This is a genomic window from Actinoplanes teichomyceticus ATCC 31121, from assembly GCF_003711105.1.
Classification (GTDB): Bacteria; Actinomycetota; Actinomycetes; order Mycobacteriales; family Micromonosporaceae; genus Actinoplanes; species Actinoplanes teichomyceticus.
On sequence record NZ_CP023865.1, the window covers coordinates 2,414,928 to 2,500,000 of the forward strand.

The following is an 85,073-nucleotide window of genomic DNA, read 5'->3' on the forward strand; positions in this document are numbered from 1 at the left end:
CGGAGGCGACCGGCCGCTCGGGCCTCCGCGGCTGGGGCTGGACGGCCGGAAGGCGATCAGGTGGCCGCACCGGGTCATCGTGCCGGGAGCGGGCCGGGTCCGGCGTGGGGAGGGGCGGATCGGTTCGGCGTAGCCGTGCGGCGTGTCGCCGCCGCAGACCCCAGGAGCGACGGCGCTCCTGTGCGCGGCGGAATTCGTCAGCTGCCGCCGAATGTTTACGCGGCCTGGTCCGGTCACGCATGCCGTTCAGTTCGGCTCTGCCGAATAGCGATAGCTGCCGCATGCTTCAATTGTCCCGCCCTTCGGCGTCACCCGGTAAGCATTGGATCATGCCAATCTGGCGCGCTTTTCCGCGTTGCGGGAAATGGTGATTCCCGGCCGCGCGCGACTTGTCTTTCCTGGCCTGAAAGGCAGAGCGGCGACAGTGGCGACCGGTGCTGACCGCGCTGATCGTGGTGGCTCGACCGGATGGGGGATCGGCGGGGGGCCATGCCGGGGCCGTCGTTCCGGCCTGGGCCGACCGCCGCCGGTGACCGCGTGCCCGTGAAGCTTTCCGAGGGTGTGGCGGGACGTCCCCGGCGGACCCGGACCGGGCGCGGGCGAACTGGTGGATCGGGCGCGGGCGGACTGGCGGATCGGGTTCCGGCGAACTGGTGGACCGGGTGCGGGCGAACTGGTGGATCGGATGCGGGCGAACTGGCGGATCGGGTTCCGGCGAACTGGTGGACCGGGCGCGGGCGAACTGGCGGATCGGGTTCCGGCGAACTGGTGGACCGGGCGCGGGCGAACTGGTGGATCGGATGCGGGCGGACTGGTGGATCGGATGCGGGCGGACTGGCGGATCGGGTTCCGGCGAACTGACACGGTCCGCAACGAGCAGCCGCCGGTGGCGAGCCGTCAGGCGGACGGGACCGGTGCCGGGCCCAGAACCGGCATGTCGCCCACCCGCGTGCCGGGTTGCCACGGCCAGCGATGGTGCCGATCAGGCCACACGATCTGCAGCGCCGCCACGGTGGCGCCCGTGGCGGCGTAGAACTGCGCGGCCACCGGCAGATGGCGATCAGGTTCGGTCACCGCGACCAACTGGACCGGGTGACCCTCGACCACGTCGTCGGCGCGCTGCCCGGCGACGTAGGTTCGCCGCCCCGCGATGACGTCATCCGCCACGGCTCGGAGAGTGGGCCGGGAGATGTCCGGCGGTAGCCCGTACAGGATCAGCTCTGGATGATCGTGGTCGGTCAGACCGATCGTGTACCAGCATGTCTCCAGGGCGGTCGGCTGCGGCACGAATTCCAGGTGCACGCCGGAACGCGCGATGGTCTCGCCGATCCGGCGAAGTGCGGTGTCCTCGCGTCCGGCCGTCATCCGGCTCACCTTCCGCCCGTTCCTGTCGATCGCGGTCTCGCCTGCCCGCGTCCGCATACCCGCGAGCCCGCCGGCCACACCCCGATGTTCCGGCGGGGCCGTTGCGCACGGCGGACGCGATGAGCGCCGGTGTTCCCGGGCACCCGGTCCGGCATGGTCACCTTCGACGCCCGTGGCCGTCCGGCCTGGACGGTGGCTTGCGCGCTGGCGTACCGGGGGAGCCTGCGCCTTGGCAACCATCTGCGCGACGAGCGGAGCGATCGTCTCCGGGGACCGGTCCACCGATGAGATGCCGGGTTCGGATGCCATCACCAGGCCTCGCAGACCGCAGTTCTGCGCCTGCATGAGCATGAGTCCGGCGACATCCGCGACGAGGCGCACTGCGGGCGCATCTCGCGGACCGCGCTCGACTCGAGGAACCGGACCAGACCGCGCCAGCCGTCCGGGTCCGCCGCGGCCTTTCGGGCGTTTCTCGGTCGCGCGCCAGGTGATCTGAGCATGTCCGGGCGGCCGGTCCGCTCGCGTTCAGTGCCGCAGCGCGGCCGCGACGGCCTCGTCCACGGTCGGGTGCAGCAGCAGGAGCCGGTCGAGGTTGGTGGCCTGGATGGCCGCGGCGACCAGGTACTGGACGCCGGCCAGGCGCAGTTGTCCGCCCAGCGCGCCGGTCGTCTTGTGCAGCTGGACGAACAGGCTCAGCCCGCCCGAGTCGCAGAACGTCACGTCGGTCAGGTCGATGACGATCCGCCGGCAGCCGCGCCGGATCGCCCGCTCCGCGGCGTCGCTGAGGACCCGGCGGCTGTCGTGATCGATCTCGCCGGCTGCGGCGAGCACCGCGATGTGCTCGTTCGCGGCCGTCGTGGTGACAGTGAGCGGCTCGTCCATGTCAGAGTCCGGGTTTCGCCGGATCGGGGTGCCCGATGTGCGGGACGGTGCTGGACGCCGCCGGCGTGGACCAGTGCACGAGCATCAGGGTGGCGTCGTCCGCGGGGGGTCCGGACTGGTGAGCGACCACGGCGTGCGCCAGGCGGCGCAGGGTCTCCGGGGCCGGCAGTCCGGCGGCCTCGTGCTGCCGGACCAGGTCGACGAGGCGGTCCAGGCCGAACCGGTCACCGTCCGGGGCGCGTGCCTCGGTCACCCCGTCGGTGTAGAACAGCAGCCGGTCGTCCGGTTCCAGCATCTCCTCGGCGACCTGGACGGCCGCGTCGTCGAGGCCCAGCGGCATACGGCGTCCCGCCGACAGCTGCCGGACCAGCCGGCCGTCCCGCAACAGCAACGGCTCGGGATGTCCGGCGTTGATGTACCGCAGCCGCCCGGTGTCCAGGTCGAGCTCGGCGAGCACCGCGGTGGCGAAGCGGCTGTCCGGGAACTGTTCGAGCAGCGCCGCGTCCGCGGCGCGGGCCTGGTCGTACAGCCGTCCCCCGGCGCGGCGGGCGGCCCGGACCGCGGCCAGCGTGACCGATGCGGCCAGCCCGGCGCGCAGTCCGCGGCCCACCGCGTCCAGGATGAGCAGGTTCGCCGTGGTGTCGTCGAGGGCGTAGTCGAAGGCGTCGCCGCCGACCTCGTAGCACGGTTCCAGGACGGCGCTGGTGACCACCCGGTCGCTGCTGGAGGTCAGGGGCGGCAGCAGCCGCCACAGCAACTCCGATGCCGGCGACATCGGGCGCGATCGGCGCGTCACGTCCACCCGGTCGCCGCGCTCGTTGATGGTGGCGATCAGGTGGCCGATCAACCCGGCGACCAGCTCGCAGTGCCGTACGAACGGCCGGTCGTCGCTGTCCACGGCTGCGTGCGTGACGAACTCCACGACGCCGAGGCGGTCGGTGCAGTCCACCATCGGCAGCCACCACCGGTGGTCGGCGCCCTCGCCGCCACCGGGCATCGACACCACCCGGGAGAAGGCGCGCCCGGGCAGCGAGCCGTCGATCGACACCGGCTCGGGGGTGCGCTGGCCGGGCTCGGGCAGCGCGCGTAACGCCACCTGTTCGTAGTCGACCAGCCAGATCCGCACACGGATGCCCAGCGGGGCGATCGCTTCGTTGACCGACGCGGTGATGTCGTCCGGCGTCCACAGGCGCGAACGGTCCAGAACCGTACGCAGCGTCTCGAACCACCGCAGCTGCTCCAGTCCGCCCATATCGGTGAGCCTAGGCACCCTGACCGGCCCGTAACGCGGCGTGACGGAATTACTCCCCCACAAACGCCGCGCGGCCGGCGCCGGAGGTGACGAGCCGACGGGGGCGGCCGACCGGGGACGCCGCGCGGCCGGCGGTGGGCGCTTGGAGCCGGTGGTGGGGCGGTGGGCTGGGGATGCGGCGCGGCCGGCGGGGGCTTGGAGCCGGTGGTGGGGTGGTGGGCTGGGGATGCGGCGCGGCCGGCGGGGGCTTGGAGCCGGTGGTGGGGTGGTGGGCTGGGGATGCGGCGCGGCCGGTGGGCGCTTGGAGCCGGTGGTGGGGTGGTGGGCTGGGGATGCGGCGCGGCCGGCGGAGGGCTTCGAGCCTCTGGTGGTGGGCGGCGCGCTCGGAATGCGGCGCGGCCGCCGTGGAACGTTACGAGCGGACGGTAGGAGCGGCGGCGCCGAGCGCGGCGGACACGTCCCGCGCCGCGGCGATCACCTCGGCCGCCCGCTCCTCCAGGCCGGCCATGTCCATGTCCAGTGCCAGGGTGGAGACGGAGATGCCGCCGAGCACCTGCCCGGTGTGGTCGAAGACGGCGGCGCCCACGCACCGGATTCCCGGCTCGTTCTCCTCGTCGTCGACCGCGTAGCCGAGGGCGCGGACCCGGGCCACGTCGGCCAGCAGGTCCGCCTCGCTGGTCAGCGTGCGCGGCGTGCGCCGGGGCAGCCCGGTGCGCCGGCAGATCCCCCGCACCTCGTCGTCGCCGAGCTCGGCCAGGATCGCCTTGCCGATGGCCGTGGTGTGCAGGGCGATGCTCATGCCGATGCGGGACGGCATCTGGTACGGCCGGCGCCCCTCCTGCTTGTCGACGTAGACCGCCTCGTCCACGCTGCGGATCGCGAAGTGGGTGGTGAAGCCGGTGGCCTCACGCAGGGCGAGCAGCGCGCCGGACGCCTGCCGGGCCGGGTCGAAGCGGTGCATCACCCGGCCCGCCAGGGTGAGGATGCGCGGGCCGGGCTCGTAGCTGCCCAGGCCGTCCGGACGGGCGAAGCCCCACGTGACCAGCGCCTGCAGGATCCGGTGCACGGTCGACTTCGAGACGCCGGTCGCCGCCGCGATGTCGGTGACGCGGTGGTGCTCGGCGAGCGCTTCGAGCACCGCCAGCGTCTTGTCGATGGAACTGCCTTCCCTGGCCACCGATTCAGCCTACTGGGAGCCGGTCGGCGGGCCGGGCTCGGCGGCTACCGGGCGAGCCATCCGCCGTCCACCGCGAGCACGTGGCCGTTGACGTAGTCGGAGGCGGCGGAGGCGAGGAAGACCACCGCGCCGGCCACGTCGTCCGGCCGGCCCCAGCGGCCGGCCGGGATGCGCGACCTGATCTCCGCCTCACGCACCGGGTCGGCACGCAGGGCGGCGGTGTTGCCGGTCGAGATGTAGCCCGGGGCGACCGCGTTGACCTGCACCCCGTCGGCAGCCCACTCGCAGGCCAGGGCCTTGGTCAGCCCGGCGAGGCCGTGCTTGGCGGCGGTGTATCCGGGGACCTGCACGCCGCCCTGGAAGGACAGCATCGAGGCCACCGAGATGATTTTGCCGCGGCGGCGGGCCAGCATGCGTACGCCGATCGCGCGGCTGAGCTGGAACACCGCGTCCAGGTTGACGTCCAGCACCGAGCGCCAGTCGGCGAAGGAGTGCCCGGCGGCGGGCGCGCGGCGGATGATGCCGGCGTTGTTGACCAGGATGTCCACCTCGGGCAGGTCGGCCACCGCGGCCGGGATGCCGGCCGTGTCGGACAGATCGAACCGCCACCGCGAGGCGGTGCCGCCGGCCTTGCGGACCTCCTCCTCGACGTCGTCCAGATCATCGGTACGGCCGTGCAGCACCAGATCGGCGCCGGCCTGCGCCAGGGCCACCGCGATGGCCCGGCCGATCCCGTTGCGCGAGCCGGTGACCAGGGCGGTCCGGCCGTGCAGCGAGAACATCGACGCGGCGGCGCCGGTCACCGCAGGTCGCCGATCGCGACCGGCTCCACGTCGTCGTACGCCTGGTTCTCCCCGCCCATGGCCCAGACGAACGCGTAGCTGCGGGTGCCGAATCCGCAGTGCACCGACCAGTACGGCGAGATCACCGCCTGCTCCGGCGCCACGATCAGGTTGCGGGTGGCGTCCGGCGGGCCCATCAGGTGCACCACCCGGTCGGACTCGGGCAGGTCGAAGTAGAAGTAGACCTCGGTGCGCCGCTCGTGGGTGTGGCACGGCATGGTGTTCCACATGCTGCCCGGTTCCAGCACCGTGACGCCGAGCACCAGCTGGCAGCTCTGGATGCCCTTGAGATGGATGTACTTGTAGATGGTGCGTTCGTTGGAGTTCTCCCGGGAGCCCAGGCGCACCGGCTCGGCGTCGTCAAGGGTCGCCTTGACCGTCGGGTGGCTGGTGTGCGCGGGCGTGGAGACCAGGTAGAACCGGCCGTCGAAACGGACCTGGCGGGCGCCGCGGCCGATGTAGAGCACCTCCCGGGCGGCCAGCTCGTGCCGGACGCCGTCCACGGTCACCGTGCCCGGGCCGCCGATGTTGACCACGCCCAGCTCGCGGCGCTCCAGGAAGTACGCCGAGCGCAGCGCGTCGGGGCAGGGCAGCTCGGCGGCGCCGGACACGCCGCCGACCACGATGCGGTCCTCGTGGGAGTAGGTCAGGCGTACCTCACCGGGACGGAACAGGTCCTCCACCAGGAAACGGGCCCGCAGCCGCGCGGTGTCCATGGTCGCCAGCTGGTCCGGGGCCGTGGGGGGTCGTGAGTCCATCAGCACTCCTCGCATCCCGTTACATGAAACAAACTATCGCTACATGGAACAGCATATCGGCCTCGTCCGGCGGCGCGCGGACCGCCGGGTCAGGCCGTGGTCACCGGCCTCGCCTCGTCCGCCGGGTCACTGTCGAGTGAATCGATGATGGTGTCGCGCTCCATCGTGCGTTCCGGCTTGAGCAGGCCGATCGCTGTGTACAGCACCAGCGAGGTGACCAGCGGGACGCCGACCACCATGGTCTGGCTGGTCTCGTCCAGGATCCACTTGACCACGACCCAGACGCCCAGGCCGGCGGCCCAGGAGGCGATCGCCGCGGTCGGCCCGCAGCGCCGGAACCAGGGCAGCAGCCCGAGCATCAGCGGGATCGAGATCGGCCCCATGGTCGCCGCGACCAGGTCCACCACGATCTTGAGCACCACGCCCTGGCCCTCGGTGCTGATCGCGATGACCATGCTGATCGCCACGAACGCGAACGTGGTGATCCGGGCGAACGTGAGCGCCCCCCGCTCGCTGAGGTGGCGTACCGCGCGCACCAGCACCGGGGCGATGTCGCGGGTGACCACCGACGAGATCACGTTGGCGTCCGACGACACCATCGCCATCGTGTGCGAGAAGAACCCGGCCAGCACCAGCCCGATCACGCCGGGCGGCAGCAGGGACTTCGCCAGCTCGACGTACGCCTGCTCGGGGTTGGTGAGGCCCGGGACGATCAGCGGCGCGGCGAACATCGGCATGAACAGGATCAGCGGCCAGACCAGCCACAGCGCGCTGGACAGCAGCGCCGACCGCTTCGCCGCGGAGCCGGACGGGGCGGCCATGTACCGCTGCGCCAGGTTCCACATGCCGCCGTTGTACTCGAAGGTCTTGATGAACAGCAGCGCCAGGAAGAACGTCAGGGTGTACGGCCCGTGGAACGGGTCGCCGTGCCCGGCGGGCAGGTCGTCCCACATGTTCCACAGCGCGGAGACGCCACCGAGGTGCCCCAGGAAGGCGAGGAACATGGCCACCCCGGCCACGCCCTGGATGACGAACTGACCGAAGTCGGTCAGCACGTCGGCCCAGAGGCCACCGGCGGTGATGTAGACCAGGGTGACGGCGCCGGTGATCACGATGCCCCACAGGATCGGCACGCCGGCGAAGCCGCGCAGCAGCACGGCGATGGCCACCCATTTGGCCGCGATGTCCACGACCTTGAGCAGCGCCCCGCTGTAGGCCAGCACCTGCTGTGTGGGCACGTTGTAGCGGCGAGCCAGGTACTCCAGCGGGGAGGCCACCCCGTGCCTGGAGCGCAGCCGGTTCCACCGGGCGGCGAAGAGGAAGGCGCCGATCCCGACGCCGAGGCCGATGGTCAGGGCCCACCAGACGTACATCGCCAGCCCGTAGGTGTAGGCGACGGCCGCGAACGCGACGAACATGATGGCGCTGTAACCGGACATATGGTGCGAGATCCCGGACAGCCACCAGGGGATCATGCCGCGGGCGGTGAAGTAGTCGGCGACGCTGTGGATCCGGCCCTTGGCCCACAGGCCGATACCGAGCATCACCAGGAAATATCCGCTGAGTACCAGCCAGTCGAGCGTGGTCACGTGCCCTCCTCCGGTGCGTGACACGGGTCACAGGGGACGTTGCGTTTCCTGGATGTTCTGCTACATGGAACACCTTGTCAATACATGGAACAAATCAGATCGGTCTATGGACAGACTCTTGACCTTGTTCCGTGTCGCGGGACAATGTTCCCTTCTATGGGAAACAGGAGGGTCCATGCCCAACATCACCGTTGAACTGCTGTCCGGCCGCACGCTCGACCAGCGGCGCGAGTTCGCCGAGGCGGTGACCGCCGCCGCGGTCGACATCCTCAAGGCCCGGAGGGCTGCGGTGCGCATCCGCTTCGACGAGATCGAGCGCGAGGACGTCGCCAACGGCGGCACCCTGGAGTCCGACCGGACCTGAGCACCGCCGGTGGCGGGGCCTCCGGCGGTGCGGCGGCCGGGTCGACGCCGGGACGACCGAGGTGGTCCGTCCCGGCCGGTCGCTGTCGCAATCCGTCCCGGCCGGTCGCTGTCGCAATCCGTCCCGGCCGGTCGCTGTCGCGGTCCGTCCCGGCCGGTCGCTGTCGCGGTCCGTCCCGGCCGGTCGCTGTCGCGGTCCGTCCCGGCCGGTCGCTGTCGCAATCCGTCCCGGGCGGTCGCTGCCGCGGCCTGTCGCCGGCCGGTCGCTGCCGCGGCCTCTGCCGGCGGTCCGTGCCGCGGTCGCGGCCGGGCCGCTGCCCCCGGCGGGCCCGGAGTGAACAGCTGGAAGCCGTGCCGAGGGCTTGTGTAATGTCCGGATCATGCGATCGACCGGTTCGGGATCGCCGCTCGTGGAGGCGGTCATCTTCGACATGGACGGCACCCTGATCGAGTCCACCGACGTGGTCACCGCCGCCTTCCGTGCGGCCGTGGTGGCCGGTGGCGGCCCGGTCTTCTCGGACGCCGACATCGTCGCCGCGTATCCGCTCGGACCGCCTCGGCGGATCCTGGAGCACCTGCTCGGCCGCCCGGTGACTTCCGGAGAACTCGATCTCTACTACTCGCATCTCGCGTCCGGCCGGGTGCGGACCTACGACGGCGTCGAGCACGTCCTGTCGCTGATCGCGCAGCGGGCCTCCGTGGCGGTCTTCACCGGGGCCAGCCGGAAGGCGGCTCAGATCCTCCTGGGCGGCGCCGGGCTTCTCGGATTCTTCGCGGTCGTGGTCGGCGGAGACGAAGTCGCCCACCCCAAGCCCGAGCCCGACGGCATCCTGCTCGCCTGTGACCGGCTTGGCGTCGAGCCGGGCTCGGTGGCGTACGTCGGGGACTCCCCGCTCGATCTGCGGGCCGCCCGGCGGGCCGGCGCGCTGGCGGTCGCGGCGGCGTGGGGCCATCTCTACGATGCCGGCCAGGCCGCCGACCGCACCGCGCGACAGCCGATCGACCTGTGCGCGCTGGTGTCGCCGCAGGCGAGCCGGGACACCGTTCTTCCGGCGTAGAAGCCGGTCCCGTGGTGATGCTTCGCCCGCCCGGGTCAGGGGATCGCTCCCGCCCGGGCCGCTGTCGTCCGGCGAGGTGAGCCTCGCCGCTTCACGAAGACGGAACGTGGTGCCGCTGGCCGCCGGCCGGATCGCCCGCGGCGGTCGGCCGCCGCGGGCCGGGCCCGAATGTCCCCGGCCGCGGTTCGTGCAGGCCAACCCTTCGTCGGCTGTGAGATGAACCACTTATGGCCCCGACCTGTTAGGTAGGTTAACTGAAGGGGAAAAGCGAACCGGCAGCTGACGCGCCCGGCGGATGGCTGATCGGTCTGTGCAACCGGGCGATCTGCCCGGTTGCACAGGCCGAGACGGAGATCATCCAGAAGGAGTAGAACCAAAGGGGTCCGTGGGACTTAGGCGAATCGCGACGAAGCTCAAGCTTTGCCGCTTTTCGTCCGTTCGGCGGTGGGAGAGGCGTCGTAGCCGGTCTGGCCTGGAGTCGCGCCGGTGGCTACATCATGCATACGTCACGGGGAGCGGTGCATTGGACGACATAACACCGACCTATTTCGCTGAGCTGAACGGCGCGCTGCCGGCGGGGAAAGCCGAGCTCGTGCCGATCGCGTCGTTGTCGTCGGCATGGACGCCTCGACAGACCGCCCTGGACGAGCGGCACGTCCAGCTGTTGGCGCAGTCGGAAGCGCCGTTACCTCCGATCCTGGTGCAACGGTCCACCATGCGGGTCATCGACGGGGTGCACAGGCTGCACGCGGCGCGGCGCAACGGTGCCGAGGAGATCCTCGCCCATCTGCTCGAAGACGACGACCGGGCCGCTTATCTGCGCAGCGTCGCCAGCAACGTGGCGCACGGCCTGCCGTTGACGCTCGCCGAGCGCCGGGCCGCGGCGAAGCGGCTGCTGGAATGGTTCCCGCAATGTTCGGACCGTTCCATCGGTCGGGTCTCCGGGCTCTCCGGCAAGACCGTCGCCGCGCTGCGCAAGCGGTCCGGCACGGGTATGCCTGCCGAACGGATCGGGCGGGACGGGCGGGTGCGGCCGGCCCGGCCGGGAGCCGATCGGCTGCTGGTGGAGGAGCTGATCACCCAGCATCCACATGCCTCGCTACGCGATCTCGCCCGGCGCGCCGGTGTCTCGCCGAACACGGTACGCAATGCCCGGCTGCGCATGATCCATCGAGGGCCCGGTACCGATCGGCCGGCCGGGGCGCCGGGCGCGGAGGGGGCTCCGGCCGGCCAGGACTTCGCTCCCGATGATGTCGTGCTGACCAACCTGAGCCGAGATCCGTCGTTGCGGTACACCGAGACGGGACGGACCCTGCTGCGGCTCCTTCACCAGCATCTCGGGACGTCGCTCGACGGGCAGGTGGTGGAGTCACTTCCGCCGCACTGCCTGCCGCTGGTCTCCAAGGTGGCCCGCAGCGTGGCCATGCAGTGGAAGCAGTTCGCCGAGATCGCCGAGGGGCGGGCGAACGCTTCGGCTCTCTAGCCCGGCGCCGGGTCCGCCGGTCGCACCGCTCGGACCGGTGGGCGCACCGTTCGGGCCGGTGGGCGTGCTCGCGCCGGCGGGTGTGTCCCCTCCGTGAGGCGGCTCCCGTCCGTGGGGGCCGCTGATCACGACGGCGCCGGTCGGGCGGCCGATGCGGGGTGGCGGGTTTCCGCCCCGGCCTTTCTCCGGAATGACCCGGCGGTCCGCAGCGGCGTGCAAGTGCGGAAAATGCGCGGTGCACATCCGTACCGCGATGAAAAGCGTCGCGGGCCGGCACGAGGGTCGGGTCGTCATCCCCGGCATGGCCAGCGGCAATGTCCGCGGTAAAAATTTTGCGCGTGTCCGGCAATTATGTCGATCGGCAAACGTCTTTCTCCGGCGATGACCGCAACGGCGTCGGCGTGCTAGTTTTCCCCGTGGCGGCCGATGGTTAGAGGCGGCCCTCGGCAGTGCCGCTCGATATGACAATGCGAGAGCGGCGAGCTGCCGCCGTCAGCGCGGTATGGCGCTGAGGAGCCATTTCGGCGTCGGTGGAGGCGCAGCCGTGAGCTGCCGCGCCGAAGGCACACGGTCCGCGTCCCCTGAAGGAGGTGCATTGTGCGTCTAGGAATAGCTCGCACGCTCGCCGGCTGCGTCGTCGCGGGAGCCGACGACGGCGCAGAAGATTACTGCCCGCCATATTGGCGGTCGAGCGAGCCGTTGTTTCGCCGAGCCCACGACGTGGTGGCCGCGGTGGCGGCCCGGTATGCCCCGGTGGCCTCGGGGCTGGCCGGCGTCGTGTCCGGGGGCCGGCCGGCGGCCGGCTACCCGCCCCTGGTGGAGGCGCTCGAACGGTACGCACGGGAGCCCGGATGGAGCCGGGAGCACCGGGACCTGGCCGCCTCGATCGAGCGGTCCGTGCGGCTGCTGTATTTCGAGGGTGCTCCGGAACCGGCGGTGCGGCCGGCGCCGGACCGGCTCGCCCCGGCGGGCGCCCTGCCGGCCCTGCACGTCGTCATTCCGTTCCGGGCGCCGCGGGGCAGCCTGCGCGAGCGCAATCTGCGAGCCTGCCTGCGATCGCTGGCGCAACAGGCGTCGGGGTCCTCCGGCTTCTATGTCACCGTGGTCGAGAGCGACGATCGGCCGCGGCATTCCTGGGTCGGATCCTGGGCCGACAATTACGTTTTCGAACCGCAGAGCGGCCCTTTCAACAAGTCATCGTCGGTCAATTTTGGTGCGCGGCGGTCACGTTCTCCGCGGGACGTGATATGCGAGTTGGACGCGGATATGGTCGTCGACCCCTGGTTCATCACCAGGGTGCGTGTGCAGGCCGCGGTATCACCCGCCTTTCTGCCCTATGAAGACGTCCACTGCCTCGATCCGGAAAGCTCGGCGCGGCTGGTCTCGGAACGCACGGCGGGCGCGGGAACAGTGGCCGGTTACCTGTTGCGCCGGCCGCCGGGAGGTTGTGTGGTCGTCACCGCCGAACTGTTCCGCGCGGTGGACGGATTCGACACGTCCTTCACCGGTTGGGGTGGCGAGGACAGAGACTTCGTCGACCGCCTGTCGGCGTTCTCCCCGGTGGCGCGGTCGGCGGCCACGATGATCCATCTCAATCATGAACGACCGTCCATGAACCGGGCGGCCCAGTTCGCTACCGGAGACCGCGAGGCGGTCACCCAGGAGGTGGGCTGACGTGCCCGAGCTGGCGCAGCACCAGGACCTCGTCGTCACACGGGCCGCCGGCTTCGCCGACCTGGCGGAGCAGGTCAGTGCCCGGGTGGTCGAGCACATCGATCGGGTCCTGAGGCAACACGAGTTCTGTACCGTCGCCCTGACCGGTGGCAGCACCCCGGCGGCCACCTACCGCTCGCTGAGCGCTGCCGACCTGCCATGGGACCGGATCCATGTCCTGCAGACCGATGACCACATCGTCGCCGACAGCGAGACGGGGCCGTCCTGGAGCGTGATCGAGCGGGATCTCCTGCACCGGTGCGCGGTGCCGGTCGCCAACCGGCATCCCATGCCGGTCCGGACCGGACCCGGCCTGGCCTCGGCGGTGCGCCGCTACGACATGCAGATCCGCAGTCTGCTCCGCGGACAGAGCCCGGACGTCGTGGTCCTGGGACTGGGCGAGGACGGTCACACGGCATCGATCTTCGACGGGGACCCGAGCGCCCTGACCGCCGACCGGGTGGTGGTGACCACCGCCCCCTATCACGGTGTCACCCGGATGACCCTCACCCTGCCCACCCTGGCGCGGGGCGGCCTGAGAGTGGTCCTGGCCTGCGGAACCGCCAAGGCCGCCGCGGTGGCCGGGCTGCTCGGCGAGGGCGCGCCGAGAACCTCGGCGGTGGCGGGCATCCTGCGCGGTGGCGGAATGCTCTTCGTGGACGACGCCGCGATGTCCGTCGCCGATGCGGCGACCGGCTAGGCGGCGGGCGGCATGGATCCGATCCTCTGCCTGGATCTGGGCGGCACGTGGTTCCGCGCCGGCATCCTCGGCGCCGACGGCCGGCTCCGGCTGGTACGCAAGACGCCGGCTCTGTCGGTCCGCAACCACCGTGAGCCGGTGGCGAAGCTGCAGCAGCGCCTCGTCGACCACATCGTCACGGCCACGCTCGAAGCGGACGCGGCGTGCGGCGTCGCAACGGTCGGCATCTCACTCGGCGCGGCGTTGAACGGCCGCACCGGGGAGGTCTTCGGCAGCGCGCCGCTGTGGGGCCCCGGACGGCACCCGATGCCGTTGACCGACCTGCTGGCCCGGCGGTTGCCGGACGTACGGTTCGGGCTGCTGAACGACGTGACCGCCCTCGCCCACGCCGTCCGGGCGAGATGGGCGGCCACCCGGCCCGGCCGGAGAGCGGCGGCGGTGACGGTCAGCAGCGGTATCGCGTACCGCACCATCGTGCTGGAGTCCGGCCGGATCCCCCTGGAGCCGCGGTACGGCCTGCAGGGCGAGATCGGCCATCTCCCGGTCGACGTCGAGTGGCGCGGCAGCGTCCTGCGCGGCCGCTGTGACTGCGGCGGGGAGAACCACCTCAGCGCGTTCTCCTCGGGCCGCGGACTCGAACGCCTGCTCGCCACGCTGCCCGAGGCGAGGGCGTTCCGTGAGCTGCCCGGCCAGCCGGTGGCGACGTTCTCCCGGCGCGTCGCCGGCGCCGACCCGGCGGCCCTGGAAATCCTCGACCTGTTCACCCGCCCGCTGGCGAAGGTCCTGCTCTACCAGGCGACTCTCGACCCCGAGGTCGGAGCCACCGTCCTGTTCGGTGGCGTCGTCGAAGCGCTCGGCGCCCACTACCTGGAAAGCCTCGTACGAAATCTGGAGGAACTCGGACTGTATGGCATCAGCGATCGTGACCCGCAGTATTTCCGCACCCGGATACACCTTGGCGACGACGACGGCTTGGCCGCCATGCGCGGCGTGGGGTCGTACCTGCGAGACCGCCTCCACCGCAACGACTGAGGAGATGCCATGAACGGCTGGACGGTACGCTGCCGGCAAGACGTCACCTACCGCATCAACGCTGTCGTCGACGTCTTCTCCCCGGCCAACGAGGCGCTCGCCGAAGCCGCCGATGTGGCCGACGGGAAGAGGTACCTCGTCGTGGTCGACCGGACGGTCGACTCCCTCTACGGCGACCGGATCGACCGCTACTTCGGTGCCCGCGGCGCGCGCACCGTCAAATACACCCTCGGCCCGGGGGAGCGGGTCAAGACCGCGGACTCCCTGCTCGACATCGCCCGCACGGCCGACCAGGCCGGGATCAGGCGGCGCTGCGAACCGATCATCGCCGTCGGCGGCGGCGTGGTGACGGATCTCGCCGGCATGGCGGCGAGCCTCTATCGGCGTGGCACGCCGTTCATCCGTGTCCCGACCACGCTGGTCGGCCTGGTGGACGCGGCCATCGGTGCCAAGACGGCGATCAACCACAACGGTCACAAGAACCGGTTGGGAACCTATTTCCCGGCGGCACACACCCTCCTGGACCCGACGTTCCTGCGCACTCTGCCGGCCCGGCACGTCCGGAACGGTATGGCCGAGATCGTGAAGATCGCGGTGATGAAGGACGCCACCCTGTTCGCGCTCCTCGAGGCGGACTCCGCCGACCTGGTGGAATCGCGCATCGCGACGGCCCACGGTACGGAGATCATCGAGCGCAGCGTCACCGCGATGCTCGGTGAGCTGGAGGCGAACCTGTGGGAGCACGAGCTGCGGAGGGTGGCCGACTTCGGCCACACGTTCAGCCCGCAGCTCGAGATGTGTGCCGGTGACCTGCTGCACGGCGAGGCGGTCGCGATCGACATGGCGCTGTGCTGTGCCATCGCGCACCTGCGGGGCCTGCTCAGCGATGACGCGCTGCGCCGGGTCTTCGCCCTGCTGCAGGGCCTGGGGCTGCCCACCGAGCACGAGGCGTGCACCTCACGGATGCTGCTGGGCGCGTTGGCCGACACCGTTCGGCACCGGGACGGCCACCAGCACCTTCCGTTGCCGACCGGGATCGGCAGCGCCGTCTTCGTCGAGGACGTCACGCCGGCGGAGATCGCCGCGGCCCGCGATACGGTGAGACGTCTCCAGCCGATCGCGGCGAACCGGTGACGGGCCGGGACGATCTGCGGGTGCTGCGCGCCGGCATCTGTGGCACCGATCTGCAGATTTTCCGCCGGGTGCGCCCGGACCGCGCCGGCATCCTCGGTCACGAAGGCGTGGCGGAGCGCGCGGCCACCGCGGACGGCCGGCGCCGCTTCGTGGTCTTCAACCCGGTCGATCCGGACGACCAGGACAGCATCCTGGGGCACAGCTATGACGGCATCTTCCGTCGTCACGTCCCGGGCGGCGCGGAACGGATGCCGCGGACGGTGCCGGTCGATCCGCGGTTGCCGGCGGATCTCGCCGCCCTGGTCGAGCCGCTGGGCACGGTGCTCTACGGCTGGGAGCTCGCGTCGTCCGCCGCGCCGTTGCGCAGCGTATCGGTGTGGGGCGGCGGCACCTCGGCGTTGCTGGTCGCCATCGTGGCACAGCTGCACGGCTGCGACGTCGAGCTCGTCCACCGCCGCGGCGAGCGCCTGCGCTTCATCGACGGGCTCGGGGTGCTCGACGGGGCCCGGCTGCGACTGCCCGGCGCGGCCCCGGCCGTGGCCGGCTGTGACGGCGCGTTCCTCTGCCTGCCGCGTGAGGGCGCCGCGGCCGGGCTCACCCAGGCGGTGGACCAGGTGCGCCCGGGTGGGTGCATCGACCTGTTCGGCGGCTTCGGGCCCGGCGACCGGCATCCGGCCACCGGGAGGCTCGACCTCGGCATGGTACGGCGTGCCAACGTGTGCGGCCGTCCGGTGGGATCCGCCACCGCCGAGGTCCGTACCCCGGCCGGCAAGCCGGTGTCGCTCACCGGCCATCGAGGAACGGCGGAGCGGCATCTGACCCGGGCCGCGGAGCTGTTGCGCACGCACGCGAGCCGGTTCGGCGCCCTGATCACGCACGTCGTCCCGCTGGCCGAGGCCGGCAGCTACCTGTCCGCGATGGCGTCCGGATCACGCGCGCCGGCGCCGCCGTACGAATACGTCAAGGTGGTCATCGACATGACGCTGGTATCGGCCGGCACCAGAGGTCCCGACCTGTCGACGCGGCTCGCCGACCTGCCGGTGGAGTGCCCGGTATGAACGGGGTCGCATACCGGCGCATCGGGCACCGCGACGGTGTGGCGTACCTGGAACGCGCGCGCACCGGCCGGTTGACCGACCAGCCGGCGCGGGTGGTGATCGCGCCGCTCGTCGTCGGCGTCTGCCGGTCGGACCTGCGCGAGCTGGACGGGACACGGCATCTGCGCCGCGACTTCGGGCACGAGATCGTCGCCGAGGTGCGGTATTCCACCCTGGCGGACACCCTGCCCGTCGGCCGGCGTGTCGTGCTCGATCCCCATCCGGTGGTGCGGCGGACGTCGGGCTTCGCCGATCTCGTGGAGATCGAGGGTACGGTCGCCGATGTCGCGGCGGCGCTGCGGCCGGTCCCCGCCGACAGCGACCCCCTGGCGGCCCTGTTCACCGAACCGCTCGCCTGCGCGGCACATTGCCTGGCCCGGGTCGATGCGGTCATCGCCGCGACGGCCCATGCCCGGCCGTCCCCGGTCGCCGTCGTCGGAGCGGGCATCGCCGGCACCCTGATGGCCGGGATCCTGCGGTCGCGCGGCACCGAGGTGCACCTGGTCAACCGGGGCGGGCAGCGCCTGCGGTTCCTGGCGGAACGCGACGTCCTCCCCGGCGTCGACCTGCACCCGGCCGACCGGCCGGGCCGTGGCGGGTTCGCGTGCGTGGTGCTGGCCACCGCCGCGGCGACCGGCGCCGCGCTGGAGCTCGCGGCCGGCCTGACCGGGGACGACGGAGTCCTGATGATCTATGCGGGCACGGAGCCGGGCAGCCGGTTCCTGGGGCAGGACATCGACGCGATCCGCCGCGGTGAAGGGCGGGTGACCGTGCACGACGGCCGCAGGAGGATGCACCTGGCCGGGTCGCACGGCGCCACCGCCGCGGACTTCGCCGTCGCCACCCGGCTGCTCCAGGACCGGCGCGAGGGGCCGGCGCTGCGGCGCACGGTCCGCCGCCTGATCGATGTCGAAGCGCCGCTGGACGAGGGCCCGGCGCTGCTGCGGGAGATGGTCAGCCGTCCCTACGTCGGCAAGGCCGTGCTGACGCCCGGGGTTCCCGATCGTGGATGAAGGAGGAACGATGAAGATCGCCAAATACCATTACGCCGCCCAGTTCCGGCACCTGCCGCGGGTCGTCCGGGCCATCGACGACCTGCTGGTGCGCGGCGACTACGTCCTGGGACCGCACGTCGAGCAGTTCGAGCAGGACTTCGCCGACTACATCGGCGTGGAGCACGCGGTCGGGGTCAACTCGGGTACCGACGCGCTGGTGCTGGCGCTGCGCGCGCTGGGTGTCGGACCCGGTGACGAGGTGGTCACGGTCGCCAACACGTTCCACGCGACGGTGCTGGCCATCACCACGGTGGGGGCCCGCCCGGTGCTGGTGGACTGCACGCCGCACGACTACCTGATGGACCTGGAGCAGGTCGAGGCGGCGATCACCGGCCGCACCCGGGCCATCATCGCGGTCCACCTGTTCGGCAAGGCCCTCGACATGGCGGCGGTGACCGCCATCGCCGAGCGGCACGGGCTCGCCGTGGTCGAGGACTGCGCCCAGGCGGTGGGCGCGTCGTGGCAGGGCAGGCGGGTGGGCTCGTGGGGTGACATCGGCTGCTTCAGCTTCCACCCCTCGAAGAACCTGGCCGCGGCCGGCGACGCAGGCGCGGTGACCACCGACCGCGCGGACCTGGCGCGGACCATCCGCACGCTGCGGGGCCTCGGGCAGGCCGCGCAGAACGATCACGTCGCGTTGGGCTGCAACTCGAAGCTGGACGCGATCCAGGCGATCGTGCTCAGTCACAAGCTGCCGGAGCTGGACGGGTGGAACGCCGGTCGCCGAGCGGTGGCGGGCCGGTACAGCCGCGCGCTGGCCGGCATCGCCCGGGTGCCCGAGCCGGCCGGGCGCGAGCATGTCTTCCACCTCTACCAGGTCGGGGTCGAGCAGCGGGACGAGGTTCTCGCCGAGCTGGTCGGCGCGGGGATCGACGCGGTGGTGCGGTACCCCGTACCGATCCACCGGCAGCCGGCTTTCGCGCACCTCGACCTGCCGAGCCGGTTCCCGCACGCCGACTGGCAGGCCGCGCACACGCTGTGCCTGCCGGTGCGGCCGGACCTGACCGGGACCGAGATCGACTACATCGTCGACCAGGTCACGTCCGCCGTGGCGAAGCGGACGGGGGCGTGACCGTGGTCGAGGTTCTTCCGGCGCTGCTCGGCGCCGACCCGCTGGCCCTCGGTGCGGCGACCGACAGCCTCGTCGGCGCTCCGGTGCGATACCTGCACCTCGACGTCATGGACGGCGCATTCGTCCCCGACATCAGCTTCGGCGCCCGTACGGTGACCGCCGTGCGGCGGCGTACCGAGCTGCCGCTGGACGTCCATCTTCAGGTGGCGAACCCGGAGGCGCACCTGGATGCCCTGCTCGCGGCGAAGGTGGATCTGGTCACCGTGCATGTCGAGTCGACCGCCCACGTCGCGCGGCTGCTGCGCCGGCTGCGGCTGGCCGGGGTGGACGCGGCGCTGGCCGTCAACCCCGGCACCCCGCTCGGATCCCTCGCCGAGCTGCTCGGCGAGATCGTCCAGGTGACCGTCATGACCAGCAATCCGGGCACCAGTGACTTCCTGGAGTACACCCTGGACAAGATCCGCCGGCTCAGGGCGCTGCTGGCGGAGAGCCGTCTGGAGCACGTCCACATCGCCGCCGACGGCGGGGTGACCGAGGCCCGGGCCAGGGCGTTGCACGAGGCCGGCGCGGACCGCCTGATCGCCGGTTCGGCGGTCTTCCAGGCGCCCGGTGGCGTCGTCGACGGTGTGGCGCGGCTGCGCGAGGCGGCCCTGTCATGACCGGGGTGCATGCCCGTGGCCTGCTGTTCGACCTGGACGGGGTGCTGGTGGACAGCTCGGCGGCGATCCGCCGGGCATGGTGGGAGTGGGCCGGCGCCAAAGGGCTCGATCCGGCTACCACGTTCGCCGCCGGGCACGGCCGTCAGACGATGGATCACATCCGGGCGGTGGCGCCCCACCTCGCCGTGCCGGCCGAGGAACGGCGCATCGACGAGCTGGAGGCGAGGTACGCCGACGCCGTCGAGCCGCAGCCGGGCGCCGGCCCGCTGGTGGCGAGCCTCGCCGAGGTGCCCTGGGGCGTCGTGACGTCCTGTTCGGCGCAGGCTGCGAGAACCCGGCTGGAGCGGGCCGGTATCGGCGTGCCGCCGGTGCTGGTGCACGCCGGTGATGTCGGACGCGGCAAACCGCACCCCGACGGCTACCTGCGCGGCGCCGAACTGATCGGGGTCGATCCGGCCGAGGTGGTGGTGTTCGAGGACGCGCCCTCCGGTATCGAGGCGGCCGTCGCCGCCGGGATGAGGGTGGCCGGGGTGTGCACCACGCATGATCCGCATCAGCTGGCCGGGGCCGCATGGCTCGTCGAGGACCTCAGCACGGTCCGGGTCACGCGGTCCGTCGACTCCGCCACCCTGCTTGTCCACCTGAGAGAGTGCGATGCTGCGCGTCGGTGAGGTCTCCGCGGACTACGTCCGCTTCACGAGGTCCGCGCTCAAGCTGCACTACGGGATCGACCTGCCGGAGACCGCCGTGGCGGCGAAGGCCGCCCTGGCCCGGCCGGGCGGTTTCCTGACCATCGGCGATCCCGGCGTGATCGGCGCGGCGGCGATCTTCCCGTTCGACATGACCGTCGCTCCCGGTGAGACGCTGCCGGTCAGCGGGATCGGGGATGTCGCCGTGTCGCCCAACCACCGCCGGCGCGGCTGGCTGGCGGCGCTGATGCGCGAGCACCTGCGATCCGCGGCGGAGCACGGCGACGCGCTCACCGTGCTGACGGCGAGCGAGGCGGCCATCTACGGCCGGTTCGGCTATGCGCCGGTGACCGAGGCGGCGAGCTGGTCGCTGCATACCGAGGGGCTGGAGCTACGCAGCCGGCCGGTCACCGGAGCCGTGGAGCTGCTCGACGATCCGAGCGCCGCCACCGCGGTGCCGGAGGCCTTCTCGGCGTACCAGCGTGGGGCGCCGGGAGAGCTGGCTCGCAGCGCCCGGTGGTGGACGACGCGCTGGAACGATCCCGTGGCGGTGGGCGCGCCGGCCGACACGTTCGTCGCCCTGTACCGCGACGGCCAGGGCCGGCCCACCGGATACGCCACCTGGTCGCGCGGCGGGCCGTGGACGCCGTACCACGGGCCCGGGGTCGTCGAGGTCGACGAGTTCGTCGCGGCCGGCCCGGAGGCGGCGTACGCGCTGCTGGCGTTCCTGCGGTCACTGGACCTGTGCCGGGAGATCGTCTTCCGGAAACGCCCGGTGGGCGAGCCGTTGCGCGAGCATCTCGCCGACATCCGGAGACTGCGGATGGCCGAGCGCGTCGACAAGCTGTGGGCCCGGGTGGCCGACGTGCCCCGGGTGGTGCGGGCCTGTACGGCCGGGATCGACCGGGTGGTGACGATCGCCGTGCACGATCCGGGCACGGGTAGCACCGGACGCTACACGCTGACGCCGGACGGCGACCGCGTCGCCTGCCGGCCCGGTGCTCACGCGCCGGACCTGACCCTGAGCTCGGCTGATCTCACCGCCTGCCTGCTGGGCGCGGTGTCCATCGTCGAGCTGGCCCGCCGCGGCCGGATCGACGGCGGGGATCGCGGCGCGCTGCTCGCGGTGGCGCGCGCCCTGGCCGGTCAGACCACGCCGCACTGTTCGACCGGCTTCTGACGCCGGTGATCTTCACGCGGAAGGATGTCCCACGCTTTGATCATCTCTACGAACACCCGGGTGTGCCTGGCCGGGGAGGACCTCGACTGGCTGGGGTACCGATCGGTCTGCGTAGCCGTCGATCTGCCCACCAGGATCGCGATACGTCCGGACTGCGCCGACGAGAGCGGCGGCGTCACCCGTACGGCGAACGCGGTATGGCAGTTCCTGCGGCAGCGTGTCGAGCGCGTGCCGGCCCGCCGGCCCGGCGTCGTGGTCGACGCCGACGCGCCCCTGGCGAGCGGGCTGTCGTCGTCCTCGTCCCTGATCATCGGGCTGTTCCGCGCCTTCGCCGGACACCTCGACCTGCCGCTCGGCGACGAGACGCTGCTGTCCTGGTCCTTCGACTTCGAGTACGCGATCTGCCACGGCGGCGGCATGGACCAGACCGCCATCATCCGGGGTGACACGGTCCTGACCGCCGGGCGGGACGGTACGCCACCACTGCTGCTGGGACACGCCCGGTTCCCGGCCGACTGGCGCCTGATCGTCGTCGACTCCGCCATGCCGAAGTCCACCGTCGGTCACCTCGCCGAGGCCCGCCGCCGGCATGCCGAGGGCGACAGCCGGCTGTCCCGGTACATCGCCCACGCTGATCGAGCCGCCGCCTCCGCCTGGGATGCCGTTCTGGCCGAGGATCTCCCGGCGCTGGTGGCGGCCATGGAGCGCGCGCACCGGGCGATGCGCGAGGTCGGGATGTCCAGCGCGGTGCTGGAGGACCTGCGGGCCATCGCCCGAGCCGAGGCCGGCATCTCCCTGAAGATCACCGGCGCCGGTGGTGGCGGTGCCATGATCGGCGTCTGCCGGGACGTCGACGCGGTGAGCGTCGCAACCCGCCTGCGGGCGGCGGCCGGCGCCAGGTACGCCGGATCCAGCGTGCTGATCGCGCGTGCCGCGGCCGGGCCGGCGGTGCTCTCGGCCGCTTCCGAGTCCACCGTGGCGGGCTGACCGTGCCGACTCCCGATTTCATCCTGGAACTGCGCAAGAGCATAGGTACCGCACCGCTCTGGCTGTCCGGCGTCACCGCGGTGGTGCTGCACGAGGGCCGGATCCTGCTGAACCGCCGCTCCGACAACGGCCGGTGGGCGTTGCTGCACGGGATCCTGGAGCCGGGGGAGCAGCCCGGTGTCGCCGTCGTCCGCGAGGTCTTCGAGGAGACCGGCGTGACGGTATCGGTGGAGCGGCTGTCGAGTGTCTTCTCGCTGCCGCCCGGTGTCTGTGCCAACGGCGACCGGGTGCAGTTCCTGGACCTGACCTTCGTGTGCCGGCTGGTCGGCGGCGAGGCGCGGGTCAACGACGACGAGTCGCTGGCCGTCGCGTGGTTCCACCTCGACACGCTGCCCCCGATGGCCGAGGCCGACCGGTTCCTGCTGGACAAGGCCCTGGCGGCAGAGGCGTCACCGTGGTTCGTGACCGATCCCGGCGACCTACCGTGACCAGCCGCCGCCGAGCCCGCGACGATACGAGAGGTGCCCGCCATGGTCTCCTGGCGACCGGCGGCGGTTCTGCCGGTGATGCCCAGCCGGGGCTTGCGCCGGCTCATGCTGTCGGTTCTGGTGGACACCGCCGGGGCCGGCCTGTTCCTGCCGCTGAGCCTGTTGTTCCTGGTCGAGGTCAGAGCCATCGCGCCGGCCGTCGCGGGGACCGCCGTGACCGCCGGTTCCCTGGTGTCCTTCCTGGTGATTCCGGTCGCGGCCCGCCTGATCCAGCGATACGGCGCACGCCACTGCCTGATGGCCAGCAACGTGCTGACCGCCGGGGGCTACGGCCTCTACTTCGTCGCTGACGGATTCGGCTCGGTGCTGGGCGCGGCGCTGCTGGTGATGAGCGCCGACCGGCTGTACGGGGCGGCCTGGCCGACGGCGTTGGCACGCGTGGCGGACGGCGAGGAGCTGACGCGGTGGTTCTCGTTCGTCAATTTCGTGAAGACCGCGTGTCTGGGAACGGGCGCGGTCGCCGCCACCGGCCTGCTCGCCGTGGCCGGGCGCTCCGGCCTGTCGGTGGCGCTCGCCGTCAACGCGATCAGCTCGGTGGTGGCCGCGGCGGTGCTGGTCGGCGTCGCGCTGCCGGAGCGTGGAGCGGACCCGGCCGGTTCCGGCGGCGGCCGGTCCTCGGTGTGGTCGGCGCTGCGCGATCAGCGCTTCCGCTCCCTGGTGCTCTCCCAGACCCTGCTCTCGTTCGCGTGGCTCATCCCCACCATCGCCTTTCCCGTCTACCTGGTCAGCGTGCTCGGGCTGCCCGCCTACTGGCCGACCCTGGTGGTGACGGCCCGGTACGCCGGCATCGCGGTGCTGCAGATGCCGTTGAGCCGGCTGACCGCGCGATCCACCCGTGCCCGGGTGCTGGCCGGCGCCATCGCACTGGCCGGGTGCGCGGTCGCCGTGACCGCCGCGATCCCGCTCCTGCCCGCCGCGTGCACCGGAGCCGCGGCGGTGCTGGTGGCCGCCCTTCTCGCGGTGGCCGAGCTGACCTCCAAACCGACCGCCGCGGCGGCTGCGGTACGGCTGGCGCCGCCCGGTGACGAGGGACCGTACATGGCGGTCTTCCAGCTCACGTGGACGGTGTCGTACGCGGTCGGGCCCGCGATCATCGGGATCGGCCTGGGCCGCCCGCTGCTGCTCTGGATCGGCATCGGGCTGGCGGTGCTCGGCAGCGGCGTGGCGCACCTGCACGGCCGGGCCCGGGTCCGTACCTGAGCTTCCCCCGCGCCTCGGCGGACCCGGATTGCGCCGGGCCGTCGCACATCGTCGGAGTTTCCTGTCTGGAGAGGAACGCATTTTGCTGTCGCATGACGGATACCTGCATCGTGCCGCCTCGCACCGGCCGTACTTCAGCCGCGACGGTGACACCTACCTGGCCGAGACACCGCTGCGCGACCTCCGCAAGGCGCACCAGCTGAGGGTGCTCTCGGAGGAGGACTTCGCGTTCTGGCAGACCTACGGATACATCGTCGTGCGCGAGGCCGTCCCGTCGGAGCACGCGCGCCGGCTGCTCGCGTTCGCGTTCGCGTTCCAGGGGCTCGACCCGGACCGCCCGCAGACCTGGTACCCGGAGCGGGAGTACGCCTCGGAGCTGGAGCGCGACCTGTACATCTACGGGTTCGTCGAGGCCTACCAGCATCAGCTCATCTGGGACAGCCGGCAGTCGCAGCGGGTCTACGACGCCTTCGTCGACGTGTGGGACGTCCCGGAGTTGTGGGTGACCCTGGACCGGCTGAACATCAATCCTCCGAACGTCGGCAACCGGGACCGGGCACTCATCCCGGCGACCGATCGCGGCTTCGACATCGACCTGCACTGGGACGTCGACACGACCTTGCCGGTCATGCCGCAACGGGTGCAGGGCCTCATCGCCCTCAACGACACCCGGCCGGAGCTGGGCGGCTTCCAGTGCTCGCCGGAGCTGTTCCGGCGCTTCGACCAGTGGCGCGTCCAGCAGCCCGCCGACCGCGATCCGGTGCGCCCGGACGTGGACCGGTCGGAGTTCCCGGTGATCCAGCCCGAGCTCCGGGCCGGTGATCTGCTCATCTGGAACGGCCAGGTCGCGCACGGCGTGCTGCCGAACCGGTCCCGGGACGGCGTGCGCGCGGTCCAGTACCTGTCGATGATGCCGGCGCTGCCGGGACACCGGGAGTTGGTGCGCTCGCGCATCCGTTCCTGGCGGGAGCTGAGCACCCCCGAGTGGAACGCCACGCTGATCGGCGACCCGATCCGGCACGAATCCCAGCGGTACGGTCCGGCGAAGCTCACCGATCTGGGCGAACGGCTGCTGGGCTGCACACCGTGGGACACGGTGGCCGGGTCCGGGCCGCGGGAGCGGTGAGCCGCGACATGCGCCGCATCTGTCTGGCCCTGCCCACGCACCGCTCGTGCGGCCCGGTGATCAGCGCCGTGGCGGCGGAAGCGGCCCACGCCGCCCGGACGTTCGCCGTCGAGGTGACCATGCTCGTCCTCGACTCCGCCGATCCGGTGGCGTACGCCGGGCATGCCGCGGTGATCGCGGCACTGCCGGCGGCGCCCGGCGTCCACGTCGTCCACCTGGACGAGGCGGCGCAGCAGCGCTTCCTGTCCCGTGTGACCGTGGCGGCCGAGGTGACGAAGCCCGATCTGGTCAACGCCCTGATGCTGCCGGACGGGGTGTCGTACGGCGCCTGCACGAACCGGGCCTTCCTGATCGCCGCCGCCCTCGGATGCGAGTCCGTGCACCGGCGTGACTCCGACTTCGCCTACCAGCGACATGCCGGCGCCGAGGTCTTCCCGATCGACCAGGAGCTGCGCTTCCTCGGCCGGCCCGCCGCGCAGGCGGCCACCGGGGTCACCGAGGTCCGGTTGGCGGCGGCGGACCGGGACAAGCCGGTGGTGCTGGTGGGCGGCTCGTTCGTGGGCGACCTGTCAGTCGACATCGACGACGTCCGGCAGCGCGACCCGCAGGCGTACCACGACATCGTCAGCCTCTGGGCGCCCGAGGACGCCTCGGCACGGGTCCGGCGAGACCTGGTCGCGGAGTCCTTCACCGGCGCCGGAACGCGTCCGTTCAGCGGTGACCACACCGTGCTGGATCTGGTGGATCCCATGCGGGTGGACATGTGCAACATCAGCTTCCACCAGGTCCAGGAGCGCGTCCCGCTGCCGCCGATGACCGAGACGATAGGCAGCGACTACTTCCTCATCCACCTGGTACGCAACAGCCGGCTGCCCGGGGTGCTGCACAACCGGCACATCGTCAACTTCCACACCCCGGACCGCCGGGCGTTGCCGGCGTTCCTGGCGTACCAGCTGCGCCTGGCCAAGTTCTTCCTCTCCATGCACTACCTGCACGTGATCTATCGGCGGATGGCGCAGGCCGGGGAGGCGCTGCTCGACGAGCGGCACCGCCCACGCAGCGCGGCGGTCGCCGGCCTGGTCCGCGACGCGGTGCTGCTCGACCGCACCGCCAACGTCCGGCGGTTGCACCAGCTCGACAGCGCCTACCGCAGGCTGGGCGGCCGGTACACGGCCGCGGCCGACCGGCTGGCCGGACGCCGCGACGCGTTGCTGGCGGAGGTCGCCCAGGACTTCGAGGACTTCGCGGTGCTGATCGAGGCGTGGGGTCCGCTGATCCGCGCGAGCCGGTCGATCGGCGCCGGGGAGCTGCGGAGATGACGATGGCCGCATCCCGACTGCTGCGTTCCGCGCTGGCCGCCGCCACGGAGGACCAGCTCGTCATCGATCTGTCCGGGGTCTCGGCGACGTACCGGGCGCTGACCGGCGAGCTGCCCGGCGTCCGGGTACGGTTCGCGGTCAAGGCGTGCCCGGTCGACGAGGTCCTCGCGGCGCTCGCCGCCGACGGGGCGGGTTTCGACGCGGCGAGCCCCAACGAGATCCGCCAGGCGCTGCGCACCGGGGTGCCCGCCGGCCGGATCCACTACGGCAACACCATCAAGTCGGACCGGGACATCGCGGCCGCCCACCGGCTCGGCGTCCGGGACTTCGCGACCGACAGCGAGGCCGATGTCCGGGCGATCGCCCGGCACGCGCCGGGCGCACGCGTGTTCTGCCGGCTCGCCACCAGCGGGGCGGGCGCGTTGTGGGGGCTGAGCGAGAAGTTCGGCTGCACGACCGGTGAGGCCGTGGCGGCGTTGTGCTCGGCGCGGGAGCACGGACTCACGCCGGCGGGCCTCTCACTGCACGTCGGCTCCCAGCAGATGAGCGCACGTGCCTGGGACGACGCCTTCGCGGCCCTGGCCGTCACCGTCCGCGCGCTCGATGCCCGCGGCGTGCGGCTCGACCACGTCAATCTCGGTGGTGGCCTGCCCGCCGCGGGTTACCTGGACCGGCGTGGCCGGGCGCTGACGCCGCGGACCGGCCGGATGCTGGCCACGATCCGCGCCGGGATGCGCCGGCTCCGGGAGATTGCCCCGGCCCCGCTCGCCTTCGTGGTGGAACCGGGCCGATATCTGGTGGCCGAGCACGGCGCCATCCGCGCCCACGTGGTCCGGCTGACCCGCCGGCGGCACCGCGACGGCGGTGACCGGCACTGGCTGTACCTGAGCTGTGGCCGCTTCAACGGCCTGTACGAGACCGATCAGCTGCGGTACCGGCTGGAGTTCCCGGATCACCGGACCGGTCGGCTGGTTGCCGCCGTGGTCGCCGGGCCCACCTGCGACAGCGATGACATCGTCGCCGACCGCGCGTCGGTGCCCCGCGAGCTGCGATCCGGGGACCCGGTCTGGATCTTCGCCACCGGCGCCTACTCGCTCAGCTACGCCACGCGGGGCTTCAACGGCTTCGACCCGCTGCCGTATCGAGCCGTGCGGGACACCCCGGTCCTGGCCGGATGCGCGGGGAGCCGGGCGTCATGACACCGGTCGTACGGCGCCTCACCGCGGCCGACTGGCCCCGCGTCATCGCGCTGGAGAGCGAGGCGTACCGCGGCCGCGGGCTGTCGGAGAGCCCCGCCGCGCTGCGGTCGCGGGCGCGCGTCTCCCCGTCCACCGCGCTGGTCGTCGACATCGGCGGCGAGGTCGCCGGGTACCTGCTCGCGCTGCCCTACCCGCCGTCCGGCTGCCCGGACCTCACCCGCTGTGAGACGGCCGTCCACCGGTCGGCCAACCTGCACCTGCACGACCTGGTCGTCGCCGGGCGTGCGCGCCGCACCGGCCTGGGCGGCCTGCTGCTGGGCCACCTCGTGCGGCAGGCGCGCGATGCCGGCTGCGAGCGGATCTCGCTGGTCTCCGTCGCCGGAAGCAGCCGGTTCTGGGCCGCCCGGGGCTTCGTCGCGCAGCCCGGCGTGCGCGTGCCACCCGGCTACGGCGCCGGAGCGATGTACATGAGCCGACGTCTCGACAAGGAGGGCTGACCCGTCATGCCGTACCTCAGCGATCCGTTCCGCCGGGCACAGGTGGCCACCGGCGCGCTCTTCTGCTTTCTCGGTTTCCAGTACGGCAGCTGGGTGTCCCGGGTGCCCAGCCTGCAGGACCGGCTGGACCTCGACGACCGGGAAGTCGGCCTGCTCCTGCTGGCTCCCGGCGTCGGCGCGGCCGTCTCGTTCGCCGCGGTGGCCTGGCTGATGCGCCGCCTCGGCTCCCGCCGTCTGGCGACCTGCGCGGCCCTGGCGCTGCTCGCCGTGCTGGCGGTGCTGCCCGTCGCGGTGACGTATCCGCTCGCGCTGGTGATCCTTCTCGGCGACGGCGTCGCCGTCGCGTGCCTGAACGTCGCCATGAACGCTCAGGCGGCGGCACTGGAGGCGCGGTACCAGCGGACGACCATGGCGAAACTGCACGCCGTGTTCAGCGCGGGGGTGTTCAGCGCCGCGCTGCTCGCCTCCGCGGCGACGGCGGTGAGCCGGACACTGGCGGTGCATTTCACGCTGGCCGGCCTGATCCTGGTGCTGTTGCTGATCGCCGCCACGACCGGGACGGCGCCGGCCGACCGGCATCCGGCGGCGCCCGCCGCGGGGGAGCGCGGACGCCTTCGCGGATTCGTGCCCTCGCTGACGGCGGTCGTACTCACCCTGGCCATGGTGCTGGCCGAGCTCACCGAGGGGGCGATGAACGACTGGTCGGCGCTCTATCTGCGCGATGTGGCCCACGCGGCCCCGGCGCTGACCCCGCTGGGCATCGCCGTCGTTTCCGCCGTGATGCTGGTGGCCCGGGTGTTCGCCGACGGCTGGCGTAAACGCTGGGGCGACAAGCGGGTCGTCGTGGCCGGCGTCGCGGTGGCCTCGGGTGGGCTCGGCTCGGCGTTGCTGCTCGGGGGCGCGGTGCCGGCCTTCGCCGGGTTCGCGTGTGTCGGTCTGGGCATGGCCGCCGTGACACCGTGCCTCTACGTCGCCGCGGCGCGCCTCGGCCCGCAGACACTCGCGCTGGTCGCCTCGGCGGGCACGGTGGGCCTGCTGGCCGGGCCACCCCTGATCGGGTTCGTCGCGCACGCCGCCGGCCTGGTGTGGGGCATGAGCGTGGTGGTTATCGCGGCCCTCGCGCTCGCCGCCTGCGTCGGACCGGTCCGCTGGCCCGCCGAGGAACGGGCGCCGGCCGGCCCGGGAGCCGGCTCCGCGGATCGCGCGGCCGGTCTCAGCGGCTCCTGACCGGCCCGTACCGGGTCGGCCGTGGCTCCGCGGCCCGGCCCGGCCCGGCCGCGCGATCAGCCGGTGCCGGTGGGGATGGTGATGCAGACGGTGGCGCCGCCGCCCGGGGTGTCGCCGATCTGAAGCCGTCCACCGTGGGTGTGCACCAGGCGGGTGCAGGTGGACAGGCCGATCCCGTGTCCGGGGCTGTGCCCGGGGTTGAGGCGGGTGAACGGTCGGGTCACCTGTTCGCGCTGGTCGGCGGGGATGCCGATGCCGTTGTCGGCGACGCAGACGCGGTACCACGCGGGGTCGGTGGTGGCGGTGACGGTGATCTGGCAGCGCCGCTGCGGATGGCGGTACTTGACCGCGTTGCCGATGAGGTTCTGCAGCAGGATGTGCCATTGGGTGCGGTCGCCGGGCACGGTGGGCAGTTCGCCCACGGTCACCTCGGCGTCCGCCTCCATGATCTGTACGGCCAGGTCGTCGAGGACCTGGCGGGTGATCTCGGCGAGGTCCACGTCGACGGGGTCGCCGGCGTTGGCCGCGGTGGCCTGGGCGAGCACGTCGTCGATGAGCGTGCCCATCCGCAGCGCCGCGGCGGAGACGCGGTCGGTGCACCAGGAGGCGTCGGCGTCGGCGTTCACCGTGGGCATCAGGCGCAGCTCGGCGGTGTAGGCCAGGATGCCGGTCAGCGGGCTGCGCAGGTCGTGCGCGAGCTGGGCGGCGAAGTGTCGCAACGTCTCGTTCGTGCCCTCCAGCGCGGCGCGGGTGCGCTGGTGCTGGCGCAACAGGTCGGCCACCAGGAACCCGTGCCGGCGCAGCTCCAGCACGTCGACGGCCATCCGGGCGAGCCGGTCCAGGGCCGCCCGCTGCTGCTCGCCGAGCACGCGGGGGACTTCGTCGAACACACACAGCGTGCCCAGCACGAACCCGTCCGGGGCGCGCAGCTGGGTGGAGCCGTAGAAGCGGAACCGCTGGAACTGGCCGGTGACGAACGGGTTGGCCACGAATCTCGGGTCGGCGCGGGCGTCCTCGACGTACATCGGCTCCGGGGTGACCATGGCGACCGAGCACATCGAGTCCTCGCGGCGGCACATCGCGGTGTCGATGCCGACGGCGGCGACCTGGTGCTGATGCTCGGCGTCGATGACGAACAGGATCGAGATCGGGACCTGGCACAGCTGCGCGGCCAGCTCCACGACCGCCTGCAGGTCCGGCTCGGGCGGGCCGTCGAACAGGTGATAGCGCGCCAGCGCCGCCGTGGCCTGCGCCCGCTTGTCCGTCGGTGGTATCGGGGTCACCGTGGTCGCCTCTCGCCAGCTCGTGTCTCGCAGCGCCCGCGCACCTCACCGTACGCCCGGCGCGCGGCGCGGTGGCCGGAACCGATCGAGCGCGCCGCACTCTTCAGGAGGTTTCCAGTAAGTTTCCGCATCGATATTGACAACGTTGTCAGGAGCGGGTGACGCTGGCGATCTCTCGTGCCGGCATCCACTGTGCACCCGCGCCCCTTGGAGTACGCATGAAATCGATCGGCGGCTCCCTCGCTGCCTCACCCCTCCGGCGGTGGCTGACCGTCGCCGGCACGTTGCTGCTGCCGCTCGGGGTGCTCGCCGTGCCCGCCACGGCGCACGCCGCGCCCCGGCCCGGCGACTTCCGCTCCTCCGTCGAGTCCGCCGACCCGCAACCCGCGGCCAGCACCGCCGAGGTCGACGCGACAGGCGCGCCGATCCAGGGCAATCTGACCGGATCGATCCGCGCCGGGCTGCCCGGCAGCGTGCGGGATCGGGTCACCGAGGTGACCGCCAGCGCCGAGAACGCGCCGAACGAGACCGCGGTCAAGCTCGCCGACGGCGACACGTCGACCAAGTGGCTGGCGTTCAGCCCGACCGGCTGGGCCGCCTACCGCCTGGCCACCCCGGCAACCGTCGTGAAGTACTCGCTGACCTCGGCGAACGACGCGCCCGGCCGGGACCCCAGGGACTTCGTCCTCCAAGGCTCGGCCGACGGCGCCGGCTGGACCGACCTGGACAGGCGGACCGGGCAGAGCTTCAGCGGGCGGTTCGCCACCAACACCTACACCTTCACCAACACCACGCCGTACGCCTACTACCGGCTCACCATCACCGCGAACTCCGGTGACTCGCTGATCCAGCTCGCCGACTGGGACCTCAGCGACGGCACGGACGTCCGGCCGCCGGCCACCCCGATGGTCAGCGTGGTCGGATCCGGCCCGGTACGCGGCGCCAACATGAAGCCGGGCGCCGGGTTCACCGGGGTGGCGTCGCTGCGGTACGCCGGTGGCGCCCTGGCCGCCGGCCGGTCCTACGCGACGAACCGGCTGTTCGACGTGCACATCCCGGTCGGGCCGAAGACCCGGCTCAGCTACCGGATCTTCCCCGAGCTCACCGGCGAGGACCTGCGCTACCCGGCCACGTACGCGGCGGTCGACCTGCACTTCACCGACGGCAGCTACCTCAGCCGGCGGGCCCCGCTCGACCAGCACGGCTACCCGCTCACCGCGGCCGGCCAGGGCGCGGCGAAGGTGCTGTACGCCGACGAGTGGAACGCGGTGCAGTCCGACATCGGCGCGGTCGCGAACGGCAAGACGATCGACCGGATCCTGCTCGCCTACGACAACCCGGCCGCCACCGCCGCCACCCGCTTCCAGGGCTGGCTCGACGACGTGACGATCACCGGGACCCCGGCGCCGGTCGACGGCTCCACCCCGGGCTACGTCGACACGCGCCGCGGCACGAACGCCTCCGGCGGTTTCTCCCGCGGCAACAACCTGCCGATCACGGCGTTGCCGAACGGGTTCAACTTCCTCACGCCGGTCACCAACGCCACCAGCGACTCGTGGGAGTACGTGTACCAGCGCGGCAACAACGCCGCCAACCTGCCGATGCTGCAGGGGCTGGCGATCTCGCACGAGCCGAGCCCGTGGATGGGCGACCGCAACCAGATGTCGGTCATGCCGGTGCCGGCCGGCGGCAACCTCACCGGCCAGCCGAGCGAGCGGGCGCTGGCCTTCCGCCACGACGACGAGACCGCCCGGCCCGACCTGTACCGGGTCGAGCTGCAGAACGGCCTGATCGCGCGGATGTCGCCGACCGACCACGGCGGCATCCTGGAGTTCACCTTCGCCCCCGGCGCGGCCACCGGCAGCCTGGTCTTCCAGAACGGCACGTTCACCATCGGCACGGACGGCGCCGTCACCGGCTGGGTGGACAATGGCAGCGGCCTGTCCGCCGGCCGCAGCCGGATGTTCTACGCCGGCACGTTCGACCGCGCGCCGACCGGCTCGGCGGCCACCTCCGCCACCTTCGACCTCGCGGCGAGCCCGCGGGTGACGCTGCGGTTCGCGACGTCGTTCCTCTCCCTGGAGCAGGCCCGCCACAACCTCGGCCTGGAGGTCGCCGGCCGTAGCTTCGAGCAGGTCCACGCGGCCGCGACCGCGGCGTGGCAGGACCGCCTGGACCGGATCGAGGTGCGCGGCGCCACCGAGACACAGCTGGTCACCCTGTACTCCAACCTGTACCGGCTCAACCTGTACCCCAACTCGCAGTCGGAGAACACCGGCACCGCCGCGCAGCCACGCTGGCAGTACGCGAGCCCGGTGTCCGCGCCGACCGGCACGTCGACCGCGACCACCACCGGCGCGAAGATCGTCGACGGCCAGATCTACGTCAACAACGGCTTCTGGGACACCTACCGCACCGTGTGGCCGGCGTACTCGCTGCTGTACCCGGACGTCGCCGCCAAGATCGCCGACGGGTTCGTCCAGCACTACCGGGACGGCGGCTGGATCGCCCGCTGGTCGTCGCCCGGTTACGCCGACCTGATGACCGGCACCAGCGCGGACGTCGCGCTCGCCGAGGCGTACCTCAACGGGGTCGACCTGCCCGACCCGCTGGCCGCCTACGACGCGGCGGTCAAGGACGCGACGGTCGCCTCCGGGCGCGCCGCCGTCGGCCGCAAGGGCATCGAGACGTCGCTGTTCCTGGGCTACACGCCGACCTCGACCGGCGAGTCGGTGTCCTGGGCGCTGGAGGGCTTCGTCAACGACTACGGCATCGGCAACATGGCCGCCGCGCTGGCCAGGGACCCGGCCACGCCGAAGGCCCGGCGGGCCCGGCTGGCCGAGGAGTCGCGGTACTTCCTGGAACGCGCCCGTAACTACGTCCACCTGTTCGACGCCCGCAGCGGGTTCTTCCAGGGCCGTGACGCCGCCGGCAACTTCCTCGACGGCGACCCGCTGGACTGGGGCGGCGTCTACACCGAGACCAACGGCTGGAACTTCGCGTTCACCGCGCCGCAGGACGGTCGGGGGCTGGCCAACCTGTACGGCGGCCGCAAGGCGCTGGAGCGCAAGCTCGACGAGTTCTTCGCCACCCCGGAGAAGGCCGACCACCCCGGCGGGTACGGCGGCATCATCCACGAGATGCTGGAGGCGCGGGCGGTCCGGATGGGCCAGCTCGGCATGAGCAACCAGCCGTCCCACCACATCCCCTACATGTACGCCTACACCGGCGCGCCGGCGAAGACGCAGGCCATCGTGCGGGAGATCCTCCAGCGCCTGTACGTGGGCGGCGAGATCGGCCAGGGCTACCTCGGCGACGAGGACAACGGCGAGATGTCGGCGTGGTACGTGCTCAGCTCGCTGGGCCTCTACCCGCTGCAGGTCGGGTCGTCGCAGTGGGTCGTGGGCTCGCCGCAGTTCACCCGGATGACCGTGCGCCGCGCCGGCGGCGACATCGTGGTCACGGCGGACGGCAACAGCACCCGCAACGTCCACGTGCAGAGCGTGAAGGTCAACGGGAAGCCGCAGCGCGGCGTCTCCATCGACTCGTCGGTTCTCGCCCGCGGCGGCACCGTCGAGTTCCGGATGGGCCCGCACCCGTCGTCGTGGGGGACCGGCGCCGACGCCGCGCCGAAGTCGCTGACCAGGGGAGACCAGCCCCCCAAGCCGTTGCAGGACACCACCGGTCCGGGTCTGGGCGCGGCGACCGCCGGCGTCCAGGACGCGGCGAGGCTGTTCGACGACTCGTCGGCCACGCAGATGACGTTCCCCTCCGGCACGCCGCAGGTGGACTGGTCGTACCGGGGCGGCCGGCAGGCGCCGACCTACTACACCCTCACCTCGGGCGCGAAGCCTGGCGATCCGAGCGACTGGAAGCTGCAGGGCTCCCGCGACGGGATCACCTGGACCACGGTGGACTCCCGGCGTGGCGAGACGTTCGCCTGGCGCAACCAGACCCGGCCGTTCCGGATCGACCGGCCCGGGCGCTACACCCGGTTCCGCCTCGCGGTCACCGGCACCACCGGCGCCGAACAGGCCAATCTCGCCGAGATCGAGCTGCTCGCCGGCGGGGACGTGCAGCTCGGGGGTGGCTCCGTCGCGGTGACCGGGGCGAGCGGCGTGGCGGCGCGCTCCGGCGCCGAGGTGTCCGTCCCGCTGGCCACCGTCACCGGCGGCGCCGCCGGCACCTACCGGGCCACCATCGACTGGGGCGACGGCTCGCCGGTCAGCACCGGCGCCACGACCCTGAGCTCGCGGGCGGTGTACCGGGTGAGCGGCTCGCACACGTACGCCCGGCCCGGTCACTACCAGGCCGCCGTCACGGTGACCGACGGGACCGGCCAGGACTCCGCCACGGTCGGCGTGGACGTGGCGTACGTGCCGGAGTCCGGCCTCACCGCCGCGTTCGACACCGTCTGCATCGGCGACGACGGCGTGCTCGGCGCGAACTGCGACGCCAAGTCGTGGGCGTACTCCCGGGCCGCGCTCGCGGCGGCCGGCGTCACCCAGGGGCAGCCGGTGTCCGTGCCCGGGACCGGACTGCGGTTCACGCTGCCGGCGACCCCGGCCGGGCAACCCGACGACGCGACCGGCAACGGCCGGACGATCGAGCTGAACCTGCCGGCCGACGCGCGCACCATCGCGTTCATCGGCGCCGGCACCCAGGGCGACCAGAGCACCACCGGCACGGCGACGTTCAGCGACGGCAGCACCGCGGCCATCGACATCCGGATGAGCGACTGGACCCTGGGCGGCAACCCCACCGGCACGCCGTCGTACGGCAACATCGTCGTGGCCCGGGCCGGGTACCGGCTGCACGGCACCGACCGGGACAGCGCGCAGCCGTTCCTGTTCGCCACCGCCCCGTACCGGATCCCGGAGGGCAAGACCCTGGTCTCGGTGACCCTGCCGAAGCAGACCGGTGACCCCGGCTCGGCCGGCCGCATCCACGTGTTCGCGGTCGCCGACGACGGCACGCCGCGCCCGGAGCTGGCGCTGACCGCGGCGGCCGACCGGACGGCCACCGCGGGGCAGGAGCTGTCCGCCGCGCTGGGTGCGGTGACCGGCGGCGTCCCCGGCGCCACCGGCTACCACGCCCGCGTGCAGTGGGGCGACGGCACGGTCCCGGAGAACGCCACGGTGGACGCCGCCGGCGCGATCGGCGGGAAGCACACGTACGCCCGGCCGGGCACCTACCGGGTGCACGTCACCGCGTGGGACCGGCTGTCCAGCGGCACGGCCACGTTCACCGTGACGGTGGCCGCGGCGGGGACGCGACCGGCCGTCTCGGCGTCGCGGTCCGCCACCGGCGCCGGCGTCGTCCCGGGCGCGACCGTCAGCGTGCCGGGGGCGGCGCGGCCGGCATCACGCTGACGGGCGCCGAGTCGGCGACCCGGGTGGGACTGCCGAGCCCTGGTCACCGGGTGACCGGGGCTCGGCGGACGTACCCGCCGGGGAGCGCGCCGCCACGGCCCGCTCCCCGGCGGCGCCCGGTCAGCCCCGGGGGCGCCGGGACTGCGCGCGCACCACCAGGATCAGCCCGACACTCATCAGCCCGGCCAGCATCGAACCCAGCAGCATGTACCACAGCCCGGCCCGCGCGTCGGCGCCCGGCAGGCCCTTGACGTTCGCCCCGTAGAACGCGGCGATCAGCCCGGGAGCCACGAAGACGGCGGCCAGGATGCCCACGGTGGCCTGGAACACGCCGTCGCGATCCGCCCGCTCCTGGGCCAGCCGGAACTGCTGGCCCGAGGTGGCGTTCGCGATGAGGTCGAACGACTGCCGGACCGCCCGGCGCTGCCCCTGCGACTGCGTCAGGAACCGCTCGCAGCTCTGCCTGACCAGTTCCCGGATGTCGTCGGTCATCCCGGGTTGGATGTCCTTGCGGCGCACCAGGGTGCGGATGGCGTCACGGTTGAGCGTGGCGCCGCGCCCGAGCAGGGCGAGGTGACGCTGCAACCGGTCGAGATCCGGGCCGACGAACAGGCCGCCGTCGCCGGACGCCTGCTCCAGGAAATAGTTCTCCCAGGTCTCCAGTTCCAGATCGACCGAGTCCACCGACCACTCGATGTGTCCCACCACCGCCTCCAGGAAGCGGGTCATCCGGGCGTGGCCGTCGCCGCCGCGCACCCCGTCCGACGCCCTCCGGTCGGGCAGCCCCCACGTGCGGTACGGCGAGCCCTCCCCGCCGGACCGGGCCGTCCAGACGATGACACACCAGCGGGCGGCCCAGACGATCCGGGCGTGCCGGTAGTACGCCACCGGGTCGGCGGTGGCGTCGCCCTGCCGCCAGTTCACCGACGGGACCAGCACGTCGAACCACGACGCGCCCTCGCCGGCCAGGGCCGGCGGCACGGGCGAGATCCACTCGGCGTGCCAGGGCATGGGTCGCCGGGCCAGCTCGTCCGCCAGGGCGGTCAGCTCGTCCACCGCCTCGGCCGGAAGCAGCTGCGCGAGGATCAGCCGCACGGCGCCGGTCGTCTCCGGCCCGGGCTCGCCGATCTCCAGGTCCCATCCGTCGGCGCCGGGGGCGAGCAGGGTGGTCAGGTCGGCCCCGTCGGTGATCCACCCGGACCCCAGCAGCTCGTGCCGGAAGTTGTCGGTCTCGGGGATCGTCCGGTTGCGCCGCGCGATGTCCGCGCGGGCGCCGGTGACCAGGCGCAACTCCTCGTCGCCGCGGGTGACGCGCAGCTCGCAGGTGGCCGGCGGCGTCATGCCGCGCGGACCTGACGCGCGATCTCCGCCTGCCATGCGGGCGTGGTGAAGGTGCTGATCTCCGCGGGCGTGGGCAGCGGTGGCTCCAGATCCCGCAGCGTCCGGGGATCGTCGCCGCGCAGGGTGCGCAGGGCGACCAGCCGGTGGTGGCTCCACCGGCGATAGTCCTCCCGGTTGGCCTCGAACCGGGCGGACCGCACCGTCTGCCCGGCGTGCTGCCGGTAGAGGTAGACCGGGCGTGGCTCGTACCAACCCGGGACGAACGTCGAGACGGCGAAGAGGACATCCTGGTCCTCCATCTCGGTTCCGGCCGGCCACCCGCCGGCCGCGAGGAGCCACGTGCGGTCGTACATCGCCGCGCCGGGGTGGAAGAACAGGTTCTTGTGCAGCCGCCAGACCTCCTCCGGACGGCCGCGCGGCACCGGCCCGGGCGCGTAGGGGCGGCGCGTGAACCTGGCCAGCCGCTTGCCGTCCGGGAAGAGATCGATGCTCTCGCCGAAGGCGTATCCGAGGTCGGGCCGCTCCCGCAACGGCTCGCACAGTCGCGCCAGGGCGTCCGGGAAGTACTCGTCGTCCGCGTCGAGCGGGGCCACCCACCGGCCGGCGGAGCGCAGCAGGGCGCGGTTGCGCGTCGCGCTGATGCCCAGCCGCTCACCGTTGGCGGCCACCCGTACCCGGTGGTCCGTCGCCGCGCCCGGGATCCGCTGCTCGACCGGCTCGTCGGCGGCGCCGTCGATCTGGATCAGCCACTCCCAGTCGACGTCCTGCCGCAGCAACGCGTCGTAGGCCCGGGCCAGCAGGTCGACGTGATGCGGAAGAGCCGGCGTGATGACGCTGATCATCCTTCGATCCTAGTCACGGCGTCGTGCCGGGCGCCGTCCGCAGAGGACGGTCCGAAGGCGACGGTCGGCGCCGGGCCGATCCGCTACCGGGCGGCTGCTGATCTCGGGGAGCCCCGATCCGGCGGGCGGTTCGACCGGTACGCCGGATGCCTCCGAGGCGGCCCGCCGCGTCGCCGCGAGCCGTGGCCGGGCCGGTCGGCGTATCGCCTTCCGTGTCGCCTGTGGCCACGGACAGTCGTCGAGCCGGTACGGACCCGTCCCACCGTAGAAATCGGGGAGCGAACCGCCTACAGTGTGCGGACCGAGCGACCTAGGAGGGTGCCGTGGCCGAGCTGCCACCGGAGCAACGAGATCCGACGGACCCGGCGCGGCCGGTGGCGGGCGCGCACACCGACGCGCCCGCCGCGCCCGCGCCCCCACTGCTGGTGATGCCGCCGACCGACGCGCTCCCGTCGATGGTGTGGCCGGGGCCGGACGGCGCGCCGGCGTGGGCGATCCCGGTCCAGATCCCCTCCGGCACGCGGGGATACGCCCTGTTCGTCCCGATGGTCCCGGTGCAGTCGCCGGCCACCACCGACCCGGCCGGCCCCGGCACGGCCCCAGCCACCGACCGGGTGGCCGACGAGGCCGTGCCGGGAAGCGCGACCGCCGCCCGGATGGCCACCGGGGCGGCGCCGGACAGCGCGGTCGCCGCCCGCCCGACGGTCACAGCCGGTCACCGCGAGCCGTCCGGCGCGACCGCCTCGGAGAAACCCGCCTCGGCGCAGCCCGGCCCGGCGCAGCCCGCCTCGGAGCAGCCCGGCTCGGAGCGGCCCGGCCCGGAGCGGCCCGGCCCGGCGCAGCCTGGCCCGGGGCAGCCGGGCTCGGCGCAGCCCGGCGCAGGTTCGCCCGGTGTGAAGGAGTCCGGCGCGGATCCGGCCGGTCCGGAGGGATCGGGTGCCGGCCCGGCCGGGGGGAGCGGGGCCGGCACGACGGCGACCCGCCGGCCCGCCGCCACTCCCGCGCCCGCCGGGCCGACCCCCGAGTCACCCCGGCCGCGACCCGAACCGGCCCCGGCGTTCCTGACACGGAACGACCCGCGGACCGCCCCGCCACCCCCGCCGTTTCCCCGGGGCCCCTACAAGCCGGAACCGACGGCGTGGCAGCGGTTCCGCGACAAGCACTGGCCGGGCCCGGCCACGACCCGGGGCCGCGCCGTCCCGGCCGGTGTGCTCGCCGGGGCGCTGGGCTTCGCGTTCCTCGTGCCGCTGACCCGCACGGGCATCGGCTGGTTCCTCGGCTGGCTCGTGCTGACGCTGGGTGTCGTGGGCGCGGTCCGGCGATCCGCGGACCTGCCGCGCTCCGAGCGGTGGATCCGCTCCGGCTGGGCGGCCGCGGCGCTCGCCCTGCTGCTCGTCCCGGCCTTCCGCAACGCCTGGTGGCTGGTGACGTTCAGCGTGCTCGGCGCGCTCGGATGCGCGGCGCTGGCCATCGTGGGCGGCCGGCTGGTCCGGTCGATCCTGTTCAGCCTGGTGGCCACCCCGTACGCGGCGCTGCGCGGACTGCCCTGGGTCCGCCGGCACCTGCGGGGCGCCCGTGACCCGGGACTGGTCCGGCGGATCGGCTTCTCGGCCGCGCTCACCGTCGTGGTCCTGCTCGTCTTCGGCGCCCTGCTGTCCTCGGCCGACGTCGCGTTCTCGGCGTTGCTCGACGAGGCGGTGCCCGACCTCGACGGCGGGTCGGTGTTCCGCTGGATCTTCCTGGCCGTGACCGGTGCCCTGATCGCGGTGGCCGGCATCTACACCCTGTCGGCGCCGCCGGCCACGTCCAGCCTGGACACCCCCGGCCGGGGCCGGTTCGGGCTGATCGAATGGGCGCCGGCCGGCTCGGCCCTGGTGCTGCTGTTCGGCGGGTTCGTGGCGGTGCAGTTCACCGTGCTGTTCGGCGGGCGCCGGCACGTGCTGAGAACGTCCGGGCTCAGCTACGCCGAGTACGCCCGCAGCGGCTTCTGGCAGCTGGTCGCCGTCACGCTGCTGTCCCTGGCCGTGGTCGCCGCGCTGGCCCGGTGGGCCCGGCGGGACCAGCCGATCGACCGGGTCCTGCTGCGCGTCCTGCTCGGCCTGCTCTGCGGCCTGAGCGTGGTGATCGTGGCGTCCGCGCTGTCGCGCATGTGGGCGTACCAGAAGGTCTACAGCTTCACCGGGGAGCGGATCTTCGTGATGTCGTCCGAGATGCTCCTCGGCATCGTCTTCGTGCTGGTCGCGGCGGCCGGCGTGCGCTGGAACGGCCGGTGGATCCCGCGCGCCACGGTCGGGCTGGCCGTGCTCATGCTGCTCGGCCTCGCGGTCCTGGACCCGGAGGGCTACGCGGCACGCCGCAACACGGTCCGCTACGAGCAGACCGGCAAGATCGACGCCTGGTACCTGCGGGCGCTCTCGGCCGACGCGACGCCGGCGCTGACCCGCCTGCCCGACCCGGTACGCCGGTGCACGTTGAGCTGGATCGCCGAGGACCTCGCCGAGCCGGACCCCTGGTACGCGTGGAACCTCGGCCGTTCGCGGGCCCGCGAGGCGCTGCGGGACCTGGGCCCGGGCGCGATCGGCGACCACGCCGACTGCCGCGCCGCCGACCAGTTCGACCTGCCCAAGAAGCGCCGCTGAGCGGCTCACCCGGCCCCGCGCCCGGCGCCCGCTCCGGCGGCGCCGGGCGCGCCCCGTCAGCGGCGCGGGATGACCATCGGCCGCCGCGGCCGGACCGTTCTGCCCGTGCGGCGCCGGCGGTGTCCGAGGCACGATCGTGTCCATGTCCACCAGCCTCGAGCCGTTCATGCTCAGCCCGGCACAGATGGCACAGGCCGCCGAGGACGCCGCGTACGTCAAGGCCACCAGCAAGCCACTGAAGTCCTTCCTCCTCGGCCTGACCGCCGGCGGGTACATCGCTCTCGGGTTCGTCTTCTACACCACCAGCCAGGTGGGCGCGGCGAACGTGACCTGGTCGGGTGGGGCGAAGGTGCTCGGCGGCATCGTGTTCGCCACCGGGCTGGTGCTGGTCGTGCTGACCGGCGCGGAGCTGTTCACGTCCTCGACGCTGACGCTCACCGCGCGGGCCAGCGGGCGGATCACCTGGGGCCAGCTGTTCCGCAACTGGGGGGTCGTCTACCTGGCGAACTTCCTGGGCGCGGCGACCATGGTGGCCCTGGTCTACGCCGGTGGCGTCTGGCACAACGCCGACGGCGCCTGGGGCGCGGTGGTGCTCCACAGCTCCCTGACGAAGGTGCAGCACGGTCTGCCCGAGGCGTTCGTCCTCGGCATCCTGTGCAACCTCATGGTGTGCCTGGCGGTCTGGGCGGCGTACTCCGGCCGCACCACCACCGACAAGATCCTGGCCGTCACCATGCCCGTCGCCCTCTTCGTCTCCGCGGGCTTCGAGCACTCGGTCGCCAACATGTTCATGGTGCCCCTGGGCCTGCTGATCAAGGACAACGCCGGCGCCGACTTCTGGACCGGCGCCGGCCTGGTCCCGGCCGACTTCACGGACCTGACCTGGCCGCACTTCCTGCTGCACAACCTGGTGCCGGTCACCCTGGGAAACATCGTCGGCGGCGGCATCATGATCGGCATCTTCTACTGGACGATCTTCCACCGCCGGCGGGTCGAGCCGGCCGAGAGGCCCTGACCGCACGAGCGCGTCACACCGCGCGACAGCGGCCGGGTTGCCTAGGATCAGGCCGGGACAACGTCGGGAGGTCGGGATGCTGGTCGTCCACGTGCACGTTCAGGTCAAACCGCAGGATCTGCCGGCGTTTCTCGCCGAGACCCGGCGCAACGCCGCCGCGTCGCTGCGGGAGCCGGGTGTGCGCCGCTTCGACGTGCTGCAGCGGGAGGACCAGCCGGAGCACGTGGTGCTCAGCGAGGTCTACGCCGACCAGGCCGCGGCGGACGCGCACAAGCAGACCGAGCACTACGCGCGCTGGCGCGACGCGGTGGCGCCGATGATGGCGGCCCCGCGCGCCTCGACGCGGTTCGCCGCCGCCTTCCCGGAGGCGGACGGCTGGTGAGCGGGTTCGATCTCGCCCTGCCCGGCCGGGTGATGTTCGGCCCGGGCCGGGCCGGCGAACTCGCCGGGCTGCTGCCGGCGATGGGGTCCCGGCTGCTGCTGTGCACCGGCCGGGACCCGTCCCGGCACCGTGACCTGCTGGGCGGGCTGGAACCGGTCGCCGTCGTGACCGCCGCCGGCGAGCCCACCGTCGACGACCTGCGCTCGGCGACCGAGCGGGCCCGCGCCGCCGGCGCCGACCTGGTCGTCGCGATCGGCGGGGGCAGCGTCCTGGACCTGGGCAAGGCGGTGGCGGTGCTGCTCGGCAACGGCACGGACCCGCTGGACCATCTGGAGATCGTCGGCCGCGGCGTGCCCGTCGAGCGGCCGGCGGCGCCGTTCGTCGCGGTGCCCACCACCGCGGGCACCGGCGCCGAAGCCACGGCGAACGCGGTGTTCCGGGTACCGGACCGCGGTCTCAAGGTCAGCATCCGCAGCCGGCACATGCTGCCCGCGGTGGCCCTGGTCGACCCGCTGCTCACGCTGACCTGCCCGCCGCCGGTGACCGCCAGCAGCGGGCTGGACGCGCTGACCCAGTGCCTGGAGCCGTACGTCTCGCCGAAGGCGACGCCCGCCACCGACGCCGTCGCGGCCGAGGGTCTGCGCCGCGGCGCCGCGGCGCTGCGACGCGCCTACGAGCACGGCGACGACCACGCCGCCCGCGAGGACATGGCGCTGTGCAGCCTCTTCGGCGGCATCGCGCTGGCCAACGCCAAGCTGGGCGCGGTGCACGGGCTCGCCGGTGTCATCGGCGGGATGGTCGACGCGCCGCACGGCATGGTCTGCGCCGCGCTGCTCGCCCCCGTCGTCGAGGCGAACGTCCAGGCACTTCGCGAGCGCGACCCAGCCTCGCCGGCGCTGGCCCGGTACGCCCACGTGGCCCGGCTGCTGACCGGCAGCCCGGACGCCACCGTCGCCGACGCGGTGGACTGGCTGCGGGGGACCGTCGCCGCGCTGCGGGTCCGGCCGCTGAGCGCGGCGGGGCTGCGGCCGGAGCTCTTCGCCGAGGTCGCCGCCAAGGCCGCCGGGTCCAGCAGCATGCAGGGCAACCCGGTGCCGCTGAGCGAACCGGAGCTGACCGCGGTGCTGCGCGCGGCCCACTGACCCGCCCCGCCGGGCGGCCGGAAGCCCGCCGCCCGCCATCCGGCGCCGCTCAGCGGTAGATGCCGCGGACGAACGCCCGGTCCTGGGCCGACAGCTCGATGTTCTCCGGGAACGTCATCGCGTCCAGCGTCCAGCTGGGCGGGAACGCGTAGAGCATCACCGAGTCCGGATCGAACGCCGTGAACTGGGTCTGCTCCGACCGGTACCGCGCGAACACGTTGTCGGCGACCTCCTGCGGCGTCCAGAAGTTCGGGGGGCCGGCCAGGGCCGCCAGCACGTGCGGCCGGTTCCAGCGGATCCCCGCCGACGGGCTGGAATGCTCGTGGATCAGGCCGATGGCGTGGCCGAACTCGTGCCGGGCGAGCTGGGCGATGCGTGCCGGCGCCGCCCCGGGCGCCTCGCCGAGGCACATGGTGGGCGCACCGGCCGGGAACATCTCGGTCTCCCGGCTCAGCGTGCCCAGCGCCGACCAGTTGCCGGCGCCCGCGAAGGTGACCCGGATGTCCGCCCCACCCGAGGTGACGACGGTGAACGACAGGGCGGTGCCGGCGGTCCAGTCCGCCGCGGCGGCCATCACCCGCTCGCGCAGGTCGCGCGGTCCGTCCAGGAAACGTACCCGCAGGTCGCCGCCCGCGGTCCAGAAGTGGCCGGACAGGCCCGCGGCCTCCTCGGCGTGGCCGGCCCGCCGGTCCAGCCGGTCCTGCAGCGCGACACCCGGGACACGATCGACACAGATGAAGGACACGAAGTCTCCTCTCAGAAATCGGTGAGCAGGTCGAAGTCGAAACGGCGTGCGGTCAGATCGGCGTGGATCGCCTGGACCGGTACGGCGGTGTTGCACGCCGCCGGGCCGGAGTCCGCTGCCCCCGCCCGGTGCACGGCGATCAGCCGGAAGTGGTCCACGTCGTAGCAGGGCGAGCCGGAGGAGCCGGTCATCGTGTTGACCCGGTGGGTCAGCCGGGTGCCGGCCCCGTCGACGCCGAGCACGTCGCCGAACGCCTGCTTGAGCATCACCCCGCGGGGATGCTGCAGGATCACCAGGCGCATACCGCGGCTCGGCCGGGCGATCGCGGCGCCGGACGGGCAGAGCCAGCCGCGGCGCTCACCGGTGGGCAGCTCGTCGTAGCCGGGCACGCCGTCCAGCCGGGCCAGGACGTAGTCCAGCTCCTCCGGCGGGCTCGCGGCGAGCCGCCAGTCCACCGCCAGGCGAAGCGGCGCCCGGCGGGTGAAGCGGGCGTCGCCGTGCTCGTGCAGGTCGAACGTGAACGCCACCCGGGCCGGCGAGCCCGGTTCGTCGAGCACGTCGCGCAGCACGTGGTAGTTGGTCAGCACGATGTGCGGACCGACCAGGAAACCGGTGCCCGCCGACCGCCGCGAGCCCGAGGTCACGTCGATCTGGCACACCTGCGGACAGGCACGTACCAGCCGGGCGGCGAAGGCGAACGGGTCGGACAGCCCGTTCGCCTCGTCGACCATCGACTCCTGGTCGAACCGCGGCATCACCGGGTCCAGGGCCGGCTCCCGGGGGTGGGCGAAACGCACGGCGGTCAGCAGGTCGGTGAGCCAGCCGTACGCCCGTGCCGTCCGGATGACCTCGTCGACGACCCACCGCATGTCGGCCGGCGGCGAGATGTGGAACAGCTCCAGCCTCAGGTCGTCGGCCAGCAGCAGCTCCAGATCCTCGTAGCGGGGGCAGGCGGCGTGGACGGCGCGGACGATCGCCGCCTCGTCGTAGCCGGACCGCTGGACGTCGCGGACCACCGGGCCGGCCGGCCGCTCCCAGGTCAGGTGGACCGGCCCGCGCGGCAGCCGCGTCGTCGGGTCCTGCACGACGCGGCCGTTGAGCCGCACCGGCAGCGCGGCCGGGTCCCCGGTCCGGTAGTACCAGCGGCCCCGCCGGGACACGAAGTGGCCGAGCTCGCCGGCGCCGCAGCGCCGGCGCGTCGGCACGAGCCCGTCCCGCTGCCGGGTCAGGTACCAGACGTCCGCCTCGGCCAGGCGGTGGCTGACGCCGTCGATCCGCAGCAGCAGGTCCGTCATCGCAGGCTCATCCCGGCCAGCAGGCCGATCAGCAGCAGCGCCACCGCGGTCACGGTCAGCACGAGCAGCCGGGCCGGACCGAGCGGCTGCCGGTGGGCCGTGCGCGACAGGCCCCCGTCGCGCATCCAGCCGTCCAGGCCGGGCATCCGGCACTCGTCGTAGAGCGGCGGCTCGCTCCCCAGCACGTCGCCGGGCCGGCCGCCCCGCCAGGCGTCGCCCAGCAGCCGCCAGATCGCGTCCGCCTCGTCGCCGAGGGTCATCCTCCGGGCGGCGCAGAGGAAGGCGGCGGTCTCCCGCCCGACCATCCGGACCAGCTCCGGATCGTGGTCGTCGATGTCCACCACCTCGGCGTCGAACAGGCCGCAGATGATCGCGTGCGCCAGGCGGGCGAAGTCGGTGGCCGCGGTCGGATCGTCCACGTCGCCGACGACGTCGCGGACGTCCTCCGGGGCGGCGTTGCGCGGCAGCACGGGCGCCCAGTGCTCGCCGACCATGGAGTCGCAGTCGACCAGGTGGATCCCGTCGCCGGCCGCGGCCACCAGGACGTTCGGCGCGGCCAGGTCGTTGACCACGACGCCGCGGTCGTGGAACCAGGTGACCGCGGCGATCAGATGGCCGAAGGCGGTCCGTTTCACCCGTTCGTCGCCGGCCAGCATGTCCAGCGAACGGGGCTTGCCGCCGGTGATGAAACCGGTGGGCGCGAGCGGCACGAGCAGCCCGACGAGCCGGCTGCCGTCGTACACCATCGCCTGCGGCCAGGCGGCGATCCCGCGCAGCGCGGCCCGGTCGGCGGCCGGCAGGTTCCGCCCCCAGCGGATCAGCCTGGTCAGCTCCGCCGCCGAGGCGCTGTCCTGGTAGCGCTTGAAGACGACGGCGCGACCGCGGTACTCGACGTGTTCGACGGTGGCCGTGCCGCCGTCGTCGATGGTCAGCGCACGCTCGGCCAGCGGCCGCAACTCGGCCAGCGCGACCGCGATCGGCACCGGCCGCACGTCAGCTCACCCACACCGCGACGACGCCACGGTCGTCCTCGTCGTCGTTCTCCGGATGCGCGACCAGGTGCGCCAGACCCATCGGCGACGTCGTACGGCGTAGCCGCTCGGCCAGCAGCCACGGCGAACGGCCGGCCGTCGAGTCGATCCGGCAGGCGAACCCGTCGGTGGCCAGCAGCAGCATCCCGCCGGGCGGGACCCGCTCGGTACGGCTGCGCGGCCGGCAGAACGTCGGCAGGTCGCGGGTGGCGTTCTCCTCCTCGGCCGGGTCGCGCTCGTGGTGCAGCGCCCGCCACCGGCCGGCGCTGAGCACCCAGGCCTCCGAGTCGCCGACGCCGTGCACGGTCACCCGGGCGCCGTGGGCGTCCGGCACCACCTCGGCGACCACGAGCGTCGTCCCGCCGTCCACCCCCGCCTCCGGGCCGAAGCTGCGGCGCAGCCCGGCGGCGACCGCGCCGAACAACCGGTCGCCGATGTGTGCGAACGGCCGGTCGTCCCCGCGCGTACGGCACAGTTGCAGCGCCGCGGTCACCGCGTGCACGGCGTACGCCCCGGACCTCGGCAGCGAGCCCAGCCCGTCGGCGACCGCGACGAACAGCACGCCCATCGTGTCGTCCCAGGCGGCCCCGGCCGCGTCCTGCCCCTCGTCGCCGGCCTCGACGTGCGTCTCGCCACGCCAGGCCACCCCGCGGACCTGGAGGCTGTGCCGGCCGGGCTCGGGCCGGCACAGCCCGCCGAACACCGAGCCGTACCACCGGCAGTCCACGACGGCCCGTTCCGGCAGCGGCAGCGCGGCGGCCGGGGGCGGCAGCGGTGGCAGGGCCGGCCGGCGGGAGGGCCGTGGCGGCTGTCCGGCGCCGCCGCCGCGGTACTGCTCCCACAGCAGCGGCAGGAACAGCAGCAGCCACAGCATCAGCGCGGCGGCCGCGGCGGTGGGCGCCAGCAGGTCAGCGCCGTCCATCACGACTCGCCCGGCGCATCCCCCGCGGCACTCCCATCACCCGCTCGCCCCGCTGCACGGACCTGGAGATGCTGACGGCCATGCACTGCCGGACGCTGGCCGAGAGCCGGTCCGCCGACGCGTCCGGTTCGGCCAGGAACGCGTTGCGGGCGCCGTGCTCGCGGCCGGTCGCCAGCTCCCACAGGGTGCGCTCGTGGGCCGCCCGGATGCTGACCACGGCGATCCAGGCCTGCATCGGCGCGCCGATCAGGCGTTCCCGCTCGCGTTTCCACGCGGTGTCCGGCTGCTCCCGGCCGCCGGCGTAGGGCGCGCCGTCGGTGATGACGAAGACCAGCGGGCGGCGTACGCGCGCCTCCCGGCCGAGGCGTTCGGCACCGGCCTCGATCACCGCGCGGTCGGCCGGATAGTGGTCGGCCAGATGCGCCAGCGCCCGCGTGTAGTCGGTCCCCCCGCCCCGCCGTGGGCGGCGGATCCGCTGATTGCCCGGCACCAGCGGGGTCATCGGCCGCAGCACCTCGACGCCGTCGCTGAACGCCAGCGCGCTCAGCCACACCCCGGTCTTGACCTTCGGCACCCTGCACAGGTCCTCGACCAGCCGGTCCACCATCGGCAGGAACACGCCCATCGAGCTGCGGCCGTGCCGGTCGGCCCGCCACATCGACGCGGACGAGTCCAGCAGCAGGTACACCGGATGTTTGCCGAGAACGGTCTTGGCCAGGCTCAATGCTCCACCATCCAGTCGGCGTCGTCCGGGCCCGGCGCGGCCGGGACGTCGTGCACGTTGTGCGGGTTGTGCGGGTTGCGCTGGGTGGGCGCGGGCGGGTCGGTCACCGACTCGATGAAGGGCTCGGCTCGCGGCCGGCGCCGGCCCGGCAACGCGAAGGAGACCGTCGGCGCCTCGCGCATCAGCCGGTCGGCCTGCTCGTCGACCTGCTGCCAGATCTCCTCGTTGACCGGTCGCAGCCTCTTCAGGTGCTGCCCCTCCAGCTGCCGGTGCTCCCGCTGGGCCTGCAACTGCAGCCGGAACCGCCACAGCCGGGCGCCGAACCTCTGCCGGTCGCCGCCGGCCCGGTTGCGCTCCAGCGCGCCCGCCTTCTCCTGCTCCAGCCGGTCGGCCATCACCTCGTCGTACGCGGTGAAGCCGGTGAGGAACTTGACCATCACCGGCAGGGCGTCGATCAGGACCAGGAACAGTCGCAGCGCCCACTCACCCGCCAGGGCGTAACCGTTGCGGTCGGTGAGGTGGCTGAGCAGCCGCATCCGGTCGAGCAGGCCGGGTTCGCGCCACCGGTCCCGGGTCTGCGCCATGCGTTGCTCGATGGTCCGCTGCCGGGCCTCGGCGAAGGCCGCGCCGTCGGTGCCGATCCGGCCGGTGATCCCGTCGATCTCGGCCCGCAGGTTGGCCAGCGCCGCCGTGTTCTCCTCGATCCGATGATCGGCGCGGTAGCGGTCGGCCTGCGCCCGTAACCGCCGGCAGCTGGGCCCCACCCCGAACCGGCCGGACAGCCCCTCGCCGGACGTACCGTTGCACTCCCTGCGCGCCAGGCCCTCCAGCTCGGCGTGTGCCCGGGCGTCGGCCTCCACCGTCCGGCCGAGCGCGGTGACCTGCGCCTGCAACTGCGGGATCTGCGCCAGCCGGCCCTCGGCCGCGCTGCCGGCCAGCGAGAGCCGGAAGCCTGCGCAGCGCGGGGCCGCGGCCGGCGAGTTCTTCGCCGCCTCGCTGCCGGGCACCGGGTTGCAGGCCAGCAGGCTGCCCTCCAGGTCCCGCAGTTCGTCGGCGTGCTCGCGCCGCGACTGCTCGGCGATCTCGGAGCGGAAGATGACCAGCACGAGCGGCTCGGCGACCACCACCCCCACCGCGACCGCGAGGATCAGCCGGGGCAGCAGCTTGAGCGCTCTGCGGCCGCGCTCGGAGCTGGCCGCCACCGACATCAGCCAGCGGTCGATGCTGAGCACGAAGATTCCCCAGACCAGTACGAACGGCACCGCCGGCGGCGGGAAGCCGCCCGCCACGAAACCGATCGCGACGCCCATCGACGCCATCGCGATGAGCGCGGTGCCGAGCACCACACCGCCCATCGCCGTGAAGCGGGTCCGCTCGGCCGGCATGGCCGCGAGGATGTCCTCGTTCACCCCGGTCGCCATTCGCAGCAGCCGCCCCACCGGGAGTTCCTCCGGCCCGGCCCGGTGTTGTGCGTTCAAGGCTGACTTCCCCAGGTGTAGTTGTTGTCGCGGTACTCGTCGCCGACGCCGCCGTAGGCCGGGGCGGGCGGGTGGACCCGCAACCCCCCGGACTCGACCGCGAGGGCCCGGACGGCGACGTCGGCCAGGGTGGCGCTGAGCCCCAGCACCGGCACCGGGACGACCTCGCCGTAGGCGAGCAGCATGGCCACCACCCTCTGCTGCAGCTGGTACCAGGCGTACCGGTCGCGCAGTGACATGGAGATGCAGACCATCCGGACCCGCGCGTAGCCGAGCAGGTACTCGGTCAGGGCCGGCCCGATGTCGTGCACGCCGCTGTCCAGCAGGGCGACCGGGTCGGCCACCCGGCAGCGGAACCGGGCCCGGATCTCGATGCCGGTCTGCTGGTCGGCCGACGGCATGACGACGCTGGCCTCGACCAGCCGCTGCTGCGTGGAGACCAGCAGCAGCGCCGTGGCCTCGACGAGCCGCCGGTCGGTCAGCCCGGCCCGCCGCGGGACGGCCTCGTAGGTGTCGTGGAACTGCGCGACGAGCACCGAGCCGACCCCCACCGGGATCTCCTCGGGCTCACGCGCGCGGCGCCGCAGGACGCGCCGTGGCAGCGGTCGCAGCGCCACGGCGGAGATCACCGGATAGCCGACCCGGCCGTCGAGCGGATCCTCGGTCCCGGCCACGGTCCACCCCCCTCGCGCTGATCGTCGGTCGGCGATCGAACTAACTGGCCGTCACGCGAGAGGATTCGGGGTCGTTGTACTTACCCCCGTTGGCCGTCGGCCATCCGGTCGGGGGCCCACCCATGAAGGGTCGAAGCGGTCGTCGGCCGATCGGTCACCGGGCGCGTGCAGACCCTGGACGCCGGCTGGGACATGGCGGCGATCGGCGAGGGTGAGTCGACGCTGCTGAGCCTGGTCGACGCGAAGGGCGACCCGGCGGGTATCACCGGGCTGGCCTACCGCGACGCTGCCGGCGCGGTGACGAGGACCGGGAAGGCGAAGCAGCGGCCGCTCGACGACTTCCCCGGCTTCGCCGTGACGTGGGACCGGTTCAACGCCCTGGAGATCACCCGAGGCTGCGTCTACGCGTGCCCGTAGCAGCTTGAACTACTACATGCACGCCCGGATGTCGCACAACCATTGCTGATCCGCGGGCTGTTGACTGCCGGATGTCAGGGGCGGCGGAGGCGCGTGTCGTCAGCTCTCCCGTGAGACTACGGCTGCGCGTCCTCATACCGCGTCCGGAGGTGGGCGACACCCGGGTCCGCCCCGGCCCCACTCCACGGCTGAAGCGAACCCTAACCGTCTGAGCGGGTCAGACGCCGCCAGATCCAGCTCGCCGGCACACGATGGCCGTACAGGACGTATCGGCTCACCGAGTCGATGGTAACCGTGTCCAGCAGCGCCCGCTGTTCCCACGGCTGCCCGGCGAGCAGGAGCTGGTCGCCGGCCCGCAGCACATAGTCGTCGTCGGGCCCGAGCGTCGCCTGCCCGTCCCGCAGGATCAGCAGCGCGACGATGTCGAGGCGCTGCTCCCGATCGTCGGGGTGGCGCAGGAGACCGCCGAGTGTCGCTCGCCCGTCGCGCAGCCAGCGGCTGAGCGCCGGGGTCTCGCTCGCGTCCAGCGTCGTGCGCCACAGCCCGGGCAGGCGGCGCCCGCAATGCTGCTGCAGGCGCTCGACCATGGTCCGGGCCCATTCGTCGCCGAGGGCCGGCATCTCCCGCAGGAAGCGCCACAGCAGCGGGGTGCTCAGCTGCGCGTAGATCTCGTGCGCGACTACCTCGGCCGGTACCAGCAGGGAGTCGACCTGCATGGCGGCGAACAGCGGCGCCGTCTCCGGCCGGTTCTGCCGGGTCGCGACGAACAGGCCGGGGTTGATGTGGCGGGCGGCGGCGACCAGCGACAGGTTGGTGGTGTCGTTGTCCGTGCCGGCTACGAAGCCGACCGCGTGTGCCAGGTCCGCAGTGGCCATGACGTGCGGCTCGGACCCGTCGCCGACGACGACCCAGGGGTCGGACCCGGCTTCCGCCCGGATGTCGATCGCGGTGACGGTGAGGCCCTCGGCGTGGAGGTCCTCGGCGAGCTCCCGTCCGAACCGGCCGTAGCCGCACAGCACCCAGCGCCCGGCCCGCGGCGGCTGGGCCCGCTCCGGCAGTTCGGCGCCCGGCCCGCTTTCCAGCCACGCCATCAACTGGTACGACGCCGGCGCGCGCAGGGCGAGCCGTAGATGATCCCCGTACCGGTCGAACGGGTTCACCACCGTGGGTGAACCGAACGCGGCCATCCGGTGCTCGACGGCCGGCGACACCGTGCGGGCGATCACCGGCAGCTCCGGGCGCACCAGAGCGGCCGTCATCGTGACCGCCAGGTTCACCTCGTCGTCGTCGGTCAGGGCCAGCACCCCTTCGCAGTACGGGTGGCCGAGCCCGGCGTGCTCCATCGTCTGCGGGTTGCGGGCGTCACCGGCCAACCCCGGCACATCGGAGCGGTAGGCGTCGATATCCAGCGCGTCCACCCGCTCCGCGTCGGTGTCGATCACCACGAGCCGGCGACCGAGCGCGTCGAGCTCGCGGCCCAGCAGCCGGCCGGTCTGCCCGTACCCGGCGATCAGCAGGAACGGCTCGCGAAGCCGGGCGACCGTACGCGTGAAACGCTGCAGCGCGAGCGCCTGCCGGAACGCGCGGTCCTGCAGTAGCGTCAGCAGCGAGCCGATCGCGTAGGCCCATCCGATGACGGTGAGGTAGATGGTCGCCGTCACCCACAGCCGCTGGGCGCCGGTGAACGCGTGCGGGATCTCGCCGTACCCGATGGTCGTGGCCGTGTAGCTCATGAAGTAGAACGCGTCGAAGAAGCCCATCCGTTCCGGCTGCCCGGCGTCGTCCTGACCCGGAATCAGCGTCAGGCCCAGGACGCTGACCGCGAAGATCGTGATGAGGACGATCAGCGGTGCCCGCATCCGGCGCAGGATCAGGAAGACAGTGGGCGGACCCTGCACGGCGACAGCGATCCGCGTCCAGCGGCGGGCCTCGCGGGGGCGCCGCTCGTCGCGGCCGGGCAGCCACCATCGTTTCGATCCGGGCACGGCTGCCGCTCAGCGCCGCTGGAAGGACACGGTCTCGATGACCAGCAGGACGACGGAGACGATGTTGGCCAGCAGGGCGCCGCCGGACAGCGACACCACGGCGGCCATCGACTCGCCGTTCAGGCCGTCCGCCGAGACCTGTGTCGCCCAAGTCCAGGCCAGGGTGGCCGCGATCAACTGCAGGTCGGCCACCAGGCTGGTGGCCAGGTGCACCGCGCCGATCTGCGTGCGGTCGCCGAACTTCAGCACGGTGGCGATCAGGTTCACCACGACGGCGGCGAACAGTTCGTACTCGTTGTGCAGCTTCGGATCGGCCAGGTCACCGATGAAGAAACCGAAGTTCAGCGTCGCCGCGAGCAGCACGAAGAACCCGAAGATCACTTTTTCCAGACTCATCAGCACTCCCCCGGTCGTCAGTGTGCCGCATTACCCCGACGGACACCTGCCAAGCCTTGAGCCGAGCGCCGGTACACCCGTGGCCTGACCGGGCTCCTGTGTCGGGCTCTGCCGCTACCTTCTCGGGTTCGCGTCGACGTGGGACCGGTTCAACGCCCTGGAGGTCACGCGCGGCTGTATCAACGCCTGCGCGTACCAGCCACCACCACACACATGTACCGGAACCTTTGTCAGGTAGCCGGACATGCTGATCGCCCGCCGCGCCGCGAAAAGCAGACACGGCGGACGACCACCGGCGTTCGACGGGCAGATTCCGGCAGCACAACGTCGACGGACGGGATACGGCCTAGACGGCGGGCACAAGGCTCTTCAACATGGCCTTGTAGGCGCTGGGATGAACGATCGGAACGCCGTACTGGCGGGCCTTCTTCGCCTTACCAGACATCGAGTCAGGATCGGCCGCGACCAGCAGGCGCGTCTTCTTCGTGACGTTGTCGCCGGTGTTCAGGCCATGTCTCGCCGCGTCGGCCTCCCAGATCTCTCGTGACGGGTTCATGCTGCCGGTGAAGACGACAGTGTCGCCGGGGTTGAGCCGCCACGATGTACGAGTGGGTCCCGGCGCTTCGCGGGCCACCGTCAACGCGACCTCAACGTCCGCTCCGGTCAGGCCCAACAGACCAGCGACGCTGTCCAAGTCGCGGCGCTCATCGGCGGTGACAATCAGGTCCTCGAACGCGATCGCCGCCAAGCTGGTCAGGTATTGCCGATGCAACAGCTCCACGTCGGCTCGGGCCAAGCCGAGCCGGTCAGCGGTGTCCACCAGCTGGTCCGCCTCGCTCACGGAGATGTGACGATCCAGCAGGGCGTGGTCGAGCAGCTCCAGGTAGGAGTCCGCTCTGGGGTCGCGCAGCCGGGGCAGCCGGTCGACCAGCCGGGTGAGGAAGTGAGGTTCACGGTCCTCCGGCCGGCGGCGTGTCACCGGCGCCACGCCCGTGACGGGCAGATCCGGCCAGGCAACCCGCCGAGCCTCGTGGACGAGCGGCGCCCATGGGGGTGGGCTTGCGGACTCCCGGAGGTAGTGCATGAGCAACTCTGCGGCCGCTCGCGCGTCATGAAGCGCGGAGTGCGCACGGTGGGCCGGCAGCCCAGCGGCTGTGCGGCACGCCTGTAGGCTGCGCGCGGCCGTGGGCAGGAAATGGGCCGCCAACTGCATGGTGCATAGCCCTCGGCCCGCGGCAATCGGCACCTGGTATCCGAGTTTGCCGAATTCCGCTGTCAGAAAACCGGCGTCGAAGTGCAAATTGTGAGCCACGATGGCATGACCGGCGAGGCGTTCGACGATCTGTCCCGCTAATTCAGCGAAGGAAGGTGCGCGGCGTGCCTCGGCCGCAGTGATGCCGTGGATCTCCTGCGGGCCGAGATCTCGATCGGGATTCACCACAGTGCACCACTCGTCGCGGACGTGACCGTACTCGTCGACGCGAACGACGGCGATCTCCACGATCCGGTCGTGCCAGCTGGTCTTGGTGCCGGTGGTCTCCACATCGACGACTGCGTACATGCTCAGCCCTCCGAGCCCGACTCGGCAGCCCGCAGGCGGCCGACCCACCGTGGTGGAAGAATCTGCAATTCGCCCAGCGAACGCAGGTACGGTCGCCGATAGCGGGCTTCCTCGGTCTCCCGCCAGAGATCGATGACCTGACGCAACGTCCCGGCCAGGGTCAGCGCCACGGCCGCAGCGGGGTTGGCCGCGTAGGCGGGACGTCTGGTCAGGACATCGGCCTCGTCGGCCTCGTCGGGCAGTTCTCGTGCCCACTTCAGCGGAGCAAGCTTCGAGGATGTCGAGGCGCTGTACGCGGTGAGCTCCTCCGAGTAATGCACGCGATGCTCACGGATCTCGGCGACCAGGTCCGGAATTGCGAGGCGCCCGGCACGCAGCCGCGCGATCATCTCAGCCGGTAGCAGAGCCTCAATCTCGCCGAGCGCTTCCGTAGCCGCGTCCTCGGTCCAGCCGATCAGGCACCGGCCGCGAACCATGTGCATGATGCGAAGCAGGCGCGCGCTGTCGAGATCAGCCAGCGGCAGGATCCATGCTCCGGTTGCGGCGCCGAGGGCGCTGAGGGTCCAGATCGCCAAGCTTTCCTGGTCGTCCGGCCCGGGCCCAAGAACGAGCACGGCATGCCCGCGTACACCCGGCAAATAATCCAAAACGGTGCTGGACTCGGCGTCCTGGCTTTCCGAAGCAATCATCATTCCACGCCCCGATGTCACGGTGGACGGCCACGTTAACAGCGGGCGGGGCGGCGAAGACTCCGCTGATGGGCAGGAGCTTTCGTATACGACACGCCGAGGTCTGACGGTTGCCGGATCGGCACATTCGGTCTAATGGCTGCGGGCGTCTTCCGCCGGCACTGAAGCTGTAAGGAGCCGATTCGCTTAGATCCATCGTTGAGCGGTGGATCATGCTGTGACCCGGGGGGAGAGGCACCGAAGGTGTTAGGAGATGGTTCGGGTGGCCCGGCCCGGCCAACGATCCGGGTCTCATTGATCATCTCCTGTGACAGCGGTCGTGGTGACCGACGGTTGATCCTCCGTTCGTCGGCACTCTCGGCGTCGTCGGCCACACCGTCGAGCGCGTCCCAGACGATGTCGAGATACCGGCGTCTCGCGGAGAAGCCCGGCCCGTCGCGCCCGGCCGGCTGACGAGCAGCGGACCGGGGGTCATTCCTGCACTACGGTGCGGCCATCGATAGGCGCCTCGACGCGGCCGGTGCACCCACGCAACAACCGCCGAGGGCCCTCAGGACCGCCGGTGGACCGGCAAGTTCCAGCTCGCTCCGCCTACACCTTCTTGGAGAAGCGGATCGAGCTCCAGTTCGACGGCGTGCCATGGGATGAGCCGGCGCCCCGGAGGGCAGATCGTCGATAGTGAACTTGTCCAGAGGCAGTCGACGCTGCGCTGAGAAACCTCCTGCCAAACCTTTGCGCAACCGTTATAGTTCTGCTGGGCAATCGACGCCTATCTATCTTGCCATCTTGGACAGGGGAGACCTTCACATGGTGAAGACCAGTTCCGTGCCCCCGCGAGGGAAGGGGCACGGCAGAGGCTCCAGGAGTCCAGGGCGCGGGCTCTTGGCGTTCGGGCTGGCGTGGGCTGTGGCCGTGGGCTCGCTCGGCGGGTTCGTGCGGCCGACTTCGGCGTCCGCCGACGGCACGCCGGCGTACAAGAACACCTCGCTGCCATTCAGTGTCCGTGCGGCGGACCTGGTCTCGCGTATGACGCTGGAGGAAAAGTACGACCAGCTCATAGCGATGCAGCCGCATGCGACCTGGCGTCCGAAGCCGAAGGCGATCGACCGGCTCGGCGTGAAGTCGTACGGATACTGGGCAGAGGCGAATCACGGGATCTACTTCCCGACCGTCCCCGGTAATGACAACTACACGCAGTATCCGCAGAGCACCTCGATCGCATCGACGTGGGATCCAGCCATCACCCAGAAGATCGCCGGCGGTATCGCCGACGAAGCCCGCGTGACCTACAACACATCCTGCCCGCCGGGCGGGGCCAATCCCGACCCCGTTGGAGGCGCCTGTCACGGCTTGACCTATTGGTCGCCGAACCAGAACCTCAGCCGCGACCCCCGGTGGGGGCGGGCGGACGAGTCCTACACCGAGGATCCCTTCCTGGCAGGACAGGTGGCTGGCGCCTTCGTGACAGGTCTGCAGGGCAACACCTCGTCGCGTCCCGACACGGTTCCCACCGGGGCGCACGACTACGTTCAGGCGGTCGCCACGCCGAAGCACTACTTGGCGAACAACTCCGAGGCGAACCGTGATTTCGGCACGTCGAACTTCACCGAGCGTTCGATGCACGAGTACTTCCTGCCGCCCTTCGGGGCCTCGGCCGGCAAGGCGGGCGCGCGGTCGCTGATGGCCGCCTACAACGCCCTCTCCGTGAAGGAGAACTACACGACGGACTACCCGTCCGCCTCGAGCTACCCGACCCTGTGGAGCCCGCGCGACAATGCCACCCCCGGCGGTACTCCCGGGACGCCGGCCGCCGCGAGCCGATACTCCCTCGAGACCATGCTGCGCCGGTCGTACGGCTTCGACGGTTACGTCGTCTCCGACTGCGATGCGATCACCCGCGTGTACGGAACCGGGACGCAAGGACACTCCTGGCAGCCTGTCCAACTCGGCGGTCAGACGCAGATCAGCAAGACCCTGGGCAACGCCTGGGCGCTCAAGGCCGGCACCGATCTCGACTGCTCGGGCGGTGACTACCCCACGGCGACCGGACTCCCGGCGGCGCAGAGCCAAGGCTTCATCAGCGAGTCCGACCTCGACATCGCGCTCGTCCGCGCCTTCACCGCGCGGTTCCAGCTGGGCGAGTTCGATCCCGTCGGCTCGGTCCCGTGGAACAGTGAGTCCTACTCGCTGTCGGCGGCCGGCGATCCCGATGTCAAGCTGGCTTCGCCGGCGCACCGCGCGGTCGCGCACGAATCTGCCCTCGAGGCGCCGGTGCTGCTGAAGAACGCCGGCGGAACGCTCCCGTTCGCGGGCGCAGCGACCGGCAAGACAGTCGCCCTGGGGCACGTGGACTCGCTCAACGCGTTCCAGTCCGGCTCCTACTCCGGGCCGACGGCGGTCAACACCACCTTCGCCCAGGCGTTGGCCGAGCGGACGGGGTCATCCGCCTCAGCCGTGACCGCGGGCTCCACCACGCCGTTCCTCTCCAGTCATCTGGCGGCGTTCCCCGACGTCCTCAACGCCGACGGCACCGCGATCACCACCTCGGTGTGCGCCAGCAGCCCCTGCGATCCGGTAAAGGACGCGGCGACCGCCGAATACCGGATCTCGCAGGCGGACAACGTCGTGGTGGTGGTCGGTCACCGGAACAACGACGGCGGCGAGGGCACGGACCGCTCCACGGTCGTCATGCCACGCAAGCAGGCCGAGCTGATCCGGGACTCGATCGCCCCGCTCGCCCAGAAGTACGGCAAGAAGATCGTGGTGTGGATCCAGGCCAAAACCATGGTAGACGTCAGCGCGTTCAAGGACCTGCCAAGCGTAGGGGCGATCGTCTGGTCGTCCTTCAACGGCATGTACCAGGGCAAGGCGATGGCCGAGTTGCTGTTCAACGACGCGGTGACGCTCGAGGACGGGCGTGCCGCGGTGGCCAACTTCTCGGGCAAGCTCCCGCTGACCTGGTACTCCGACGTTGATGCACAACTCGGGCCGGCGGCCGACCATGCGATCGAGGACTACCGGATGACCAAGGCGGAAGGCGCCAAGTGCGGCCGGACGTACCTCTACTACCAGGTCGGTCCCGGTTGCGCGGCTCCCCACTATGTGTTCGGTCAAGGTCTGTCGTACTCGCCGTTCGTCTACGGCACCCCGAGACTGTCCTCCCCGAAGATCACTCCCGACGATGCGGTGACGGTCTCGGTGCCCGTGTCGAACCGGGCCGGCAACCGCCCGGGCAGGGCTGTCGTGGAGGTCTACGCGAGAGCTCCGAAGGGGGCCGACGGGAACCGGCGCCCGCTCAAGCAGTTGAAGGGTTTCGTCAAGAGCGGCCTGATCGCCGGGACCTCCCAGCGGGTGAAGGTCACCATTGGCGCCGGTGACCTGTGGTTCTGGGACGACGTGAAGCACAGGAAGGTGTTCCCCACGGGGGAGTGGACCATCCTGGCTGGTCCGAGCTCGGCCGACGCTGATCTGAAGTCGGTGAGCCTGCGGGTGACCGGACACCGCACGGCCGGCGTCGAGGTGGTCTCGGCCCAGCCGGACGCCACCGAGTTGAGCCTGGACACCCCCGACAACCGGATCAACGCCCAACTGTCGGTCACCAAGCACGACATGACGTTCTGGGATCTTTCCGATCGGGCGCTCCAGGTGAAGTACACCTCCTCCAACCCGGCGGTCGCGACGGTCGACGCCAGCGGCTCCGTCAAGCCCGTGACCACGGGCGCCGTCCTGATCACGGCCAAGGCCACCGCCAACCGGGAGAGCAGGTCGACCACTTTCCCGGTCGTGGTGACCTCCGGCGCACCGGACGCCACCGGCTCGGCGTTCCCGAACGCTCACACGTCGCGGGTCGACTTCGGTGATCGGAAAGTGACGCTCGACCAGGCATCCTTGGGGACAAAGCTGTCCGCGAGTGTGGTCCCGGCCAACCCGGCGACGACGTACCGTTACCAGATCGCCCCGATGGACACCAACACCGCCGGAGCGGGCGTCACCTCGGCGGGAGTCCTGACCGCGGCCAGGACCGGGCACGTACGGGTCACCGTCACAGCAATCAGTGCCGGCGTGGAAACGTCGGAGTCGGCCCTGGTCACGATCACACCCAAAAGCCGGTTCGGCGGTGTGGGGCCACCGCCGGACGGCGACGGCTTGCCCCGGGTGCCTCAGTCCCGCTGACGTCTGGATGACGTGACTGGCCGGCTTGGCCTGCGGGTGGCGCCACGGTCGCGTCAGCCGCCGTCCAGGACGCGAGTCGCCGCAAGCGGTGAGTCGACGATGACTCATCCGGGCGCTCCGGGAGGCGTAGGCAGTTCTGCCAGACGCCTCTCCGGCACCGGAGCCGGCATGAAGGTTCATCTATGGAATCAGGGGGCAGCGTCCGGTGGCACGTGGATCAGATGCGGGCGCGGGGGGCTGCGCGACGTCCGGTTCATCACGCCGACCGCGCTGAGCTACGGCACGCAGGCCGAGGAGCCGAACCTCGACGCGGTGGCGGAGCTGCTCGCCAGCTGCCGCGAGGGCATCGGCTCGAACGGCCGGGTCTTCTTCGGCAGCTTCCCCAGCGAGATCCGCCCCGAGCACGTCAGCCGCGAGGCGTTGCGGCTGGTCAAGAAGTACTGCGACAACAACAACATCATCGTGGGCACCCAGTCCGGCTCCGACCGGGTGCTCGACGCGGCCAAGCGTGGTCACGGCGTCGAGGAGGTGAAGCGGGCCGCCCGGCTCGGCATCGAGGAGGGTTTCCGGATCAACGTCGACATGATCTTCGGGATGCCGGGGGAGAGCGAGGACGACGTCGACGACTCGCTGGCGCTGGCTCGGGAGCTGGCCGACCTGGGCGCCCGGATCCACGCGCACACGTTCATGCCGCTGCCCGGCACGCCGTGGCGCGACGCGCCGCCCGGAGACGTCGACCCGGCGACGATCCGTGAGGTGGACCGGTTGTCGCGGCGCGGCGCCCTCTACGGTCACTGGCAGAAACAGCGCGACCACGCCGTCCGGCCGGCCGCGGCCGCGGAGGCGTATCCACGGCCGGGCCGCAGCCGCACCCTGCTGCCCACCGTCGCCGCCTTGACCAGATCGTGCGGTCAGCGCGGCGCGTCCAGGCCGATCGGCAGCCCGGCGTAGTTCTCGGCGAGGCCGGTCGCCCCGGCCCGGCTGGACGTCACCCAGCGCAGCTGGGCCAGCTGCAGCTCGGCGTCGAACTCCTCGCCCGAGGTGTGCAGCATCGTGGTCATCCACCAGGAGAAGTGCGTGCAGCGCCAGACCCGCCGCTGCGCCGTGTCCGAGTACGCCTCGGCCGGCCCGGGATCGCCGTCGCGCAGCCGCGCGATCAGCGCCCGGCTCAGCAGCGCGACATCGGCGATCGCCAGGTTCAGCCCTTTCGCGCCGGTCGGCGGGACGATGTGCGCCGCGTCCCCGGCCAAGAACAGCGACCCGTGCCGCATCGGGGTCCGCACGTGGCTGCGCATCGGCAGCACGCTCCGCTCGGTGATCGGTCCCGGGGTGAGCCGCCAGCCGTCCTGCCCGTGCCCGAGCCGGACGGCGAGCTCGTCCCAGATCCGCTCGTCGGACCAGGTGGCCGGGTCGGTGCCGGTGGGCACCTGCAGGTAGAGCCGGCTGACGGTGGCCGACCGCATCGAGTGCAGGGCGAACCCGTGCGGATGCCAGGCGTAGATCAGCTCGTCGGTGGACGGCGCGACGTCGGCCAGGATGCCCAGCCACGAGTACGGGTACACCCTCTCGTACGTCCGCGCCGCCGGCGCCGCGGCCCGCGACGGCCCGAACGACCCGTCGCAGCCGGCGATCACCTCCGCGTCCAGCCGCCGCGCCGCGCCGTCGCGGTCGGTGAACGTCACGTGCGGGCGGTCCGACGAGACGTCGTGCAGCGCGGTCCCCGACACCTCGTAGTGGATCTCCTGCCCGACCGCCTTCCGGGCCGCGACCAGGTCTTTCTGCACCTCGGTCTGGCCGTAGACCCACACGCTGCGGCCGGTCAGGCCGACGAAGTCGAGATGGTGCCGTTCGTGCGGCCACTGCAGGTAGATGCCGCGGTGCTCGTCGCCCTCGGCCCGTAGCCGGGTGTCCAGCCCGGCCGACCGGAGCACCTCGACGCTGGAGTGTTCCAGGATGCCGGCCCGGATCCGGGCGGCCACGTACTGCTCCGAGCGGGTCTCCAGGACCACGGAGTCGACGCCGCCCTGGGCGAGCAGGTGGGACAGGAGCAGGCCGGCCGGGCCCGCGCCGATGATGGCGACCTGGGTGCGCATGTCCACAACCTCCAGCAGCGGCTACCGCGGGGCAAGGCCTCGTTTCCACTGGGCGGAAGCCAGCGTCCGGCCGATCCCGTGCGCCGCGACCCGCAGCGCGCTCACCATCCGGGGCAGTTGGCGGCGCAGATCCGGTACGACCATCCCGAGCGCCGCCACCACGTCGTCGCCGTTGCGTACCGGCACGGCCACCGAGCACGCGCCCAGGCTCATCTCCTCGCCGGTCGTCGCGTACCCCTCGGCCCGTACCCGGCGCAGCTGCTCCAGCAGCCGCGCCGGCTGCGTGACGGTGTACGCGGTCACCCGGGTCAGCCGGCCCAGTGCCCGGGTGCGCACGTCCTCCGGCGCGTACGCCAGCAGCACCTTCCCGACCCCGGTGGGGTGCAACGGCAGCCGCGACCCGACCTTGCTGATCACCGGCACCGAGTCGTGCCCGGACAGCCGGTCGATGTACAGCACCTCCAGATCGTCACGGACCGCCAGATGCACGGTGGCCAGGGTGGCGGCGTACAGGTCGTGCAGGAACGGGGCGGCCGCGGTGCGCAGCTCGCTCTGCACCGGGGCGAGCAGGCCCAGCTGCCAGATCCGGCGGCCGATCACGTACTCGCCGTTCGGCTCCCGGGCCAGGGCGCCCCACCGCGTAAGCTCGGCGACCAGCCGGTGGGCCGTGGCCAGCGGGGTGCCGGAGCGCCGGGCCAGGTCGCTGAGCCGCAGGCCGCGATGCTCGGCGTCGAACGCCCCGAGCAGGGCCAGCGCACGCGAGGTGACGCTCTTGGCCATCGGAGGGACCCTTCCGCTGAGTGGAAGCCGAGTATCGCCGAGAGGCCGGGCGACCGCCTAGCGTCCGAATCGTGAACCAGTCGTCACAAGCTGACATCGATGGGGAAATCGCCGCGGCGGCGGGGCAGCCGGGCGGCCCGCAGCCGAGGATCGACTATCCGCCGTACCGCAGCAGCGGCCTGCGCCACCCCGAGCAGCCCGCGCACCTGGTCGACCCGGAGTCGGTCGAGCTGTCGGCCCCGTGCTTCGGCCACCGCGACGTCGCGGTCGACGAGGCGGACCTGACCATCCAGCACGCCGGCACCCCGCTCGGCGAGCGGATCGTGGTCACCGGCCGGGTGCTCGACGGCGACGGGCGGCCGGTGGCGAACCAGCTCGTCGAGGTGTGGCAGGCCAACGCCGCCGGCCGCTACCGCCACCAGCGCGATCAGCATCCGGCCCCGCACGACCCGAACTTCACCGGGGCCGGGCGCTGTCTGACCGCCCCGGACGGGACGTACCGGTTCCAGACGATCAAGCCGGGGCCGTACCCGTGGCGCAACCACCTGAACGCCTGGCGGCCCGCGCACATCCACTTCTCGCTCTTCGGCACCGACTTCACCCAGCGCCTGGTCACCCAGATGTACTTTCCCGGCGACCCGCTGCTGCGGTACGACCCGATCCACCAGTCGATCACCGACCCGAAGTCGCGGGAACTGCTGATCGCCCGGTACGACCACGACCTGACCACCCCGGAGTGGAACACCGGATACCGTTGGGACATCGTGCTCACCGGCAGCCACCGCACCCCGCTCGACACCGAGGAAGAGCACGCATGAGCGCCGCGGTTCCCGGCCAGACCGTCGGCCCGTTCTTCCACCTGGGCCTGCAGTACCCGGCGATGAACGAGCTCGTCCCGCCGGCCCACCCGCGCGCGGTGCGGCTGCACGGCCGGGTCACCGACGGCTCCGGCGGCCCGGTGCCGGACGCGGTGATCGAGATCTGGCAGGCCGACGGGCAGGGCCACATCGTGCGGCAGCCCGGCTCGCTGCGCCGCGACGGCTGGACGTTCACCGGCTGGGGGCGCGCCGCCACCGACCCGGACGGCCACTACCAGTTCGCCACGCTGGAGCCGGGTCCCACGCAGCCGGGCAGGCCGGCCTTCTTCGCGGTCACCGTCTTCGCCCGAGGACTGCTCGACCGGCTCTTCACCCGCGCCTACCTGCCGGACGACGCCGACGCGCTGGCCGCCGACCCGCTGCTGTCCGCGCTGGACCCGGCCCGCCGGGCCACCCTGATCACCGAACGGGTCGACCGGGGCCTGGTCTTCGACATCCACCTGCAGGGCGCCGCCGAGACGGTCTTCCTCACGTATCCGCGGCTGCGGGACTCCTGGGCGTGAGCGCGCCGTGAGCGACCTGCTGTGGCCCGGCGACCACCGAGCCGGCGACCTGTTCACCGACGCGGCCGTGGTGGCGGCCATGGTCCGCGTCGAGCACGCCTGGCTGGCCGCGCTGGCCGGCCGGGGCCTGGCCGACATCGCCGTCCCCGGCGACCTGGCCACCCTGGTCACCCCGGAGGACCTGCCCGCCCTGGCGGTCGGCGCGGAATCCGGCGGCAACCCGCTGATCCCGCTGCTGCGATTGCTGCGCGCCCGGCTGCGCGAACGGGACCCGGCCGCCGCCGGCTGGCTGCACAAGGGACTGACCAGCCAGGACGTCATCGACACCGCGATCGTGCTGTGCCTGCGCGACGCGGTGGCGCGCATCCGAGCCGACCTGGGCTCCCAGATCGGCGCGCTCAGCCGGCTCGCCGACGCGCACCGAGAGACCCGGATGGCCGGCCGGACGCTCACCCAGCACGCCATCCCGATCACCTTCGGCCTCAAGGCGGCCGGCTGGCTGACCGGCGTGCTGGACGCCCGGGACCAGCTGGCCACGGCCGCCGGCATGCCCATCCAGATCGGTGGCGCGGCCGGCAGCCTGGCCGCGCCGACCGCCCTCACCGGCGACCCGGCTCGGGCCCGCGAGCTGGTCGACGCCGCGGCGCAGGACCTGGGCCTGCCGGTCCGCGAGCCGTGGCACACCAGCCGCGCCCCGCTGACCCGGGTCGCCGACGCGTTCGTGACCTGCACCGACGCCTGGGGTCGGATCGCCAACGACGTGCTGGTCGGCTCCCGCCCGGAGGTGCACGAGCTGATCGAGGGCGCCGCCGCGGGCCGGGGCGGCTCGTCGGCGATGCCGAACAAGCGGAATCCGGTGCACGCCGTACTGATCAAGCGGGCCGCGCTGGCCGGCCCGCCGCTCGCCGCCCTGCTGCACGCCGGTGCGGCCGCCGCGGTCGACGAACGCCCGGACGGCGGCTGGCACGTCGAGTGGGCCACCCTGCGCACCCTGGCCCGGCGCACCGTGGTGGCCGGCGCGCAGACCGCGGACCTGCTCGCCGGGCTCCGGGTGGACACCGGGAGGATGCTGGCCACGCTGCACCGGGCGCGCCCGGGCATCGACGCCGAGCAGCGGTCGATCACCCCGCAAGCCCCGCCGGAGCAGCCCTACCTCGGCGCGAGCGATGAGATCATCGACGCGGTGCTGACCCGCGCCGCGAAACCGGGGTGACCCGCGTCCCGCCGGGCGCGACCGTCCGTGCCGCGGGAGCGGCCCGCAGCGCGGCGAGCGGCCGGTGCGTACCGTCGGCGGACCCGCATCGCCGGCGCGGCGCTACCACCGCGCCCGCTCGTACCGGAAAGAGCGATGGCCGCGCAGCGGCCGGAAGGACCACCGTGCTGACCGCCACCGTCTTCACCGACGCCCCCGACCGTCCGCTGCTGCTGCTCGGCGCGTCCGTCGGCACCTCCGCCGAGACCCTGTGGGGGCGCTGCGCGGCACGGCTCCACGGCCGCTACCACGTGGTCGGTTTCGACCTGCCCGGGCACGGGCGCAGCGCTGCGGCGCCCGCGCCGTACACCGTCGCCGCCCTGGCCGGGGAGGTCCTGGCGCTGGCCGACCGGCTGCGGCCCGGGGAACGTTTCGGCTACGCCGGTGACTCGATCGGCGGCGCGATCGGCCTGCAGCTGCTGCTCGACGCGCCGGAACGGGTCACCGCCGCGGCCCTGCTCTGCACCGGCGCGAAGATCGGCGAGGCGGGCCTCTGGGCGCAGCGGGCCGCGCTGGTGCGAGCCGAGGGCACCGGGGCGGTGGTGGCCGGTTCCGCGGAGCGCTGGTTCACACCGGAGTTCCGCGACGCCCGGCCCGAGGTGGTCGCGGAGCTGCTCGGCGCGCTGCGCGCGACCGACGACGAGAGCTACGCGCGGGCCTGCGAGGCGCTCGCCGCCTTCGACGTACGCGACCGGCTCCCGGAGATCGCCGCGCCGGTGCTCGCGGTGGCCGGCGCGCAGGACCGGCCCACCCCGCCGGACGGCCTGCGGCTGATCGCGGACACCGTGCTGAACGGCCGGCTCGTCATCCTCGACGACGTCGCGCACCTTGCTCCGGCCGAGTCGCCGGAGGTCGTCGCGTTCCTTCTGGACCAGCATTTCGACGAGTCCCGGGCGGCCGGGACGGCGGTCCGCCGGGAGGTGCTCGGCGCGGCGCACGTGGACCGGGCGACCGCCGGGACCACGCCGTTCACCCGCGACTTCCAGGACCTGATCACCCGGTACGCCTGGGGCGAGATCTGGACCCGCCCCGGCCTGGACCGGCGCAGCCGCTCACTGGTCACGCTGACCGCCCTGGTCGCGCTCGGGCACCACGAGGAGCTCGCCATGCACGTGCGGGCCGCCCGCGCCACCGGGCTGTCGGCCGACGAGATCAAGGAGGTGCTGCTGCAGACCGCGATCTACTGCGGGGTGCCGGCCGCCAACACGGCGTTCCGTGTCGCCCAGCGCGTGCTGGACGACCTGGCCGCGGAGTCCGTCCCGGGCGTCGCCGACATGCCCTGACCGCACGGCGCGCGACGGTTGCCAGCGCGGCGGAGACCATCGGTGGGGATAGTGCCGCGACAGCGTTCGTGCGGCGTGGGCGCCGGACGCGGCGGTCCGGCGACCCGGCGCCGTTGCCGGCGATCAGCCGCAGCGGCGTGCGGGCGACCGGGTTGACCGGCACTACGGGCCGGACGAGCTGATCAGCGCGTGGCGGTGACCGCCCGCGCCCTCAGACCGGCTGCTCGACCGGGTGACGCAGGCCCGGGTGCCCGGCCGGCAGCGTGCGCTGGACGACCCACCAGCTGACCGCGAGGCAGGCGGCGACCAGCGGCCAGCTCAGCGCGATCCGCGCGGCGGCCAGCGCGCCGGCCTGGCCGGCGGCGTAGAGCGGGAGGAAGACCGCCACCCGCAGGACGTACTGCAGGACCCACACCCAGCTGGCCCGCGAGTACGCCCGCAGCAGTTGCGGGTCGCGGCGCCAGCGGGTCCGCTGGCCGAGGACCGCGCCGACCACCAGGCCGAGCAGCGGCCAGCGGATCACGATGCTGATCGCCCAGGCGAGTACGCTGGCGCCGTTGCTGAGCAGCTGGAGCAGGAAGAAGTCCTCCGCCCGGCCGGTGCGCAGCGCGATCAGCGCGGCCACGCACACGCCGAGCAGGCCGAGCAGCACCGCGCGGGGCTTGTCGCCGCGCCGCAGCCGCCAGGCGACCACGCCGAGCGCGCAGAGCACCGCGCCGGCCGCGCCGGCCCAGATGGAGTGCAGGAGCAGCCAGCCGGCCAGGTAGCCGGCCGCCGGCCAGGACGCGTCGACGGCCGCGCGCCGGCCGTTGAGCAATTCCGACAGCGATTCCGGCTGCGCCATCCCCACCCGCCCGTTGAAGAGTTAGGTGAGCCTAACCCGGTACGGGCGGGTGGGGCGTTCCGGCCTGTCGGATTGTGACGGGAAACGGGGTGGGGCGGCCTCGTTCCCCAGGCGGCAGCATGTGGAGTCACGACATGATGGGAACGCTCCCATTACATCGACTGTAGCAAGTGTTACGTATCTCGGCGAGCCGTCAGTCCGGTGAGCCGTGAGTCCGGCGAGCCGTCAGACCGGTGAGCCGTCAGACCGCCGCGCAGGTCACCGACGGGGTGCTGGGCGTGCCGGAGGCGATGAAGCCGAAGCTGGTGGACGCTCCGGCCGACAGCGCCCCGTTGTACGCCGCGTTCGACGCCTCGATCCGGTTGCCGCCGGCCGCCACGGTGGCGCCCCACGACTGCTGGACGGTCTGCCCCGTCCCGTAGGTGAGCGTCACCGCCCAGCCCCGTACCGCCGCGCTGCCCGCGGTGACCGTGACGGTGGCCTGGTAGGCGCCCGACCACTGCGACGACACCGACACCGCCGCGCGGCACGCCCCGGCGGGCGCCGGGGAGGTCGAGGACGGCGGGGTCGACGACGGCGTGGACGTGGGGGAGGAGGTCGGCGGCGTGACGCCGCCGAAGTTCACGTCACTGCAGAAGTAGTACGACTGGTCCAGGTGGCTGGCCTGCCAGATGGTGTACACCATGGCCCGGCCGGAGCGTCCCGGCACGCTCACCGGGATGTCCATCTGCACCCCGTTGCTCAGCTGCCGGGTCCACTGTGCCGCCGGGGTGTTGCCGACCTGGCTGACCAGCTCCAGGTCCGACCACTTCAGCGGCTGCGTGACCGGGTTGTAGGACGGCCTGGTCACGTACACCCGGATGTAGTCGGCGCCGTGCCGGGCGCCGTCGAACAGCTGCAGCGTGAACGAGTTCGCGATGGTGGTGGACTTCCAGTCGCCGACCGTGTCCATCGCGGCGTACCGGCCGTTCTGGGTCTTGCCGGCGCTGCACAGCTGCCCGTCCGGGATGGCGGCCTGATGGTTGCCGGCGACCCCCTCACGGAACAGGCCGTTCCAGTTCCACATCGCCTGCGGGTCGGCCTGCCAGGCCTGGTGGCACAGGGGATCCTGGGTCGCCATCTCCGGCGCCTGGAACCTGTCGCCCCAGCGCTCGAAGCAACCGTAGTTGCGCGAGCCCGGGCTCAGCACGTTGCCGTGCGCCGAGGCGGGGGAGCTCGGCGCGACGAGGACGGCGAGGGCGGCGGCCAGGGCGGCCGCCAGGGCACAGATCAGAAACCTTCGGCGTACGGGGTTGGGCATGCGAAGTCAGCACTCCTCCAGCTCGACGGCCGCGCGCGTGGCGACGGCCGGGTTCGGGGACGGCGGAAGCTGCCCGGGCTTCCGTGGGCCGCGTGACTCCAACGGCGGTGCTGTGGCGCCCAGCCTGCCGCGATGATCGAGCAAAGTCAATGCGTACGGTCGCCGAAAATCGGATGCCCGGGCAGCCCCGAGTTCCTAGGTTGTGGGGATGTCCGCCGAAGCCGCCCGCGCCGCCGAGCTCCTCACCCAGCTGTCCAACCCCGCCCGCCTGCGTGCTTTCGCCGAGCTGGTCCGCCGGGGCAAGCAGGGTTCGACCATCGCCGAGATGGCGTTCCACCTCGACGTCGCCAAGCCGGAGGCGGGCGACGCGTGCGGCCGCCTCGCCGCGCTCGGCCTGGCCACCGGCACCGGTGACGGGGTCTTCCGGGCGAAGCCCGAAGCGCTGCGCGAGGCCGCCCAGGCCCTCGTCGCCACCCAGCCGATCACCCCGCTGCTCGGCGAGTACCCGCAGTTGAGAAGCTTCTTCGCGCACGGCCGCCTGACCGGTCTGCCGCCCACGCTCAGCGAGCGTCACCAGCAGCTCGCCGAGCTGCTCGCCCGCTTCCTGGCGGTCGAGGGGGTGCTCACCGAGGACGAGGTCAACCAGCGCATCGCGGTGCTGACCGACGACGTGGCCGCGGTCCGCCGGATGCTGGTCGACACCGGCTGGCTGGAACGCGACCGGGCCGGCACGTCGTACGGCGCCGGCCGCATCTTCGCGGCCTGACCACTCGCGAGCCGGGTGCTGGTCCACCGGACCGGGCCGGCTCTGACAGGATCTCCGCATGACCGTCTCACCCGACCCGTCCGGAATCACCCGGATGCTCGCCGACGTCACCGCCGCGCTGGGCTCGCTCCAGGCCCCGGCCGCGGACACCCCACCCGCGGAGCATGTGCCGATCGAGGGCGCCGGTGCGGCGCTCGACGGGGCGATCGTCGCGACCGCGGCCATGCCGGGCCGGGTGACGTCGCTGGTCTTCCGGCCGACGGTGATGCGGATGGACTCGGCCACGCTCGCCGAGGAGACGATGACCGCGGTCAACGCGGCGCTCGCCGATCTGCAGGCCCGTGCGGCGGGCGCCGGCCGGCCGTCGTTCGAGGCGCTGTCCGGACAGCTCCGGGAAATCCAGGACAGCGCGTCCAGGCAGTTCAGCGCGTTCACCGAGGCGCTGGCCGACGCCCAGCAGCGCATCGCCGAGCGGGGCGGCCGGTGAGCTCGGGCGGCCTGCACATCGCCCCGGAGAGCCTCCAGGCGTCCGGGCGGCGGCTGGGGGCGGTGGCGCACCGATTCGCGTCCGCGCTCACCGCGTTCCAGGCGGAGATCGCGGGCTTCGGCCAACCCTGGGGCAGCGACGACATCGGCTCGCTGATCGGCGCCGCGCACGAGGAGGTGTCGTCGTTCGCCTACGAGTGCTATCAGAGCGCGCTCGGCGAGATCGCCGCCGCCGGCGCCGACCTGTCCGGCATGGCGCTGGCGTATTCCGCGGCCGAGGAGGCGATCGAGCAGCGCCTGCAAACCCTGCGGGCGGAGCTCGGCCGGTGAGCCTGCAACTGCCGGGAGAGCTGGCCTCGCTGCTGGACATGCTGGGATACACCTGGCCTGCGGCCGCCGAGGACCGGCTCTTCGAGATGGGTCAGGCCTGGATCAGGTTCTCCGCGACCATCGGCGACATCGTCGCGGACGCCGACGCGGCCGCGGGTGCGGTGTGGGCGCAGAATGCCGGGCAGGACATCGCCGCGTTCCAGCAGTGGTGGGGCAGCGCGGACAGCCCGGCGCCGGTGCTGACCGACGGCGCGACCGCCGCGGTGCTCACCGGTACCGGGCTGATCATCTGCGGGGCCGTCGTGCTCGCTCTCAAGGTCGCGGTGATCGTGCAACTGACGATCCTGGCGATCCAGATCGCCCAGGCGATCGCCGCGGCCGGGCCGACGTTCGGCGCGTCGTTGCTGGAGATCCCGATCTTCCAGCAGATCACCCGCGAGCTCGTCGGCAACCTGATCCACGAGGCGATCCTCGACCTGGCGGATGCCTGAGGACCGGCTCGGAGCGCCAGCCGTCAGAGGAGGTCTCCGTGCCGCGGATGGAGGCGGTCGTTCCACTGCTCCCATTCGGCGAGAGCGGCCTCCCTGTCCTCGCCCTCGGCGATGAACCCCCAGTAGTCGTCAATCACGGGGCGTACCTCGGCGATCGGGTAGTCGGCTCGCAACACTGCGCGGTAGTCATTGCGCAGTGCGAGGCTTTCCGCGGAAATGGTGACGTGGAAGGCGTTGCCTCGCCATTCCTCCTGCGACTTGCGGCCGGCAGCGACGTCGTCGAGGTCGGCCAGCACATCGAGACACCCCTGCAGGCTCGCCTGGACGTCCCCGGTCAGCCAGAGCCCGAGCACGGTGAACCGGTCGTCCGCCCGATAGTCGACGACCCCACGCTCGTTGAGGTGGAACGAAATTCCGGTCATGCCGTCCTCCGTGGTCCCAGCACCGGATAGCCGTGCCGCAGCGTATCGGTGTCCGGATCATAGAACCCCTCCAGGACGATGCCCCGGAAGGTGCTTTGCCATCGACCCGTTCGCGGATCCTTCACCGCGCCCTCGCGGAAGGCGCGGTCCACGGCGTTGTCGACCTGTTCCGGCGTCCAGTCGTCCGGGAAGAAGGTGCTCTTCTGCTTCAGGTGCCACTCGCCGTTCCTGCGGTTCGCGATGGCGACCTGGCCCTCGTACACGCCGGTACGCTCGTCCCGCTTGGTGACCCTGATCAGCTTGGCGCCCGCCGGGTCGACACCGTTCGGTCGATGGTGGAAACCGGACGCCCTCCCGTCCCGCTCACCCATCAGCGTGTGGCGCAACCGTTCGGCCGGCATCCGCGTGCCGCGAGCGCCGCGGGCTTCTTTCCGCTTCGCGTCCCGGAGATATTCCAGAGCCTGCCGGATGTATCGCCGGGCTCCGCGGCTTCTCGTACTCATCGCACGCCATCCGTGTCGACGGCACCGGCGTCATGACACCGTGTGCGGCCGGGACCGTCCGCCGGGTTCTTCGCGCCGGTTGCCGCCGGGTCGGCGGGGACGCTGCGGTGCGATGCCGCGGGCCGGGCGGCCGGGACGGGACGTGCGGACATCCGGCCTCCTCGATCGACGATGACATGTGCCGCCGAACCGGCCGGTGGCGGGATCGGCCGCGGACGCGGGCCCGGCGGATGCGCCGCCGCCGTGCCCGCGGAAGGTGCGGCTAGGCCGCGTTTCGTAAGTGCGGGCGAGGTGTGACGTGTCCCGGCGTGGCGGTTGTCGATACGAAGTGAGGTCTCCGGTAAACGGGTTAGCGACCAAGCAAACCTGAACCACCGGAGACCTCGTGCCCAGGGTAGCGGCAGCGAGGCGACACGATCTCACCGACGTTCAGTGGGCGGTGCTGGAACCTGCGCTGCCTGCGGAGCCACGGCGAGGCCGTCCGCCGCGATGGACGAAACGGCAGATCATCGATGGGATCCGGTGGCGGGTCCGGGCGGGAACACCGTGGCGGGACGTGCCCGAGGTGTACGCACCCTGGCAGACGTTGTATCGCTGGTTCCGGCGCTGGCAGCGCGACGGGACGTGGGCGAAGATCCTGGCCCGGCTCCAGACCCGGGCCGACGCCGCCGGTGACATCGAGTGGGCGGTGAGCGTCGATTCCACGATCAGCCGTGCCCATCAGCATGCCGCGGGTGCCCGTCGTGATGGTGACCTGCAGAAGGAACCGCCGGGTGGGGTGTTCGCCGAACCCGGCGATCATGCTCTGGGCAGGTCCCGGGGCGGGTTCACCACCAAGACCCATCTGGCCTGTGAGCAGGGTCGTAAGACGCTGTCGACGGTGATCACCGCTGGTCAGCGGGGTGACAGTCCGCAGTTCATCAAGGTCCTGGAACGCATCAAGGTCTATCGGGTCGGTGGTGGCCGGCCCCGTACCCGGCCGGATCTGGTCCTGGCGGACAAGGCGTACACCAGCCGGGGCAATCGCGGGTACGCCCGCCGCCGCAGGATCAGGGTGTGCATCCCGAGCAAGGCCGACCAGGACGCCTACCGCAAGGCCAAAGGCTCCAAGGGCGGGCGTCCTCCGGCGTTCGACCCGGTCGTGTACCGGCAGCGTCACGCCGTGGAATGCGGCATCAACCAGCTCAAACAGAACCGGGCGATGGCCACCCGGTACGACAAGCTTGCCGTCCGCTTCGAAGCCACCGTCACCATCGCCGTCATCAACCAATGGCTCTGATGACCTTTACGAAACGCGGCCTAGGCGGTGGCGGGCGCCGGCTCGGCGGCGGGGCGGCGCCGGGACACCCAGCGCTCGAAGATCAGGGTGGTGAGCGGCGGGATCGAGGCGAGCAGGGCGAAGCCGGTGCGCCAGAGCGACCAGCGTTCGGTCCGGGCGGCCCAGAGGGTCGCCGCGAGGTACGCCACGAACAGCGCCCCGTGGATCCGGCCGAACAGCCACACCCCGGCCTCGGTGGTGTGCGAAACGTGCTTGAGGTACATGCCGACCAGCAGGCCGGCCCACGAGAACGCCTCGGCTACCGCGGTCACGCGGAACACCCGGAACGCTTGCACCCGCCACCCCTTCCTCGATCAGGATCGGGCCCGCACGCTACCGGCCCCCGGTTGAGCGTTTCCTGGCAGGCCGACGGGTGACTCCGACAAAGCGGGGTATTCCGGCGACATCAGCGATGACGACGTGACAAAGGGGGGTTCCGTGCCGGACATCGTGGAGATCATCAAGGAGCAGCACCGTCAGGTCGAGGAGCTGCTGACCCAGGCCGCGGAGGACAGCGCGGACCAGGCCGCGCTGCTCGCGGAGGTGGCCCGGATGCTGCTGCCGCACTCCGAGGCCGAGGAGGACTTCGTCTACCCGACCATCCGGGAGAAGGCGGCGGAGACCGGCGACGAGGTGCGCGACGGCGTCGAGGAGCACCACCAGATCGAGGACATGTTGAAGAACCTGCTCGACGGCAGCCCCGACGATCCCGGCTTCCGCGGCACGATCGCGGCGATCACCGGTGAGCTGCGCCATCACGTGCAGGAGGAAGAGGAGGAGCTGCTGCCGATCCTGGCCGACCGGCTCAGCGACGCCGAGCGCGAGGAGATGGGCCGGCGCTTCGTCGAGGTGACCACCGGCGTGCCGCCGCAGAGCGTGCACGGCGCCGGCCCGGCGGGCGGCGAGACCCGGCGGGAGCTCTACGAGAAGGCCAAGGAGCAGGACATCCCCGGCCGCTCCAAGATGACCAAGGAGCAGCTGGCCGAGGCTGTCGGCGAGGGATGACGGCGCCCGGCGGCCGCCCGGCGGCGCGAGCCGGGCGGCCGCGATGCGCATCGGGCGGACACCGGGCCAGGCGCCGACGATAATGGCCGGGTGGGCGATCTCCCGAGGGAGCGGATGCGACCCTGCCGCCGCTGCGGCCACCCGACCCGGGTGGACCGGATGGTGCAGGGCTACGGCCGCAACTGCGCCGCCCTGCTCGGGCTGATCGGCGGCACGGTGGACACCGGCCATTCCGGACCGGACCTGCTCGACCTGCTCGAGGTCGAGCCGGAGGACTCCTGTGACGGCGGGGACCGCCCGGCCGACAACGATCTGTTCGGCGGCCGGCGGCGGATCGGCCTCACCTGAGACAGCGGTCCGGCGGGTTGCCGGCTCCACCCGGACTTTTCATCGACGTTCATCTGGGTATGCCGGGCTCATGACGTACCGGAAAATCGGCCGCGTCCTGGCGGCCGCCCTCCTCGGCCTCACCCCGGTGGCCGCGGCCACCGGCGACGGAGAAGCACCCGGCGCGCCCGGCCTCGACCAGCAGTTCCTACCCGCCGACAAGGGCGGGCTGATCACCGCGACCGGCACCGCCAGCAGGGTCTGGGCCACCGTGCAGCGCACCGGCGGCCTGGGCGAGATCTTCTACCCCGACCTGGGCACCCCGAGCGTGCGGGCCCTGGATTTCGTCGTGGCGGGCCCGGACGGGCGCGCGGCGCGCGCTGTGGGCGCGGTCACCTCGCTCATCGACCGGCGCAGTCTCAGCTTCGAGCAGCGGCTGACCGATCCGGCGGGCCGGTGGCGGCTGGCCCTGCGGTACGTCACCGACCCGCACCGGGCCACCGTCCTGGTCGACGTGCGCTTCACCGCCGGCCCGGGTCACCGGCTCTACGCGGTCTACGACCCGGCGCTGGCCAACAGCCGCGGTGGCGACGCCGGGCGCACCGACGGCGACGCGCTGCTGGCCTCCGACGGCGGCGTGGCCAGCGCGTTCGTGGCCTCGCCCGGCTTCCGTGCCACGTCCAGCGGCTTCGCCGGGGTCAGTGACGGCTGGACCGACCTGCTCGCCGACGGCCGGATGGACCGGCGCCACCGCCGGGCCGCGGCCGGCAACCTGGTGCAGACCGGTGAGCTGCGCGGCCGGCACACCACGCTGGCGCTCGGGTTCGGCCCGAGCACCCGGGCGGCGCTGTCCGGCGCGCGGGCCGGGCTGCGCCGCGGGTTCGGCGCGCTGGCCCGGGAGTACGCCGCGGGCTGGCACCGCCACCTCGCCGGGCTCCGGCGCCCGCCCGCGGTCGCCGACCGCACGCTCTGGCAGGTGTCCGCGATGGTGCTGGCGGCCAGCGAGGACAAGACGCACCGCGGCGCCTACGTGGCCGCGCCCGGCTCCCCGTGGGCGTTCGGCCGGGACGACCCGTCCGGGCCGTACCACCTGGTCTGGTCCCGCGACCTCTACCAGATCGCGACCGGGCTGCTGGCCGCCGGTGACCGGGCCGGCGCCCAGCGGGCCCTGGACCACCTGTTCACCGTGCAGCAGCGCTCGGACGGCTCGTTCCCGCAGAACGCCCGGCCGGACGGCACCCCGGTCTGGACCGGCCTGCAGTTGGACCAGGTGGGGCTGCCCATCGTGCTGGCCTACCAACTGGACCGTACCGACGTGGCGACCTGGCGGCACGTGCGGCGGGCCGCGGACTTCCTGGTCGGCTTCGAGCAGGACGGCAACCGGGCGCCGTGGAGCCCGCAGGACCGGTGGGAGAACCAGTCCGGGTACTCCCCGGCCACGATCGCCGCGCAGATCGCCGGCCTGGTCTGCGCGGCGTCGATCGCCCGGGCCAACGGCGACGTGGACGCGGCCGGGCGCTACCTGCGTACCGCGGACTCCTGGCGGGCGCGGGTCAAGGCGTGGACGGTGACCGGCACCGGACCGTACTCCGCCGAGCCGTACTTCCTGCGGCTGACCAAGGACGGGCAGCCGGACCGGGGCAGCAGGTACGACATCGGCGACAGCGGCCCGTCCGGCGTCGACCAGCGCCGGGTGGTCGATCCCGGCTTCCTGGAGCTGGTCCGTCTCGGCGTGCTCGCGGCCGGCGATCCGGTCGTGCGCAACTCGCTGCGCGTGGTGGACGCTCAACTGGCCGCCGGGCCGTACGGGCACCGCGCCTCGTTCGACGGTTACGGTGAGAAGGCCGACGGCAGCCCGTGGGACTACCCGCTCCCGGCCGACTCGCGGATCACCCGCGGCCGGGCCTGGCCGCTGCTCAACGGCGAGCGCGGCGAGTACCTGATCGCGGCCGGCGACCGGGCCGCCGCCGGCCGGCAGCTCGCGCTGCTGGCGGGCACCGCCACGGGCGGCCGGATGCTGCCCGAGCAGGTCTGGGACCAGTACCCGCCGAACCGGCCGCTGGGCACCCCGAGCACCTCGGCGATGCCGCTGGCCTGGACACACGCCCAGTACCTGCGGCTGGCCGCCGACCTGGCCGCCGGCCGCCTGCTGGAACAGCCGCGCGCCGTCGCCGACCGCTACCTGCGGTGAGCGGCTCGCCGACGCTGCGGCCGGGTCCGTCGGGTCGTTGTTGACCGCTGTCTGCGGTGGGCGGCTCGCCGACGCTGCGGCCGGGTGCGCCGGGTGCGTCGGGTCGTTGTTGACCGCTGTCTGCGGTGAGCGGCTCGCCGACCCTGGGCCGGGTGCGTCGGGTCGTCGCTGACCGCTACCCGCGGTGAGCGGCTCACCGGCCCTCGGCTGACCGGCCGGGGACCGGCGCGACCGCTACCCGGGGTGCGCGGCCCCGCCGGTCCCCGGCTGGAACGGCCGGGCGGCGGCGGTGGCCACCTCGGGTGACCGGCCCGTCCCGGCCGGCGGTGGGCCGTCGCGGCCGGTCGCGGTCAGGACCCCCAGGCAGCCGCAGAGCGTCAGCGCCACCGCGATGATCAGCAGGATCACGGTCAGCGCCAGGCCCGGGTACCGCTGCGGCGGCGGGCCCAGCGCGCCGCGCAGGAACGCCAGCAGGGGAGCCCGGTACTCCAGCTCGGCGGTGTGGTCCGGGAGGGCGACGACGGTGGCCTCGGCGGCGCCGAACCGGGCCGGGGAGTACGGCACGTGTACGTGCACGTGGTGCTCGCCGAGCGCCACCGGGGTGGTGACCCGGCCCCAGCTCGCGGGCACGGCGCGCCCGTCGATCTGCAGCACCGGGGTGAAGCGGCCGAGCGGGAAGGCGAGCGGCGCGTACCGCATCGTGACGGCGATGGTCGCGCCGCCGTCCCCGCGCGCCGCGTCGATCGGCGGGAAGCCGGGCGAGAAGGGCCGACACGGCGGCGCCAGGATGGCCACGCTGCTCCTTCTTCGAGAGTCCGCCGAAGCAGGATATGCCCGCGCGCCCGCCGGCGGAAAGGCCCCTCCGTCCATTGTGGATATAGACGAGGCATGATCCAGGTAGGATGGGTTCCGTGACGAGTGAGCAGGTGGACGCGCAGACCGTCTCCCCGGCCCGCCGGTGGAACTACTGGCTGGGCGGCAAGGACCACTACCAGGTGGACCGCGACTCCGGGGACCTGATCGCCAAGGCGTACCCGGCGGTCTGGACGGCGGCCCGGGAGGGTCGCGCCTTTCACAACCGGGTGGTCCGGCACCTGGCCGGGGCGGCCGGGATCCGCCAGTTCCTGGACATCGGCACCGGCCTGCCCGCGCCGGGCAACACGCACGAGGTGGCCCAGCAGATGGCCCCGGACGCCCGGGTGGTCTACGTCGACAACGACCCGATGGTGCTGGCGCACGCCCGGGCGCTGATGATCGGCGGCGCCACCACGTACGTCGACGCCGATCTGCGTGAGCCGCAGCGGATCCTGCGCTCGGCCGAACTGAACGCGACCGTCGACCTGTCCCGCCCGGTCGCCATCCTGCTGATCAACGTGCTGCACTTCATCGAGGACGACGCGCAGGCCCGGGCGGTGATCCGGACCCTGCTCGACGCGGTCGCCCCGGGCAGCTACCTGGTCGCCACGAACGGGACGACCGATTTCGTGCCGCCGGAGGTCGCCGCCCGGGTCCAGGCCAGCCAGGCCGGCGGCCGCGCCGAGCTGTGGCCGCGCACCCGGGAGGTGTTCGCCCGGTTCTTCGACGGACTGCGGCTGGTCGATCCGGGCATCGTCGCGGTCTGCGACTGGCGCCCGGACCGCGCGGACCGCCCAGCGCCGTCCGAGGTCTCCACCTGGGGAGGGGTCGGGCTGCTCGGATAGGTGACGGGAGAGTTCACATCGGCGGGCATCCGCGTGATCGTCCCGTAACGCGAGGGATAGAGTCCCTTTCGGGTGCCGAAATGCCTCAACCTCGGGAGACAACTCATGACTAAGACACCGGTCACCGTCACCGTGACGGGCGCAGCCGGCCAGATCGGCTACGCGCTGCTGTTCCGCATCGCCTCCGGCCAGCTGCTCGGCGCGGACGTGCCGGTACGCCTGCGCCTGCTGGAGATCCCCGCCGCGGTCCGGGCCGCCGAGGGCACCGCGCTGGAGCTCGACGACTGCGCGTTCCCGCTGCTGGCCGGGGTCGACGTGTTCGACGACCCGAAGGCCGCCTTCGACGGCGTCAACGTGGCGCTGCTGGTCGGCGCCCGGCCGCGGACCAAGGGCATGGAGCGGGGCGACCTGCTCGAGGCCAACGGCGGCATCTTCAAGCCGCAGGGCGCCGCGATCAACGCGGGCGCCGCCTCGGACGTGCGGGTCCTGGTGGTCGGCAACCCGGCCAACACCAACGCCCTGATCGCGCAGAGCCACGCGCCCGACGTGCCGGCCGACCGCTTCACCGCGATGACCCGGCTGGACCACAACCGCGCTCTCGCCCAGCTCGCCAAGAAGCTGCAGGTTCCGGTCTCCGAGCTGCGCAAGGTCACCATCTGGGGCAACCACTCCGCCACCCAGTACCCGGACGTCTTCCACGCCGAGGCCGCCGGCCGCCCGGTCAAGGACCTGGTCGACCAGGCCTGGCTCGCCGACGAGTTCATCCCGCGGGTCGCCAAGCGCGGCGCCGAGATCATCGAGGTCCGGGGCGCGTCCTCGGCCGCGTCGGCCGCCTCGGCCGCGATCGACCACGTGCACACCTGGGTCAACGGCACCGCCGAGGGCGACTGGACCTCGGCCGCCATCGTCTCCGACGGGTCGTACGGCGTGCCGGCCGGCCTGATCTCCTCGTTCCCGGTCGTCTCCCGGGACGGCCGGTGGGAGATCGTCCAGGGTCTGGAGATCAGCGAGTTCTCCCGCTCCCGCATCGACGCCTCGGTGGCCGAGCTGCAGGAGGAGCGCGCCGCGGTGCAGGGCCTCGGCCTGATCTGAGGCCACCTCGACGGCGGGCGGCCCGGACGGCGGGCCGCCCGGCGCCACGGTCTCGTCCGGGTGACCCCGCCGCCGGGCGCCGGTGACATCGGCGAGCCGGTGCGCCACGATCCGCGCGCTGACCTTGCACGATGGTCGTACGCTGCCTGGCAAGATCGCCTGGAGACGGGTTTTCAGGGTTCGCCCAGGCGGCCCTGTTAGTTTCCCGATAAACGGGCTGACGAAGCACAGGAGAGCATCGTGGTCTTCAAGAAGTTGCTGGGCGCCATGGGGGTCGGTGGCCCGAGCGTCGACACCGTGCTGGCCAACCCGAGCACCTATCCGGGCGCGCCGCTGACCGGCCAGGTCAACCTGGTCGGCGGCACGCAGGACGCGGACATCGAGCACATCACGCTCGCCCTGGTCACCCGGATGGAGGTGGAGGGCGGCGGCGGTGACTACTCGGCCACCGGCGACTTCCACCGGGTCACCGTGAGCGGCCCGATGCGCCTGCAGGCGGGCCAGCAGCTGTCCCTCCCGTTCCGCATCGACATGCCGTGGGAGACGCCGGTCACCACGGCCTACGGTCAGCAGCTGCGCGGCATGGTGATGGGCGTGCGCACCGAGCTGGCCATCGCTCGGGCGCTGGACAAGGGCGACCTCGACCCGGTCTACGTCCATCCGCTGCCGATCCACCAGCGCATCCTGGACGCGTTCGGCCAGCTCGGGTTCCGCTTCAAGTCCGCCGACCTGGAGTACGGCCAGATCTTCGGCGTTCACCAGACCCTGCCGTTCTACCAGGAGATCGAGTACTGGCCGGCCCCGCAGTACGCGCACGCCGTCAACGAGGTCGAGCTGACCTTCGTGACCAGCCCGCACCAGGTCGAGGTGGTGCTGGAGTTCGACAAGCGCGGCGGGCTGCTGCACAGCGGCCAGGACACCTACGGCCGGTACACGGTCGCGCACAGCGACGCGGACACCACCGACTGGCGGTCGGTGGTCGACGGCTGGGTCCGCCAGGCGGTCGAGCGGCACACGTCCCGTCCGGCGTACGGCGCGCCGGGCTACCCGCCGCCCGGCTACGGCCACGGCGGTGGGTACGGCCACCACGGCCACTACCGGCACGGGCACGGGCACGGCAGCGGTCTCGGCGGGGCGGCGCTCGGCGCGGTGGGCGGCCTGGCGGCCGGCTACTTCGTCGGCGAGGCCGTCGAGGAGGCCTTCGAGGACTTCGGCGGGGACGACTGACGGGTCGGGCTTGACCGGGCGGGAGCGCAGTGGCGCTCCCGCCCTTTTCGTTTCCCGGGGCGCCGGACCACCCGATCTATATCCCACTCACCCTATGGGAAATGTATGTGGTCTGGGTCACAAAGATGCTGACGCGGCGTCGGGAGCCGTTTACGTTCCTAGGCATGAACCGGAGCAAGCGCCTCACCCGGCGCCGCTTCGTCGACCACCTCCAGGTGTGCACCTGCGCCTGTTGAGCGGGTGACGGCGCGGCGCCACCGCCCGCCGTCCGACCACCTCTGGCACAGCCGAGCCGCGCATCGACGCTCGGTCGCTCCGCTGTGCCCGTACGGGAAAAAACGCCTCGCTCCGGCGGCCTTCCGATGAACCTCGAAGGAGTTTCTGCATGACCACCCGCCGCTCCACCCTCGCCCTGCTCGGCGCCGCGGTCCTGAGCGCCTCCGGACTCTCCGCATGCGGCGACGGTGACGCCGCGGCGGCCGGCAGACAGGCCACCGAGCTGCGATATCAGGGCAGCGTGGGCACCGTGACACCGGCCGAGCTGGCCGAGGACCTCGGCTACCTCGGCGACGTGAAACTCAAGTGGATCGGCAACACGATCAGCGGCCCGCAGGACATCCAGGCCGCCACCACCGGCGACATCGACTTCGGCGGCGCGTTCAACGGCGCGATCGTCAAGCTCGCCGCCAACCGGGCGCCGATCAAGGCGGTGATCGGCTACTACGGCGTGGACAAGGACAGCTACATCGGCTTCTACGTCCTCGACGGCAGCCCGATCACGTCGCCGAAGGACCTGATCGGCAAGAAGATCGGCGTCAACACGCTCGGCGCGCACGCCGAGGCGATCACCAAGACCTACCTGTCCAGGGCCGGCCTCAGCGACGCCGAGATCCAGCAGGTCGAGCTGGTCGTGGTGCCGCCGGTCAACACCGAGCAGTCGCTGCGCCAGAGGCAGATCGACGTCGCCCAGCTCGGCGGCACGCTGCGCGACAAGGCCCTCGACCGGGGCGGCATCCACCCGCTCTACACCGACTTCGAGCTGCTCGGGCCGTTCACCGCGGGCAGCTACGTGTTCCGCGAGGACTTCCTGAAGAAGAACCCGGACACCGTCAAGACCTTCGTCTCCGGCGTCGGCAAAGCCATCGAGTGGTCCCGCAGCACGCCCCGCGAGCAGGTGATCGCCCGATTCCGGCAGATCCTCGCCGAACGCGCCCGCAACGAGGACGACAGCCAGCTGAAGTACTGGAAGAGCTACGGCGTCAACGGCAGGGCCGGCGTGATCGAGGAGAAGGAGTTCGCCACCTGGATCGAGTGGCTGACCGGCACCGGCGAGCTCAAGGGCAAGAACGTCGAAGCCACCGACATCTTCACCAACCGGTACAACACCGCCGCCGGCGGTGCCGCATGAAGATCGTCCTGCAGGGCGTCGGCAAGAGGTTCCGCGGCGTCACCGCCCTCGACAACGTCGACCTGACGGTACGGGCCGGCGAGTTCCTGGTCATCGTCGGCCCCAGCGGCTGCGGCAAATCCACCCTGCTCGACCTGCTCGGCGGCCTCACCGAGCCGACCAGCGGCCGGATCCTGGTCGACGGCGAGCCGGTCACCGGCCCCGGACTCGACCGCGGCATCGTCTTCCAGCAGTACGCCCTGCTGCCCTGGCGCACCGCCCAGGGCAACGTCGAGTTCGGTCTCGAAGCCAAACACGTGCCCCGCCGGGAGCGTGCCGGACGGGCCCGCGAACACCTGGACCTGGTCGGCCTGACCGGATTCCACGACCGCTACCCGCACGAGCTCTCCGGCGGCATGAAACAGCGCGTCGCCATCGCCCGCAGCCTCGCCTTCGACCCGGACGTGCTGCTGATGGACGAGCCGTTCGCCGCCCTCGACGCGCAGACCCGCGACGGCCTGCAGGACGAGCTGCTCAAGATCTGGGAGAAGACCGGCAAGACCGTCGTGTTCATCACCCACGGCATCGACGAGGCGGTCTACCTCGGACAGCGCGTCGCCGTGATGACCTCCCGGCCCGGGCGCATCAAACAGGTCGTGGACGTGCCCCTCGACGCCCGGTCGGCCACCGAGGACCTGCGCTCCGACCCGGAGTTCGCACGCTACCGGCACGAGATCTGGACGCTGCTGCGCGACGAGGTCAGCAAGGCCCGTACCGAGGAACTGGAGGCCTCCCGTGGTTAGCGTCCCGCTGCCGGCCGCGCCGGCGATCCGCCTGGTCCCGTTCCTGCGATCGACGCTCACCAGGTCGGCCGGGATCCTGCTGCTCGCCGCGATCTGGGAGATCCTCCCCCGCCTCGGCGTGGTGGACTCCACCTTCCTGCCACCGCTGTCCGAGGTCCTGGCCGCCTGGTGGGACCTGGCGCGCTCCGGGGAACTGCTGGACCACACCCGGGCCAGCCTCACCCGCTCGCTGTCCGGCTTCGCGCTGGCGATCGTCGCCGCCATCCCGCTCGGCCTGCTGATCGGCTGGTACCGACCGGTGGCGAACCTGCTCACCCCGCTGCTGGAGGTCTTCCGCAACACCGCCGCGCTGGCCATCCTGCCGGTCTTCGTGCTGATCCTCGGCCTCGGCGAGACCTCCAAGATCGCGATCATCCTGTACGCCTGCGCCTGGCCCATCCTGCTCAACACGGTCAGCGGCGTACGCACCGTCGACCCGCTGCTGATCAAGTCGGCGCGCTCGCTCGGCCTCGGCCCGCTGCGCCTGTTCCAGAAAGTCGTCCTGCCCGCCGCGGTGCCGACCGTCTTCACCGGCATCCGGCTGGCCGGGGCGTACTCGATCCTCATCCTGATCGCCGCCGAGATGGTCGGCGCCAAGGCCGGGCTCGGCTACCTCATCAACTACGCCCAGTACAACTTCGCGGTCCCCGACATGTACGCCGGAATCATCACCATCTCCGGCATCGGCCTGATCGTGAACCAGCTCCTGATCCTCACCGAGCGCCGCTTCTCCACCTGGCGCACCAACTAGAAGGGTTCCCGCCATGACCATCGACATCACCCGCATCGGTGGCCGCATCGGCGCCGAGGTCTCCGGCGTCGACCTAAAGCTCTCGATCGACGACACCACCGCCAAGGAGATCCACGACGCGCTGGTCGAGCACAAGGTGCTGGTCTTCCGCGGCCAGCACCTCGACGACGAACAGCACCAGCGCTTCGCCTCGATCTTCGGCCCGCTCACCCTCGCACATCCGACCGTCCCGTCCGTCGACGGGCAGGCCAACGTGCTGGAGGTGGCCGGCGGGCCGGGCGCCCGGGCCAACGCCTGGCACACCGACGTGACCTTCGTGGTCGCCCCGCCCAAGGCCACCACGCTGCGCAGCCTGGTCGTCCCGCCGTACGGCGGCGACACCCTGTTCGCCAACACCGCCGCCGCCTACACCGACCTGCCCGAACACCTGCGGCTGCTGGCCGACCGGGCGTGGGCGGAGCACTCCAACGAGTACGACTACGCCGAGCACCCGCAATTCCGCTCGACGGAGGTCGAGGAGTACCACCGGGTCTTCGTCTCGACCCGGTACCGCACCGCGCACCCGGTCGTGCGGGTCAACCCCGACTCCGGGCTGCCGAACCTGTTCATCGGCAACTTCGTCACCGGCATCATCGGCCTGTCCAAGACCGAGTCCCGGGACGTCCTGCGGCTGCTGCAGCACTACGTCACCCGGCCGGAGAACACCCTGCGGCACCGGTGGCAGGTCGGCGACCTCGTCGTCTGGGACAACCGCAGCACCCAGCACTACGCCGCCGACGACTACGGCGACCTGGCACGTAAGCTGCACCGGGTGACCGTGGCCGGCGACGTCCCGGTCGGCCTGGACGGCGCCAAGAGCTACATCCTCGAGGGCGACGAGGCCACCCACTACACCCCGCAGGTGCAGTGATGACCCGGCCACTGCACCTGAACGCCTTCCTGATGAGCGTCGGGCACCACGAGGCCGCCTGGCGGCTGCCGGAGAGCGACCCGTACGCCGACGTCGACGTCGAACACTTCAAGAACCTCGCCCGGATCGCCGAGCGCGGCAAGCTCGACTCGGTGTTCCTCGCCGACGGCCCGGTGCTCTGGGACCAGGTCGGCCGCCGCCCGTCCGGCGTGCTCGAACCGACCGTCCTGCTCACCGCGCTGGCCGGGGCCACCGAGCGGATCGGCCTGATCGCCACCGCCTCCACCACCTACAACGAGCCGTACAACCTGGCCCGCCGGTTCGCCTCGCTGGACATCATCAGCGGCGGCCGGGCCGGCTGGAACATCGTCACCACCGCCGGCCTGGACGCGGCCCGCAACTTCAACCTCGACCACCTGCCCGCCCACCGGGAGCGCTACGAGCGCGCCGCCGAGTTCGTCGACGTCTCGCTCAAGCTGTGGGACTCGTGGGCCGACGACGCCGTGCTCGCCGACAAGGCGAACGGTGTCTGGGGCGACGCTGCCAAGATCTACCCGCCGGCGCACTCCGGGCGGTTCTTCCGGGTCGCCGGAGCGCTCAACGTCCCGCGCTCCGCGCAGGGGCGCCCGGTGCTGGTCCAGGCCGGCTCCTCGGCGAACGGCCGCGACTTCGCCGCGAGATACGCCGAGGCCGTCTTCACCGCCCACCAGACCCTCGCCGACGCCCAGGAGTTCTACACCGATCTCAAGCGGCGCGCCGCGGAACACGGCCGCGACCCGGAGCACGTCAAGATCCTGCCCGGCATCGTCCCGATCATCGGCGCCTCGGCCGCGGAGGCCCGGGAGAAAGAGGCCGAGCTGAACCGGCTGATCCGCCCGGACTACGCGCTGCCGCAACTAGCCACATTGCTCGGAATCGATCCATCGGAATTGCGGCTCGACGCGCCGCTACCCGAGCACCTGCCGGACGAGGACGAGATCGAAGGCCAGAAGAGCCGCCGTACCCTGGTGGTCAATCTCGGTCGCCGCGAGAAGCTCACGGTCCGCCAGATCATCGCCCGCCTCGGCGGCGGCCGCGGCCATC

General features: G+C 72.3%; 78 protein-coding genes (1 of these 78 only partly in view). 49 read left to right on the forward strand and 29 right to left on the reverse strand.

Features of this window, described 5'->3' with window-relative positions; genetic code table 11:
* Positions 1-897 precede the first annotated feature (897 nt).
* The 7 genes from ACTEI_RS38205 to ACTEI_RS10905 form a co-directional block, all read right to left on the reverse strand.
* Positions 898-1,746: a DUF4262 domain-containing protein gene (locus ACTEI_RS38205; protein ID WP_239082303.1), complete on the reverse strand. Its 849-nt coding sequence runs from the start codon at positions 1,744-1,746 to the stop codon at positions 898-900.
* 144 nt (positions 1,747-1,890) lie between these two features.
* Positions 1,891-2,247, reverse strand: coding sequence for an anti-sigma factor antagonist (locus ACTEI_RS10880; protein WP_122977541.1), 357 nt, complete (start codon positions 2,245-2,247; stop codon positions 1,891-1,893).
* Position 2,248: 1 nt separating this feature from the next.
* Positions 2,249-3,499: a PP2C family protein-serine/threonine phosphatase gene (locus ACTEI_RS10885; protein WP_122977542.1), complete on the reverse strand. Its 1,251-nt coding sequence runs from the start codon at positions 3,497-3,499 to the stop codon at positions 2,249-2,251.
* Between the two features lie 412 nt (positions 3,500-3,911).
* Positions 3,912-4,676: an IclR family transcriptional regulator gene (locus tag ACTEI_RS10890; RefSeq protein ID WP_122977543.1), complete on the reverse strand. Its 765-nt coding sequence runs from the start codon at positions 4,674-4,676 to the stop codon at positions 3,912-3,914.
* A gap of 44 nt (positions 4,677-4,720) precedes the next feature.
* Complete coding sequence (locus ACTEI_RS10895) at positions 4,721-5,479, reverse strand: SDR family oxidoreductase (protein WP_275412255.1); 759 nt, start codon at positions 5,477-5,479, stop codon at positions 4,721-4,723.
* Positions 5,476-6,276 carry a 5-dehydro-4-deoxy-D-glucuronate isomerase gene (gene kduI, locus ACTEI_RS10900; RefSeq protein WP_122982061.1) on the reverse strand — a complete coding sequence of 267 codons (801 nt, stop codon included), beginning with the start codon at positions 6,274-6,276 and terminating at the stop codon, positions 5,476-5,478. Before kduI ends, ACTEI_RS10895 begins: the two co-directional genes overlap by 4 nt.
* Before the next feature lie 89 nt (positions 6,277-6,365).
* The gene (locus ACTEI_RS10905; protein ID WP_122977544.1) at positions 6,366-7,865 is read right to left on the reverse strand and encodes a sodium:solute symporter family protein; all 1,500 of its coding nucleotides are present in this window, start codon (positions 7,863-7,865) and stop codon (positions 6,366-6,368) included.
* Between the two features lie 175 nt (positions 7,866-8,040).
* On the opposite strand from ACTEI_RS10905, the gene ACTEI_RS10910 reads away from it, so the two are divergent.
* The 21 genes from ACTEI_RS10910 (at position 8,041) to ACTEI_RS11010 (ending at position 29,203) form a co-directional block, all read left to right on the forward strand.
* Entirely contained in the window at positions 8,041-8,229 is a 189-nt protein-coding gene (locus ACTEI_RS10910) for a tautomerase family protein (protein WP_122977545.1), read from the forward strand.
* 379 nt (positions 8,230-8,608) lie between these two features.
* A complete protein-coding gene (locus ACTEI_RS10915; RefSeq protein ID WP_122977546.1) occupies positions 8,609-9,286 on the forward strand; it encodes an HAD family hydrolase in 678 nt (225 codons plus the stop codon).
* Positions 9,287-9,809: 523 nt separating this feature from the next.
* Positions 9,810-10,769 carry a ParB/RepB/Spo0J family partition protein gene (locus ACTEI_RS10920; protein ID WP_164465910.1) on the forward strand — a complete coding sequence of 320 codons (960 nt, stop codon included), beginning with the start codon at positions 9,810-9,812 and terminating at the stop codon, positions 10,767-10,769.
* 597 nt (positions 10,770-11,366) lie between these two features.
* Entirely contained in the window at positions 11,367-12,443 is a 1,077-nt protein-coding gene (locus tag ACTEI_RS10925; protein WP_203723607.1) for a glycosyltransferase family A protein, read from the forward strand.
* A gap of 1 nt (position 12,444) precedes the next feature.
* The gene (gene pgl, locus ACTEI_RS10930) at positions 12,445-13,182 is read left to right on the forward strand and encodes a 6-phosphogluconolactonase (RefSeq protein WP_203723606.1); all 738 of its coding nucleotides are present in this window, start codon (positions 12,445-12,447) and stop codon (positions 13,180-13,182) included.
* Between the two features lie 12 nt (positions 13,183-13,194).
* Complete coding sequence (locus tag ACTEI_RS10935) at positions 13,195-14,214, forward strand: ROK family protein (protein WP_122977548.1); 1,020 nt, start codon at positions 13,195-13,197, stop codon at positions 14,212-14,214.
* 9 nt (positions 14,215-14,223) lie between these two features.
* Positions 14,224-15,348: a sedoheptulose 7-phosphate cyclase gene (locus ACTEI_RS10940; protein WP_122977549.1), complete on the forward strand. Its 1,125-nt coding sequence runs from the start codon at positions 14,224-14,226 to the stop codon at positions 15,346-15,348.
* Positions 15,345-16,406: an MDR/zinc-dependent alcohol dehydrogenase-like family protein gene (locus tag ACTEI_RS10945; RefSeq protein ID WP_122977550.1), complete on the forward strand. Its 1,062-nt coding sequence runs from the start codon at positions 15,345-15,347 to the stop codon at positions 16,404-16,406. The genes ACTEI_RS10940 and ACTEI_RS10945 overlap by 4 nt, the downstream gene beginning before the upstream one ends.
* Positions 16,403-17,458, forward strand: a complete 1,056-nt coding sequence (locus tag ACTEI_RS10950) for an MDR/zinc-dependent alcohol dehydrogenase-like family protein (protein ID WP_122977551.1) — start codon at positions 16,403-16,405, stop codon at positions 17,456-17,458. The genes ACTEI_RS10945 and ACTEI_RS10950 overlap by 4 nt, the downstream gene beginning before the upstream one ends.
* A 10-nt stretch (positions 17,459-17,468) precedes the next feature.
* On the forward strand, positions 17,469-18,572 hold the full coding sequence (locus ACTEI_RS10955; RefSeq protein WP_122977552.1) for a DegT/DnrJ/EryC1/StrS family aminotransferase: 1,104 nt from the start codon (positions 17,469-17,471) through the stop codon (positions 18,570-18,572).
* A complete protein-coding gene (locus ACTEI_RS10960; RefSeq protein ID WP_203723605.1) occupies positions 18,569-19,231 on the forward strand; it encodes a ribulose-phosphate 3-epimerase in 663 nt (220 codons plus the stop codon). Before ACTEI_RS10955 ends, ACTEI_RS10960 begins: the two co-directional genes overlap by 4 nt.
* Positions 19,228-19,902, forward strand: a complete 675-nt coding sequence (locus tag ACTEI_RS10965; RefSeq protein ID WP_122977553.1) for an HAD-IA family hydrolase — start codon at positions 19,228-19,230, stop codon at positions 19,900-19,902. The genes ACTEI_RS10960 and ACTEI_RS10965 overlap by 4 nt, the downstream gene beginning before the upstream one ends.
* A complete protein-coding gene (locus ACTEI_RS10970; protein WP_122977554.1) occupies positions 19,886-21,100 on the forward strand; it encodes a GNAT family N-acetyltransferase in 1,215 nt (404 codons plus the stop codon). The genes ACTEI_RS10965 and ACTEI_RS10970 overlap by 17 nt, the downstream gene beginning before the upstream one ends.
* A gap of 36 nt (positions 21,101-21,136) precedes the next feature.
* Positions 21,137-22,087 (forward strand): GHMP family kinase ATP-binding protein, encoded by a 951-nt coding sequence (locus tag ACTEI_RS10975; RefSeq protein WP_164465911.1) that lies wholly within the window; start codon positions 21,137-21,139, stop codon positions 22,085-22,087.
* A gap of 2 nt (positions 22,088-22,089) precedes the next feature.
* On the forward strand, positions 22,090-22,575 hold the full coding sequence (locus ACTEI_RS10980) for an NUDIX hydrolase (RefSeq protein ID WP_122977556.1): 486 nt from the start codon (positions 22,090-22,092) through the stop codon (positions 22,573-22,575).
* Between the two features lie 42 nt (positions 22,576-22,617).
* Positions 22,618-23,835, forward strand: a complete 1,218-nt coding sequence (locus tag ACTEI_RS10985) for an MFS transporter (RefSeq protein ID WP_203723604.1) — start codon at positions 22,618-22,620, stop codon at positions 23,833-23,835.
* 82 nt (positions 23,836-23,917) lie between these two features.
* On the forward strand, positions 23,918-24,961 hold the full coding sequence (locus ACTEI_RS10990) for a phytanoyl-CoA dioxygenase family protein (protein WP_122977557.1): 1,044 nt from the start codon (positions 23,918-23,920) through the stop codon (positions 24,959-24,961).
* 8 nt (positions 24,962-24,969) lie between these two features.
* Positions 24,970-26,280, forward strand: coding sequence for a DUF6271 family protein (locus ACTEI_RS10995; RefSeq protein WP_122982066.1), 1,311 nt, complete (start codon positions 24,970-24,972; stop codon positions 26,278-26,280).
* A 2-nt stretch (positions 26,281-26,282) separates the two neighbouring features.
* Positions 26,283-27,479 (forward strand): type III PLP-dependent enzyme domain-containing protein, encoded by a 1,197-nt coding sequence (locus ACTEI_RS11000; RefSeq protein WP_203723603.1) that lies wholly within the window; start codon positions 26,283-26,285, stop codon positions 27,477-27,479.
* Positions 27,476-27,976 carry a GNAT family N-acetyltransferase gene (locus ACTEI_RS11005; RefSeq protein ID WP_122982067.1) on the forward strand — a complete coding sequence of 167 codons (501 nt, stop codon included), beginning with the start codon at positions 27,476-27,478 and terminating at the stop codon, positions 27,974-27,976. The genes ACTEI_RS11000 and ACTEI_RS11005 overlap by 4 nt, the downstream gene beginning before the upstream one ends.
* A gap of 6 nt (positions 27,977-27,982) precedes the next feature.
* Positions 27,983-29,203: an MFS transporter gene (locus tag ACTEI_RS11010; protein ID WP_122977559.1), complete on the forward strand. Its 1,221-nt coding sequence runs from the start codon at positions 27,983-27,985 to the stop codon at positions 29,201-29,203.
* A gap of 56 nt (positions 29,204-29,259) precedes the next feature.
* On the opposite strand, the gene ACTEI_RS38915 is transcribed toward ACTEI_RS11010, so the two are convergent.
* Positions 29,260-30,486, reverse strand: coding sequence for a sensor histidine kinase (locus ACTEI_RS38915; protein ID WP_122977560.1), 1,227 nt, complete (start codon positions 30,484-30,486; stop codon positions 29,260-29,262).
* A gap of 218 nt (positions 30,487-30,704) precedes the next feature.
* Between ACTEI_RS38915 and ACTEI_RS11020 the strand changes: the two genes are divergently transcribed.
* Positions 30,705-35,858 carry a GH92 family glycosyl hydrolase gene (locus ACTEI_RS11020; protein WP_122977561.1) on the forward strand — a complete coding sequence of 1,718 codons (5,154 nt, stop codon included), beginning with the start codon at positions 30,705-30,707 and terminating at the stop codon, positions 35,856-35,858.
* 120 nt (positions 35,859-35,978) lie between these two features.
* On the opposite strand, the gene ACTEI_RS11025 is transcribed toward ACTEI_RS11020, so the two are convergent.
* Both ACTEI_RS11025 and ACTEI_RS11030 read right to left on the reverse strand, forming a co-directional pair.
* Entirely contained in the window at positions 35,979-37,199 is a 1,221-nt protein-coding gene (locus tag ACTEI_RS11025) for a CorA family divalent cation transporter (protein WP_122977562.1), read from the reverse strand.
* Positions 37,196-38,041 (reverse strand): glycosyltransferase family 2 protein, encoded by an 846-nt coding sequence (locus ACTEI_RS11030; RefSeq protein WP_122977563.1) that lies wholly within the window; start codon positions 38,039-38,041, stop codon positions 37,196-37,198. Before ACTEI_RS11030 ends, ACTEI_RS11025 begins: the two co-directional genes overlap by 4 nt.
* Positions 38,042-38,364: 323 nt before the next feature.
* Between ACTEI_RS11030 and ACTEI_RS11035 the strand changes: the two genes are divergently transcribed.
* The 4 genes from ACTEI_RS11035 to ACTEI_RS11050 all read left to right on the forward strand — a co-directional run bounded on the left by ACTEI_RS11035 (position 38,365) and on the right by ACTEI_RS11050 (position 43,219).
* Positions 38,365-40,680, forward strand: coding sequence for a DUF4153 domain-containing protein (locus ACTEI_RS11035; RefSeq protein WP_239082301.1), 2,316 nt, complete (start codon positions 38,365-38,367; stop codon positions 40,678-40,680).
* A 142-nt stretch (positions 40,681-40,822) separates the two neighbouring features.
* Positions 40,823-41,695 (forward strand): formate transporter FocA, encoded by an 873-nt coding sequence (gene focA, locus ACTEI_RS11040; RefSeq protein ID WP_203723602.1) that lies wholly within the window; start codon positions 40,823-40,825, stop codon positions 41,693-41,695.
* A 76-nt stretch (positions 41,696-41,771) separates the two neighbouring features.
* Complete coding sequence (locus ACTEI_RS11045) at positions 41,772-42,077, forward strand: putative quinol monooxygenase (protein ID WP_122977564.1); 306 nt, start codon at positions 41,772-41,774, stop codon at positions 42,075-42,077.
* A complete protein-coding gene (locus ACTEI_RS11050) occupies positions 42,074-43,219 on the forward strand; it encodes an iron-containing alcohol dehydrogenase (RefSeq protein WP_203723601.1) in 1,146 nt (381 codons plus the stop codon). Before ACTEI_RS11045 ends, ACTEI_RS11050 begins: the two co-directional genes overlap by 4 nt.
* A 49-nt stretch (positions 43,220-43,268) precedes the next feature.
* Here ACTEI_RS11050 and ACTEI_RS11055 read toward each other — a convergent pair whose 3' ends face one another.
* Genes ACTEI_RS11055 through ACTEI_RS11085 form a run of 7 tightly spaced genes read right to left on the reverse strand, consistent with a single transcriptional unit; the run spans position 43,269 to position 50,088 of the window.
* Complete coding sequence (locus ACTEI_RS11055; RefSeq protein WP_122977565.1) at positions 43,269-43,964, reverse strand: zinc metalloprotease; 696 nt, start codon at positions 43,962-43,964, stop codon at positions 43,269-43,271.
* 11 nt (positions 43,965-43,975) lie between these two features.
* A complete protein-coding gene (locus ACTEI_RS11060; protein WP_122977566.1) occupies positions 43,976-45,259 on the reverse strand; it encodes a trypsin-like serine peptidase in 1,284 nt (427 codons plus the stop codon).
* Positions 45,256-46,242, reverse strand: a complete 987-nt coding sequence (locus tag ACTEI_RS11065; RefSeq protein WP_145830853.1) for a protein kinase family protein — start codon at positions 46,240-46,242, stop codon at positions 45,256-45,258. Before ACTEI_RS11065 ends, ACTEI_RS11060 begins: the two co-directional genes overlap by 4 nt.
* 10 nt (positions 46,243-46,252) lie before the next feature.
* Complete coding sequence (locus ACTEI_RS11070; RefSeq protein WP_145830854.1) at positions 46,253-47,212, reverse strand: protein phosphatase 2C domain-containing protein; 960 nt, start codon at positions 47,210-47,212, stop codon at positions 46,253-46,255.
* Positions 47,199-47,936, reverse strand: coding sequence for a vWA domain-containing protein (locus tag ACTEI_RS11075; protein WP_122977569.1), 738 nt, complete (start codon positions 47,934-47,936; stop codon positions 47,199-47,201). The genes ACTEI_RS11070 and ACTEI_RS11075 overlap by 14 nt, the downstream gene beginning before the upstream one ends.
* The gene (locus tag ACTEI_RS11080; RefSeq protein WP_145830855.1) at positions 47,933-49,414 is read right to left on the reverse strand and encodes a DUF4407 domain-containing protein; all 1,482 of its coding nucleotides are present in this window, start codon (positions 49,412-49,414) and stop codon (positions 47,933-47,935) included. The genes ACTEI_RS11075 and ACTEI_RS11080 overlap by 4 nt, the downstream gene beginning before the upstream one ends.
* Positions 49,411-50,088 (reverse strand): hypothetical protein, encoded by a 678-nt coding sequence (locus ACTEI_RS11085; protein WP_122977571.1) that lies wholly within the window; start codon positions 50,086-50,088, stop codon positions 49,411-49,413. Before ACTEI_RS11085 ends, ACTEI_RS11080 begins: the two co-directional genes overlap by 4 nt.
* A gap of 165 nt (positions 50,089-50,253) precedes the next feature.
* On the opposite strand from ACTEI_RS11085, the gene ACTEI_RS11090 reads away from it, so the two are divergent.
* The gene (locus ACTEI_RS11090; protein WP_239082300.1) at positions 50,254-50,505 is read left to right on the forward strand and encodes a radical SAM protein; all 252 of its coding nucleotides are present in this window, start codon (positions 50,254-50,256) and stop codon (positions 50,503-50,505) included.
* A gap of 200 nt (positions 50,506-50,705) precedes the next feature.
* On the opposite strand, the gene ACTEI_RS11095 is transcribed toward ACTEI_RS11090, so the two are convergent.
* From ACTEI_RS11095 to ACTEI_RS11110, 4 genes are all read right to left on the reverse strand, one after another.
* On the reverse strand, positions 50,706-52,490 hold the full coding sequence (locus ACTEI_RS11095; RefSeq protein WP_203723600.1) for a potassium channel family protein: 1,785 nt from the start codon (positions 52,488-52,490) through the stop codon (positions 50,706-50,708).
* A gap of 9 nt (positions 52,491-52,499) precedes the next feature.
* Entirely contained in the window at positions 52,500-52,886 is a 387-nt protein-coding gene (locus ACTEI_RS11100; RefSeq protein ID WP_122982072.1) for a DUF6394 family protein, read from the reverse strand.
* Between the two features lie 346 nt (positions 52,887-53,232).
* A complete protein-coding gene (locus ACTEI_RS11105; RefSeq protein WP_122977572.1) occupies positions 53,233-54,447 on the reverse strand; it encodes an exonuclease domain-containing protein in 1,215 nt (404 codons plus the stop codon).
* Positions 54,448-54,449: 2 nt separating this feature from the next.
* Positions 54,450-55,136, reverse strand: coding sequence for a DUF6218 family protein (locus tag ACTEI_RS11110; RefSeq protein ID WP_145830856.1), 687 nt, complete (start codon positions 55,134-55,136; stop codon positions 54,450-54,452).
* 882 nt (positions 55,137-56,018) lie between these two features.
* Here ACTEI_RS11110 and ACTEI_RS11115 point away from each other — a divergent pair.
* Both ACTEI_RS11115 and ACTEI_RS11120 read left to right on the forward strand, forming a co-directional pair.
* Entirely contained in the window at positions 56,019-59,309 is a 3,291-nt protein-coding gene (locus tag ACTEI_RS11115) for a glycoside hydrolase family 3 C-terminal domain-containing protein (protein WP_164465912.1), read from the forward strand.
* 168 nt (positions 59,310-59,477) lie between these two features.
* Positions 59,478-60,260 carry a TIGR04013 family B12-binding domain/radical SAM domain-containing protein gene (locus ACTEI_RS11120; protein ID WP_239082299.1) on the forward strand — a complete coding sequence of 261 codons (783 nt, stop codon included), beginning with the start codon at positions 59,478-59,480 and terminating at the stop codon, positions 60,258-60,260.
* Here ACTEI_RS11120 and ACTEI_RS11125 read toward each other — a convergent pair.
* Both ACTEI_RS11125 and ACTEI_RS11130 read right to left on the reverse strand, forming a co-directional pair.
* Positions 60,221-61,402, reverse strand: a complete 1,182-nt coding sequence (locus ACTEI_RS11125; RefSeq protein WP_122982073.1) for a 4-hydroxybenzoate 3-monooxygenase — start codon at positions 61,400-61,402, stop codon at positions 60,221-60,223. The two genes, ACTEI_RS11120 and ACTEI_RS11125, sit on opposite strands and share 40 nt — an antisense overlap.
* Before the next feature lie 21 nt (positions 61,403-61,423).
* The gene (locus ACTEI_RS11130; protein WP_122977576.1) at positions 61,424-62,182 is read right to left on the reverse strand and encodes an IclR family transcriptional regulator; all 759 of its coding nucleotides are present in this window, start codon (positions 62,180-62,182) and stop codon (positions 61,424-61,426) included.
* Positions 62,183-62,253: 71 nt separating this feature from the next.
* On the opposite strand from ACTEI_RS11130, the gene pcaH reads away from it, so the two are divergent.
* From pcaH to pcaDC, 4 genes are all read left to right on the forward strand, one after another.
* Positions 62,254-63,000, forward strand: coding sequence for a protocatechuate 3,4-dioxygenase subunit beta (gene pcaH / locus ACTEI_RS11135; RefSeq protein ID WP_372443242.1), 747 nt, complete (start codon positions 62,254-62,256; stop codon positions 62,998-63,000).
* Complete coding sequence (pcaG, locus tag ACTEI_RS11140) at positions 62,997-63,563, forward strand: protocatechuate 3,4-dioxygenase subunit alpha (protein ID WP_122977577.1); 567 nt, start codon at positions 62,997-62,999, stop codon at positions 63,561-63,563. Before pcaH ends, pcaG begins: the two co-directional genes overlap by 4 nt.
* Before the next feature lie 7 nt (positions 63,564-63,570).
* The gene (locus ACTEI_RS11145; protein WP_122977578.1) at positions 63,571-64,776 is read left to right on the forward strand and encodes a lyase family protein; all 1,206 of its coding nucleotides are present in this window, start codon (positions 63,571-63,573) and stop codon (positions 64,774-64,776) included.
* 164 nt (positions 64,777-64,940) lie between these two features.
* The gene (gene pcaDC / locus ACTEI_RS11150) at positions 64,941-66,098 is read left to right on the forward strand and encodes a bifunctional 3-oxoadipate enol-lactonase/4-carboxymuconolactone decarboxylase PcaDC (protein ID WP_122977579.1); all 1,158 of its coding nucleotides are present in this window, start codon (positions 64,941-64,943) and stop codon (positions 66,096-66,098) included.
* Positions 66,099-66,309: 211 nt separating this feature from the next.
* On the opposite strand, the gene ACTEI_RS11155 is transcribed toward pcaDC, so the two are convergent.
* Positions 66,310-66,942: a DUF3159 domain-containing protein gene (locus ACTEI_RS11155; protein ID WP_122982075.1), complete on the reverse strand. Its 633-nt coding sequence runs from the start codon at positions 66,940-66,942 to the stop codon at positions 66,310-66,312.
* Between the two features lie 241 nt (positions 66,943-67,183).
* Positions 67,184-68,242, reverse strand: a complete 1,059-nt coding sequence (locus ACTEI_RS11160; RefSeq protein ID WP_122977580.1) for a lytic polysaccharide monooxygenase auxiliary activity family 9 protein — start codon at positions 68,240-68,242, stop codon at positions 67,184-67,186.
* 208 nt (positions 68,243-68,450) lie between these two features.
* Here ACTEI_RS11160 and ACTEI_RS11165 point away from each other — a divergent pair, with 208 nt between their 5' ends.
* The 4 genes from ACTEI_RS11165 to ACTEI_RS11180 are packed head-to-tail and all read left to right on the forward strand — an operon-like array spanning position 68,451 to position 70,315.
* Positions 68,451-69,008 (forward strand): DUF2087 domain-containing protein, encoded by a 558-nt coding sequence (locus ACTEI_RS11165; RefSeq protein ID WP_122977581.1) that lies wholly within the window; start codon positions 68,451-68,453, stop codon positions 69,006-69,008.
* Between the two features lie 58 nt (positions 69,009-69,066).
* Positions 69,067-69,495: a YbaB/EbfC family DNA-binding protein gene (locus ACTEI_RS11170; RefSeq protein WP_122977582.1), complete on the forward strand. Its 429-nt coding sequence runs from the start codon at positions 69,067-69,069 to the stop codon at positions 69,493-69,495.
* Positions 69,492-69,824, forward strand: coding sequence for a hypothetical protein (locus ACTEI_RS11175; protein ID WP_239082298.1), 333 nt, complete (start codon positions 69,492-69,494; stop codon positions 69,822-69,824). The genes ACTEI_RS11170 and ACTEI_RS11175 overlap by 4 nt, the downstream gene beginning before the upstream one ends.
* The gene (locus ACTEI_RS11180) at positions 69,821-70,315 is read left to right on the forward strand and encodes a WXG100-like domain-containing protein (protein WP_122977583.1); all 495 of its coding nucleotides are present in this window, start codon (positions 69,821-69,823) and stop codon (positions 70,313-70,315) included. The genes ACTEI_RS11175 and ACTEI_RS11180 overlap by 4 nt, the downstream gene beginning before the upstream one ends.
* A 23-nt stretch (positions 70,316-70,338) precedes the next feature.
* Here the strand turns inward: ACTEI_RS11180 and ACTEI_RS11185 are convergent, their stop codons facing one another.
* Positions 70,339-70,737, reverse strand: a complete 399-nt coding sequence (locus ACTEI_RS11185; protein WP_122977584.1) for a hypothetical protein — start codon at positions 70,735-70,737, stop codon at positions 70,339-70,341.
* A complete protein-coding gene (locus ACTEI_RS11190; protein WP_164465913.1) occupies positions 70,734-71,138 on the reverse strand; it encodes an EndoU domain-containing protein in 405 nt (134 codons plus the stop codon). Before ACTEI_RS11190 ends, ACTEI_RS11185 begins: the two co-directional genes overlap by 4 nt.
* Positions 71,139-71,625: 487 nt before the next feature.
* Here ACTEI_RS11190 and ACTEI_RS11195 point away from each other — a divergent pair, with 487 nt between their 5' ends.
* Positions 71,626-72,519, forward strand: a complete 894-nt coding sequence (locus ACTEI_RS11195; protein ID WP_122975831.1) for an IS5 family transposase — start codon at positions 71,626-71,628, stop codon at positions 72,517-72,519.
* A 20-nt stretch (positions 72,520-72,539) separates the two neighbouring features.
* Here the strand turns inward: ACTEI_RS11195 and ACTEI_RS11200 are convergent, their stop codons facing one another.
* Positions 72,540-72,830, reverse strand: coding sequence for a DUF3817 domain-containing protein (locus tag ACTEI_RS11200; RefSeq protein ID WP_392390165.1), 291 nt, complete (start codon positions 72,828-72,830; stop codon positions 72,540-72,542).
* A gap of 166 nt (positions 72,831-72,996) precedes the next feature.
* Here ACTEI_RS11200 and ACTEI_RS11205 point away from each other — a divergent pair, with 166 nt between their 5' ends.
* From ACTEI_RS11205 to ACTEI_RS11215, 3 genes are all read left to right on the forward strand, one after another.
* Positions 72,997-73,563, forward strand: a complete 567-nt coding sequence (locus ACTEI_RS11205; RefSeq protein WP_122977587.1) for a hemerythrin domain-containing protein — start codon at positions 72,997-72,999, stop codon at positions 73,561-73,563.
* 90 nt (positions 73,564-73,653) lie between these two features.
* Positions 73,654-73,911, forward strand: a complete 258-nt coding sequence (locus tag ACTEI_RS11210; protein ID WP_122977588.1) for a hypothetical protein — start codon at positions 73,654-73,656, stop codon at positions 73,909-73,911.
* 70 nt (positions 73,912-73,981) lie between these two features.
* A complete protein-coding gene (locus tag ACTEI_RS11215) occupies positions 73,982-76,081 on the forward strand; it encodes a glycoside hydrolase family 15 protein (RefSeq protein WP_122977589.1) in 2,100 nt (699 codons plus the stop codon).
* A gap of 234 nt (positions 76,082-76,315) precedes the next feature.
* Here the strand turns inward: ACTEI_RS11215 and ACTEI_RS11220 are convergent, their stop codons facing one another.
* Complete coding sequence (locus ACTEI_RS11220) at positions 76,316-76,876, reverse strand: hypothetical protein (RefSeq protein ID WP_239082760.1); 561 nt, start codon at positions 76,874-76,876, stop codon at positions 76,316-76,318.
* Positions 76,877-76,983: 107 nt separating this feature from the next.
* On the opposite strand from ACTEI_RS11220, the gene ACTEI_RS11225 reads away from it, so the two are divergent.
* From ACTEI_RS11225 to ACTEI_RS11265, 8 genes are all read left to right on the forward strand, one after another.
* A complete protein-coding gene (locus ACTEI_RS11225; RefSeq protein WP_122977590.1) occupies positions 76,984-77,781 on the forward strand; it encodes an SAM-dependent methyltransferase in 798 nt (265 codons plus the stop codon).
* Positions 77,782-77,886: 105 nt separating this feature from the next.
* On the forward strand, positions 77,887-78,873 hold the full coding sequence (locus tag ACTEI_RS11230; protein ID WP_122977591.1) for a malate dehydrogenase: 987 nt from the start codon (positions 77,887-77,889) through the stop codon (positions 78,871-78,873).
* A gap of 240 nt (positions 78,874-79,113) precedes the next feature.
* Positions 79,114-80,100: a sporulation protein gene (locus ACTEI_RS11235; protein ID WP_122977592.1), complete on the forward strand. Its 987-nt coding sequence runs from the start codon at positions 79,114-79,116 to the stop codon at positions 80,098-80,100.
* 385 nt (positions 80,101-80,485) lie between these two features.
* Complete coding sequence (locus tag ACTEI_RS11245) at positions 80,486-81,508, forward strand: ABC transporter substrate-binding protein (RefSeq protein WP_122977594.1); 1,023 nt, start codon at positions 80,486-80,488, stop codon at positions 81,506-81,508.
* Positions 81,505-82,290 (forward strand): ABC transporter ATP-binding protein, encoded by a 786-nt coding sequence (locus tag ACTEI_RS11250; RefSeq protein WP_122977595.1) that lies wholly within the window; start codon positions 81,505-81,507, stop codon positions 82,288-82,290. The genes ACTEI_RS11245 and ACTEI_RS11250 overlap by 4 nt, the downstream gene beginning before the upstream one ends.
* Positions 82,283-83,080, forward strand: coding sequence for an ABC transporter permease (locus ACTEI_RS11255; protein WP_122977596.1), 798 nt, complete (start codon positions 82,283-82,285; stop codon positions 83,078-83,080). Before ACTEI_RS11250 ends, ACTEI_RS11255 begins: the two co-directional genes overlap by 8 nt.
* A 13-nt stretch (positions 83,081-83,093) precedes the next feature.
* The gene (locus ACTEI_RS11260; protein ID WP_122977597.1) at positions 83,094-83,990 is read left to right on the forward strand and encodes a TauD/TfdA dioxygenase family protein; all 897 of its coding nucleotides are present in this window, start codon (positions 83,094-83,096) and stop codon (positions 83,988-83,990) included.
* On the forward strand, positions 83,990-85,073 hold the 5' portion of the coding sequence (locus ACTEI_RS11265; RefSeq protein WP_122977598.1) for an LLM class flavin-dependent oxidoreductase. The gene runs 251 nt beyond the window's last position; 1,084 of the gene's 1,335 nt are visible here — the first part of the coding sequence; it begins with the start codon at positions 83,990-83,992; its stop codon lies off the right edge, out of view. The genes ACTEI_RS11260 and ACTEI_RS11265 overlap by 1 nt, the downstream gene beginning before the upstream one ends.

Bases quoted from the DNA above. Each gene is read 5' to 3' on its own strand.
- focA (WP_203723602.1), top strand. From the start codon at position 40,823: ATGTCCACCAGCCTCGAGCCGTTCATGCTCAGCCCGGCACAGATGGCA.
- ACTEI_RS11160 (WP_122977580.1), bottom strand. From the start codon at position 68,242: ATGCCCAACCCCGTACGCCGAAGGTTTCTGATCTGTGCCCTGGCGGCC.
- ACTEI_RS10995 (WP_122982066.1), top strand. From the start codon at position 24,970: ATGCGCCGCATCTGTCTGGCCCTGCCCACGCACCGCTCGTGCGGCCCG.
- ACTEI_RS10955 (WP_122977552.1), top strand. From the start codon at position 17,469: ATGAAGATCGCCAAATACCATTACGCCGCCCAGTTCCGGCACCTGCCG.
- ACTEI_RS11190 (WP_164465913.1), bottom strand. From the start codon at position 71,138: ATGCCGGCCGAACGGTTGCGCCACACGCTGATGGGTGAGCGGGACGGG.
- ACTEI_RS10970 (WP_122977554.1), top strand. From the start codon at position 19,886: ATGCTGCGCGTCGGTGAGGTCTCCGCGGACTACGTCCGCTTCACGAGG.
- ACTEI_RS10985 (WP_203723604.1), top strand. From the start codon at position 22,618: ATGGTCTCCTGGCGACCGGCGGCGGTTCTGCCGGTGATGCCCAGCCGG.
- ACTEI_RS11225 (WP_122977590.1), top strand. From the start codon at position 76,984: ATGGGTTCCGTGACGAGTGAGCAGGTGGACGCGCAGACCGTCTCCCCG.
- ACTEI_RS11020 (WP_122977561.1), top strand. From the start codon at position 30,705: ATGAAATCGATCGGCGGCTCCCTCGCTGCCTCACCCCTCCGGCGGTGG.
- ACTEI_RS10885 (WP_122977542.1), bottom strand. From the start codon at position 3,499: ATGGGCGGACTGGAGCAGCTGCGGTGGTTCGAGACGCTGCGTACGGTT.
- kduI (WP_122982061.1), bottom strand. From the start codon at position 6,276: ATGGACTCACGACCCCCCACGGCCCCGGACCAGCTGGCGACCATGGAC.
- ACTEI_RS11010 (WP_122977559.1), top strand. From the start codon at position 27,983: ATGCCGTACCTCAGCGATCCGTTCCGCCGGGCACAGGTGGCCACCGGC.
- ACTEI_RS11155 (WP_122982075.1), bottom strand. From the start codon at position 66,942: ATGGCGCAGCCGGAATCGCTGTCGGAATTGCTCAACGGCCGGCGCGCG.
- ACTEI_RS11060 (WP_122977566.1), bottom strand. From the start codon at position 45,259: ATGACGGACCTGCTGCTGCGGATCGACGGCGTCAGCCACCGCCTGGCC.
- ACTEI_RS10950 (WP_122977551.1), top strand. From the start codon at position 16,403: ATGAACGGGGTCGCATACCGGCGCATCGGGCACCGCGACGGTGTGGCG.
- ACTEI_RS11170 (WP_122977582.1), top strand. From the start codon at position 69,067: ATGACCGTCTCACCCGACCCGTCCGGAATCACCCGGATGCTCGCCGAC.
- ACTEI_RS10940 (WP_122977549.1), top strand. From the start codon at position 14,224: ATGAACGGCTGGACGGTACGCTGCCGGCAAGACGTCACCTACCGCATC.
- pcaG (WP_122977577.1), top strand. From the start codon at position 62,997: ATGAGCGCCGCGGTTCCCGGCCAGACCGTCGGCCCGTTCTTCCACCTG.
- ACTEI_RS10935 (WP_122977548.1), top strand. From the start codon at position 13,195: ATGGATCCGATCCTCTGCCTGGATCTGGGCGGCACGTGGTTCCGCGCC.
- ACTEI_RS11260 (WP_122977597.1), top strand. From the start codon at position 83,094: ATGACCATCGACATCACCCGCATCGGTGGCCGCATCGGCGCCGAGGTC.
- ACTEI_RS11165 (WP_122977581.1), top strand. From the start codon at position 68,451: ATGTCCGCCGAAGCCGCCCGCGCCGCCGAGCTCCTCACCCAGCTGTCC.
- ACTEI_RS11045 (WP_122977564.1), top strand. From the start codon at position 41,772: ATGCTGGTCGTCCACGTGCACGTTCAGGTCAAACCGCAGGATCTGCCG.
- ACTEI_RS11000 (WP_203723603.1), top strand. From the start codon at position 26,283: ATGGCCGCATCCCGACTGCTGCGTTCCGCGCTGGCCGCCGCCACGGAG.
- ACTEI_RS11125 (WP_122982073.1), bottom strand. From the start codon at position 61,402: ATGCGCACCCAGGTCGCCATCATCGGCGCGGGCCCGGCCGGCCTGCTC.
- ACTEI_RS10965 (WP_122977553.1), top strand. From the start codon at position 19,228: ATGACCGGGGTGCATGCCCGTGGCCTGCTGTTCGACCTGGACGGGGTG.
- ACTEI_RS11100 (WP_122982072.1), bottom strand. From the start codon at position 52,886: ATGAGTCTGGAAAAAGTGATCTTCGGGTTCTTCGTGCTGCTCGCGGCG.
- ACTEI_RS11005 (WP_122982067.1), top strand. From the start codon at position 27,476: ATGACACCGGTCGTACGGCGCCTCACCGCGGCCGACTGGCCCCGCGTC.
- ACTEI_RS10910 (WP_122977545.1), top strand. From the start codon at position 8,041: ATGCCCAACATCACCGTTGAACTGCTGTCCGGCCGCACGCTCGACCAG.
- ACTEI_RS11185 (WP_122977584.1), bottom strand. From the start codon at position 70,737: ATGACCGGAATTTCGTTCCACCTCAACGAGCGTGGGGTCGTCGACTAT.
- ACTEI_RS11250 (WP_122977595.1), top strand. From the start codon at position 81,505: ATGAAGATCGTCCTGCAGGGCGTCGGCAAGAGGTTCCGCGGCGTCACC.
- ACTEI_RS11215 (WP_122977589.1), top strand. From the start codon at position 73,982: ATGACGTACCGGAAAATCGGCCGCGTCCTGGCGGCCGCCCTCCTCGGC.
- ACTEI_RS11230 (WP_122977591.1), top strand. From the start codon at position 77,887: ATGACTAAGACACCGGTCACCGTCACCGTGACGGGCGCAGCCGGCCAG.
- ACTEI_RS11130 (WP_122977576.1), bottom strand. From the start codon at position 62,182: ATGGCCAAGAGCGTCACCTCGCGTGCGCTGGCCCTGCTCGGGGCGTTC.
- ACTEI_RS10915 (WP_122977546.1), top strand. From the start codon at position 8,609: ATGCGATCGACCGGTTCGGGATCGCCGCTCGTGGAGGCGGTCATCTTC.
- ACTEI_RS11070 (WP_145830854.1), bottom strand. From the start codon at position 47,212: ATGGACGGCGCTGACCTGCTGGCGCCCACCGCCGCGGCCGCCGCGCTG.
- ACTEI_RS11110 (WP_145830856.1), bottom strand. From the start codon at position 55,136: ATGATTGCTTCGGAAAGCCAGGACGCCGAGTCCAGCACCGTTTTGGAT.
- ACTEI_RS11245 (WP_122977594.1), top strand. From the start codon at position 80,486: ATGACCACCCGCCGCTCCACCCTCGCCCTGCTCGGCGCCGCGGTCCTG.
- ACTEI_RS11025 (WP_122977562.1), bottom strand. From the start codon at position 37,199: ATGACGCCGCCGGCCACCTGCGAGCTGCGCGTCACCCGCGGCGACGAG.
- ACTEI_RS10880 (WP_122977541.1), bottom strand. From the start codon at position 2,247: ATGGACGAGCCGCTCACTGTCACCACGACGGCCGCGAACGAGCACATC.
- ACTEI_RS11105 (WP_122977572.1), bottom strand. From the start codon at position 54,447: ATGTACGCAGTCGTCGATGTGGAGACCACCGGCACCAAGACCAGCTGG.
- ACTEI_RS11120 (WP_239082299.1), top strand. From the start codon at position 59,478: ATGAAGGTTCATCTATGGAATCAGGGGGCAGCGTCCGGTGGCACGTGG.
- ACTEI_RS11030 (WP_122977563.1), bottom strand. From the start codon at position 38,041: ATGATCAGCGTCATCACGCCGGCTCTTCCGCATCACGTCGACCTGCTG.